Source organism: Actinacidiphila bryophytorum, from assembly GCF_016916835.1.
Lineage (GTDB): Bacteria > Actinomycetota > Actinomycetes > Streptomycetales > Streptomycetaceae > Actinacidiphila > Actinacidiphila bryophytorum.
Map to the genome: position 1 here is coordinate 1 of NZ_JAFFIX010000025.1, position 115343 is coordinate 115343.

General features: G+C 71.4%; 91 protein-coding genes and 1 pseudogene (1 of these 92 running past the window's edge). 43 read left to right on the forward strand and 49 right to left on the reverse strand.

Annotated features, from left to right (window positions below; all coding sequences use genetic code 11):
• The 3 genes and pseudogenes from JT723_RS35495 to JT723_RS28150 form a co-directional block, all read right to left on the reverse strand.
• A pseudogene (locus tag JT723_RS35495) lies at positions 1 to 171 on the reverse strand (ribulokinase); the annotation flags it as partial.
• Between the two features lie 91 nt (positions 172 to 262).
• On the reverse strand, positions 263 to 1333 hold the full coding sequence (locus tag JT723_RS28145; protein WP_205047635.1) for a LacI family DNA-binding transcriptional regulator: 1071 nt from the start codon (positions 1331 to 1333) through the stop codon (positions 263 to 265).
• Positions 1334 to 1935: 602 nt separating this feature from the next.
• On the reverse strand, positions 1936 to 3864 hold the full coding sequence (locus JT723_RS28150) for a glycoside hydrolase family 30 beta sandwich domain-containing protein (RefSeq protein ID WP_205047636.1): 1929 nt from the start codon (positions 3862 to 3864) through the stop codon (positions 1936 to 1938).
• Positions 3865 to 4284: 420 nt separating this feature from the next.
• Here JT723_RS28150 and JT723_RS28155 point away from each other — a divergent pair, with 420 nt between their 5' ends.
• From JT723_RS28155 to JT723_RS28175, 5 genes are read left to right on the forward strand one after another with little or no spacing between them, the layout of a single operon-like run.
• Positions 4285 to 5049, forward strand: coding sequence for an ABC transporter ATP-binding protein (locus JT723_RS28155; protein WP_205047637.1), 765 nt, complete (start codon positions 4285 to 4287; stop codon positions 5047 to 5049).
• Positions 5050 to 5059: 10 nt separating this feature from the next.
• Entirely contained in the window at positions 5060 to 5734 is a 675-nt protein-coding gene (locus JT723_RS28160) for an ABC transporter ATP-binding protein (protein ID WP_205047638.1), read from the forward strand.
• Positions 5735 to 5787: 53 nt separating this feature from the next.
• Positions 5788 to 7035 carry an ABC transporter substrate-binding protein gene (locus JT723_RS28165; protein WP_205047639.1) on the forward strand — a complete coding sequence of 416 codons (1248 nt, stop codon included), beginning with the start codon at positions 5788 to 5790 and terminating at the stop codon, positions 7033 to 7035.
• A 5-nt stretch (positions 7036 to 7040) separates the two neighbouring features.
• A complete protein-coding gene (locus JT723_RS28170) occupies positions 7041 to 7907 on the forward strand; it encodes a branched-chain amino acid ABC transporter permease (RefSeq protein ID WP_205047640.1) in 867 nt (288 codons plus the stop codon).
• A complete protein-coding gene (locus JT723_RS28175; protein ID WP_205047641.1) occupies positions 7904 to 8956 on the forward strand; it encodes a branched-chain amino acid ABC transporter permease in 1053 nt (350 codons plus the stop codon). The genes JT723_RS28170 and JT723_RS28175 overlap by 4 nt, the downstream gene beginning before the upstream one ends.
• Here JT723_RS28175 and JT723_RS28180 read toward each other — a convergent pair.
• On the reverse strand, positions 8908 to 9516 hold the full coding sequence (locus tag JT723_RS28180) for a DUF6879 family protein (RefSeq protein WP_205047642.1): 609 nt from the start codon (positions 9514 to 9516) through the stop codon (positions 8908 to 8910). The genes JT723_RS28175 and JT723_RS28180 overlap by 49 nt on opposite strands.
• Positions 9509 to 9976, reverse strand: a complete 468-nt coding sequence (locus tag JT723_RS28185) for an ATP-binding protein (RefSeq protein WP_205047643.1) — start codon at positions 9974 to 9976, stop codon at positions 9509 to 9511. Before JT723_RS28185 ends, JT723_RS28180 begins: the two co-directional genes overlap by 8 nt.
• A 157-nt stretch (positions 9977 to 10133) precedes the next feature.
• Between JT723_RS28185 and JT723_RS28190 the strand changes: the two genes are divergently transcribed.
• The 3 genes from JT723_RS28190 to JT723_RS28200 are packed head-to-tail and all read left to right on the forward strand — an operon-like array spanning position 10134 to position 11693.
• Positions 10134 to 10985 (forward strand): helix-turn-helix domain-containing protein, encoded by an 852-nt coding sequence (locus tag JT723_RS28190; protein ID WP_205047644.1) that lies wholly within the window; start codon positions 10134 to 10136, stop codon positions 10983 to 10985.
• Positions 10982 to 11227 (forward strand): DUF397 domain-containing protein, encoded by a 246-nt coding sequence (locus JT723_RS28195; RefSeq protein ID WP_205047645.1) that lies wholly within the window; start codon positions 10982 to 10984, stop codon positions 11225 to 11227. The genes JT723_RS28190 and JT723_RS28195 overlap by 4 nt, the downstream gene beginning before the upstream one ends.
• Positions 11228 to 11285: 58 nt before the next feature.
• On the forward strand, positions 11286 to 11693 hold the full coding sequence (locus JT723_RS28200) for a hypothetical protein (protein WP_205047646.1): 408 nt from the start codon (positions 11286 to 11288) through the stop codon (positions 11691 to 11693).
• Here the strand turns inward: JT723_RS28200 and JT723_RS28205 are convergent.
• Together JT723_RS28205 and JT723_RS28210 are read right to left on the reverse strand one after the other, a co-directional pair.
• Entirely contained in the window at positions 11682 to 12509 is an 828-nt protein-coding gene (locus JT723_RS28205) for an endonuclease/exonuclease/phosphatase family protein (RefSeq protein WP_205047647.1), read from the reverse strand. The two genes, JT723_RS28200 and JT723_RS28205, sit on opposite strands and share 12 nt — an antisense overlap.
• Positions 12509 to 13747 (reverse strand): M48 family metallopeptidase, encoded by a 1239-nt coding sequence (locus tag JT723_RS28210; protein WP_251512429.1) that lies wholly within the window; start codon positions 13745 to 13747, stop codon positions 12509 to 12511. The genes JT723_RS28205 and JT723_RS28210 overlap by 1 nt, the downstream gene beginning before the upstream one ends.
• Positions 13748 to 14119: 372 nt before the next feature.
• Here JT723_RS28210 and JT723_RS28215 point away from each other — a divergent pair, with 372 nt between their 5' ends.
• The gene (locus JT723_RS28215; protein ID WP_205047649.1) at positions 14120 to 14317 is read left to right on the forward strand and encodes a hypothetical protein; all 198 of its coding nucleotides are present in this window, start codon (positions 14120 to 14122) and stop codon (positions 14315 to 14317) included.
• 22 nt (positions 14318 to 14339) lie between these two features.
• Here the strand turns inward: JT723_RS28215 and JT723_RS36520 are convergent, their stop codons facing one another.
• Positions 14340 to 14450 carry an RICIN domain-containing protein gene (locus tag JT723_RS36520; protein WP_372441392.1) on the reverse strand — a complete coding sequence of 37 codons (111 nt, stop codon included), beginning with the start codon at positions 14448 to 14450 and terminating at the stop codon, positions 14340 to 14342.
• Positions 14447 to 14581, reverse strand: a complete 135-nt coding sequence (locus JT723_RS35950) for a hypothetical protein (RefSeq protein WP_265749824.1) — start codon at positions 14579 to 14581, stop codon at positions 14447 to 14449. The genes JT723_RS36520 and JT723_RS35950 overlap by 4 nt, the downstream gene beginning before the upstream one ends.
• A gap of 101 nt (positions 14582 to 14682) precedes the next feature.
• Between JT723_RS35950 and JT723_RS28220 the strand changes: the two genes are divergently transcribed.
• Positions 14683 to 14874, forward strand: coding sequence for a hypothetical protein (locus JT723_RS28220; protein ID WP_205047650.1), 192 nt, complete (start codon positions 14683 to 14685; stop codon positions 14872 to 14874).
• Positions 14875 to 15170: 296 nt separating this feature from the next.
• Here JT723_RS28220 and JT723_RS28225 read toward each other — a convergent pair whose 3' ends face one another.
• Both JT723_RS28225 and JT723_RS28230 read right to left on the reverse strand, forming a co-directional pair.
• Positions 15171 to 15575: an SCO4402 family protein gene (locus tag JT723_RS28225; protein ID WP_205047651.1), complete on the reverse strand. Its 405-nt coding sequence runs from the start codon at positions 15573 to 15575 to the stop codon at positions 15171 to 15173.
• The gene (locus JT723_RS28230) at positions 15548 to 21865 is read right to left on the reverse strand and encodes an RHS repeat domain-containing protein (protein WP_205047652.1); all 6318 of its coding nucleotides are present in this window, start codon (positions 21863 to 21865) and stop codon (positions 15548 to 15550) included. Before JT723_RS28230 ends, JT723_RS28225 begins: the two co-directional genes overlap by 28 nt.
• Positions 21866 to 22631: 766 nt before the next feature.
• Between JT723_RS28230 and JT723_RS36285 the strand changes: the two genes are divergently transcribed.
• A complete protein-coding gene (locus JT723_RS36285) occupies positions 22632 to 26657 on the forward strand; it encodes an FG-GAP-like repeat-containing protein (RefSeq protein WP_251512427.1) in 4026 nt (1341 codons plus the stop codon).
• 176 nt (positions 26658 to 26833) lie between these two features.
• The gene (locus tag JT723_RS28240; RefSeq protein ID WP_251512425.1) at positions 26834 to 28345 is read left to right on the forward strand and encodes a N,N-dimethylformamidase beta subunit family domain-containing protein; all 1512 of its coding nucleotides are present in this window, start codon (positions 26834 to 26836) and stop codon (positions 28343 to 28345) included.
• A gap of 148 nt (positions 28346 to 28493) precedes the next feature.
• Here JT723_RS28240 and JT723_RS28245 read toward each other — a convergent pair whose 3' ends face one another.
• Positions 28494 to 29117, reverse strand: coding sequence for a TetR family transcriptional regulator (locus JT723_RS28245; protein WP_205047653.1), 624 nt, complete (start codon positions 29115 to 29117; stop codon positions 28494 to 28496).
• 97 nt (positions 29118 to 29214) lie between these two features.
• On the opposite strand from JT723_RS28245, the gene JT723_RS28250 reads away from it, so the two are divergent.
• From JT723_RS28250 to JT723_RS28260, 3 genes are all read left to right on the forward strand, one after another.
• Positions 29215 to 29865 carry a hemerythrin domain-containing protein gene (locus tag JT723_RS28250; RefSeq protein ID WP_205047654.1) on the forward strand — a complete coding sequence of 217 codons (651 nt, stop codon included), beginning with the start codon at positions 29215 to 29217 and terminating at the stop codon, positions 29863 to 29865.
• 6 nt (positions 29866 to 29871) lie between these two features.
• Positions 29872 to 31332, forward strand: coding sequence for an MFS transporter (locus JT723_RS28255; RefSeq protein WP_205047655.1), 1461 nt, complete (start codon positions 29872 to 29874; stop codon positions 31330 to 31332).
• A gap of 321 nt (positions 31333 to 31653) precedes the next feature.
• Positions 31654 to 32289 (forward strand): dihydrofolate reductase family protein, encoded by a 636-nt coding sequence (locus tag JT723_RS28260; protein ID WP_205047656.1) that lies wholly within the window; start codon positions 31654 to 31656, stop codon positions 32287 to 32289.
• A 57-nt stretch (positions 32290 to 32346) separates the two neighbouring features.
• On the opposite strand, the gene JT723_RS28265 is transcribed toward JT723_RS28260, so the two are convergent.
• On the reverse strand, positions 32347 to 32940 hold the full coding sequence (locus JT723_RS28265) for a TetR/AcrR family transcriptional regulator (RefSeq protein WP_205047657.1): 594 nt from the start codon (positions 32938 to 32940) through the stop codon (positions 32347 to 32349).
• Between the two features lie 130 nt (positions 32941 to 33070).
• Between JT723_RS28265 and JT723_RS28270 the strand changes: the two genes are divergently transcribed.
• Both JT723_RS28270 and JT723_RS28275 read left to right on the forward strand, forming a co-directional pair.
• Positions 33071 to 34015: an SDR family oxidoreductase gene (locus JT723_RS28270; protein ID WP_205047658.1), complete on the forward strand. Its 945-nt coding sequence runs from the start codon at positions 33071 to 33073 to the stop codon at positions 34013 to 34015.
• Positions 34016 to 34374: 359 nt separating this feature from the next.
• Positions 34375 to 36411 carry a lamin tail domain-containing protein gene (locus tag JT723_RS28275; RefSeq protein WP_251512423.1) on the forward strand — a complete coding sequence of 679 codons (2037 nt, stop codon included), beginning with the start codon at positions 34375 to 34377 and terminating at the stop codon, positions 36409 to 36411.
• Positions 36412 to 36486: 75 nt separating this feature from the next.
• Here the strand turns inward: JT723_RS28275 and JT723_RS28280 are convergent, their stop codons facing one another.
• Entirely contained in the window at positions 36487 to 37053 is a 567-nt protein-coding gene (locus tag JT723_RS28280; protein ID WP_205047659.1) for a hypothetical protein, read from the reverse strand.
• Between the two features lie 73 nt (positions 37054 to 37126).
• Complete coding sequence (locus tag JT723_RS35955; protein ID WP_265934404.1) at positions 37127 to 43306, reverse strand: RHS repeat-associated core domain-containing protein; 6180 nt, start codon at positions 43304 to 43306, stop codon at positions 37127 to 37129.
• A gap of 468 nt (positions 43307 to 43774) precedes the next feature.
• Between JT723_RS35955 and JT723_RS28290 the strand changes: the two genes are divergently transcribed.
• Entirely contained in the window at positions 43775 to 46858 is a 3084-nt protein-coding gene (locus JT723_RS28290; protein WP_251512421.1) for a DNRLRE domain-containing protein, read from the forward strand.
• Positions 46859 to 46918: 60 nt separating this feature from the next.
• Here JT723_RS28290 and JT723_RS28295 read toward each other — a convergent pair whose 3' ends face one another.
• Positions 46919 to 47422 carry a DinB family protein gene (locus tag JT723_RS28295; protein ID WP_205047660.1) on the reverse strand — a complete coding sequence of 168 codons (504 nt, stop codon included), beginning with the start codon at positions 47420 to 47422 and terminating at the stop codon, positions 46919 to 46921.
• An 87-nt stretch (positions 47423 to 47509) separates the two neighbouring features.
• Here JT723_RS28295 and JT723_RS28300 point away from each other — a divergent pair, with 87 nt between their 5' ends.
• Entirely contained in the window at positions 47510 to 48193 is a 684-nt protein-coding gene (locus JT723_RS28300) for a winged helix-turn-helix transcriptional regulator (protein ID WP_205047661.1), read from the forward strand.
• A 92-nt stretch (positions 48194 to 48285) separates the two neighbouring features.
• Entirely contained in the window at positions 48286 to 49542 is a 1257-nt protein-coding gene (locus JT723_RS28305; RefSeq protein ID WP_205047662.1) for a DUF4032 domain-containing protein, read from the forward strand.
• A 53-nt stretch (positions 49543 to 49595) separates the two neighbouring features.
• Here the strand turns inward: JT723_RS28305 and JT723_RS28310 are convergent, their stop codons facing one another.
• Positions 49596 to 50837, reverse strand: coding sequence for a Gfo/Idh/MocA family protein (locus JT723_RS28310; RefSeq protein WP_205047663.1), 1242 nt, complete (start codon positions 50835 to 50837; stop codon positions 49596 to 49598).
• A gap of 183 nt (positions 50838 to 51020) precedes the next feature.
• On the opposite strand from JT723_RS28310, the gene JT723_RS36290 reads away from it, so the two are divergent.
• Positions 51021 to 52028 carry a helix-turn-helix transcriptional regulator gene (locus tag JT723_RS36290; RefSeq protein WP_205047664.1) on the forward strand — a complete coding sequence of 336 codons (1008 nt, stop codon included), beginning with the start codon at positions 51021 to 51023 and terminating at the stop codon, positions 52026 to 52028.
• 156 nt (positions 52029 to 52184) lie between these two features.
• Entirely contained in the window at positions 52185 to 52607 is a 423-nt protein-coding gene (locus JT723_RS28320) for a hypothetical protein (RefSeq protein WP_205047665.1), read from the forward strand.
• 116 nt (positions 52608 to 52723) lie between these two features.
• On the opposite strand, the gene JT723_RS28325 is transcribed toward JT723_RS28320, so the two are convergent.
• The 3 genes from JT723_RS28325 to JT723_RS28335 form a co-directional block, all read right to left on the reverse strand.
• Entirely contained in the window at positions 52724 to 53191 is a 468-nt protein-coding gene (locus JT723_RS28325; protein ID WP_205047666.1) for a hypothetical protein, read from the reverse strand.
• Between the two features lie 154 nt (positions 53192 to 53345).
• Positions 53346 to 53837 carry a glutathione peroxidase gene (locus JT723_RS28330; RefSeq protein ID WP_205047667.1) on the reverse strand — a complete coding sequence of 164 codons (492 nt, stop codon included), beginning with the start codon at positions 53835 to 53837 and terminating at the stop codon, positions 53346 to 53348.
• Positions 53834 to 54547: a pentapeptide repeat-containing protein gene (locus tag JT723_RS28335; RefSeq protein WP_205047668.1), complete on the reverse strand. Its 714-nt coding sequence runs from the start codon at positions 54545 to 54547 to the stop codon at positions 53834 to 53836. The genes JT723_RS28330 and JT723_RS28335 overlap by 4 nt, the downstream gene beginning before the upstream one ends.
• Before the next feature lie 108 nt (positions 54548 to 54655).
• Between JT723_RS28335 and JT723_RS28340 the strand changes: the two genes are divergently transcribed.
• Positions 54656 to 56053 (forward strand): FtsW/RodA/SpoVE family cell cycle protein, encoded by a 1398-nt coding sequence (locus tag JT723_RS28340; protein ID WP_205047669.1) that lies wholly within the window; start codon positions 54656 to 54658, stop codon positions 56051 to 56053.
• Positions 56050 to 57537 (forward strand): peptidoglycan D,D-transpeptidase FtsI family protein, encoded by a 1488-nt coding sequence (locus JT723_RS28345; protein WP_205047670.1) that lies wholly within the window; start codon positions 56050 to 56052, stop codon positions 57535 to 57537. Before JT723_RS28340 ends, JT723_RS28345 begins: the two co-directional genes overlap by 4 nt.
• On the opposite strand, the gene JT723_RS28350 is transcribed toward JT723_RS28345, so the two are convergent.
• From JT723_RS28350 to JT723_RS28360, 3 genes are all read right to left on the reverse strand, one after another.
• Positions 57530 to 58399, reverse strand: a complete 870-nt coding sequence (locus JT723_RS28350; RefSeq protein WP_205047671.1) for a polysaccharide deacetylase family protein — start codon at positions 58397 to 58399, stop codon at positions 57530 to 57532. The two genes, JT723_RS28345 and JT723_RS28350, sit on opposite strands and share 8 nt — an antisense overlap.
• Positions 58400 to 58546: 147 nt before the next feature.
• Positions 58547 to 59719, reverse strand: a complete 1173-nt coding sequence (locus tag JT723_RS28355; protein ID WP_205047672.1) for a CapA family protein — start codon at positions 59717 to 59719, stop codon at positions 58547 to 58549.
• Between the two features lie 17 nt (positions 59720 to 59736).
• Positions 59737 to 60849 (reverse strand): ferritin-like domain-containing protein, encoded by a 1113-nt coding sequence (locus tag JT723_RS28360; protein WP_205047673.1) that lies wholly within the window; start codon positions 60847 to 60849, stop codon positions 59737 to 59739.
• A 104-nt stretch (positions 60850 to 60953) separates the two neighbouring features.
• Here JT723_RS28360 and JT723_RS28365 point away from each other — a divergent pair, with 104 nt between their 5' ends.
• Complete coding sequence (locus JT723_RS28365) at positions 60954 to 61847, forward strand: AurF N-oxygenase family protein (RefSeq protein ID WP_205047674.1); 894 nt, start codon at positions 60954 to 60956, stop codon at positions 61845 to 61847.
• Positions 61848 to 61923: 76 nt separating this feature from the next.
• Here JT723_RS28365 and JT723_RS28370 read toward each other — a convergent pair whose 3' ends face one another.
• Positions 61924 to 62673 (reverse strand): TetR/AcrR family transcriptional regulator, encoded by a 750-nt coding sequence (locus tag JT723_RS28370; RefSeq protein ID WP_205047675.1) that lies wholly within the window; start codon positions 62671 to 62673, stop codon positions 61924 to 61926.
• Between the two features lie 456 nt (positions 62674 to 63129).
• On the opposite strand from JT723_RS28370, the gene JT723_RS36625 reads away from it, so the two are divergent.
• The 3 genes from JT723_RS36625 to JT723_RS28380 all read left to right on the forward strand — a co-directional run bounded on the left by JT723_RS36625 (position 63130) and on the right by JT723_RS28380 (position 66656).
• Positions 63130 to 63369, forward strand: coding sequence for a DUF8847 domain-containing protein (locus tag JT723_RS36625; RefSeq protein WP_240166315.1), 240 nt, complete (start codon positions 63130 to 63132; stop codon positions 63367 to 63369).
• A gap of 102 nt (positions 63370 to 63471) precedes the next feature.
• On the forward strand, positions 63472 to 65094 hold the full coding sequence (locus JT723_RS28375; RefSeq protein ID WP_205047676.1) for a chitinase: 1623 nt from the start codon (positions 63472 to 63474) through the stop codon (positions 65092 to 65094).
• A gap of 314 nt (positions 65095 to 65408) precedes the next feature.
• Positions 65409 to 66656, forward strand: coding sequence for a C40 family peptidase (locus JT723_RS28380; protein ID WP_205047677.1), 1248 nt, complete (start codon positions 65409 to 65411; stop codon positions 66654 to 66656).
• A 3-nt stretch (positions 66657 to 66659) separates the two neighbouring features.
• Here JT723_RS28380 and JT723_RS28385 read toward each other — a convergent pair whose 3' ends face one another.
• The 5 genes from JT723_RS28385 to JT723_RS28405 form a co-directional block, all read right to left on the reverse strand.
• On the reverse strand, positions 66660 to 67901 hold the full coding sequence (locus JT723_RS28385; RefSeq protein ID WP_205047678.1) for a styrene monooxygenase/indole monooxygenase family protein: 1242 nt from the start codon (positions 67899 to 67901) through the stop codon (positions 66660 to 66662).
• A 76-nt stretch (positions 67902 to 67977) separates the two neighbouring features.
• Positions 67978 to 68586 carry a GTP-binding protein gene (locus tag JT723_RS28390; protein WP_205047679.1) on the reverse strand — a complete coding sequence of 203 codons (609 nt, stop codon included), beginning with the start codon at positions 68584 to 68586 and terminating at the stop codon, positions 67978 to 67980.
• Complete coding sequence (locus JT723_RS28395; protein WP_205047680.1) at positions 68567 to 68983, reverse strand: DUF742 domain-containing protein; 417 nt, start codon at positions 68981 to 68983, stop codon at positions 68567 to 68569. The genes JT723_RS28390 and JT723_RS28395 overlap by 20 nt, the downstream gene beginning before the upstream one ends.
• Positions 68983 to 69492: a roadblock/LC7 domain-containing protein gene (locus tag JT723_RS28400; RefSeq protein WP_205047681.1), complete on the reverse strand. Its 510-nt coding sequence runs from the start codon at positions 69490 to 69492 to the stop codon at positions 68983 to 68985. The genes JT723_RS28395 and JT723_RS28400 overlap by 1 nt, the downstream gene beginning before the upstream one ends.
• Positions 69489 to 71879: a sensor histidine kinase gene (locus JT723_RS28405; RefSeq protein WP_205047682.1), complete on the reverse strand. Its 2391-nt coding sequence runs from the start codon at positions 71877 to 71879 to the stop codon at positions 69489 to 69491. Before JT723_RS28405 ends, JT723_RS28400 begins: the two co-directional genes overlap by 4 nt.
• Before the next feature lie 337 nt (positions 71880 to 72216).
• On the opposite strand from JT723_RS28405, the gene JT723_RS28410 reads away from it, so the two are divergent.
• Entirely contained in the window at positions 72217 to 72987 is a 771-nt protein-coding gene (locus JT723_RS28410; protein WP_205047683.1) for a hypothetical protein, read from the forward strand.
• Positions 72988 to 73276: 289 nt separating this feature from the next.
• On the opposite strand, the gene JT723_RS28415 is transcribed toward JT723_RS28410, so the two are convergent.
• A complete protein-coding gene (locus JT723_RS28415; RefSeq protein ID WP_205047684.1) occupies positions 73277 to 73750 on the reverse strand; it encodes a MarR family winged helix-turn-helix transcriptional regulator in 474 nt (157 codons plus the stop codon).
• A 188-nt stretch (positions 73751 to 73938) separates the two neighbouring features.
• Between JT723_RS28415 and JT723_RS28420 the strand changes: the two genes are divergently transcribed.
• On the forward strand, positions 73939 to 74802 hold the full coding sequence (locus JT723_RS28420) for a lysozyme (RefSeq protein ID WP_240166316.1): 864 nt from the start codon (positions 73939 to 73941) through the stop codon (positions 74800 to 74802).
• A gap of 76 nt (positions 74803 to 74878) precedes the next feature.
• Here JT723_RS28420 and lon read toward each other — a convergent pair whose 3' ends face one another.
• Positions 74879 to 77302, reverse strand: a complete 2424-nt coding sequence (gene lon, locus JT723_RS28425) for an endopeptidase La (RefSeq protein ID WP_205047686.1) — start codon at positions 77300 to 77302, stop codon at positions 74879 to 74881.
• Between the two features lie 200 nt (positions 77303 to 77502).
• Here lon and JT723_RS28430 point away from each other — a divergent pair, with 200 nt between their 5' ends.
• The 6 genes from JT723_RS28430 (at position 77503) to JT723_RS28455 (ending at position 85921) form a co-directional block, all read left to right on the forward strand.
• Entirely contained in the window at positions 77503 to 78288 is a 786-nt protein-coding gene (locus tag JT723_RS28430) for a GNAT family N-acetyltransferase (RefSeq protein ID WP_205047725.1), read from the forward strand.
• Positions 78285 to 79100 carry a nucleotidyltransferase domain-containing protein gene (locus JT723_RS28435; RefSeq protein ID WP_205047687.1) on the forward strand — a complete coding sequence of 272 codons (816 nt, stop codon included), beginning with the start codon at positions 78285 to 78287 and terminating at the stop codon, positions 79098 to 79100. The genes JT723_RS28430 and JT723_RS28435 overlap by 4 nt, the downstream gene beginning before the upstream one ends.
• Positions 79101 to 79314: 214 nt before the next feature.
• Positions 79315 to 79998, forward strand: a complete 684-nt coding sequence (locus JT723_RS28440) for a spermidine synthase family protein (RefSeq protein WP_205047688.1) — start codon at positions 79315 to 79317, stop codon at positions 79996 to 79998.
• Between the two features lie 71 nt (positions 79999 to 80069).
• Positions 80070 to 80783, forward strand: a complete 714-nt coding sequence (locus JT723_RS28445; protein WP_033171818.1) for a response regulator transcription factor — start codon at positions 80070 to 80072, stop codon at positions 80781 to 80783.
• A 16-nt stretch (positions 80784 to 80799) separates the two neighbouring features.
• Positions 80800 to 81888: an ATP-binding protein gene (locus tag JT723_RS28450; protein WP_205047689.1), complete on the forward strand. Its 1089-nt coding sequence runs from the start codon at positions 80800 to 80802 to the stop codon at positions 81886 to 81888.
• A 217-nt stretch (positions 81889 to 82105) separates the two neighbouring features.
• Positions 82106 to 85921 (forward strand): multifunctional oxoglutarate decarboxylase/oxoglutarate dehydrogenase thiamine pyrophosphate-binding subunit/dihydrolipoyllysine-residue succinyltransferase subunit, encoded by a 3816-nt coding sequence (locus JT723_RS28455; protein WP_205047690.1) that lies wholly within the window; start codon positions 82106 to 82108, stop codon positions 85919 to 85921.
• Positions 85922 to 86002: 81 nt separating this feature from the next.
• On the opposite strand, the gene fxsT is transcribed toward JT723_RS28455, so the two are convergent.
• From fxsT to JT723_RS28490, 7 genes are all read right to left on the reverse strand, one after another.
• On the reverse strand, positions 86003 to 89008 hold the full coding sequence (gene fxsT / locus JT723_RS28460) for an FxSxx-COOH system tetratricopeptide repeat protein (RefSeq protein ID WP_205047691.1): 3006 nt from the start codon (positions 89006 to 89008) through the stop codon (positions 86003 to 86005).
• Positions 89009 to 89154: 146 nt separating this feature from the next.
• Positions 89155 to 90441 (reverse strand): aKG-HExxH-type peptide beta-hydroxylase, encoded by a 1287-nt coding sequence (locus tag JT723_RS28465; protein WP_251512495.1) that lies wholly within the window; start codon positions 90439 to 90441, stop codon positions 89155 to 89157.
• Positions 90442 to 91063: 622 nt separating this feature from the next.
• Positions 91064 to 92233 (reverse strand): FxsB family cyclophane-forming radical SAM/SPASM peptide maturase, encoded by a 1170-nt coding sequence (locus JT723_RS28470; RefSeq protein WP_205047727.1) that lies wholly within the window; start codon positions 92231 to 92233, stop codon positions 91064 to 91066.
• Between the two features lie 196 nt (positions 92234 to 92429).
• Positions 92430 to 92600 carry an FxSxx-COOH cyclophane-containing RiPP peptide gene (gene fxsA / locus JT723_RS28475; protein WP_205047693.1) on the reverse strand — a complete coding sequence of 57 codons (171 nt, stop codon included), beginning with the start codon at positions 92598 to 92600 and terminating at the stop codon, positions 92430 to 92432.
• Positions 92600 to 95962 (reverse strand): SAV_2336 N-terminal domain-related protein, encoded by a 3363-nt coding sequence (locus tag JT723_RS28480; RefSeq protein WP_205047694.1) that lies wholly within the window; start codon positions 95960 to 95962, stop codon positions 92600 to 92602. The genes fxsA and JT723_RS28480 overlap by 1 nt, the downstream gene beginning before the upstream one ends.
• 7 nt (positions 95963 to 95969) lie before the next feature.
• Positions 95970 to 96983: an AAA family ATPase gene (locus tag JT723_RS28485; RefSeq protein WP_205047695.1), complete on the reverse strand. Its 1014-nt coding sequence runs from the start codon at positions 96981 to 96983 to the stop codon at positions 95970 to 95972.
• Positions 96984 to 97013: 30 nt separating this feature from the next.
• Entirely contained in the window at positions 97014 to 99038 is a 2025-nt protein-coding gene (locus JT723_RS28490) for a VMAP-C domain-containing protein (RefSeq protein WP_205047696.1), read from the reverse strand.
• 217 nt (positions 99039 to 99255) lie between these two features.
• Between JT723_RS28490 and JT723_RS28495 the strand changes: the two genes are divergently transcribed.
• The 3 genes from JT723_RS28495 (at position 99256) to JT723_RS28505 (ending at position 101340) form a co-directional block, all read left to right on the forward strand.
• Positions 99256 to 99438: a DUF6104 family protein gene (locus tag JT723_RS28495; RefSeq protein ID WP_205047697.1), complete on the forward strand. Its 183-nt coding sequence runs from the start codon at positions 99256 to 99258 to the stop codon at positions 99436 to 99438.
• Between the two features lie 122 nt (positions 99439 to 99560).
• Complete coding sequence (locus JT723_RS28500; RefSeq protein WP_205047698.1) at positions 99561 to 100394, forward strand: DUF4097 family beta strand repeat-containing protein; 834 nt, start codon at positions 99561 to 99563, stop codon at positions 100392 to 100394.
• A gap of 1 nt (position 100395) precedes the next feature.
• A complete protein-coding gene (locus tag JT723_RS28505; protein WP_205047699.1) occupies positions 100396 to 101340 on the forward strand; it encodes a PadR family transcriptional regulator in 945 nt (314 codons plus the stop codon).
• Positions 101341 to 101374: 34 nt separating this feature from the next.
• Here the strand turns inward: JT723_RS28505 and JT723_RS28510 are convergent, their stop codons facing one another.
• The gene (locus tag JT723_RS28510) at positions 101375 to 102337 is read right to left on the reverse strand and encodes a zinc-binding dehydrogenase (RefSeq protein WP_205047700.1); all 963 of its coding nucleotides are present in this window, start codon (positions 102335 to 102337) and stop codon (positions 101375 to 101377) included.
• Between the two features lie 82 nt (positions 102338 to 102419).
• On the reverse strand, positions 102420 to 102815 hold the full coding sequence (gene sodN / locus JT723_RS28515) for a superoxide dismutase, Ni (RefSeq protein ID WP_033171806.1): 396 nt from the start codon (positions 102813 to 102815) through the stop codon (positions 102420 to 102422).
• A gap of 138 nt (positions 102816 to 102953) precedes the next feature.
• Between sodN and sodX the strand changes: the two genes are divergently transcribed.
• Entirely contained in the window at positions 102954 to 103379 is a 426-nt protein-coding gene (gene sodX, locus JT723_RS28520; RefSeq protein WP_205047701.1) for a nickel-type superoxide dismutase maturation protease, read from the forward strand.
• Here the strand turns inward: sodX and JT723_RS28525 are convergent.
• The 4 genes from JT723_RS28525 to JT723_RS28540 form a co-directional block, all read right to left on the reverse strand.
• Entirely contained in the window at positions 103283 to 103912 is a 630-nt protein-coding gene (locus tag JT723_RS28525; protein ID WP_205047702.1) for a CGNR zinc finger domain-containing protein, read from the reverse strand. The two genes, sodX and JT723_RS28525, sit on opposite strands and share 97 nt — an antisense overlap.
• A 131-nt stretch (positions 103913 to 104043) precedes the next feature.
• Positions 104044 to 104796 carry an amino acid ABC transporter ATP-binding protein gene (locus JT723_RS28530; RefSeq protein WP_205047728.1) on the reverse strand — a complete coding sequence of 251 codons (753 nt, stop codon included), beginning with the start codon at positions 104794 to 104796 and terminating at the stop codon, positions 104044 to 104046.
• 65 nt (positions 104797 to 104861) lie between these two features.
• Positions 104862 to 105812, reverse strand: a complete 951-nt coding sequence (locus tag JT723_RS28535; RefSeq protein ID WP_205047703.1) for an amino acid ABC transporter permease — start codon at positions 105810 to 105812, stop codon at positions 104862 to 104864.
• A 1-nt stretch (position 105813) separates the two neighbouring features.
• Positions 105814 to 106791, reverse strand: a complete 978-nt coding sequence (locus tag JT723_RS28540; protein WP_205047704.1) for an ABC transporter substrate-binding protein — start codon at positions 106789 to 106791, stop codon at positions 105814 to 105816.
• Positions 106792 to 107206: 415 nt separating this feature from the next.
• Between JT723_RS28540 and JT723_RS28545 the strand changes: the two genes are divergently transcribed.
• A complete protein-coding gene (locus JT723_RS28545; protein WP_251512419.1) occupies positions 107207 to 108445 on the forward strand; it encodes an NAD(P)-dependent malic enzyme in 1239 nt (412 codons plus the stop codon).
• A gap of 221 nt (positions 108446 to 108666) precedes the next feature.
• Here JT723_RS28545 and trxA read toward each other — a convergent pair whose 3' ends face one another.
• Positions 108667 to 109011: a thioredoxin gene (gene trxA, locus JT723_RS28550; protein WP_240166317.1), complete on the reverse strand. Its 345-nt coding sequence runs from the start codon at positions 109009 to 109011 to the stop codon at positions 108667 to 108669.
• Entirely contained in the window at positions 109008 to 109472 is a 465-nt protein-coding gene (locus JT723_RS28555; protein ID WP_205047705.1) for a MerR family transcriptional regulator, read from the reverse strand. Before JT723_RS28555 ends, trxA begins: the two co-directional genes overlap by 4 nt.
• 210 nt (positions 109473 to 109682) lie before the next feature.
• On the opposite strand from JT723_RS28555, the gene JT723_RS35965 reads away from it, so the two are divergent.
• Positions 109683 to 111704: an N-acetylmuramoyl-L-alanine amidase gene (locus JT723_RS35965; RefSeq protein WP_205047706.1), complete on the forward strand. Its 2022-nt coding sequence runs from the start codon at positions 109683 to 109685 to the stop codon at positions 111702 to 111704.
• Between the two features lie 107 nt (positions 111705 to 111811).
• Here JT723_RS35965 and JT723_RS28565 read toward each other — a convergent pair whose 3' ends face one another.
• The 3 genes from JT723_RS28565 to JT723_RS28575 form a co-directional block, all read right to left on the reverse strand.
• On the reverse strand, positions 111812 to 113059 hold the full coding sequence (locus JT723_RS28565) for an FxsB family cyclophane-forming radical SAM/SPASM peptide maturase (protein WP_205047707.1): 1248 nt from the start codon (positions 113057 to 113059) through the stop codon (positions 111812 to 111814).
• A gap of 99 nt (positions 113060 to 113158) precedes the next feature.
• Positions 113159 to 113401 (reverse strand): hypothetical protein, encoded by a 243-nt coding sequence (locus JT723_RS28570; protein ID WP_205047708.1) that lies wholly within the window; start codon positions 113399 to 113401, stop codon positions 113159 to 113161.
• A 458-nt stretch (positions 113402 to 113859) separates the two neighbouring features.
• Entirely contained in the window at positions 113860 to 114693 is an 834-nt protein-coding gene (locus JT723_RS28575; protein ID WP_240166318.1) for a MurR/RpiR family transcriptional regulator, read from the reverse strand.
• A gap of 212 nt (positions 114694 to 114905) precedes the next feature.
• On the opposite strand from JT723_RS28575, the gene JT723_RS28580 reads away from it, so the two are divergent.
• On the forward strand, positions 114906 to 115343 hold the beginning of the coding sequence (locus tag JT723_RS28580; protein WP_205047710.1) for a 1-aminocyclopropane-1-carboxylate deaminase/D-cysteine desulfhydrase. Its footprint extends 465 nt past the window's final position; only the first 438 of its 903 coding nucleotides appear in the window; the start codon lies at positions 114906 to 114908; its stop codon lies beyond the right edge, outside the window.

Here is a 115343-nt window from a genome sequence, read left to right on the forward strand (position 1 = left end):
GGGGGGCAGGCGCGACCCGCTCCCGGGCAGTGCGGACTCGACGACGCCGTGCGTGTACTCGTGCACGGCCGTGCCCAGTTCCCGTCCGTCCTCGACGGCGACGACCAACGCACGCCCCGACAGGGTCCCGAAGTCGACGCCGACGGTGACGGCGGGTGGATCGGTTGTCATGATGGTCTCCAGATATGCGGGAGGTCCCGGCGGCGCCCGCGGCGCAACCGGAACCCTCCCTGCGGGCCGCCGCGCGGACGGCCCTGCGGCCTCAGGACGACGTGCTGCTGCGCCGGACGATCAACCGGGGTTCGATCACCACGCGCTCACCGTCGCTGCCGGTCTGGCCGGACTCCAGCCGGGACACCAGCAGGCGGATGCTGGCCTGCCCGACCGCGGCGAAGTCCTGCCGGACGGTCGTCAGCGGCGGCGCGAAGAACTCGGCCTCGGGGATGTCGTCGAACCCGGCGATCGCGACCTGCCCCGGCACCGACAAGCCCGCCTCACGGAAGGCCCGCATCAGACCCAGCGCCATCTGGTCGTTCGCCACGAAGACCGCGGTGACCTGCTCCGACGACCTGCGGGCCGCGCCCGCCGCCACCCGGCCCGCCAGCTCCTGCCCCGCCCGGTACCCCGAGAGCGGCGTCCAGTCACCCACCAGCGGCGGCGGCACCTCGACGCCGGCCTCCTCCAGGGTGCTGCGCCAGCCGTTCACCCGCGCCTCGGCCTCCAGCCAGTCCGGCGGCCCCGCCACATGCCACACCGTGCGGTGCCCGGCCCCCAGCAGATGCCCTGTCGCCAGGCGGGCGCCCAGCTCCTGGTCCACCGACACACCCGCTATCGGCAGCGAGTGCCCGCCCTCCACGGTCACCACCGGGAAGGGCAGCCGCAGCTCGGCTAGCGCGGCGACCGCCTCGCGGTGCGGCACGATCACCACGATGCCCTCGACACCCCAGTCGCTGAGGTGGTCGATGGCCTCCTCCAGCGCCTTCGCCGTATACCGGCGCAACGTCACCGCCGAGACCATGTAGCCCTCGTCGCGCGCCGCCTCCTCCAGCCCGAACAGCGTGCTGGCGGGGCCGAACAGCGTCGGGTTGCACGCCACCACCCCGAGGGTGAGGGTCCGCCGGGTGACCAGGGCTCTCGCCGAGGAGTTGCGCCGGTAGCCGAGCTGCTCGATGGCCCGCTGCACCTCGGCGCGGGTCGTGTCCCGCACATTGGGGTGGTGGCTGAGGACGCGCGAGACGGTCTGGTGCGAGACGCCTGCCAGCTGGGCGACGTCCGCCATCGTCGGTGCCCGGCCCCGGCGGGGGTGCCCGTCGCTCTGCGCGGTATGCGACATGGTTCTCCGATCCGTGATGCCGCCCATTGTTAGCGCTCACAGCCCCCACCGTCAAGGCCACCGCACCCCCACGATATCCCCCACGAGCCGCGCCCCCCGCGCCCCCGCCCAGGGGGGCACCCTTACGCCGGGCGGCGAGCGTTTTCCAGGGGCGCGGGGAACGGCGCGACCAGCCCACCACCCACCGTCACGTGGCAACGCACCGCCACCACCCCAGGGGCGCGAGGAACTGCGCGACCAGCTTCCACCGGCCGTCGTATGCCAACGCACCGCCACCACCCCAGGGGCGCGGGGAACTGCGCGACCAGCCCCCACCGGGGCGCGGGTCGTCACCGGCCCGGAGGGGCTGTTCCTGTCGAAGACGGACCACCGGCCGGTGGTGGGCTGAGCGCGCAGTTCCCCGCGCCCCTTATGGCTTGCCCTCTACGTCAGCCCCCGGGGCAGGGGACCCTCGCGGAAGGCGGGCACCCCACAGGGGCGCGGGGAACGGCGCGACCAGCCCACCACCGGGGCGCGGGTCGACACCGGCCCGGAGGGGCTGCTCGGGCCGGAGAGGGACCACCCGAACGGTGGGGGGTGGCGGTCACACCCCCTACTCCGCGTCAGCGGTAGACGTGGAGGTCCGCCACACTCCACCAACTGCCGGAGGCACCCGTCTGGGTCACCCGGATGTACCGTGCCGAAGCGGACCGCAGGTCGACCGTCGTGAGCTGGCCCGTACCGGTGCCCGAGGCGGCGGCACGCCAGTGCGTACCGTCGTCGCTGAGCGTCACAGCCCAGCCGCGCGCGTAGTCGCCCAGGTTGTCACCGCTGTCCACGGCGATCCGCCGGAAGTGCGTGCGGCGGCCGAGGTCGAGTTGGACGTACTGGCCGGGGGTCTGGGCGGCGCCCGACGTCCACCGGGTGGACCCGTCGCCGTCGGCGGCGAGTTCCGCCGAGGCGGAAGGCGAGGCGGTCACGACGGCACCGTCGAGGGGGAGTTCGCGCAGGGCGCTGGAGAGCCGGGCGTCGCGCGCCCATGTGAAGGTGGCGAGCGCGCCCCCGGGCAGCGTGTAGTCGAAGCTCTCGCCGCCGACGGCGACCGTGAAGGACCGCGGGTCGTCGTTCTCGTTGTGCACGACCAGGGCGGTGGACCCGTCGGGATTGCGGAAGGCGACGTCGGTGAGCTGCCCGTTCCACCCGGTGGTGCCGTAGTTGGTGGAGCCGATGCGCACCGCGCCGGGCTTCACGAACTTCGACAGGTGCCCGATCGTCGAGTATTCGGCGTTGGTGGTGACGGTCCCGTCGGCCGCGACGGTGAGCAGCGCCGTGCAGGTGTCGCAACCGCCGTTGTGCGGCCCGCCGTTCGGGTCGAGGGCGAGGTTCCAGTCGGCGACGGACTTGGCCCAGTTGCGCGTTGTCCCCACGGTGATGGTGCGGGCGTGCCAGGTGAGCGTCCCGCGGAAGATCTGCGCGGGCGTGTCGGTGGCGCCGTGCGAGCCGGAGCACTCGGTGAACCAGATTCCCTTGTCGGGGTGCGCGTCGTGCAGCGCGCTCTGTGCGCTGGGGTCGCCTGAGTAGCAGTGGTAGGCGGTGCCGGCGATCCAGCGGGCGGCGGAGCTGTCGAGTACCTCGTACGGGTAGTCGGTCTGCGGGTCCTCGCCCATCTTCTCGGCGGTGGCGATGTCGCCGGGGTGGGTGGTCCAGTTGTGGTCGTACGCCAGGATCTTCGTCCGCGGGCTGGCCTTGTGCAGCAGCGGCCCGAGCGCCTCGATGACCGCGGTCTCCTGCTGTACGGGCAGGTCGGTGCCGGGGTACGCGTTCGGTGCGCGGTTCTGCGGCTCGTTCTGGACGGTGAGGTAGTCCACGGGGACGCCGGCGGCCGCGTAGGCCTGTACGAACTTCACCAGGTAGCGGGCGTAGGCCTGGTAGACGGCCGGGTCGTCCTTGAGGTGGCCGCCGACGAGCGAGTCGGAGTCCTTCATCCAGGCGGGCGGGCTCCACGGCGTTGCCATGACGGTGAGTTGCGGGTTGAGCTTCCTGGCCTGCCGCAGCAGCGGCAGGATCTGCGCCTGGTCGTGGGCGATGCTGAAGTGCGTGAGGCCGAAGTCGGTCCGACCCGCGGGCATGTCGTCGTAGGTGTAGTGCGCGGCGGCGGCGGTGAAGTCGGAGGAGCCGACGGGCTGGCGCAGGAAGCTGACGCCGATGCCCTGCCGGGGGTCGAAGAGCTTGCGCATGGCGGCGTCGCGGGCGGCGGGCGGCAGGGTGCTGAGCACGGCCGCGGAGGAGTCGGTCATCGCGCCGCCGAAGCCGTCCATCGTCTGGAAGGTCCGGTTCGGGTCGACGGTGATGGTGGTGAGGTCGGAGCCGCCGGGGTGGAAGTCGACGGGTGCCTGCGGTTGCAGTTGGGCGGAGTCGTCGGCCGTGGTCAGCCAGACCTGCGCCTGCGGCTGCGCCGGGCGGTGCGCGGGGGCCGCTGTGGCCGCGGCGGGCAGGCTTGTCAGACACAGCGCGGCGGCGGTGAAGGCCGCGGCGCCCAGGGTGCGTCTCATCGGGGTTCTCCTCGGCGGGGGTGCGATGCGGTGCGGTGTAACGCATGTAACAGGTTCGACACTTGCGGGCCGCGCCCACAGAAAACCGCCCATGTCCGGCCCTGTCAAGGCTCCGACCACACTTCCGCAGCCGTCGGCTCCACCCACGGATGTAACGTCACGATGTAACAAACCCCGCCCCACCGGAGGCCGGCGCCCCGCAGGGGCGCGGGGAACGGCGCGACCGGCCCCCACCGGACGCGCGGGTCGTCACCGCCCCCAAGCGGCTCTTCGGTCCGGAGCCGGACCACCCGCCGGTGGGCGCGCGGCGCCACGTCGCAAGCACCCCCCTGGATAGGGAGTTGGCGCACATAGCGGGGTCCGGGTTGTGTGCCCGGCCACCATCGCCGGGGCCGGCCGGCGTAAATACCGTCACGCGGCATGGAAGACGCCCGCACCATCCTCGCGACGCACAACCTGTGCAGAGATTTCCACGGCTTCCGCGCCGTGAACGCGGTGGACCTGGCGGTCGAGGAGGGCACCGTGCACGCCCTCGTCGGCCCCAACGGGGCAGGGAAGACGACCCTGTTCAACCTGCTCACCGGTTTCCTCCCGCCCACCGCCGGCGGCATCCGCTTCGCCGGGACCGACATCACCCGCCTGCCCCCCGAGCGCATCGCGCGCCTGGGCGTCGCGAGGTCCTTCCAAGTGACCAGCCTCTTCGCGCAGATGGCGGTGCGCGAGCACGTGGAGCTGGCGTTGCAGGCGCGTTCGCGGGAGAAGGAGGGCCGCCGCTTCTGGCGCAGTGAGCGCCTGATGCGCAGGTTCGAGGCCCCGGCGATGGACGTCCTGGCCGAGGTGGGCCTGGCCGGCCTCGCGACGCGGCCTGCGGGCAGCCTGCCGTACGGGCAGAAGCGCGCGCTGGAACTGGCCCTCGCGCTGGCCTTGGAGCCCCGGTTGCTGCTGCTGGACGAGCCGACGGCCGGCATGGGCCTGGAGGACGTCGACCGGACGGTCGCCCTGATCGCGCGCATCCGCAGCGGCCGGACGGTCGTCATGGTCGAGCACAACATGACGGTCGTGGGCACCCTCGCCGACACGGTGACCGTGCTGCAGCGCGGCGAGGTGCTGGTGACCGGCCCGTACCGGCAGGTCAGACAGGACCCGCGGGTCGTGGAGGCGTACTTGGGAGCCGACGTTGCTTGATATCGAGGGCATGAGCGCGCGGTACGGCGAGGCCACCGCCCTGGACGGGGCGTCGCTCACGGTCGGCGCGGGCGAGGTGGTGACGCTGGTCGGCAGGAACGGCGCGGGCAAGACGACGCTGCTGCGCTGCGTGATGGGCCTGCACCGGCCGGCCGCGGGCCGAGTCGCCCTGGAGGGGCGGGACATCACCGCGGCGCCCGCCCACCGCCGGGCGCGGCTGGGCCTCGGCTACGTACCGGACGACCGCGGCATCTACGCCGGTCTGTCGGTCGAGGAGAACCTGACGCTGCCCCCGGTGGCGGCGGGTTCCGCGTGGCCGCTGGCCAGGGTGTACGAGACCTTCCCCGTCCTGGCGGCGCGACGGCGGTTCCCCGGTGGGCGGTTGTCGGGCGGGGAGCAGCAGATGCTGGCGCTGGCGCGCGTACTGCGGGCGGGGGCGCGGGTGTTGCTGTGCGACGAGCCGACCGAGGGCCTGGCCCCGGTCACCGTGCGGCAGATCGGCGACATCCTGCGGGGCGCGAAGGAGCACGGGGTCGCGGTGCTGCTGGTGGAGCAGAACCTGCGGTTCGCCACGACCGTCGCCGACCGGCACTACCTGCTGGCGCAGGGCCGTGTCGTGGAGGCGCTGGACAACCGGGACGTCAAACAGCGCGAGGACGAACTCCTCGCCCACCTCGGGCTGTAGCCCGCAACTTCGCAACCTCGGGCCGCGGCCCGAAACGATCAGGAGGCAGTGCAATGAAGCGCAGGCTGACGATGGGCGTGGCAGCGGCCGCGGTGGGGACGCTGCTTGCCGCGTGCGGCGCGGGCGGACCCGGTTCGGGCGGCGGGAAGATCAGCGGCGGCAAGCTCACCCTCGGTGTGCTCACCGACCTGTCGGGGGTCTACGCCGACCTCGCGGGCAACGGCGCCGTCGCGGCGGTGCAGATGGCCGCCGACGACTACCGCAAGAAGTACGGCGACAAGGCCGTCACGCAGAAGATCGACGTGATCAAGGCGGACCACCAGAACAAGCCGGAGGTCGCCAACACGCAGGCCAGGGAGATGTACGAGCGCAAGGGCGCCGACGCGATCTTCGACGTGCCGACGTCGTCCGCGGCGCTCGCCGTCGAGACGGTCGCCGCCCAGCAGAAGAAGCTGTACTTCAACACCGGTGCCGCGACGACGGAGTTGGCGGGCAAGTCCTGCAACGCGTACACGTACGAGTGGGCGTACGACAGCTACATGCTCGCGCACGGCACGGGCACGCAGGTGACGCAGCAGGGCGGGAAGAACTGGTATCTGATCTACCCGGACTACGCCTTCGGCCAGGACATGCAGGCGAAGTTCACGCCCGCGATCGAGGGCGCGGGAGGGCGCGTCGTCGCGAAGGACCCGACGCCCTTCCCGAGCGACAACTACTCGACCTTCCTGCTCAAGGCGCCCACCCTCAATCCCAAGCCGGACGTCCTCGGCGCGCTCCAGGCGGGGGGCGACCTCGCCAACGTCGTGAAGCAGTACGACCAGTTCAAGGTGAAGGACAAGGGCGTCAAGCTCGCGATCGGGCTGCTCTTCGACAGCGACATCAAGGCGATCGGCGCGGACAAGCTGGCCGGGACGATGTTCACCACGGCCTGGTTCTGGAACCTGGACGACCGCTCCCGTGCGTGGGCCCAGCGCTTCCAGAAGATCACAGGCAAGCTGCCGACCTTCGACCAGGCGGCCGACTACTCGGCGGCGACGGCGTACCTGGAGGCGGTGCAGAAGGCGGGTACGGACAAGGCCGCGTCGGTCTCGAAGGTCCTGGACGGCATGCCGCTGGACGACTTCTTCGCGCGCAACGCGACCGTACGGGCCGCCGACCACCGCGTCGTCCACGACGCCTACCTGGCGAAGGTCAAGGCGCCCTCGGAGGCCACGCAGGACGGCGACTACACCGAGCTGGTGCGCACCATCCCGGCGGCGCAGGCCTTCGACAAGCCGTCCCCCGACTGCCACCTGGGCTGACCGACATGACCTCGTTCCTGCAACAGCTCTTCAACGGCCTGGTCAGCGGCAGTTTCTACGCACTGCTGGCGCTCGGCCTGGCCGTCATCTTCGGCATGCTGCGTGTGGTCAACTTCGCGCACGGCGCCCTGTACATGCTCGGCGCCTTCGGGGCGGTCGTGCTCGGCGACGACGCGGGCCTCGGCTTCTGGTGGGCGCTGCTGCTGGTCCCGGCAGCGCTCGCCGTCGCCGGGATGGCGATGGAACGCCTGCTCGTGCAGCGGCTCACCGCCCTCGACCCGCTCTACAACTTCCTGCTGACCTTCGGCATCGCCCTGGTCTGCCAGGACCTGCTGCGGATGAAGTACGGCTCGCACTCCCGGCCGTACGACCGGGCGCCCTTCGGCGGCACCGTCGACCTCGGGCTGTTCGACTACCCGCGCTACCAGGTGTTCGTGCTGGCCGTGTCGGTCGTGGTGTGCGTGGCGGTGTGGCTGCTGCTGACCCGTACCCGGATCGGCACGGTGGTGCGCGCGTCCACCGAACGGCCCGAGCTGACAAGGGCGTTCGGCATCGACACCCGGCGCTGGGTGACGCCCGTCTTCGGATTCGGCGTGGCCCTGGCGGGACTTGCCGGGGTGCTGGCCGCGCCCATGCGGGCGGTCAACTCAGACATGGGAGCCGACCTGATCATCACCGTCTTCGCGGTCGTCGTCATCGGCGGCCTCGGCTCGGTCTTCGGCTCCGTCGTCGCCGGGTTCGCGATCGGCATGATCCAGGCGCTGGGCAACCTCTACGTCCCCGTCCTGTCCCAGACCTCGGTCTACCTGCTGATGGCCGTCGTCCTGCTGGTGCGGCCCGCGGGCCTGTTCGGCAAGGAGGAACACGCATGATCCTCGCCCTGGTGCACCGCCTCGCCGGCCGCCCGGCCTGGATACGGTGGGGCCTGCTCGCCGCCGGCCTCTTCCTGGCCGCCGTCCTGCCCTGGGTGCTGTATCCGCCGGTGGCCACCGACATCCTGTGCTGGGGCCTGTTCGCGGTGGCCTTCGACCTGCTGCTCGGCCACGCGGGCCTGCTGTCCTTCGGCCACGCCGCTTTCTGGGGCGGCTCCGCGTACGTCACCGGACTCATCGCGCTGCACAGCGGACTGCCCTTCTACGCGGCCGTGTTGGGCGGCGCGGTCGCCGCGGCCCTGCTCGCGCTCCCCATCGGCTACCTCGCAGTACGCCGCAGCGGCATCTACTTCGCCATGATCACCCTGGCGTTCGCGCAGATGGTCTACTTCGTCGCCAACCAGTGGAGCGCGGTCACCGGCGGCGAGAACGGCCTCCAGGGCATCCCGCGCACCCTCCCCGGCGCCGACCTCTCCGACGCCTTCACCTTCTACTACGCCGCCCTGCCCGTCGTCCTCCTCGGCCTGGCGGCCGCCCACCGCATCGTCCGCTCCCCCTTCGGCCGCGTCACCGCCGCGATCCGCGACAACCCCGACCGTGTCCGCGCCCTCGGCTACTCGGCCGACCGCTACAAACTCACCGTCTTCACCGCCTCCGCCTTCCTCTCCGGCCTCGCCGGCGGCCTCTTCGCCGTCAACCACGGCTTCGCCTCCCTCCAGGAGGTCGACTGGACGACCTCCGGCAAGGTCGTCGTGATGACCGTCCTCGGCGGCATCGGCACCCTGTGGGGCTCCCTGGTGGGGGCCGCGGCGATCGTCCGCCTGGAGGACTGGCTGTCGACGGCGGGCTTCGAACAGACCGACCTGGTGACAGGCGGCGTCTTCATCGTCGTCGTCCTCCTCTTCCGCCAGGGCCTGTGGGGCACCGCCACCCACCTCCTCCGGCTCCGCGCCCCGAGTGCTCCGCCGGAGGAGCCCGAGGCCGACGCGGAGTCTCCGGCTCACGCCGGCGGTGGGGGCGGGAGGGGTTTCACGGCGCGGGCGAAGTAGGTCTGGACGTCCTCCGCGGACGCGTACGCCTGGCGGAGGTACGCCGTCCAGGGGGCGACGGTGGCGGGGTCGGTGTAGCGGATCGCGCCCAGGGTCGCGCCGGGGGTGTCGTAGAGCACGCGATAGAGGGTGCGGTCGTCCAGCAGCGTCAACTCCGGGAGGAGGCCGCCCGCTTCTGACTGCTCGACCGAGGTGGCCGACAGGACCCGTACGCGGTGGCCGCATTCGGCCCGGAGCGCGAGCCAGTGCAGCTCCCACTGCATGTACGGCGTCAGCGGCTCCTCCACCACCCGCAGCCGGTGGAACGCCGAGCCGCGCCGGTCCTCCTCGACGGCAGCCGCCCGGACCGCCGGCCGCTCGGCCTCGAACAGCCGCAGCGCCTCGGCCCAGTTCCCTCGGCGTAACGCGTCCCGGCTCGGGCTGCCCGCCTCCTCGAAATGCTGGCGGCGTTCCAGCTTCCAGGAGTTCCCGTTACGGATCGCGCCACGGCGTTCGCGGAAGTCCCGCCGGTAGGCGTTCGGGGCGAGCCAACGCCCCCTTCCCGCCCCGAAGTCACGCACCGCGCGCGGGAAGGTCGAGTTCGGCGCGGACGGTTTTGCCTACCGGGTGGCGGTCGATCACCGCCCAGCGGTCGGCGACCGCTTCGACCATCAGGAGGCCGCGGCCGGACTCGGCCAGGGGGCGTGGGGGGAGGAGGTCGCCGGGGCCGGGTGGGCGGCGTTCGGTGCGGGTGTCGGAGACCTCGATACGGAGCGTGGCCCGGCTGAGCACGATGCGCAGCTCGAAGTCCCGCCCGGTGACGCAGCCGTGGGTCACGGCGTTCGCCGCCAGCTCGGCGACGATCGTCTCGGCCGCCTCGAACGCGGCGGTACCGCACCGGATCCCCCAGACGTTCAGCTCGTGCAGCGCCAGGTGCCGCGCGAGCCGCGCACCCCGGCGGGTGGAGCTGAACTGCTGACTGAACTGCTCGATGAACTCACCCTCGGAGACGGTGAGTTGACGGGTGGTGGGAGTTCTCATGATGCCCAATGTGACCTGCGGGAACACCGCTGTGCCAGCACCGCGCCTTGTACGCTGCGCGAGCGTACACGCACCAAGGGTGGACAGTACACGTCACCGAGGGTGACCCTGTACTACGGCGGTAGTAACACCAGGGCGAGTGCGCGGGAGGTGGCCGATGACGGCCAACGGCACGGGCGGCGGCGGCACGGTTTCGGGCGGCGAGCCCGAACCCTCCGACAGCTTGCGGACGTTCGGCGCGTTCGTCCAGGCCTTACGCGAGCACGCCGGCATGAGCCGGGAGGAGTTCGGCACGCTCATGGGCCTGTCCAAACACACGGTGACCTCGATCGAGGTCGGGCGCCGCATGCCGGACCCGGACTTCGTCGAGCGCGCCGAGCCGTTGCTTGGCAACACGGGTGCGTTGCGCAATGCGGTACGGCACCTCAGCCGCAGGCCGGGCCTGGCCAGTTGGTTCCGCCAGTGGGCACGCAAGGAGGAGACGGCGATCAGCCTGTGCACGTACGAGTGCCGCGTAATCCCGGGCCTGCTCCAGACGGAGGCATACGCGCGAGCGTTGTTCGAAGAGCGCCTGCCGCCGCTGAGCGACGAGGAGATCCAGGCCCAATGGACGGCGAGGGCCGAGCGCCAACGCCTACTGCGGGGTCGCCCGAACACGGCATTCAGCTTCGTACTGGACGAGCACCTCTTCCTGCGCCGGACGGGTGGATCAGAGGCCGCACGAAATCTGCTCGACCACGTCCTTGAGGTCAGCAGGCGGAGGAACATCGAGATCCAGGTGCTGCCAACAACGACCGGGGTCCACCCAGGCTTGGACGGACCGATCCGGCTCCTGGAGACAGCCGAAAACCACTGGTTCGGATACAGCGAGGGCCAGGAGACAGGCCAGCTCATCTCCGAGGCCAAGGTCGTCAGCGTGCTCCAACAGCGGTATGCAAAACTGCGCTCGCAGGCCCTCACCCCAGAGGAGTCCGGGAGCCTGCTGTTGCGACTGCGAGGAGAGCTATGAGCACCAACGAACTGAACTGGTTCAAGAGCAGCTACAGCGGCAGCTCCGGTGACGACTGCATCGAGGTCGCCCTCGCCTGGCACAAGTCCAGTTACAGCAGCGGCAGTTCAGGCGACTGCGTCGAGGTCGCGACCTGCCCCGAGGTCGTCCACGTACGGGACTCCAAGGACAAGGAAGGCCCCCAACTCGCCTTCACCCCCACGGAGTGGTCGGCCTTCGTCGCGTACGCACGCGCGCTCTGACAGCACCGCAGGGGCGGGGGGCGTGCCCCCGCCCCTACCCGCCAGGAAAGGCGCGACGATGGAACAGCCGGGGATACGCCTGGGCAGCGACAACGCATGGGTGGAGCTGGCCCGCTCCGAAGAGAACAACTGGCGGGTCACCGCCGACTGGTGCACGTGCCTGACGGCAGACTTCGACGTGTACCTCACCCACGACGAAGTCGTGGACTTTGCCACGCGGATGCTCGCCCACCTGCGGGAGCCGTCAGGCGGCGGCTTTTCCGAGGCGGTGACCTCCAGCCGCGTCAATCCGCTGAGCCTGACGATGGAGCCCGTCGGGAACGGGTTCGCCTCCTTCGCGTGGCTCACCCCGAACGGTGACGACAACGTCTGCCACATGCAGATGGAGATGAACCCGGTCGACGTCTCCGAACTCGTGGAGCTGTTCGAGACCTTCCACGCGGCGCTGGCGGCGTCACAGGTCTGAGGACGTCCGCAGGTCGGCGAGGACGGCGGTGTGGTCGGAGGGCCACACGCCGTCCACGGGTTCGTCGCCCGCGCGGCGGACCGCACTGACCGAGCCGAGGCCGCGCGGGCCTGGCAGGCCGGTGTGGATGTAGTCGACGCGGACGCTGGGTTCGAACCCGGCGGCGACGTACGGGTTGGCCGCGTCCCAGGTGACCGACGGCTGCGCGGGGTCCGCGTACTCCCATGCGTCGAGGAGGACTTGGCCGGGGACGGCGGGTGCGGTCTTGTAGCCGCCGAAGAGCCGTACTTCGTCGGAGTCGGGGAAGGCGTTGAAGTCCCCCGTGACAACGGGCGGGAAGTCGCTCCCCCGGCCGCGTGCGGCCACGAACTCGGCCAGGGCCGTGACCTGTTGGCAGCGTAGGGCGGAGGCGTCGACCGCCGAGGTGAGGTGGGTGGTGAAGAACGGCACCTGGTGCGCAGGGGCGTCGATGCGGGCGTAGAGGGCCAGGCGGCCGTCGTCGTCGCCCTCGCGGAAGGGCAGTTCGGCCCGCTCGTGCTCCACGATGGGCCACCGGCTCAGGACGGCGTTGCCGATGTCCACCGACAGGTCCCCGATCCGTCGCTGCCAGCCCTCCGGCGCGCGCGACGCCGCCCACGTCCAGTGCATGCCGAGGCTCGACGCGAGCCGTTCTGCCAGGTTCTCCCCGCCGCACGCCCACACTTCCTGGAGCCCGACCACGTCCGGCCGCAGGTCCCTCAGTACGGCGAGTATCGCCCTCTCCCGCTGCTCCCACGGCCCGAACCGCCACCACACGTTCCAGGTCAGCACCCGCATCACAGCGGCATGTCGCGCAGCGTCCGGTGCGCCACCTGGCGGCCGGGGGCGTCGATCTCGGCGTCGATCGCCGCCGTGTCCGCCGGGTCGAGCGTGACCGAGGCGGGGAGCGCGCCGGCGGTTTCGAGCAGCAGCGTGCGGCGCAGATGCGTCGGCGGGTGGGTGGAGTCGGTGCTGTGGCCGCGGAGTTCCGCGACCCGGCGCAGTCGTTCCCGCTCGTGTGCGGGGATGTCCCGTGCGTGGTCGGCGAGTTGCGCCCACAGACCCGCCTCGACGGCCTTCGGGTCGGTGCCGCGGTTCCTGGTGCGGGCCAGTACCGCCTGGCGGTGCACCTCCCGGGCCACGGTCTGGGCCAGCAGCAGCTCGTCGAGGAACTCCGCCGCGGCGGCGCCCGATCCGATCCGGGCGCCGTTCAGGTCGGCCTGGTATTCGGCGCGTTGGGAGGCCCGCAGGGTGAAGTGGTCGAGCAGGTAGAGCAGTCCGAGTACGAACAGCCACGGCGGGATCATGATCAGGTCGGTGATGACCTGGACGACGGTGCGGTGGCGCTGTCCGCTCGGGCGCAGTACGTGGTGCCAGGTGCCGAGGGTGCGCAGGGCGGTGCCGACGACCAGACCGCGGCGCTGGTCGCCGTTGGCGTAGTGCCCGAACTCGTGCCCGAGAACGGCGATGCGCTGCTGGGGGCTGAGCATGTGCCACAGCGGCAGGCCGAGCACCAGCAGCCGGCGCCGCCGCAGGCCGTACTCGGTCACGGACGCGTTCACGGCGGCGTCCAGCGCCACGACGTCCACCGGCCGGGTGCCGGTCGCCGCGGCGACCCGGTCCAGCAGCGCGTACAGGGCGGGCGCCGCGGCGCGGTCGAGGGTCACGGCGTCCTTCGGCAGCCGCCCGAACCGCGGTCGCAGCGTCACGACCACGAGCAGCAGGACGGCGCCCAGCAGCACTTGGAGGGCGAGAACGCTGCCCGTCGCGATCAGCAGGACCCCGGTGACAGCGACGGCGACGGTGCTCAAGTGCACCGCCCACGCCAGGACATGCGCGGCGACCCCCGAGGCGTCCAACCGCGGTGCGCCCGCCCCGTCGCGGGCCAGTTCGCCGTACAACTGCTCGCCGTAGCGCGCGGCCATCCGGCGCCGATGCCCCTGGAGCCGGCCGCGCGGCGGGTCGGGTGGCAGCGGATCGGCGTTCCAGCCGCAGCCCGCACACCACACCACGAACCGCGGATCAGCGACCGTCACCCGCCCACACTCGGGACACGTACTCTCCCGCAGCCCCCGCCCGCCCGTTGCTCCCGCCGACACCCCGGCACCGCTATGACCCATGTCCCCCCCCAGGACGTTTCCCCCCGCCGACGTGACGGGCCGCCGCAGCCTACCGCCCGCGGAATATCCTCGTGGCGATCATTCGTACAGTTGCGCACACCCGAGGCGTGGAAAGGCGGTCGACCGTGGTCAACACCGTGCCGGTACAACGTGACGTGCTGCATGAGGCCGTGCCCGCGGTGGCGGCCTTCGCGCGGCCCGCGGTGCGGCTCCATGCGCGGATCGGCGGATTACGCGAGCTACCCAGGCCGGTATTCCCGCTGTCCATGCGGTGCGCAGACCCGGCTGGTGGCCGACCTGATGTCGGCCGAGGGGCTTGACAGTTGGTGGCATCCGCGCGCGGCTCCGGACTTCCCGTGGAAGGGCGCGCCGTACGACTGGAGCTTTCACGAGCCGACCCAGCTCCGGCTCGGCCGCGACGGCTTCCAGGCGCTGTTCGGCTGCACAGCCGATCCCGGTCACCCACTCATCACGTACATCGAGTAGCGGCCGGGAACCACCCGGCGGCTCAGCCGTGCCACACCTGCGTGGCACCGGCGTAGCAGTCGTACTGCACCAGCGTGGTCCCGTTCTCGTGACTCCACACGTCATCAAGGCACTTCCCGCTGTCGCCGTTCACGAAGTACCCATAGCTGAGCGCCCCGCTTCCGCCGCGACGTGCCCCGGCTCGGCGGCCTCCGCCACGGAGGGCAGCGCCGTCCCGGCGGCAAGTGCACCCGCGGCCAACACGGTGACGATGACCTTTCGCATGACGTCCGTCCCCCTCTCACCGCAGCCATCCTGACCACGGTGAGCCGAAGCGTAATCACCCGATCACACCCCGTACCAGACGACTTACAGCCGCCCCACCTATGGCCGGAACAGCCGCTGTACGGTCAGCCATCACCCTGGCCATCCTCGCCCGGTCCGGCAACCTGCTCGCCCCAGGCGTCGTCGCCGGACTGCTCCTGCTCGTCTTCACCGCAGCCCTCACCTGGACCTACGCCGACGGCGACCACGGCCGCCACGCTCTCCAGCACGCCTGCGGAATCATCTTCGCCTGAGGCAACGGCATCTGACGCACCCACGCCGAGCCAGGATGGCCTGCAACCAACGGATGCGGTGCGTTTACTCGGGCACAGCGCGACGATGTCGGGCCATCCTCAGGAAGCCCACGCACGGATACCACGCTTGGCAGAAGTTGATCCATTCAACGAACGACGCGAGAGCCACCCCTGCGCAATGGCGCGCTCGTATTCCGCAGTCCTACGGGATGTGCCGTTTCCCGTCCGCTCACACAGAGGGCGGCCGCAGCCGAGCGCGGCCAGGAGAGAGGCGAAAAGGCTATACCCTCACTCGGTCAACTGTTGTCCGAAGTCAACTCCCTGTATGCAGTCTCGGCGGCAGTGACCACAGCATCCCAGTGAGGAGATTCCATGTACTCCAAATCACTGCGCTCCTGCCCCTCAATGTCGAGCAGTCGCTCAAGAGCGTCGGCGAGTACTTCCATGACGCCAACTTCGGCACGGCTCGCCAGGATCGCTCCGAGGTACTTTTCGGGATCCTCAAGCACGACCGTGTCATCGAAGAGAATATGCACATTCATGGAGAAGTCGTCATAGTACTGCTCATTTGGATATCGACCCTCAACCCAGACGCGGCGCTGATAATCCCTGTCAGCCAATGACTTGACAGCACCGATGACACTCTTACGCATCTCCGGAAACTTAACCTCGATCATTTCGGCGTATACCAGTTCTTCCATTTGACCCACTCGGAAAGCGGGATGTGCGCCTCGTAGGCATTATCCTGGATACTGCCTACAATTGGCTCACCATTTCGGCCGATTATCCTTCCGCCGCGATTGATGACGACGTGATCAACCTGCTGATACTCCTGAGAGTTGTTCGGGTTTCCCTGGTCGATTCGAATTCCATTCCCCTTTCCATCGTTCCACCGCCAGCCCACGCCCTTTTTCGTCGGCTTTGGCGTTCCCATTTCACCGGGAACCTTGGACGTCGCAGAGTCTGGGAGGGTCCAGTCGGACGGCGAACTGCTGTCGGATCCCGATCCGCCGTCTCCTGAGGATTCGGAGAGGGCCGTCTTCTCCGAGTTGATGAGGTCGTTGGCGCCCTTACCCAGCAGCGTAATACCGATGCCGGCGAGAGTGCTCGCGGCCCAGACGGCCGGCGCGCCGGCGAGACATCCCACTCCGGTCACGCACAGTGCTCCACCTGCAACATCTGCGCTGGCGCCGATTCCGGTGGCAATGAGACCGATCGCCATTTCTCCGGCACTGAGGATGGCCGCAGGATTGAAGATCTTGGCAGTCGTCTGGGCGGCTGACTTGATGAAGTTCCAGGTCTGGCGGGCAACGGATGGCGGAGGCTTGGGTTTCGCGTGGAAGTGAGCGACGGTGATGGTGGTCTGGCCGTGGGTGGGGACACTGACGACGGCGACGTAGGTGTCGCGGTCGTCTTGTTGGGTGTGGGTCTCGTTGTAGGTCCAGCCGCCGCTGGAGGTGTTGGTCCAGAAGGCGTTGTGGTCCTTGTTGTACTCGTCTTCGCTGTAGCCGCCGTTCCCGGCGATGGGACGCAGGCCGTCCGAGTCGGAGAACGCGAGCGGGTTGTTGTCGCCGTAGGCGTAGCCGTTCATCTGCTGGGGGTCATTGAGGTCCAGCAGGGGGTCGACGCTGATGAAGCGGGCTGTGGTGGGGTCGTATTCGCGGGCGCCCAGATGGGTGAGACCGGTGGCGGCGTCGGCAGTACCGCCGACGAATCCCTTGGTGCCCTGCCAGGTCGTGGGTGCGGTGCCGCGGTCGCTCCCGAAGATAGTGGTCTTGCGCCTGGCCACGGCCTGTGTGGTGGCGTCGATCTGGGTAGTGGCGGTGCCGTGCGGGTCGGTGATCAGGTAGTTGATCGCCCCTGCAGTGCGTAGCGCGACAGTCTTCCCGTTGTAGCTGTAATAGCGGGTACCCACGAGGCTGTTGTCCGGCTTGAGGAGCAGTTCGTTGCCACCCGGGAGGTAAAGGGTGGTGCCGGAGGGATTTGTCGACGTCAGTCGGTTGCCATCGGTGTCGTAGGTGTAGGCGGCGACGATGTCGGCGCCCTGGGACACCGAGGCGAGGTGGCCCTGCGCGTCCCAGTTCAGAGTCTGTTGGGGGTTGGAACCGAGGGTGCGGGTGGCGGTGTTGCCGTCTGCGTCGTAGGTGTAGTCGTCGGTGCCGGGGGCGCTGCCCGTCTGTGTGACCTTCGGCAGGTTGTGAGTGCCCGTGGCAGGCGGAGCATAGGTGCGGACCGTGTCGGTCGCTGGGCCGGCAGCGGTGGTGTGCTGGGTTTCGGTGGTGCGGTTGCCGACGGCGTCGTAGCCGTAGGACGTCCAGTACGCGTCAGGCCCGCCGACCGTGTCGGCAGAGGCGCCCTGGGCGCACGCGCTGTCGGTGTTGGTCGTCCAGGCCTGTGTGATCCGGCGCAGGGCGTCGATGGTGAAGCACTGGTTGTCGGTGACCGCGGCGGCGTCCTGACCGGTGGTGTCGGTGATGGAGGTGACGTTGCCGGCTTGGTCGTATGCGTAGTGGGTGGTGTCGATGCGCTGGGGTGCAGTGTCACGGTCGACGGTCTGGTCGGTCAGTGCGCCCGTGTGCTCGTCGTACTGCTGGGAGCTGTAGACCTTGTGGTTGAAGGCGCCGTACTCCTCGCGCACATCACGCCCGTAGTGGTCGTAAACGGTGTTGGAGACGATCGGGTCGGAACCGGCTGCGAGGGTCACGGGCAGGGCGGAGTTCGCCGTGTACAGGGGGGTGATGTCCTCCTGGGGCAGTCCGCCCATCGCCGGCTGCCGGGTCCATTTGACCTGGCCTGTGGGGTAGTACGCGGTCGTCCACTTGTACGTGCCCGCCAACCCGCCCGTGCCAGGAACCGTCACCTGGGAGATCGCCGGCATCGACAGGCTGCTGTAGGACGTGACTTCGGAGGTGTACGGCTGGCCGCCGACGTACTGGGTGGCCTTGGCAGGCAGGCCCTTGCCTCCGGTGGCTGTGTCGTAGGTCCACTCCGACAGCGTCGTGGTCACACCTTGATAGGTGGAGGTGAGCTTGGTCTTGCGGGCGAGGTCGTCGTAGGCGGTGTGCAGCTTGTAGCCGCGCGCGTCGGTGACATCGGTGACACGGTCGCCGGCGTCGTAGGCGGTCGTCGACGCACCCTTGTCGGGGTCGTCCGCGGTGATCTGCCGGCCCCGGGTGTCGTATGTGTAAGTCCACTTCGCGCCCGAGGGGTCCTGAACCTGAAAGAGCCTGCCGTGCGCGTCGTAGGTGGAAAGCGTGGACTGCGCCTGCGTACGGGCCGCGTCCGTGTACTGCTTCAGCTCGGTCGTCCGGCCAAGCGCGTCGACGACCGTGGTGGTGGCCGTGCCTCCGAGCGGGGGAACCACGGTGGTCGTGTCCCCCGTGTAGGTGGTGGTTGTGCTCTCGGCAGGGTCGCCGAACTTCCGGTTGAGCAACTGGGTGGCACGGCCGGCTCCGTCGTAGACGGTGTCGGTGGACGCCGGGTAGTTCAGTTCCTGACCAGTGACCGGGACCGGTTCCGCGGCACCGTCGGCATAGTAGGTGCCGGAGTTGCGCCACGCGAGACCGCGCGTGTCGTAGAACGTTTCGGTCACCAAGCGCCCGGAGTCGTCCGGTGATGGCGACTGAGTCTCGTACGGCCGCAGCAGTCCGTCATAGAACGCATACGACGTCTGGTACAGGTCGTTGTAGTTCAGTGCGCTGGTGGTGACAACGGTAGGTCCGTCGTTGCGCACGGTGTAGCCGAACTTGTAGCTGGGCGCCGTCGGATATGTGGCCTGGGCGCGGGACGGGGTCCATACCTGGGTGGTGCGGCCGAGAGAGTCGTACGTCAGGGTGGTGACCCGGTTGTTTGCGTCGGTGACGGTCAGCGGCTGTCCGCGGCGCGGGTCGTAGGTGGTGGTGATGTCCTGGCTCAGTGGGTTGGTCACGACCGTCTGGGTGGGGACCTCGCCGGTAGCGGGGGTGTAGGCGGTGGTGGTGGTCTTCCCGTACGCGTCAGCCACTGACAGTGCCCGGCCATAGATGTCGAAGGAGGCCACCGGGGTCGCGGTCACCTGGTCGTAGGCCGATCCGGTCCCGTTGATCTGCTCGACCTTGGTGACATTGCCCTTCGTAGGTGCTGCGGTGAGTGAGGTGGCGCCGTCGTAGTAGGTGCGCGTGTCAGCGTTGAGGTCGGCCGGGAGCGTCGGCGTCACATCGCAGGACCGGTCCACGGACTTCAGCTCGGCTACCCTGTCGAGCAGCCACAGTGTGGTATTCCGGGCGTAGGTGGTGCTGGTGCACGACTCGTCGCCCGACTTGTCCGTATCCCCGGTGGAGGAGGAAGTGGCGACCATGCCGTACGAGTCGAAGGTGCTGTGCACCGCGGTCGTGCGCGTGCCGCCGGTCACGGTGGTGCGGGTCTGCTCGTCGGAAGTACCGGTGTGGTAGGCGACGAGATCCGGCAGGCCGGTGCGGGCACGGGTCGCGGTCGCTGCAGACCGCCACGGGGTGTACGACGTGGCCGACACCAGCTTGGCGGTGTCATCGCCGTCGTAGGTCGCCGACTCCCGCACCATACCGGCGAACTGCTCGCGGTCGGTGACCGAGGTCCCTGCCGAGTCCGCCACCGACGCACCGTCGATCCCGCGGAAGTACCGGGTCTCGCTCAGCGACTTCGTGTCGAAGCCGGCACCCGATCGCGTCTGTACGAGGCCGTAGCCGCGTTGTACCGAGTACGTGCGGTCCGCGGGCTTGGTGAACTCGTCGGTCGACTTCGCCCAGGCGGCGCCGCCGAGGTAGGTGTAGCTGGTCACCTTGTCCGGGGTCGCTGCGAGGTTGTCGCCCTCAACCACCTGCTTCACCGGGTAGGTGTTGAACCAGTCCAGGGTGGCGGTGTCCCCCTCAGACGCCCATTTCACCGGGTAGCAGGTGGTCTGGTTGGTGCCGTCGGCTGGGGGCAGTGACGTCGCCGTGCAGCCCGGGTCGTTGTAATAGACGCCGACAGTTCCGCCGGACTCCGTGGTGATCTGTGATACCCGCAGCCGGACGAAGGGGGCGATCCCGTCGCCGGTCTTATCGACCCTGTTGGCCATCTGCTCAGGGGAGAACGTCGTGGGCGGCAGTAGTGCGGTGAAGTTCCCCGACGTGTCCGTGGTCCCCCGGGTGATGGAATTGAGCCACATAGGGGTGGAGATGCCGTCACCCGACGGCGGGAAGTCCTGGTTCAGCTGCCAGGTGTCGACGTTCTTGTAGGCGCCGCCGGTCAGAACCTGCGTGGTCACCGAAGTCAGCCGCTTGCGGGACCAGAAGCTTGGGGAGGTCTGCAACGGGGTGCACGTACCTCCGTCCTTGCAGTACTGGTCGAAGGGCACGTCGGGCCAGTTGGTGGCATGTGTGGTATCGAAGGTTCCGCAGTCCTCAAGGCATCGCTCTTTGGTGGTGAAGGCCACCTTGCCCATGGCCCTGCCGGAGTAGACGGCGTCGGAACGGAGCCCGTAGTCGATGTGATCGAGATAGCCGCCACGGGTGTACGGGGTAGGGGTCGACAGGCCCGTGGTCTCGTTGTAGTTGCGACCGTAGTCGTTGGTCTCTTTGTCCCAGTAGTACGCCATTGCATTGCCGTGCACGTCCACGACATAGTCGAGCTGCCAGCGCCAGGCCTGCTGGCACCAGGCAGCAGCGAAGGAAGCGTTGTAGCAGGGCTCCCCCGACTGGTTGCCGAACACCGGCACCGTCCAGGTCGAGTTGGTCTCCGGCGTGGTCGAACCCGTCCAGCCCGGGAGGCGGTTGAGGCCGAAGAAGTACTGCGTTCCGTCAGTGGCTGTGACCTTCCAGTGCTCACCATCGTTGTCACCGTTGCCGGTGACTTCGTCAGCGTTGGTCAGCTTCTCGATCTTCTGGCCCGAATCGTCCGCAGCGTGCCAACCGTGCGTGCTGTCGTAGACCAGCTCAGTGGACCTGCCACCGAGCGAAAGCGTCGCGTTGTCGGTGTACCAGCACTGATCCCCGACCTTGGCCGTGTTGGTTCCGCCGGTTTGGTCGTCGTTGCACGACTTGTAGCTGCGCTCGATGAAGCCCGGCTCGTACGACCATCCGTCGCCGATGGACGAGGGCTGATTGTTCGACGCCGACGTCCTGCCGTCCACTGCCAGCGAGCTGTAGCCCAGCGACACACTCGGCTCGAGGCCTCCCGGAACCTCAGGAGCACTCATGGGGTAGGTCCAGTTGAACGCCCCTGTCGAATCACCCGCGCTCCACGACCCCGACGCCTGGAGCGAAGTTGCCTTGTACGTACCCGACGGCCCGCTCGCATCCGCCTCTGCGGCGAGCACGGTCGCTCCCGAGGACTGCGGTGCAACCATGATCTGCGCGGACAAGGTGGAGGCTGCCGTGTCGTTGGTGGTCCGTACCGGGGACGCCGTTCGACAGGCGGCCTTATCCGGTGTGGTCAGGGCGCAGGCGGGGAGCTGGACGAGGTGAAGCCGAGAGGCCCAGTCGCCGCCGTATGCGCCCTTGAACGAGCCATAGTCGATTTCGACCTTCGCCGGGCCCGGCCGATTCACGCCGTCGGCCCGGCCGACCGACAGGAGAAGTCCGTCAACTCCGGTCTTTTGGGTGGCAGTTCGATCGGCAACACTCACGTGGAGCTTGGCCGGACCAGACGCCCCCGACACGGCGCCCGCCCGTACTGGCAGCGAACCCGCCCTGTGCAGGGAAGGCACGGAGGGGGCGGTCGCCGAATCTGCGGCGGGTTCAGCCCCGGGCAGGGCGATGTCCGTGCCGCCAGCGGCAGGCCAATTTACCTTCGGCGCCTTCCAGGACCTCGCCACCTGGCCGATGCGCTTGCCACCACCGGTCTTCGCCAGCTTCACCGGTACGGCCTTCGGCTGCTGCACTCCTGGCAACGACAGGGCCGAACCCGTACCGGCCGCGGCCACCGCAGGCAACAGGCCCACCGAGACGGCCACCACCGCCGAGACCGCCACTGTGCGCACACCGAACCAGCCCACGCCGAAACCCCACCCCTTGTGCCATGGAAAAGTACGGGCGGACTCTAGCAGCGACCCTGTTATGAAATCCAGACCCAAGATCTTTGGTGTTCTTTGACGAATCCAGAGGAAGAGAACTATACCTCGTGCGCCATAGGCGATCCTCGGTGATTTCGTCAAGTACCCAAAGCAGACGAAGGAAGCCCAGGATCGCTGCAGCCCCAGCCATGGTGCGTCTTGCGGCCAGCTTGTACTGGGCCGTTGCGCCCGGAGACTGGCCGTCGTAGATACTCGCGCATTCGTGCCTGCCGCGCCATCCACGTATAGAGTCCGCCCGGCGTATCTGACGACAAAGAGGAGTACGATGTTCCAGAGAATACGAGGCGGACCACCTTTGCCTCGGCGCCTGCGCGGTCTGTCGGCCGCTGTTGCTGTGACGATATCGATCGTCGGTTTCCTCCCCGCCTACGCGGCGTCGGCCGCACCCGCACCGTCGTCAGCCGTCGGCTTGTCCGATGGTGCACCCGGTGCCGACCCGGTCGGTGACGGGTCACTTTCGGATGAGGACTTGGCGCTGGAGCAGGCGCAGTCGACGGGGCAGCCGTCCGAAGTGGTCTCGGCGCGGACTGAGTTGTCGGATGAGTGGGCGAATCCGGATGGGTCGTTCTCGGTGAAGCGGTACGGCTCGCCGGTGCGCGTCTTCCGGGCGGGTGCGTGGGTCCCTACTGATCCGACTCTGGTCTTTGCCGCGGACGGCAGCGTGGTGCCCAAGGCGTCCACTGTTGCGGTGACGTTTTCCGGTGGCGGGACGGGGCCGCTGCTCTCAGGCGTGAAGGACGGCCGGACCCTGACCCTGAGTTGGCCCACCGCGCTGCCGGTGCCGACGCTGGACGGGAACGTCGCCACCTACTCCGAGATACTTCCCGGTGTGGACCTTCAGCTCAGGGCGGAGGTCGAGGGTTTCTCCCAGTTGATCGTTGTCAAGAGCGCGCAGGCGGCGCAGAATCCGGCACTGGCCACCCTGCGCTACACGATGAGCACGGTCGGCCTGTCGGTGGCAACCGACGCCGGCACGGGCAGCGTGACGGCCAGCGACCCGGCGGGGCAGAGCGTCTTCACCAGTCCCACCCCGCTGATGTGGGACTCCACCACCATCAGCAGTGACGGCGGCACGACCGCGACAGCAAGTGCCCGAGTGGCGGCCGAGGGGGATGGAACCGACCCAGCGGACGCCTTCGAGCCGCCGCCCGGTGCGCAGGACGCGCAGATGCCCGCCACGGTCAGCGGCGACACCCTGTCGATCATTCCGGACCGGGACCTGCTGACCGGAGCCGACACGCAGTACCCGGTGTTCATCGACCCGTCGTGGGCCTGGGGGGTCCGGCAGAACTGGACCCGGGTGTACCAGAAGTATCCGAACAACTCCTACTGGAACGCCAACGAGGTCGCCCGCGTCGGCTACGAAAACGAGACGGGCGGCCTGTCGCGGTCGTTCTTCCAGTGGGACATCTCCAACATCGAGCACGCCGGGGTCATCTCCTCGGTGTTCCGGATCAAGAACGTGTGGTCATGGTCCTGCGAGGATCGTGAAGTCCAGCTCTGGCAGACCGGGCCCATCTCGTCGAAGACCACCTGGAACCACCAGCCGTCCAAGATCGGCTCCAGTCCGCTGGCGATTGCCACCGAATCCAAGGGCTGGAGCAGCAGTTCCTGCCCGGCAGGAAACCTGGAGTTCGACCTCACTCCCAAGATCAAGGACGCCGCCGCACACGCCAACTCCAGCGTCACCCTGGGCCTTTACGCCGCCAACGAGAACGACACCTACAGCTGGAAGAAGTTCGACCCCAAGTCGGCAGTCCTTGAAACGAAGTTCAACAACGCTCCCAGCGCCCCCACCAAGCTCGGCACCAGCCCCAAGACCAACTGCGCCAGCGGCGGTCTGATCGGCAACACCACCGTCAGCCTCTACGCCACCGTGGACGACAAGGACGCCGGCAACCTCACCGCCCGCTTCCAGGTCTTCCCCACCGGCTCGACCACAGCCGTGGTCGACAAGACCGTGCCTGCGATGGACCACCGGGTTGTCACACTCTCGGTGCCGGACGCGAACCTGCCGACCGGAAGCTACACATGGCGGATCAACGCCACCGACCCGATGAACGCAACCTCGGACTGGTCGGCCACCTGCAAGTTCAGCGTGGACCGGACCAGACCAGGCAAGCCACCGCTGATCGACTCGACGGTGTTCCCCTCCGGTGAGGCCGGCTGGCCGGCGAACACCGGCAAGGCCCGTACCACCGCCGCATTCACTCTCATGCCCAACGGCGCCACTGACGTCGTCCGGTACGGCTGGTACACCGATTACGACCCCCAGGTGAACTACGACGAGGTGGCGGCAGGCCAGAACGGCTCGGCGTCAGTCACGCCGCCCGGCTACGGTCCGCACTTCGTCTACGCCTTCAGCATTGACGCAGCCGGCAATCGTTCCGATACCGCCACATACATCTACTACGCAGCCAGCCTGGGCCTCCGCGATGCGCCAGGTGATCTCAACGGCGATGGCAACAACGACATCTGGAATGTCGACTCCAACGGTACCCTGCTCACCTACGCCGGCCAGGGCAACGGGCAGTTCTCCGCCGCCACCAACGGCGGCCAGGCCTTCGACGACGCCCAGGTCACCTCACGCGGCGACTGGGGACAGGACGGCTACAACGACCTCGTTGCCCTCGAACCGGCCGCCGTCGGGACCGCGAAAGATCTGTGGACATACCCCAACAACGGCTCCGGAATCGCAACCGGGACCGGCACCGACGGCGGCGCACAACCACTGACTGTCGCCTGCCCGGCGATCACCGAGCCGACCGACGACAACCCTGACGGCTGTGCCACCGCCGACGACCACTGGCACGACGCCGACCAGATCATCGCCCCCGGCGACCTCAACGGCGACGAGAGGCCCGACCTCCTGGTCAAGGAGAACAACTTCCTATGGGCCTACTACGGCGACGGCAGCAGCAAGCGCCTCGACCTGTACGGCGCACCCGTCCTCGTCGGCGGTAGCGACTGGAACAAATACACAGTGATCGCCCCCGGCGACCTCAACAACGACAAAGTGCCCGACCTGCTGTTGCGCGACAACGCCAGCGGGGACGTCTACCGCACCTACGGCAAACAGGGGGAGAAGGAGGGAGTCGTCAATCCCGCCACATGGGGTGACGCCGCCTCGCGGGTGAAGATCGGCAGCGGCCTGACCGCCGCCGCCTACCCGGTCGTCGGGTCCGCCGGCGACGTAACGGGTGACGGCATCCCGGACGTCTGGGGTCGCAAGACCAACAACACCATGACTGGCTGGCCGGGCGTGAAGACCGGCACCGATCTCACCGGCCTGGGCACTGCCTTCAGCATCGACGGTATAACGGGCGGCGCCCGTATACCGGCTGGCACCGTTCTCTCCTCGGGCTCGAGTTTCTCCTCCCGCTCCAACACCCTGACCATGCAGTCCGACGGCAACCTCGTCGTCACCTCCAAGACCGGGCAGACCCTCTGGTCCACCGGCACGGGGGGAAACCCGGGTGCCACCGGCCTCATGCAGCCTGACGGCAACCTCGTGGTCTACAAGGCCGACGGCAGTACCCAGCTGTGGTCGTCGAACACGCAGGGCGCGAACGGCTACGCACTCCTCCAGGACCGCGGCAACCTCGTCGTCTACAACGCAAAAGGCCAGTCCCTATGGGCCGCGGGTACCGAGGTCCGCAACGACTACAACGGCGACGGCAGAAGCGACATGGCGGCCTGGTACAGCTACGCCGACACCACCTCCGGAATGGTCACCTTCACCGGAAACTCCGACGGCACCATCGCAGGCCCCGCCAAGTCCTACACCTCGCAACCGGGGAGCTGGAACAGCTCCAAAATGCAGTTCGCCACCGGCGACTTCAACGGCGACGGCAGAAGCGACATGGCAACCGCCTACGACTACGGAGGCGGCGTCGTAAGACTCTTCACCGCTCTCGGCAACGCCACCGGCGGCTTCGGCTCCCCCACTGCCTCCTGGACCTCCAAACCCGGTGGTTTGTACCTGCCGAGCATGACCCTGCACAGTGGCGACTTCAACGGTGACGGCCGCGACGATCTCGCCGTCTGGTATTCGTACCCCACCGGCGAAGACACCTTGTTCACCTTCACCGCCAACGTCCAGGGCGGCTTCAACGCCCCCTTCTCCTCATGGACCAGCGCCAACGGCTGGAACGTCAGCGAGTCGAAGCTCACCACCGGCGACTTCAACGGCGACGGCCGCGACGACATCGGCGCCCTGTACGGCTACACCGACGGCCACGTCACCATGTTCAGCTTCCTCACGGTCCCCACCGGAGCCTTCCACTCCCCCCTGACCTCATGGAGCAGCACCAGCTGGGGCGACTGGAACCGTACCTACCTCCAGTCCGGCGACTTCAACGCCGACGGCAAGGACGACATCGCCGCCTGGTACGACTACGCCGACGGGCACGACTCCCTCCACACCTTCCTCAGCTACGCGAACGGCACCGGCGGATTCAACAACCCGACCCAGTCCTGGAACTCGGCAGCAGGAAACTTCGACTACTCCCACATGAAAATGACCGCCGGCGACTACAACGGCGACGGGCACGACGATCTCGCCGCCCTGTACGGCTACACCGACGGCACAAACACCAACCGTGCCTTCACCTGGCTCGGTACCACCACCGGAGGCTTCTCAGGCTCCTATGCCGGCTGGTCATCCACCGCCTGGACCTGGAGCAATTTCCACTTCCTCAATCGGTACAACTAACCTGTAGGTCGCATAAGGGGTGCCGTCGGATATTCCAGGCGGCACCCCACCTGCAACATGCCCGGCTGTTCTCTGCGAACCCTGCCAGTCGAGGCGGTACCCCCGAGCTGAACGGGAGGTAGCCGCGTCGTATCATCGGATGTTCTGCTTCGTCCGGTGAGGATCTTGGGGGTTCGGTGTCGAAGGTGTCGCGCCGGGTGGCGTTGTCGGCGCTCGGTCTTGGTGTGGTCGCCGTCGCGGGGTGCGAGGGGCAGAGCGACGACAGCCCTTCCGTACCGCAGTCGCGGCGCACCGGAGACAACCCCGTCGCCCGTGAGAACCGGCTGGCCGGGTCCGCGGACTGGAAGATGTCCAGGAACGGCACCCGCCCGGTCACCGACGATGCCGGGCAGATCCAGGGTTACGCGTCTGCCACGTCGGTGAACATCGGCGAGTCCGTGGACTTCCACGTCTCCGTACGGCCCGCGGGCCACTTCACGGTGGCCGTCTACCGGCTGGGCCACTACGGGGGTGTCGGCGCCCGCCACCTGGTGACCAGCCCCCGCCTCTCCGGTGCCGCGCGGCCGGTGCCCGCCTCGGACCCGGCGACCGGGACGATCACCTGCGGCTGGCCGGTGTCATGGACGCTGGCGGTACCCAAGGAGTGGGTGTCCGGGTCCTATCTGGCGGTCTTCACCAGCGAGGCCGGTTTCCGGAGCTACACCCCGTTCGTGGTACGCGATGACGCCCGCCGGGCGGACTTCCTGGCCGTGGTGCCGTTCACGACGTACGCGGCCTACAACCTGTGGCCGATGGACGGCCGTACCGGCAAGAGCCTGTACAAGGGGTACGACGCCCAGGGGAAGGTCGGCGGCCTGGACTACCGGGCCTTCGAGGTGGCCTTCGACCGCCCCTACTTCGGCAGCGGCCTGCCCTCGCGCTCCCAGATCGACCGCGACCTGGTCACCTGGATCGAACGCTCCGGCTACGACGTCACCTACGCCAGCAGCCTGGACCTGCACGAGGGCCGTATCGACCCCTCCCACTACCGCGGCCTGGTCTTCACCGGCCACGACGAGTACTGGTCCAAGCCCATGCGCGACGTCGCGCAGTCCGCCGTGGAGGCCGGCACGCATCTGGTGTACCTGGCGGCGAACAACGTCTACTGGCACGTCCGGCTCCGGCAGGGCACCGACGGCCGCGACAACCGGGTCATGACCTGCTACAAGGACACCCAGGACCCCACCGCCGACACCAGCGGCCCCACCACCCGGTGGCGCCAGCTGGACGCCGACGGCGCCCGCGCCGAGCAGGGGCTGCTGGGCGTGCAGTACAACGGCGTGGTCAAGACCGAGGTCCCGCTGGTGGTCAAGGACGCCGGGCACTGGTTCTGGAAGGGAACCGGGGTCAGCGACGGCGACACCATAGACAACCTGATAGGCGGCGAGGCCGACGGGCGGAACGCCCGCATGCCCCAGCCTGCTGCGGCCCACCACGCACTGCTGTCCGCGTCGCCCTACACCGACAAGCAGGACGGCGTGCACCGCATCCAGAACACCAGCCTGTACGAGACCAAGCACGGCACCGTCGTCTTCGTCGCCGGCACCTTCAACTGGACCCGCGCCCTCGCCGACCCCAAACACACCGACCACCGCGTCCAGGCCGCGACCACCAACCTCTTCACCCGCATGCTCCAGCCCCGGGCCTAAAAGCCGACAATGTCCGCCCGCGGATGAAGGCGCCCGTTCGCGAAGGAGATGCCGACGCGCTCGGCGTATGTGAGGACGAGCGAGTGCCACCCGATCCCGTCCGGGGAGGAAGACCGCTCATCCGCTCCCGAAGAGTCGGCCCGGTGGGCTAGGCCGTCAGGTCGAGGCTGGCCGGGACGGCATGGATCGTGCCGGTCAGGGCGGTTTGGAGGGCGGGGCGGGCGCCGGCGCCGTGGGCGCGGACCCATGCGCGGCCCGCGATGCTGAAGGCGGTCAGGGTCAGTTCCGCCAGGACGTGGAGACGCAGGTCGTCCGCGTCGAGGGCGAGTTTGCCGGCCAGCAGTGTCGCCAACTGCTCCTTGACCTGGGCGCGGTGGTGTTCGACGTAGCGGAGCAGGGCGGGTTCTGCTGCCGCCAGGCGGCGGGTGGCGAGGAAGCGGGCGTCCCACGTGTCGTCCAGGCCGTCGAGGGCCGCGGCGAGCGCGCGGTGGAGCGCGTCGAGGACCGGGCCGGTCAGGGTGTCGGCCTCGACGGTGGCCAGGAAGGCCGTCCACAGCTCGGCCTCGGCCTCGATCCCGGCCGCCTCCTTGGCCGGGAAGGTGCGCGAGAACGTGCTCTTGGAGACCTCCGCCTCCTCGGCCAGCTCCTCCAGCGTGGTCGCGTCGAAGCCCTGCTCGGTGAACAGCCGCAGTGCCGCGTCGGCCAGCGCCCGGCGGGTGCGCAGCTTCTTGCGCTCGCGCAACGGCAGGGAACGGACGTCGTCGCTCGTCATGCCCCTCAGCCTACCCGCTCGCGGGCTCCCGCCTCAAGTGAGACGCAGATTCATTTGGTGCTTGACATGAAATGAGGCGGAGAGTCATTCTTGTCTCATGACTCACTACCGGCTGGACATGACGATGATGTTCGCGATGCACGACGCGATGCGCCGCGACCTCGCCCAGGTCACGCGCATCGCAAGCGGCGTCACGAGAAGCAGCAGCGACGACCCCGCCCACCTGCTGCGCACCGCACTGGGCTGGGAGCTGTTCAAGAAGTTCCTGCTGGTGCACCACCAGACGGAGGACGACGTCCTGTGGCCGGCGCTGCGCAAAGCGGTGGCCGGGAACGACGACCAGCTCGCCCTCGCGGACGCCCTGGAGGAGGAGCACGGCGTCATCGAACCGCTGCTCGCCGCCGTCGACGCGGCAGGCGCCGACCCCGACGGCGGGCACGGTCGGTTCGCCGACATAGTCGACGAACTCGCCGGTCAGCTCGGCGCGCACCTCACACACGAGGAGGCCAACGGCCTCACCCTCATCGACGCCTCGCTCCCCGCCGAGCAGTGGCAGCACTTCGCCGCCGTCCACGGGCAGCGCCTCACGCCCGACGCGGACACGTACATGCCGTGGCTGCTCAGCCACCACGGCCCGGACGAACTCGCCCGCGCGCTGGAGAAGTTCCCGCCGCGCTTCGCGAACGCCTTCCGCGAGCAGTGGGCGCCCGCCTTCGCCGCCCGCGGCGACCTGTGGAACGGACGGTGACCTGCGATGTCCCTCGACAGCACCTCCGTGCCGCGCACCGCGGCCTCCGCACCCCCGCGCAGGCTCGGGCTCGCGCTGCTCGTCATCGCCACCGCCCAGCTGATGCTGGTCCTGGACGACACGATCGTGAACGTCGCCGTCCCCAGCATCCAGCGCTCACTGGACGTGCCCACGTCCAGCCTCAACTGGGTCATCAGCTTCTACGCCCTCAGCTTCGGCGGCCTGCTGCTGGTCGGCGGCCGGGCGGGCGACCTCTTCGGGCGGCTGCGGGTCTTCCGCGCGGGCATAGCGCTGTTCACGCTGGCGTCCGTCAGCGGCGGATTCGCCCCGAACGAGACCGCGTTGATCGTCTCGCGGGTCGTGCAGGGCTGCGGAGCCGCCGTCGCCGCGCCCTGCGCGCTGTCCCTGCTCGCCGTCACCTTCCCGGCCGGCCCCGCACGCACCAAGGCGCTCGGCGTGTACGGGGCCATGGGCGGGCTCGGGTCGGTGCTGGGGCTGCTGGTGGGCGGGGCGCTGACGGAGTACGCAAGTTGGCGGTGGGTGCTCTTCATCAACGCGCCCATAGCTCTGCTGGTGCTGGCCGGCACCGGGCTCGGCGTGCTCAACTCCGGTGAGCGGGAGCCGGACCGGCTCGACATACCCGGCGCCGTGACCGCGACGCTCGGTATCGGCTCGCTCATCTACGCGCTCAGTCGCGGCACCGCCGACGGCTGGACGGACGCGGGCACCGTCGCGGCCTTCGCCGCCGGGGCCGTCCTCGTCGCCGCCTTCGTCGTCGTCGAGCGCCGCAGCCGCGCCCCCATGCTGCCTGGGCGGCTCGTCGCCGACCGCAACCGGGGCGGAGCCAACGCCGTCATGCTGCTGCTCGGCCTCGGCCTGCTGGCGATGTTCTACCTGCTCACCCTCTATATGCAGGTCGTCCGCGGCTACTCGGCGCTGCACACCGGGCTCGCCTACCTGCCGGTCGTCGTCGGCACGGGCGTCGCCGCCGCCGGGCTGGGGCCGGCCCTGCTGGCCCGCCTCCAGGCCGGAACGGTCATCGGCGTCGGCATGGCGATGGCCGCGGGGGGCCTGGCCTGGACGGCCGCACTGCTCGACCCGGCCTCCTCCTACTGGACGGTCCTCGTCCCCACCATGCTCGCCGTCGGGGTCGGCACGGGCCTGACCTTCGTCGGCTGCACGGTGACCGGCATGCGCGGGGTGGCCCCCCGCGAGTCCGGCGTCGCGGCGGGCCTGCTCAACACCAGCACCCAGTGCGGCGGCGCCCTGGGCCTGGCGGCCCTGGCCGCGCTGGCCTCCGCAACCACCCGTAGCCGCCTGTCCGCGGGCCACGCCCTGCCCGCCGCCCTGACCAGCGGCTACGCGGCGGGGCTGCTGGCAGCAGCGGTCATCTACGCGATAGCCGCGGGGGTCGCTGCGCTGGCGATCGACGCAAGGCTCACCCCCGAGGAGGCCTCGGGGCACTGAGCCGGCGGGGCGACCAGCGGGCGGGGCGCTGGCAGGACGCTGTGCCTGCGGCCCGGGCGAGCCGGCGGGCGCTGTGCCTGCGGCCCGGGCGAGCCGGCGGGCGCTGGGCGGGCGGGCCGATGCGTCGGCGCGGCGCTGAGCCAGCGGGGGGCACTGAGCGGGCGGGGCAACCAGCGGGCGGAGCCGACCAGCCGGGGGGGCGGCCAGCGGGGCGGGCGCTGAGCCTGCCAGGCCGATGATCCCGCGAGGTGAGCGATGAGTTCGGCCCGCCCGGCCGGTCTACCCCCCGAGCGAGCCAATCCGGAACACAAGGAGCACACCATGGGCCTCATCGAAATCGAGCTGTTCGCCACGCTGGACCTTGTCGGGCAGGCGCCCGGGGGGCCGGAGGAGGATCCGGCGGGCGGGTTTCCGTTCGGCGGGTGGCAGGCGCCGCTGATCGACGAGGTCGCGGGGGCGCAGATCGGCGCCGCGTACGAGGGCACCGACGCGCTGCTGCTCGGGCGGCGGACATACGACCTGTTCGCCTCCTACTGGCCGCACCAGAAGGGTGGCGAGGACGGCGACATCGCCACGCTCTTCAACAGCGTGCCGAAGTACGTCGCCTCTCGCGGCACACCGGACCTGTCGTGGGCCGGGTCCACGCACCTCGGGCCGGACCTGGGCGCCGCCCTGCGGGAGGTGCGCGAACGGCACGAGCACATCAAGGTCGTGGGCAGCCTGGACCTGGTGCAGACCCTGCTGCACGAAGGGCTCTTCGACCGGCTCGACCTGTGGATCCACCCGGTCGTGCTCGGCGTAGGCAAGAAGGTCTTCGACGGCGGCGAGGTGCCGGCGAACCTCACCCTGCTCGCCCCGCCCGCGGCCAGCCCGAAGGGCACCGTCTACCTGCGCTACGCCCTCGCCGAGGGCACCCCGCGCACCGGTGACATGAGCGCCCCCGACCGCGGCGTCTGAGGCCCAGGCCCGGGCCGCAGCCCCCGCGTCCCAGCTCAGGCCAAAGCCCTCGCCGCCCTAGTCCGGGCGGCAGGCCCGGACGACGGAGGCGATCACGTCGTCCAGCCCCTCCTCGGCCACTTCCGGCGCCACCACGCCGCTCGCGGCCAGGCCGATGTAACCCTGCAGCGGCGCGAAGACCGTCAGTGCGACCCTTTCCAGGTCCCCGGCGCGCACCTCACCGCGCCGCTGCCCCTCGGCGACCATGTCGAGGCCCTGCTGCACCCACCGGAGGGCGGCGCCGCCGAGCTCCTCGGACGCCTCCGGGCTGTGCTTGGCCGAGAACATCAGGTCAAGCAGTGCGCCGTTGGCGGCGGCGAAGCCGACGAAGGCGCGGGCTGTGGCGTCGAGTTGCTCGGGGAAGGTCCGGCCCGCGCCGTCCTGCGCGGTGGCGATGGCCGCGGTGAGCCGTTCGAAACCCGTGAGCGCCAGTGCGTCCAGCAGGGCCTGCTTGGTGGTGAAGTGCCGCCGGGGTGCGGCCGGGCTCACCCCGAGGTCGCGGGCCAGCTCCCGCAGCGACAGTGCGTCGGAACCCTTCTCACGCAGCATCTCCTCGGCCCGGGCCAGCAGGGCCGCCGCGAGGTCTCCGTGGTGGTAAGGGCGCTTGTGCATGCCCTCACTCTAGACCAGTGTGACCAGCGACAACATTGTGCCCGTTGCCTACATTGTTTGCATCGCCTACATTGAGAGGAGGGCAGGCCGCCACGGCCCCCCGTACCCACCCTTTCCGCTGGAGGACCGCATGCCCCGCACACCCGTCGACCTCGCCCTCCCCGACCTCGCGGGCCGGCGTGCCGTCGTCACCGGGGGCAGCGACGGCATCGGGCTGGGCATCGCCACCGGGCTCGCCGCGGCGGGGGCACAGGTGCTGCTACCGGTGCGCAACCGGCGCAAGGGCGAGGCCGCCGTCACCACCGTCCAGGAAGCGGCTCCCGGCGCCGACGTCTCGCTCCTCGACCTCGACCTGTCCTCGCTGGACTCCGTCGCGGCCCTCGGGGAAGCCCTGCGCGAGGACGGGCGCCCGATCCACCTCCTGGTCAACAACGCCGGGGTGATGACCCCGCCGGAGCGGCAGACGACCGCCGACGGCTTCGAGCTGCAGTTCGGCACCAACCACCTGGGCCACGTCGCACTGGTGGCCCAGCTGCTGCCCCTGCTGCGCGCCGGGCAGGCCCGCATCACCTCGCAGCTGAGCATCGCGGCGAACCGCGGCGCCATCAACTGGCAGGACCTCAACTGGCAGCGCTCCTACGACGGCATGAAGGCGTACAGCCAGTCGAAGATCGCCCTCGGCCTCTTCGGCCTCGAACTGGACCGGCGCAGCAAGGCCGACGGCTGGGGCGTCACGAGCAACCTCGCCCACCCCGGCGTCGCCCCCACCAGCCTGCTCGCCGCCCGCCCCGAAGTCGGCCGCGCCCGCGACACCATGGGCGTACGCGTCGTCCGCGCCCTGTCCGCCCGCGGCATCCTGGTCGGCACCGCCGCGAGCGCCGCCCTGCCCGCGGTGTACGCCGCCGCGTCCCCCGAAGCGGAAGGCGCCCGCCTCTACGGCCCGAGCGGCCCCGGCCACCTCGGCGGCCCGCCCGCAGAACAGAAGCTCTACTCCCGCCTGCACAGCCCGCAGGACGCCGCGCGCGTCTGGGAGATCTCGCAGGAGCTGGCGAAGGTCTCCTTCCGCACGGCCTGACCCGCCACCCGACCCGCCACCCGACGCGCCGCCTGACCCGGTCTGACAACTCCGCCTGCCCGGCGCGTCCTGAAAGCTGCGGCCAGCCCCAGGACCGGTACAGGACAGGGAACGGAGACCGAACATGACGGTCACCGTGGCCGTCATGACCAGCGCCACCGACACCGCACCGCCAGGACCGCTGGTCCTCACCGGATCGCTGTGAGACCGCTGTGACGGCGGGGCGGCGGCAACCGGTGGGCGGGGACGGGTGAACCGCGGCTGACCGGCGGCGCGGTGCCTGGCGTTCCGGTTGCCAGCAGGCTGCATTCGCCTGGCGTACACATGGTTTCAAGGTTCCGTCAGCAGAGTTCGGCCCCGTGCCTACAACTCACTCGCGTGCCCGCGTCGCCACTTTGTGCGCCGCCGCCCTGACCTTCTCGGGGCTTGCCGTCACCGGGATCCTCGCCGCGCAGCCCGCGGCCGCGGCCGACCCGGCCGGCTACCAGAACGTTCGGATCAACGAGGTCACCTCATCGGACAACGACACCGTCGAGCTGTACAACACCGGCTCGACCGCAGTGAGCATCAGCGGCTGGAAGATGTCGGACGACAGCTTCTCGGCGCAGTCCTTCAGCCCGTCCTCCAGCACGATCCAGGCCGGCGGCTTCGTCACCTTCAACTCCCCCAAGGGCCTTGGTGACTCGGACAAGCTGGTGATCTACACCTCCGGCGGCACGGTGGTGGACCGCGTCGAGTGGGCCACCGACAAGGCCAAGCCGGCGATGGCACGGTGCGGCGGCGACGGTACGGGGGCGTGGGTGACCGCGACCTCGGCGGCGACCTTCGGCTCCGCGAACGCCGCGGGCTGCCCGTCGTCGCTGCCGGCCGCGAGCAGGGTACGGATCAACGAGGTCACCTCGAACGGCTCCGACACCGTCGAGCTGTACAACGGCGGTACGAGCTCGGTCAGCGTCAGCTCGTGGAAGTACGTCGACGGCGACACCGGCCACTCGGCGGCCAAGATCTCCTCCTCCTCACCGAGTGCGACGAGCATCCCGGCCGGCGGCTACGTCACCTTCGACTCCACGATCGGGCTCGGCGACAACGACTCGGCCTTCCTCATCGACGGCAGCGGCAACACCGTCGACTCGGTCACCTGGGCGACCGACGCCGCCAAGCCGTCCGACGAGCGCTGCGCGGACGGCAGCGGCTGGTTCCAGACGGCCACGACCGCGACGCTCGGCAGCGCCAACTCCTGTGCGGGCGGCGGCGGTACGACCGGTGGTACGACCACCGGCGGGACGACGACAGGCGGGACCACTACCGGCGGCACCGGCGGCACCGGCGACCAGCCCGGCCAGCTCCTCGGCGGCGGCGGCTCCCTCACCAGCGGCTGCACCCCCGAGGCGCCCTCGGGCTCGCATTCCACCCCCTCCGGCACCCTCGCCTGGCCCGGCGGCGCCGACGTCACCATCGCCGACAACGTCTGCGCCTTCACCACCTCCACAGGCCCCGAGGGCCGCGACGTCAGCGGCCTGGTCTTCGACCCGTCCAACCCGTCCGTGCTGTGGGCGGTGAAGAACAAGAACTGGCTGTTCAAGCTGGTCAAGAGCAACGGCAACTGGATCCCCGACAGCTCCTGGGCCGCCAAGGGCAAGCAGATCCGCTTCTCCGGCGGTTCCGGCGAGCCGGACTCCGAAGGCGTGACGATCGGCGCCGACGGCCACCTCTACGTGACCTCCGAGCGCGACAACACGAACAACACCGCGCCCAAGGACACGATCCTGGAGTTCGACCCGGCCGCGACCGGCAGCACCCTGTCGCCGCTGCACCAGTGGGACATGACCTCGCAGTTCCCGCAGCTCGACACCGGCGACAAGGACGACGCCAACCTCGGCTTCGAGGGCGTCGGTTACGTGCCCGACAGCTGGCTGACCGCGGGCGGCTGGGTCGACCCGCTCACCGGTGCCGCGTACGACCCGGCGAACTACCCGCTGCACGGGTCCGGCCTCTTCTTCGCCGGCCTGGAGTGGGACGGCACGCTGCACGTCTACGGGCTGAACTCCAACGGCACGTTCACGACCTTCGGCGCGATCTCGACGGGCAAGACGTCGGTGATGGACGTGACCTTCGACGCGGTCACCCAGCGGATCGTCGCGACCTGCGACAACACGTGCGGTGAGACGCACACGTTCATGAAGGTCGACGCGTCGGGGGCGATCGTGCCCGACGTGACCTACACGAACCCGGCCGTCATGCCGGCCGACAACCTGGAGGGCTTCGCCCTCGCCCCCGCCTCCACCTGCGTGAACGGCTCCCGCGAGGCCGTCTGGTCCGACGACGGCATCTACGGCTTCGGCTCGAAGACGTCCTCCGACGGCCACGCCCTCTACAGCGGCACGTTCCCCTGCTGAGACCCGCAGCCACCTGACACCGAAGCTCCTGGCAGGCCCCGCCTGCCAGGAGCTTCGCCGTCCCCGCCCGACCTCTCAGATCGGCGAGAGGTCCCCGAGCGGGGTGTCGAGGAAGAACTCCAGCTCGGCCAGCACGAAGAGAACCAGAACCAGGCTGTCGGCCTCGTCCAGGCCCGTGCTGTTCCACCGCCCCTTGCGCTTCTGGGTCAGGACGACCGGAACTCCGCCGCCGGACGACGACATGACCCTGCGGAACCCGTGCGCACGAAAGCTGACCACCCTGTCGCCCAATGTGAAGTCCACGTGCCGGAACCGCGACATCACATTGCGCATGGCCGCCTGCGCGCGGAACTCGACGCCGAGGATCTCGCCGTGGATTCCGGTCCGCATTCTCTTCTGCAGGGAGATCCCCGGCGCGGCGGCGTCGCGTACGGTCACCTTGATCTCGCCGCCGATCACCAGCTCCCAGTTCTCCAGGGAGTTGGCGCGGGCGTCGAAGTCCTGGGCGGTGCTGCGCCGACGGTACAGCTCGGCCTCGCCCATGCTCGTCTGCGCCACCGCGTGCAGCTTCCGATCACCGGCCGGGTCCCCCCACTCACGCTGGGACACGAGCCGCTTCGGCTCGACAAATCCATCTGACATGACGTCCGTCCGTTCGCGCCGCCGCCCGGTGCGGACGAGGAGAACCCCGTCCGCACCGGGCCTGCATGCCGAGTTACCAGAACTTGAGTTTCTTCACCGACTTGATCGCCTTGGTGGCGGGCCCCACTCCGAAGTGCTTGCGGAAGGCCCCCTGGAAACCGCCCCTCCATGCGGAGCCGATGAAGTAGTTCACCGCGTCGCCTGCTGTCGTCACATGACCCATGATGCGGTCGGCGATGAGGTGGGACGGCATGCCGATCAGCAACCCTATGCCGACACCGGCATAGACGGCGCATGCGACGCCGGCCGTCCCGGCGCAGACTCCGGCTGCGATCAGCCCTGCGGCGAACCCGGCTCCCACGTTGATGCCGAAGTGCACCATCTCCTGCGGATGGTCCTTGACCCACTTCGCACCGGACTTGGCGGCGCCGCTGACGAAGTCGCCGACGGGGTCTTCCTTGTGCATCATCGCCAGCGCCTGGTCGATGGCCTCCTGTTCCCTCCGCTTCTTGGCCTGCGCCTTGATCGCTGCAACTTCCTTCGCGATCTGCTTGGCGCGGGCCTTCGCGTACTTGTCGTCGATCATGTAGTGGGTCGGGTTCGCCCGGTAGTGGGCGTACTTCTTGCGCGACGCCTTGTCCTTCTTCGGGGTCTGGCCCCAGACCCAGCGGCCGTTCTTGTAGTGCCAGCCGGCGGACATGCCGCGGTCGTTGGCCCAGGCGTTGTCAGTGGTGGTGCCGCCGTCGGTGGGGCCGAGGGGGCGGGTGCCGTCGGGGTCGGATTTGGTGACGGGGTTGTTGTGGGCGTAGGAGTAGGCGTTCATCTGGGCCGGGTCGGTGATGTCGTTGACCGGGTCGACGGACAGGAAACGGCCGAGGACCGGGTCGTACTCGCGGGCGCCGAGGTGGATCAGGCCGGTCGGGTCGGTGGTGCCGCCGACGAAGCCCTGGTCGCCGGGGAAGGCACCCGAAGTGCCGCGGGTCTGGCCGAAGGGGAGTTGCTTGCGGCGGGAGACGGCCAGGGTCAGGGCCGCGACCGCGGCGGTGGCGGTGCCCTGCTGGTCGCCGAAGAGGTAGGACAGGGCGTTGCCGTCGTTGACGGCGACGGTCTCGCCGGCGTGGTCGTAGTAGCGGACGCCGGTCTTGGTGGTGTGGTCGGCGGCCAGGTGGACTTCGCTGTCGTCGGGCAGCGTGAGGATGCTGCTGCCGTCGGGGTTGGTGGTGATGAGGCGGTTGCCGTCGGCGTCGTAGAGGTAGCTGGTGGTGCCGGACGCGGCGGCGAGCGTGGCCAGGTGGCCTTCGGCGTCCCAGGTGAGGCTCTGGGTGCCGCCGTTGATCGTGCGGGTCTTGGTGTTGCCGTCGGCGTCGTAGGCGAAGCTGCTGCTTCCCGGGGCGGTACCGCCGGTGGTGGTGGTCTGCTGGACGGCGTGCGGCAGGCCGGTGTTCGGGGTGGGCTGGGTGTAGGTGGTGACCGCGTCGGTCGAGCCGGTGGCGGTCGCGTGGTCGGTCTGCTGCGTGCGGTTGCCGGCCAGGTCGTAACTGAACGACTGCCAGTACGCGTCCGGGCCGCCGACCGTGGAAGTGGTGGGCGCGGAAGCGCAGTTGGTGGTCGTGGTCCAGGCCTGGGTGAGCTGGCCGAGCGCGTCGTTGCTGAAGCACTGGGCGTCGGTGGTGAGGCCGGCGTCCTGGCCGCTGGCGGTGGTGACGCCGGTGATATTACCTGCGTCGTCGTAGGCGTAGTGGGTGTCGTCGATACGCTGCGGTGCCAGGTCGCGGTCGGTGGTCTGCTCGGTCAGACGCCCGGAGAACTCGTCGTACGTCCGCTCCTCGTAGACCTTCTTGCCGACCGTCCCGCCGAACTCCAGCCGGACGGGCCGCGACCAGGCGTCGTAGGTGGTGTTGGACACCAGCGCCACCCCGGCCCTGGTGGTGCGGAAGGGCAGGTCGTCGCTGTTGTAGTCGGTGGTGATCAGCTCGGCCGGGACGTCGCCGACGGCCGGCGTCCTGGACCAGTCCTGCAGTCCGGTGGCCGGGTCGTAGGAGGTGGTCCAGGTGTAGGTGCCGGCCAGGCCGCCGGCCGCTGACGGGATGGTGACGCTGCTGGACGTCGGCTGGTAGCGGTCGTCGAAGCCGCCGGTGGCCTCGGTGTAGGCGGCGCCGCCGACGTAGCGGGTGGAGGCGGTCAACTGGCCCTTGGCGACGGTGTCGTAGGTCCAGTCGGCCAGGACGGTGGAGCCCTGCTTGAGGGCGGTCCTGCGGCCGAGCTTGTCGTAGTCGGTGGTCAGCGTGATACCCCGGGCGTCGGTCGTGGTCACGGCACGCCCGGCGTTGTCGTACGTCGTCGTGACGAGGCCCTTGTCGGGGTCGTCGGAGCTGGTCTGCTGCCCCCGGTTGTCGAAGCCGTACGTCCACGCGTTGCCTGCCGGGTCGGTGACCTTCACCGCCTGGTCGAACTTCCCGTACGCATACGTCGTCTTCTGGTACGCGGTACGGGCCGCGTCGGTGTACTGCCGCAACTCCGTGGTGCGGCCCAGCGCGTCGGTGACCGTCGTCGTCGCGGTGCCGCCCTTGGGCGGGATCACCGTCGTACGGTCACCGTCGTAGACCGTCGTCGTACGCCACTGCTCGTCGCCGTACTTGAGCGAGATCGCGGCGGTGACGCGGCCGCTGCCGTCGTAGACGTTCTGGGTGAGGTTCGCGACCTTGGTGTCGTCGCCCTGCACCAGGGTGGTGGAGGGGGTGCCGGCGACGTAGTACGCGGCATAGGTCTTCGCCGCGTAACCGCGGGTGTCGTACCGCGTCTCGGTGACCAGCCGGTCCTGGGTGCCCTCGGCGACCGCCTGGGTTTCCCGGGAACGCAGCAGCCCGTCGTAGAAGTCGTACGTGGTCGCGTAGCCGCCGTTGTGCTTGAGGGTCCTGGTGGTGACCACGTTGGCCTGCGTCTTCGACTGCGAGATCAGGTAACTGTGGGTGGCCGACGGGGTGTTCGGGTGGTCAGCCTTGGCCCAGCCCGGCTCCCACAGCTGGAGGAGGCGGCCGAGGCCGTCGTAGACGGCGTCGGTGCGCTTGCCGTTGGGGTCGACCGTGGCGGTGGTCAGGCCGCGGGTCGGGTCGTAGGTGGTCGTGGTGGTCTGGTCGAGGGCGTTGGTGCTGGTCGAGGACGTCGGGGCGGCCACGGTCGCCGGGGTGTAGGCGGTGGTCGTGGTGTTGCCGAGCGCGTCGGTGTCGGTCAGCTCGCGGCCGTGGATGTCGTAGGTGTGCCTGGCGGTGGTCAGGTGTCCGGTGCCGGCCGCGTCCTGCTCGTCGAGCCGGGTCACATCGCCCTTGGTGGGGGCGGCGGTCAGGCTGGTGGCGTCGTCGTAGTAGTGCTGCTCGTCCGAGACGAGATCGGCCGGGAGTGATGCAGTCGTGCCGCAGGGCTTGGCGACGGTCTTCACCTCGGCGATGGAGGTGAGGAAGTTCGTCGCGGTGTTGGGGGCGTACGTCGTCGTCTCGCAGGTCTCGTCGCCGCTGACCGCGGTGTCGCCGAGCTTCGACTCGGTCAGGGTCTTGCCGTCGCTGTCGAAGGTGCTGTCGGTGCGGGTCGTGCGCCACCCGGAGCCGACGGCGGTCCTGGTGATCTCCGAGCCGCTGCCCGTCGCGTACGCGGACAGCGCGGACAGGCCGCCGCGGGTCATGGTGGCGGTGGCCGTGCTGCGCCACGGCACGTAGGAGGTGGCGGTCAGCAGCGGGCCGCCGTCACCGTTGTAGGTGTCCTCCTCGCGGGTCATGCCCGCGAAGGCGTCGTGGTCGGTGACCTTCACACCGTCGCTGTTCGCGACGTCCGCGCCCTCGATGCCCCGGAAGTAGCGGTACTCCTTGAGCGTCCTGGCGTCGTTGCCCGCTCCTGTGCGCACCTGGACCCGGCCGTAGCCCTTCCGGTCCCCGTACGTCAGGTACTTGGCGGGGCTGAACTCGTCCTCGGCCTTCCCCCAGGCCATGCCGTCCAGGTACGAGTAGTCGGTCTCCTTCGCCGGTGCGCCGCCCGACAGGTCCTGCTCCAGGACCTGGGTGACGACGTAGCTGTGGAACCAGTCCGTGTACGGCGTGTAGTCGGCGGCGGGGGCGTCCGGCGGCGACCAGATCACCGGGTAGCAGCGCCGGTTGTTGGAGGCCGGGGTGGGAACGTCCCCCGCCTTGCAGTCCTGCACCGAGTAGGTGATGCCGAGCGTCGAACCGGTCTCGGAGTTGATGCCGTAGACGCGGTAGCGCCACATCGGCGGCACCGGGTCGGGGTCGCCGCCGGTGGTGGCGCCCTCCACCCGGTTGGGCAGCGTCTGCCCCATGAAGGTCACCGTCGGCAGCGTGACGTCCCCGGTTCCGGTGTGCCCGGTGCGGGAGACCGACGCCAGCCACAGGGCCGGGTCCGTGCCGTCACCGGTGGCGGGGAACTGGTGGGTCAGCTTCCAGGTGTCGACCGGCTTGAAGGTGCTGCCGACCAGGACGGAGGTGTCGATCTGGGTGAGCCGCTTACGGGTCCAGAACGACGGGGAGAAGTTGTAGCCGCAGGTCGCGCCGGTGGCGCAGTACTGGTCGAAAGGGGTGTCCGGCCAGTTCTTGGCGTGGTCCTTGTCGAAGGTCCCGCAGTCGGTCAGGCACCGCTCGGCCACCGTGAAGGCCACCTTCGCCGCCGGGGTGGCGTAGAAGTCGCCCGAGCGCAGCCCGTACTCGATCCGCGTCAGGTACCCGCCGCGCGTGTACGAGGTCGACGTCCCGGTCCCCGTGTCCGGGTTGACGTTGCGGGCGTAGGAGTTGGCCTCCTTCGCCCAGTAGTACGCCATCGCGTCCCCGTGCGGATCCACAACCGCGTCCAGGTTCCAGCGCCAGGCCTGCTGGCACCAGGAGTCCGCGAAAGCCGTGGCATGGCAGGGCTCGCCGGCCTGGTTGCCGTAGACCGGCACCGTCCAGGTCGAGTTGGTCTCCGCCTTGCCCGACGCCCAACCGGTCGGGTGGTTCAGCCCGAAGTAGTACGCGGTGCCGTCCGGTGTGGTCACCTTCCAGTACTCGCCGTCGTTGTCACCGTTGTTGTTCGTCGAGCTGGTGAGCTTCTCCGCCTTCGTGCCGTCGTCGGCCTCCAGGTGCCACTGGCCGGTGGTGTCGTCGTGGACGAGCACATTGCTGTGCCCGTTCAGGTTGATCACCGCGTTGTCCTTCTTCCAGCACTCGTCCCCCACCTTCGCGGTGGTGTTGCTGCCGGAGGTGTCGTCCGTGCAGGACACGTACTGCCGCTCGATGTAACCGGGGTCCATCGACCAGCCGTCACCCACCCAGTTCGCCTGGTTGTTCGTCGCTGCCGTCCGGCCGTCCACCGCCTGCGACGAATACCCCAGCGACAGGTCCGGCTGCACACCACCCGGCACATCAGGCGTGTCGATGCCGTACGTCCACGAGAACTCGCCCTGGCTGCCGCCGGCGGACCACGACGCCGAAGGCGACAGCGACGTCGCCTTGAACGAACCCTGCGAACCGGCCGCATCGGCGGTCGCCGCCAGCAGCACCGTGCCGCCGGTCACCGAAAGCCCGGTGGCCGAACGGGCCGACGCGGGCGCCGCGTCCACCGGCGCCGACGGCACCGGAGACTCGGCCGCAGCCAGCGCGACCGGGGCGTTCAGCGTCCCGGCCGACACATCGTTGGCGGTGTCCAGGTCGCGGCCCACCGCACACGCGGCACCTTGCGCCGACGTCAGCGCACAGGCCGGGAGCTGCCGGAAGGACAGCCGGGAGGCCCAGTCACCGCCGTAGGCGTTGCGGAAACCCGAGTAGTCCAGCTGCACGTCCACAGAACCCGCGGCGCCCGCCGCCGGTTTGACGGCCAGCACCACACCGTCCACACCCAGCGACTTCGCCACGTCCTGCCCGAGCACCTGCACCTGAGCCGACACAGGACCCGCAGCGGCAGCGTCGACCGCGGACCCCGCGGACTTCTTCGCTGCCGCGTGCCCGAGCCGCACCGGCAGTCCGCCCGCCTTCGCCGGCGCCTTCCCCGCCGCGGGCACCGCCACCTGCGCGGTGCCCGCCGCAGGCCAGACCACCTTCGGCGAACCCTTCCACGCATGCGCCGCCGCCTGGTCGGGATGCGCCGCCGCGGTGCCGCGCACCGCCTTGACCGGCACCGGATCAGGCGACGGCAGCTTCCCCAGGCCCAGCCCTGCGGCCTCGGCCACGGGCCCTGCCAGCATCCCGGCCAGCAGGTAGCCGACGAGGGAGACGCTCACGCCGAGCACCGCCCGCTTTCGTCTGCGTCTGGCTCTTTCCGGTCCGCCGCCCGGCAGATACCGCAATACGGACACTTTGCCCCCCCAAGGGTAAATTCCGTGTGATGAACGAGCGCCATTAAAGCGGCGACCCCCCGGCGGCACCAGCAGAAACAGCATGCCCACTTTGCCAGATGATTACGGTGTTGGATCCCTTTGCGCGATTTTCACAGCGTACGGCACGGTGGCGATCCGCAGCCCTCCCGTGCTAAGGGGCATCGCCGTACCGAAGAAAGTCCCAGGTCACAACATTGCCGTGACGGACGGCGGCCGGACGTGCATACTCCTGGCGGGGGTTAACCGTAGAAACCAGGCCGCCGTTCACGGACGGGTGCGTTCCGAATGACGCATTCCACATTCCGGTGAACTGCGCAGCCATGCCCTGGAGAGGATCGACACGTGAGAGATCGACAGAGGGGGGAGGCGCGGGTGAGAGGGCGAAGAGTCGCGCTGGCGCTCGTCGCCGTCACCGCGCTGACCACGGCTTTCGTACCGGCGGGCACTGCGTTCGCCGCCGGTGGGCACCGGGCGCACAAGCCCGCGGCCGATGCCGGGGGCAGGGGTTCCGCCAGTGCGCAGCCGGGCGTCGACCAGGCGGCAGCAAGGGCCGTGGCGAAGGCGAAGGACACCGGCAAGCCGGTCGAGATCCTTTCCCGGCGAACGGAAACAGGGCGTCTTTACGCCAACCCTGATGGCACCTACACGCAGGAGGAGTCGGCGACGGCACAGCGCGTACGCAAAGGCAACGCGCTCGTCGATATCGACCCGACACTGCAAGCGGGTTCCGACGGGCTTTACCACACAAAGGCGACCGAGGTGGGCCTGGAATTCTCGGGCGGCGGAAATACGCCACTCGCCACCATCACCCGCGACGGGCGCAGCCTTTCACTGAGCTGGCCGAGCCCGCTGCCGAAGCCGGTGGTCGAAGGGAACAGCGCGACCTATCCCGAGGTGCTGCCCGGGGTGGATCTCGCGGTGCAGGCCGGCTCCGGCGGTTTCAGCGAGCTGCTGGTCGTCAAGAACGCACAGGCCGCCGCCAACCCTGCGCTGGCCTCGATCTCCTTCGCCGTCGCCGCGAACGGGGTGACCGTCGGCTCCGACCCGGCGGGCAACCTCAGCGCGCTCAACCCGGCGGGTCAGCAGGTCTTCACCGCGCCGACCCCGCGCATGTGGGACAGCTCCACGCCGCCGACGGCGACGGCGAAAGCCCAGGCGCAGGCCCAGGCCGACGGGACATCCCAACCCCCTGCCCCTACCGACGCCTTCGCGCCCGCCGACGGCGCCCGGCAGAGCGAGGTGCCGATCGACGTCACGCAGAAGAAGGTCACCCTCACCCCCGACCAGAAGCTGCTCAAGGGCGACGGCGTCACCTACCCGGTCTACATCGACCCGGCCGTCAGCGGCGCCCGTGAGGCGTGGACGATCGTGGACAAGGCCTTCCCGACCGCGACCTTCTACAACGGCTCGGGCTGGGGAAGTTCCGGCACGACACTGGCCAGGGTCGGACACGAGGACGACACCGACGGCACCTCGCGGTCCTTCTTCCGGATGGACTCCGACAACCTCTGGAACACCGCCAAGCAGGTCGTCTCGTCGACCTTCCGCATCAAGAACAGCTGGTCCTGGTCGTGTTCCGCGCGCTCGGTCGAGACCTGGCTGACCGACGGCTTCGGTTCGGCGACGTCGTGGAACAACCAGCCGGCCTGGGCGACCAAGCTGGACACCGTCAACGACGCGAAGGGCTACAGCTCCAGCTGCCCCGGCGGCAACCTCGCGTTCGACGTGACGGCCGCCGCCAAGAAGGCGGTCACCAACCACTTCCCGAACATCACGCTGGGCCTGCGCGCCACCAGCGAGACCGACACGTACGCGTGGAAGAAGTTCGACGCCGGCTCGGCGGTGCTGTCCACCACGTACAACACCTACCCGGGCAAGCCCTCTGGCCTGTACACCAGCCCGAGCAGCGGCGCCAACTGCGGCACCAGCACCCCGTACACCACGATCGGCAACACCGACGTGACGCTCGGCGGCACCTTCACCGACCCCGACGGCGGCACCGTCAAGGCGCACTTCGTGCTGTGGGCCGCCGGGCACGACACCGGCACGCACGTGGACACGACCGTCAGCGTGACCTCCGGCACGGCCGCCAAGCTGGTGGTGGCCAAGGCGACGCTCGGCAAGATCCTCACCGACAACGGGCTCACCGGTGTCGGCACCTTCGCCTGGTACGCCAGGACCGAGGACGGCTCGCTGAACAGCGCATGGACCTCGGTGTGCCACTTCAACCTCGACCAGACCCGGCCCAGCACCCCGCCGGGCGTGGTCTCGACGCAGTTCCCCGACGGCTCCGACGGCTGGCCGGCCGAGACCGGGCAGGCCAGGACCGCGGGCACCTTCACGCTGTCCAGCGGCGGCGTCGCCGACGTGGCCTCGTACGAGTACTGGTCGGACTGGGACCCGACCACCCGCACCGTCACACCGTCCGCGGCCGGCGGCTCGTACGCCCTGACCCTGACCCCGCCGGCCGCCGGAGCCCACCTGCTCACGGTCCGCAGCCTGGACAAGGCGGGCAACCGCTCCGACCTGACCGGCTACCACTTCTACGCCGACGGCTCCGCGACCCCGGACAAGCCCGGTGACCTCAACGGCGACGGCATCAGCGACATGTACGCGGTCTACAACGGCGGCACCCTGCTGCTTTACGCGGGGCAGGGCAACGGCTACCTGGCGCCCTTCGCCTCGGGCGGCAACACCGACTTCAGCGGCGCCTCCCTCACCCACCGCGGCGACTGGACCGCCGACGGCTACGAGGACCTGGTCGCGCTGATGCCCAGCGGCGACGGCATGACGCTGGACGTCTTCCCCAACAACGGCTCCGGCTTCGCCTGCACCGCACGCGACGAGCAGGGCGCCGGGGCCTCCCGTGCCTGCGCCTTCGACGAACAGCAACTCGATGTGCTCGACCCGGCGGACAACCACTTCTCCGACGCCCAGCAGGTCGTGGCCATCGGTGACGTGGACGGCCCGCTGGACACCGACAACGACGGCACGGTCGACGTGCCGGGCCACGCCGACCTGATCGTCAGGGAGGGCGGCCTGCTCTGGCTTTACTTCGGCGCGGACGGCAACTACCTGGACCAGAGCCGCCCGCCGGTGCTGATCGGCACCTCCAGCTGGGACCACTACGACATCCTGGCCGGCGGTGACCGCAACGGCGACGGCCACGTCGACCTGGTCGCCCGCGACCGGAGCAACGGCGACCTGTGGCTCTACCCGGGCAGCGGCATCAACGGCGAGGGCCTGGGCAACAGCACCGGCCGCAGCAAGATCGGCACCAACTGGACGCCGGCGTTCCGCCCGCTCGTCGCGGCCATGCCCGACACCACCGGCGACGGGAAGTCGGACCTGCTGGCCACCGGGGGCGACGGCAACCTCTACCTGTACTCGAACATGGCAGGCGGCGGTGTCGAGGTCGGCTTCGGCGGCTGGACACCCTTCGAGTCACTGGCCTGAGCGCATGCGCGCCCGGCCGGCGGGGCCGTCGCCCCGCCGGGCCGGGCGCGCCGAAAGAGTTCAGTCGCCGGTCGTCCCGTCGGCCATTTCGCGCAGGATGTCCAGGTGGCCGTTGTGCCGGGCGGTCTCCTCGATGAGGTGGAGGAGGATCCAGCGCAGGTTCATCCGGCGGCCGTCGCGGATCGGGCGCTCGGCCAGGTCGTCCAGCGAGTGGGCGGCGACCGTCTCGCGGTGCCGGGCGGCGTCGGCCGCGTAGTCGGCGAGCAGCTCGGCGAGCGGGGTCCGGGCGCCGAGCCGCATCTCCCGGTCGGGGTCCTCGTCGGTCCACGGGCCGCGGTCCTCGCCGCCGAGGAAGATCACGTCGAACCACCAGTGCTCCACCCAGCGCAGGTGGCTGATCAGACCGCCCAGCGTCATCAGCGGCGAGCCGGGCAGCGGGGCGGCTGCCGCGTCCTCCGCCGAGAGGCCGTCGCACTTCATGACGGCGGTGTCGCGTACGTAGTCGAGGAAGGTGACCAGCGACGCGCGCTCGTCACCGGTGGGCGGTACATCGGTTCGTGTCATGACCAGGCATGCTCTTCGATCGGCTGCGCCCTGTCGAACACAATATGCTGAAGTCACAGCTCTCCTCGCCCGCAGGAGGTGGCCGCCATGGCGTCGAAGCGCAGCTACGGCGACGGATGCGGGATCGCGCGCGCCATGGACCTGGTCGGGGAGCGGTGGGCGCTGCTGGTGGTGCGGGAACTGGTGCTCGGCCCGAAACGCTTCACCGCGCTGCACGCGGGCCTGCCGGGGGTGAGCCCGAACGTGCTGGCCCAGCGGCTGCGCGAGCTGGAGGCCGCGGGGGTGCTGCGGCGCCGCGCCCTGGGGCCGCCGGCCGGGGCGCGGGTCTACGAACTCACCGAGTGGGGCCAGGAGCTGGAACCGCTGCTGGTGGGGCTGGGCCGCTGGGGCGGGCGCACCCCCGAGCCGACCGCCGACCCCTACCGCAGCGCGGACTCGCTGCTGCTGTGGCTGCGCTCCCGCTACGACCCGGCCGCCGACGTCACCCGGCTCGCTGTCGTCCTCGCGGTGCGCGTCGGCGACGACCGCTTCGCGGTGGCGGTCCGCGACGGGCGGCTCACCGTGGAGCGCGGGGTCCCGGCGGCGCCCGACGCCACTCTCACGGGTGACCTGCCAGTGTTGACCGACATCCTGCAGGGCCGCCGCTCGATCGCGGAGGCCGCGCAGAACGGCGAACTGGCGGCCGGCGGGGACGTGGCGGCGGTGGACCGGCTGGTGGACGTGCTGATCACGTCCCGGCCCGCGACGGCACAGGCCCCGGTCCCGGCCTGACCCGCCTCTTCGCTCCGCCGCGCGTGCATGACAGCATCGGAGCCGCACGGGCGACCGACCGGTGCCGGGCACGACCAGAGACGAGACGCGCCATGCCGCTGCAGATCAGGGCCTTCGACGCCGACCATCCCTCCGACCTGCTCGACCTCGAATGGCACCTGCCGCTCGAACAGTGGTCGGACAAGTCCCTGGTCGCGCTGCCGCGCGGCATCTCGCGGCACGTCGTGCGCTTCGCGCGGGCCGGCGACGAGGTCGTCGCGATCAAGGAGGTCAGCGAGTGGGCGGCGGTCCGCGAGTACGGCCTGCTGCGGGACCTGGACCGGCTCGGCATACCCGGGGTCGACCCGATCGCGGTCGTCACCGGCCGCGTCGCCGCCGACGGCAGCGCGCTGGAGCCGGCCCTGGTCACCCGGCACCTGAACGGCTCGCTGCCCTACCGCTCGATGTTCGAGACGACGATGCGCCCCGGCACCGTCAACCGGCTGCTCGACGCGCTCGCCGTGCTGCTGGTGCGGCTGCACCTGGTGGGCTTCGCGTGGGGCGACTGCTCGCTGTCCAACACCCTCTTCCGGCGGGACGCCGGCGCCTACGCCGCCTACCTGGTGGACGCCGAGACCGGGCAGATCCAGCCGGAGCTGAGCGCGGGGCAGCGGGACTACGACATCGAGCTGGCCCGGGTGAACATCGCGGGAGAGCTGATGGACCTGGAGGCGGGCGGCTCGCTGCACCCCTCGGTCGACCCGGTGACCTTCGCCGAGGCGATCTGCTCGCGCTACAACGACCTGTGGCACGAGCTGACCCGCGAGTCGGTCTACCCGCTGGACAAGCGGCACTACATCGACCGCCGCATCCGGCGGCTCAACGACCTGGGCTTCGACGTCGCCGAGATGCAGATCCAGCGCTCGCCGGGCGGCGACACCGTGACCTTCCTGCCGAAGGTCGTGGACGCCGGGCACCACCAGCGCCAGCTGCTGCGGCTGACGGGCATGGACACCGAGGAGAACCAGGCCCGCAGCCTGCTCAACGACCTCGACTCCTGGATGACCACGCAGGACGACTACGCGCCCGGCGACCCCATGGGCCTGGGCGCCCGCCCCGAGGTGCTGGCGCACCGCTGGGTGCGGCAGGTCTTCCGGCCCGCGGTCCGGATGATCCCGGCCGACCTGCGGCGCAGCATGGAACCGGCGCAGGTCTACCACGAGCTGCTGGAGCACCGCTGGTACCTGTCGGAGGCCGCGGGGTACGACGTCGGCCTCGACGAGACGGTCGCCGACTACCTCTCCGACGTCCTGCCGCACATCAGGGACCCGAACGAGCTGGTCGCGGAGCCGGCCCCGGAAGCGGACTAGCCGCCCGCCGCCGGATCGCGCGCTGTCACGTCGGCGCTGTCACGTCGGCGCTTTCACGTCAGCCGCAGCGCCGCCTCGCGTACGGCCAGCGCGTCCGCGCGCACCTCGCGCAGCCCCGGCAGCGGCCAGATGCCCGGGCGCGGGGCCGGGCGGGGGCCGGGGTTCGGGATCCAGGACACGCTGCGGGTCCAGGCCCGCAGCTGCTCGCGGAAGCCGATCCTGGCAGGTCCGGCCTGGTGGGTGCGCCGGGTGGCCATGCCGGTACGCGCGTCCCAGGTGTCGATGTGCAGCGTCGCGCCCTCGTCCCGTGCGTACGGCGAGGGCAGGGTGAGGGTGGCGACCGAGTCGGTGCCGGTGAACTCGAGCGTCTCGCGGTAGCGCCGGTGCGCGGGCAGCCGCAGGTGGCTGACCTCCACCACGAGGTCGTCGTCGGGCCGCCAGCGGCAGCTGACGGCGCTGCCGCCCGCCCACTGCATGCTGTGCTCCAGGCTGCCGTACAGCTCGCGGCCGGTGCCGTCGAGTGCCGCGTGCACGATGTTGACCTGGTGGATCAGGGACCCGCCGAGCCCCCGGGCGTACACCTCGGCCTGGAGCTCGGATGCGCCGGGGCCGAGCGCTCTGGCCAGTGCCTCCCGCGCGGGCGGCGGCTGCGGGCCGAAAGGCGGCGGCGGGTAGTGCACCAGGTGGTCGACCAGGTGCGGGGCGTTCGGGTCGTGGATGTCGACGGCGATCCTGCGGGCGGTGTGCGCGTGCTCCCTGCAGTGCTCGACGAACAGCTGCACCACCGGGTCGTGCCGTTTCATGTACCCGGCGGTGACCGGGACACCGGTGCGCACCTCGGCCGCGATCAGCTCGTCGATCTCGGCCGGGTCCAGGCTCACCGGCTTCTCGCACAGCACCGGCAGGCCGGCGTCGAGGCAGCCGAGGACGGCGTCGCGGTGGGTCCACCACGGGGACAGCACCAGCGCGGCCGTGGCGCCCGCCCACACCGACTCCTGGGGCGTGCTGCACACCGCGACCCGGGGAAATCCAGCCATCAGTGCGGCCCGCTGCCCCGGATCGGGGTCGATCACCGCGACGGGCCGGATCAGCTGCGGAAGGTCCCGGATCTCCCGCAGATGTGCGGCGTGGGCGACCTTCCCCGCCCCGATGACCACGACTCTCACCGGCGCGGGTGTGGACTGCGGCTCGTCCTGGGGGCCGCCTTCCGCTTCCGGTTCCGGGTCCCGCACCGTGCTGCCGGGGTCCGGCACCCCCGGCCGCCCCTGCTGCCCCGCGTGACGCATCGTGCTCATCCTTTCGGCGTTCGGCACTCGTTCCTACCAGGAAACGTGGCGCGACCGCGACGCCGGGGTGTCCGAACCGTGATCTCCCCCATGGCATGAGGGCCATCCATTGCTAGAGTCGGTATAGGGTGCGGTTGCCACCTTGCAGGCACCTGCACGTTTCGGCGCACCCGGCGACGAAAGAGGGAATCCGTGGCCAATTCGGTGAGGGGTGGTGGGCCGAATGCGGCCGACATCGGGCTCGCCCTTTATCAGACACTGCGCACCAATGGCTCCTCCGTCCCGGCCAAGGCCGCGGCCGCGATCGGGCTGACCGAGGCCGAGGCCGAGGCCGGCTGGCGGGAGCTTGAGGAGCTCGGGCTGATCCGCCCCGGCGACAGCGGGGACGTGATCGACCCGGTCGAGCCGGACACCGCGCTGATCGAGCTGCTGGCCCGCCAGCGGGCCTCGCTGCGCCGCCAGCGCGACGAGCTGACCTCGATCGTCACGGCTGCCGAGTCCCTGATGGAGCGGTACCGCCCCGCGGTGATGCGGGAGAACGCCGAGATCGAGGTCGAGCTGGTCACCAAGGACCACCGGCGCCGGCAGTTCCTGCGCGACTTCGACGCGACGATCACCGAGTCGGCCAGCTGGATGCACCCGGGGCCGCTGCCCTCCAGCGAGGTCCTGGCGGGCTCGCTCACGGCCGACAACGCGCTCATAGCCCGCGGTATAAAGGTGCGTGCCATTTATGGCCAGAGCATTAACTCCGCGCCCAGGCAACGGAAATACCTCTCCGATCTGACGGCCGCCGGAGTGGATGTGCGATTGGCGCCGCAGGTGCCTTTCGACCTCCTGATGGCAGATACACACAGTGCACTGGTGCTTGCCAATCCGGAAGATCCGTCGGGTCCCGCGGTAGTCGTCAGAGGACCGGCTCTCGTGCGCTCGTACGTGGCAATGTACGAGGATTGCTGGCTGCGTTCGGTCCCTTACACAGCGAACGCGGCGAACGGCCTGGACCCGGACAGCGAGCTGACCGAACAGCACCGCACGACGATGCGGCTGCTGGCCAACGGCTTGACTGACGAGCGGATCGCCCGAAAACTCGGTGTATCACTGAGGACGGTGAGTCGCCTGGTTTCCGAGATCATGAGGTATCTTGAGGCGGACAGCCGATTCCAGGCAGGGGTTCTTGCGGCAGCGCACGGCCTGATCTGAGGACGATCACACCGGCGCATTCACGCCATGGCAGACATACGCACAAGCGGAACCTGGCCTCCGCCTGTGCGTATTTGCCATCATTGGCAAAGTTACGTGTCGCTACACCACCATAGTGAGCACCCCTCTTTCCCCTGCCCACCTAAGGATTATGTGATGTCGCGGATCCGACGTTCGACCCATGTCTCCGCTGTTGCAGCGCTGGTGCTCGTTCTGTCGTCGGCTGCCGGCACAGCCGTTGCCGCCGATGCTTCCTCTTCGCCCGCTCCCGACCCGGCCCCCGCCTCCTCGACCGGCACCGTCACCCCTGACGGCTGGTTCCCGGACGCTCCTGCCGAGGTCGCCCCGGCCGGTTGGTTCCCGGACGCTCCTGCCGAGGTCGCCCCCGCCGGCTGGTTCCCCGACGCGGCCCCCGCCGGCTGGTTCCCGGACGCCCCCGCCCCGGTTGCCCCGGCCGGATGGTTCCCCGACGCGGCTCCCGCGGTTGCCCCCGCCGGATGGTTCCCGGACGCGGCCCCCGCCGTCTCCCCCGCGGGCTGGTTCCCGGACGCCACCACCTCGACGGCCGTCGCGGTGTAGCGCACCGACACCACACGCAAAAGCACCGTGCGGTCCGTGATGGTTCGCGGACCGCACGGTGCTTCCTGCATTTTGTGGGGGGATCCTCGGGGCGGGCGGCCCGGTCGGGGCTCGGGTCAGGACCCGACCGAGACCGCCATCGCCATCAGGGCGTGGTGCGGCCTGGCGACGGCCAGTGCGTGCTGCAGGACGTTGTCGATGTCCGTGGCTGCGTCGTCGGCCGCCGGATGCACGGCCAGCCATCCGAGGTGACGACGCAGGAAAGCCGCGAGGGCCGGCACCGTCCGCAGGGGGAGGCGGACGGTGCGGCCCTCGACTATCAGATCGGCCCAGGAGGCCAAGGTGTCCCGAATAGCTGCGCGCGCCTCGACTGCCGGTCCGTTCAGGGGGATGCCGGGCCGGTCAGTGCCGGACAGTCTGTCGCCGGGGTCCTGCGCTGCTACGAGTACAACCTCCAACTCGCCGTATACCCGGGGAAGCAAGGCGAGCTGCCGATCCAACCGCTCCTGGCAGGGCAGGCAGAGCGCAGGATCCGTCTCGACACACAGGTGGCCGGTCCGGAATTCGTAGTCCTGCACTTCCACTGTCCCTTCTCGTCGCCGGGGCGGTGGTTCAAGCCTTCCAGCACGCCTGCTTCCGGACAACGTCCGCAGACCGGCCGGATTCTGCCATGGCGCATACGCGCATCTAGGCATCTCCGTCCCAGGTCAGACCGGGAGTGCCACCCCGGCGAGTGGGTCAGCTCGACAGCAGCGCCTCGATGGCCCCAGTGACCTCGGACGCCTCCGGAGCGACAGCGGGACGGAACCGCGCGACGGCCTGGCCCGAGCCGTCGACCAGGAACTTCTCGAAATTCCAGGTGATATCGCCCGCTTCGCCCGCCGCGTCCGCCAGCTGCGTCAGCTCGACGTAGAGCGGATGGCGGTTCGCGCCGTTGACGTCGGCCTTGGCCAGCAGCGGGAAGCTGACGCCGTAGGTGGTCGAGCAGAAGGTCTGGATCTCCTCGGCGGTGCCGGGCTCCTGGCCGCCGAACTGGTTGCACGGCACGCCGAGCACCGTGAAGCCGCGGTCGGCGTACTTCTGCTGCAGCCGCTCCAGGCCCTCGTACTGCGGGGTCAGCCCGCACTTGGAGGCCACGTTGACCACGAGGACGGCCTTGCCGCGGTGCTCGCCGAGGGTGGTGGCGGCGCCGTCGAGGGTCCGCAGCGGGATGTCGTGGAGGGTGCTCATCGCTTGGTGCTCCTGTCGGGGTCGGACGTGAGGGTGGGCTCGGCCACGGTCAGGCCGAGGGTCTGGGCGAGCGCGGGGGCCAGGTCCAGCAGCTGGGCCGGGGAGATCACGGCGCCGCGCAGCGACTCGTAGCCGTCGGCGAGGTCGATGGTCAGGGCGCCGCGCAGGTCGGCCTTCTTGAGTGTGGCCCGGCCGAATCTGGCCTGTTCGATCCGGCTGCCGGGAAAGGACACCCCGTCGAGGCGGGCTTCGCCGAGGTCGACGTCGCGCAGCACGCAGTCCTCGAAGACCACGTCGTGCAGCGCGGCGGAGCGCAGGTTGACCGAGTCGAGCTTGCAGCGCACGAAGGTGACCCGGCGCAGCACCGCGTCGTAGGCCTCGACGCCGGCCAGCGAGCAGCCGACCAGCGCGGTGTCCAGCCACTGGCTGCCGGCCAGGGTGCAACCGGTGAAGCGGGTGCCGGACGCCCACGCGTCGTTGAAGCGGGCGGCGCGCAGGTCGGTGCCCGCCAGGACGCAGTCGGTGATCGCCGACTCCAGGAAGCGCGAGCCGGCCGCCCGGGTGCCCTCGGGCACGTCGAGCCGGTCGAGGTGGACGGTGTCGTAGTCGCCCTCGACGTCCAGCGGGCCGGTGTGCGGGCGCAGCAGACCGGCATACGGCAGGTCCGCGAGGTCCTCAGGAACGGCGGCGCGTGCGCTGTGTGCGGTCACACCGGAAACCCTACGCGCGGCCGCCGACAGGCCCCCGGGGGGACCGGCGCCGCCGCCTCGCGGGTGACATGACGGACATGTCGGTGCGGCCTTGCTAGGTTGCAGCCCATGAGCGCAACGTCGGCCGACGCTCCGCCGCCCAAGGCGCCCCCGGCCGCGGCCCGCCCCGCGGCGCCGCCCGGGTCGCGCCGCCGCGGGGTGGAGCTGTCGCTGACGGTCGCCGCGGTGCTGGTGTCGGTGTACGGCTACGCGGAAGTGGGCCTGGCCACCCGCGGGGCGGTGCCGCGCGACGCGGCGGGCTACGGCGCGGGGCTCGCGCTGCTCGCGGTGCTGGCGCATCTGGCGGTACGCGCCAGGGCGCCGTACGCGGACCCGCTGCTGCTGCCGATCGCGGTGCTGCTCAACGGTTTCGGCCTGGTGCTGATCTACCGGCTCGACCTGGAGCCGTCGCTGGGACCGCGGGCGGCGCCGACGCAGCTGGTGTGGTCGACGCTGGGCATCACGCTCTTCGTGCTGGTGGTGCTGGCGCTCGACGACCACCGGGTGCTGGCCCGCTACTCCTACCTCGGGGTGACGGCGGCGCTGGCGCTGATGGCGGCACCGATCTTCTTCCCCGCGGTCAACGGGGCGAAGATCTGGATCAGGGTCGCCGGATTCTCCATCCAGCCGGGCGAGTTCGCCAAGGTGCTGCTCGCGGTCTTCTTCGCGGCCTACCTGTCGGCGAACCGGGCGGCGCTGGCCTACACCGGGCGGCAGGTCTTCGGGCTGCGCAGACTCCAGCTGCCGACCGGGCGCGTGCTGGGTCCCGTGCTGGCGATCTGGCTGCTGAGCGTGGGGCTGCTGGTGCTGGAGCGCGATCTCGGCACATCGTTGCTGTTCTTCGGGCTGTTCGTGGTGCTGCTGTACGTGGCGACCGGGCGGACCGGCTGGGTCGCGGTGGGCCTGCTGCTGTCCGCGGCGGGCGCGGTCGCGGTGGGCTCCCTGGAACCGCACGTGCACAGCAGGGTCGAGGACTGGCTGCACCCCTTCGCGTCGGTGCACGCCGGGCTCGGCCCGGGCCAGCTGGCCCAGTCGCTGTACGCCTTCGGCAACGGTGCGGTGCTCGGTACGGGCCTGGGCCAGGGGCACTCGGAGCTGATCGGCTTCGCCACCAAGTCCGACTTCATCCTGGCCACCGCGGGCGAGGAGCTGGGCCTGGTGGGGCTGTGCGCGCTGCTGGCGCTCTACGCGCTGCTGGTGGCCCGCGGGATGCGCGCGGGCCTGGCGCTGCGCGACCCCTTCGGGCGGCTGCTCGCGGTGGGGCTCGCCTCGATCCTGGCGCTCCAGGTGTTCGTGATCGCCGGCGGGGTGACCGATCTGATCCCGCTGACCGGGATGGCGATGCCCTTCCTCGCGCAGGGCGGCTCCTCGGTGGTCACCAACTGGATCATCGTGGCGCTGCTGATCCGGGTCAGCGACAGCGCCCGCCGCCCGCCGCCCGCCCTGCCGGAGGAGGACGCCCCGTGACCCGCTGCATCCGCCGCTGCGCCGCCCTGTGCCTGGTCCTGCTGCTGGCGCTCGCGGTCAACGCGGTGCGGGTGACGGTCGTCGAGGCGGGCTCGTACGCCCGCGACCCGGCCAACCGGCGGATCGCCATCGCACGCTACGAACACCCCCGCGGCGGCATCCTGGTCGGCGGCGCCTCGGTGACCGGGTCGCAGCAGACCGGCGGGCAGCTGGCGTACGCGCGCACCTACCGCGACGGGCCGCTGTACGCGCCCGTCACGGGTTTCGCCTCGCAGACGTACGGCACCTCGCTGCTGGAGGGCACCGAGGACGGGCTGCTGTCCGGCACCAGCTCCCAACTGGCGTCGGTGCCGCTGTGGAACGAGATCACCCGGGACCGGCAGCGCCCCGGCGACGTGCACACCACGATCGACGCGGCGGCCCAGAAGGCGGCCTACGACGGGCTCGCCGGCCGGCGCGGCGCGGTCGCCGCCGTGGACCCGGCGACCGGGCGCATCCTGGCCCTGGTGTCGTCGCCCTCCTACGACCCGGGGCTGCTCGCGGGCACCGGCCCCGCGGTCACCGACCAGTGGCAGCGGCTCAACGACGACCCGGCGCAGCCGATGCTGGACCGGGCGATCCGGCAGACCTACCCGCCGGGTTCGACCTTCAAGGTGGTCACCGCGGCGGCGGCGCTGGAGAGCGGCGCGGTCGCCGACCTGGACGCGCCGACCGACTCCCCCGACCCCTACCGGCTGCCCGGCACCACCTGGTCGCTGACGAACGAGGGCCGCGGGTGCGAGGACGCGAGCGTCTACGACGCCTTCCGGGTCTCGTGCAACACCGTCTTCGCGAAGCTGGGCGCCGACGTGGGCCTGACCGCGATGGCCCGGCAGGCGGAGGCCTTCGGCTTCAACGACGACGGGCTGCGGGTGCCGCCGGCGGTGGCGCGCAGCAACTTCGACACCAGAATGAGCCGCGACCAGGTGGCGCTGTCCTCGATCGGGCAGTTCGACACGACCGCGACACCGCTGCAGATGGCGATGGTGGCCGCGGCGGTCGGCAACGGCGGTGAGCTGATGCGGCCCTACCTGGTGGACCGGGTCACCAACCACGGCGGTGCGGTGGTGGCGCACACCCGTCCCGAGCGACTGCACCGGGCGGTCAGCGAAGCCACCGCCGGGCAGCTGCAGGAACTGATGGAGGCGGTGGTCTCCGACGGCACCGGCACCAACGCGGCGATCCCCGGTGCGGTGGTCGGCGGCAAGACCGGCACCGCGCAGCACGGGGTGGGCAACAAGGGCACGCCGTACGCGTGGTTCATCAGCTACGCCAAACCGCCCGGCGCGAACCGGGCGGCGGTGGCGGTCGCCGTGGTGGTGGAGGACGCGGAGGCGGCGCGGGCCGACATCTCGGGCGGCGGCAGCGCGGCACCGATCGCACGGGCGGTCATGCAGTCGGTGCTGGCCGCGCCGCCGCGGCCCTACGACCAGCCGGTCAGCTGACCTTGGGGAAGCTGAACGCGTAGCCCTGCTGGGCCAGCCACGTCAGCGTCTGGTCGAGGGCGGCCACGGTCTGGCTGCGGTCGCCGCCGCCGTCGTGGAAGAGGATGGTCGGGCCGTTGTGGATCTCGCTCTTGACGGTGGCCACGATGGTGCCGACGCCGGGCCGGGAGAAGTCCTTGGTGTCGATGTTCCAGCCCAGCGGGCGCATCCCGTGCTGGGCGGCGAGGTGGCGGCTGGCGGGGGTGAAGGCGCCGCCGGGCGCCCGGTAGTACTGCACGGGGGCGCCGCCGGACGCCTCCTCGATCATGGCGAGGGCGTCCATGATCTCCTTCTGCTGGTACGCGAAGGGCTTGTGGTCCATCGACTCGTCGTGCGTGACGGTGTGGTCGCACAGCCGGTGGCCCTCGGCGACGACCCGGCGCACCATCGCGGCGTTGGCCTTGGCCTGCGGGCCGATCATGCAGAAGGTCGCGTGCACGTGGTGCCGCTTGAGGACTTCGAGGACCTGCGGGGTCCAGCGCGGGTCGGGGCCGTCGTCGATGGTGATGTTGACGGCCTTGCCGGGCGCCTCGGCCTGGTGCTGTATGGACTCCGGCACCGCGGCGACCGTGGCCGGCGGGGTGGTGGCCGGGGTGTGGGTGGTGCTCGACGGCGGCACCGGGGCCTGCTGGGTGCCGCCCTTCTGGTCGCCGGTCGGCGAGGCCGCCGCCGCGTCGCTGCCCCCGCCGCCGGGTGCCAGCAGCGCCGAGAGCAGGGCCGCGAGCAGCACCACCGCGACCGCCACTCCTACCACCGCCCCCTGCGGTGCGCTGCGCAGCCGCTCGGGTGCCAGCCGCCCCAGGGATATCCGCCGTCCCGTCATGATGTGTAACCGCCCGCCCACTTGGTCGCCCGTCCCGTATTCGCAGATCCGTGTCCTGCGCGGCCTGCGCACGGATAGATGCGGGCGCCCAGGGTACGGTTCCGCCGCCCTGCCCGCGCCAGGGGGTCGTTACACGATCAGGACGTATCAGTGCGGAGCGGTCGCCAGGCCCGTGCAGCCGCGCAGTTGTGCGTACCGATCGGTGATGCCGCGGCCCGCCGCGCCGGTCTGCGGCTGCGGCACCCCGTCGCCGTCGACCAGGGCGGGGGTGAAGACCGCCCTGGTGACCTTGCCGCGGGTCACGGTGAGGGTGGTCACGCCGGTCTGGTCGGAGTGCGGGTAGGGCGAGGAGCCGTACCAGAGGAAGTTGCCGAAGCCGTAGGCGACGTAGGTCGGCCCGAGCATGCCCGAGCCGAGCATCACATGGGCGTGGGTGCCGACGACCGCGGTGGCGCCTGCCGCCGACAGGTCCGCGGCGATGGACTTCTGCTCGGGGCCCGGGCAGCTCTGCCCCTCGGTGCCCCAGTGCAGGTACACCACGACCACGTCGGCCTGCTTCTTCGCGTCCCGCACCGCCTTGAGCAGCCGCGGCCGGTCCAGTGCGGAGGCGATGCCGGGGCTGTCGGGTCCGGCCCGGAACCTCTGGTTGGTGTAGTCCTGCACCTGGCTGGCGGCGACCACCGCGAGCCGCACACCGTTGACCGTGGTGACGTACGGCTTGTACGCGGCGGTCTCGTCGGCGCCGATGCCGACCACCGGGATCGGCGAGGAGGCCTGGGCCGCGAGGCTGTCGGCCAGGCCCTGCGACCCGTAGTCCACGGCGTGGTTGTTGGCCATGGTCACCGCGTCGATGCCGGAGCGTTGGAGGGCGCCGAGGGCTGCCGGGTTGGTGCGGAAGTGGTACTTCTTCGGCTGCGGGGTGCCGCGGGTGGTGATCGCGGTCTCCAGGTTGACCATCGCGAAGTCGGCGGCGGACAGGGTCGCCGCCATCGGGCCGAGCGCAGGGTCGACGCCGAGCCGGCCGGCGGTGCGCTCGGTGAAGTGGACGTCGCCGGCGAAGGCGAGGGTCACCGTGCCCCGCGGTTCCGCCGGGGCCTTTGCGGCCGGCTTCGACGCCGGGCCCGACGTCGTCGCCGGGGCGTTCGCCGCGGCCTGGTGGGCGGCGGCGTCGGCGGGGCTGCCGCCGCGGCCGTAGACGGCCCAGCCGGTGGCCACCGCGGCGATCAGCACGACGGACACGCCGACGCCGGCGTTTCTGCGGCGGCGGCGCGCCCTGGCCCGGCGTTGCGCGCGCCGCGATATCGGTCCCGTGTCCGTCATCGGACAAGCGTACGATCCTACGCGGGTTTGTCCGCCCCCTGGGTGATGGTCTGCGCCACCTCCGCCACCCGCGCCTGCTCCTCCGCGGCGAAGCGCTCGGCGTCCAACTGCTCGGCGATCTCCTCGTCCTGGGTCATCAGCAGGTCCAGGTTGGAGTCGCCGAGGTCGAAGACGCCCAGGTCGACGTACGCCTTCTGCAGCCGCGGCCCCCACAGCCCGATGTCCTTCACGCACGGCACGATGCGCGAGAACAGCAGCTTCCTGAACAGATGCAGGAACTCCGACTTCTCGGTCAGCTCGGCGGCCTCCGCGGTGGGGATGCCGAAGTTCTCCAGCACTTCGAGGCCGCGCAGCCGGTCGCGCATCAGGTAGCAGCCCTCGATCACGAACTCCTCGCGCTCGCGCAGTTCCGCGTCCGTCAGCTGCTTGTAGTAGTCGCGCAGCGCCATCCGCCCGAAGGCCACGTGGCGGGCCTCGTCCTGCATGACGTAGGCGAGGATCTGCCGGGGCAGCGGCTTGGTGGTGGTGTCGCGGATCATGCCGAAGGCGGCCAGCGCCAGGCCCTCGATGAGCACCTGCATCCCGAGATAGGGCATGTCCCAGCGGGAGTCGCGCAGGGTGTCGCCGAGCAGCGCCTGCAGGTTGTCGTTGACCGGGTAGAGCATGCCGATCTTCTCGTGCAGGAAGCGGCCGTAGATCTCGGCGTGCCGCGCCTCGTCCATGGTCTGGGTCGCCGAGTAGAACTTCGCGTCCAGGTCGGGCACCGACTCCACGATCCGGGCCGCGCACACCATCGCACCCTGCTCGCCGTGCAGGAACTGGCTGAACTGCCACGAGGTGTAGTGCTGCCGCAGCAGGCCGCGGTCCGTGTCCGACATCGCGTCCCAGTAGCGGGTGCCGTACAGCGACATGGCCTCGTCGGGGGTGCCCAGCGGGTCGTGCGGGTCGACCTCCAGGTCCCAGTCGATCCGCCGGACCGCGTCCCACTGCTTGTCCTTGCCCTTCTGGTACAGCGCGAGCAGCCGGTCACGCCCGTCGTCGTACTCCCAGCTGAAGCGGGCGGCGCCCTGGGCCGGCACCTGCCAGATCCACTCGGCGGGGGGTGTCGTGTAGCGGCCTTCCGTCGACATCGGCGGCTCCATTCGCGGTGCGCGGGGGCTTGACGGCCTTGTTGACACAGAGTCTCATAAGACCGTACCGCAGGTAACCCTCGTGCACCGGAGGCCCGTTCGGCATGGACGCCACACTGACCGACCGCGAGAAGACCGCGGAACGCCTGCTCGCGGCGTCCGCGAAGCACTCCTTCGACCCCGACACCGAACTCGACTGGGACGCGCCCTTCGAGGACGGCAGCTGGTTCTGGCCGCCGGAACTGGTCTCGCTGTACGACACCCCGCTGTGGAAGCAGCTCTCCGAGGAGCAGCGGATCACCCTCAGCCGGCACGAAGCCGCCTCGCTGTGCTCGATCGGGGTGTGGTTCGAGACGATCCTCATGCAGCTGCTGCTGCGGCACACCTACGACCTCGACCCGACCAGCGGACACGTCCGCTACGCGCTCACCGAGATCGCCGACGAGTGCCGGCACTCCAAGATGTTCGCCCGCGCGGTCACCACGATGGGCACGCCCGCCTACCGGCCCAGCCGGCTCGACGTCCAGCTCGGCCGGGTGCTCAAGACGGTGTCCACGACCCCGGGCTCCTTCACCGGCACACTGCTCGCCGAGGAGATCCTCGACTGGATGCAGCGGCTGACCTTCCCCGACGAGCGGATACAGCCGCTGGTACGCGGCATCACCCGCATCCACGTCGTGGAGGAGGCCCGGCACATCCGCTACGCCCGCGAGGAGTTGCGGCGGCAGATGGCCACCGCGCCGCGCTGGGAGATCGAGTTCACCCGGCTGTCCTCGGCCCAGGCCGCACGCGTCATCGCCCGCTCCCTGATCAGCCCGCAGGTCTACGCATCGGTCGGCCTCGACCCGAAGCAGGCCGCGCGGGTCGCGCTGGAGAGCCCACACCGGCGGGACGTGATGAAGCAGTCCGCGAAGCGGCTGATGGACTTCTTCGAGGAGATCGGCCTGATCAGGGGGCCGAGCCGGAAACTCTGGCGGGCCTCGGGCCTGGTGGGCTGACCCGCCCCGGCGGGCGCGCACCCCCTCGTCGTGCCGGGCCGACGCCGTGGCCCGGGCACGGGCACGAGCACGGGCATCAGCCTGCGCCGTGGCCCGGGCTCTCGCTCTCCCCCAGCAGGTGCGCCGCCGCGGGCGCCAGCGGGGCCAGCCGGGCCAGCAGCCCGCCCGCCGGGCTGTCGCGGGTCTCCTGCGGCAGCGCGCGGGCCGCGGCCTCCGCCGTCTCAGGGTCGGTGGTCGCGGTCACCAGCAGCAGGCCGATGAAGTGGTCGACCAGCCAGTCCCGCAGCTCCGCCACCGGCTGGCTGCGGCCCTCGTCGATCCAGATCAGCGACACCGCCTCGACCGAGGCGATCCACGACCGCACCATCATCGCCAGGCGCGGGCCGGGCTCGGTCACACCCAGGTGGTGCAGCACCTGCTCGCCCGCGCGGCGGCGCACCCCGTCCACGATCGCGCCCGTACGGCTGGTCTCGGCGACGCCGCCCCCGCCCAGCAGGGCGCCGTACGCCGGCGCGTGCTCGTCCACGTAGGCCAGGTAGCGGTCGAGCGCCGCCGCCAGCCGCCCGGTCGGCGGACCCTCCGACGGTACGGCGAACCGCCCGGTCAGCTCCTCCGCGGCGCCCTGCACCGCGGCCTCGTACAACTGCTGCTTCCCCCCGGGGAAGTAGCGGTAGACCAGGGGCCGCGAGACGCCTGCCGCTGCGGCCACGTCGTCGATCGACACGTCTTCCGGGCGGCGGTGCCCGAAGAGGTCCACCGCGGACCTCAGCAACTGCGCTCGGCGCTCAGCCACACTCATCCGGCGGTACGCCGGCGCCGTACTCATGCCATCAGAGTACGGCGACCTATCCCCGCCCCACCCCGTCCGGCGGCCCCCTCGGCAAGGGGGCGCGCGCCCACCGGCCCCGGTGGCTCGGGGGTGCCCTTGCGCAGGGCGGTGCTTTTCAGGGGCGCGGGGAACTGCGCGACCAGCCCCCACCGGGCGCGCGGGTCGTCACCGACCCGAAGGGGCAATTCCTGTCGGAGCCGGACCACCGGCCGGCGAGCGAAGCGAGTGGGGGCACCCCCAGGCGAAGCGCTGGAGGCTGGGCGCGCAGTTCCCCGCGCCCTGAGTGGGCGCCGCCCGCCGCAGAGGCACCCTGCGGACAGCGCGCCCGCGCGGCGCCAGCCGCAGATCAGACGCAGCCCCGCGCCCCTGGAAACGCTCGCCGCCAGGCGCATGGGGAACCGCCCGAACCGCCGCGGTCGGCGGAAGGGCGACCCCGGCGTGGGAAGGTGAGGTATGAGGCATGAGGAGTGCGAGTTCGTCGGGGGGCCACTCGATGGGCGCACCATCGAGGTCATCGTGGGGATGACGGGGCAGCCGCCCCGGTCGTACACGGTCCCGGCGGGTGAGCGGCGGTATGTGTACCACCGCGAGCACGGGGAGCGCGGAAAGCACCGCACGCCGTGGGTGTTCACGTATGACCCCGAGGGCCGGCCCCCGGCCGGCCCGAAGTGGCCCTGGTCGAAGCGCGGCTGACGCACCGGCGGGGACTTTGGTCCGGACCATTGACACGATTGGTCTAAACCTGTTTGCTGCGCGGTGAGCGCTGAGCGCCCCCCACCGAAGGAGCATCCCCCCATGCCCACCCGGAGAAGATCGTTCGCCGCCGCGTCCGCCGCCCTCGCGGGCGCCGTCGCCGTCGGCGGCCTGGTCGCCCTGGCCCCCACCGCGAGCGCCGGCGAGTTCCTGGCCAACGGCGGCTTCGAGGCCGGGAACTTGAGCGGCTGGACCTGCGACGCGGGCGCCACCGCGGTCAGCGGCCAGGCGCACAGCGGGACGTACGCGGTGCAGGGCGTGCCGTCCGCCTCCGCCACCGGCCAGTGCAAGCAGACCGTGAGCGTCGCGCCGAACACCGCGTACACGCTGACCGCCCAGGTCAAGGGGAGCTACGTCTACCTCGGCGTGGACGGCGGCACGAGCACCTGGACGCCGGGCACGGGCAGCGGCTACGCCCCGCTGACCGTGTCCTTCACCACCGGCGCGAGCCAGACCAGCGCGTCGGTGTACGTGCACGGCTGGTACGGGCAGCCGGCCTACCTGGCCGACGACATCTCGCTGCAGGGTCCCGGCGGCGGGCCGACCACCCCGCCGACCACACCCCCCACGACCCCGCCGACCACCCCGCCGACGACGCCTCCCACCACACCGCCCACCACTCCCCCGACCTCGCCGCCGCCGTCCGGCGGGCTGCCGACGCACGCCCTGGTGGGCTATCTGCACGAGACCTTCGCCAACGGCTCGGGCTACACCCGCCTCGCGGACGTACCCGACAGCTGGGACGTCATCGACCTGGCCTTCGGCGAGACCAGTTCGCCGACCTCGGGCAGCATCCACTTCAACCGCTGCTCGGCCGCCGAGTGCCCCTCGGTCGAGTCGGACGCGGACTTCAAGGCCGCGATCAAGGCCAAGCAGTCCAAGGGCAAGAAGGTGCTGCTGTCGATCGGCGGCGCCAACGGCGAGGTGCAGCTGACCACGGCGGCCGCACGTGACGCCTTCGTCTCCTCGGTGAGCGGCATCGTCGACCAGTGGGGCCTGGACGGCATCGACATCGACTTCGAGGGCCACTCGCTGTCGCTGAACGCGGGCGACACCGACTTCAAGAACCCGACGACGCCGGTGATCGTCAACCTGATCTCCGCGCTGAAGACCCTCAAGGCCCGCTACGGCAGCGGCTTCGTGCTGACGATGGCGCCGGAGACCTTCTTCGTGCAGATGGGCTACCAGTTCTACGGCTCCGGGCCGTTCAACGGCCAGGACCCGCGCTGCGGGGCCTACCTGCCGGTGATCTACGCCCTGCGCAACGACCTGACGCTGCTGCACGTCCAGGACTACAACTCCGGGCCGATCATGGGTCTGGACAACCAGTACCACACCATGGGCGGCGCGGACTTCCACATCGCGATGACCGACATGCTGCTCACCGGCTTCCCGGTGGCGGGCAACACCGCCAACATGTTCCCGGCGCTGGCCCCCTCTCAGGTCGGCATCGGCCTGCCCGCCTCGGTCAACGCGGGCAACGGCTACACCGCCCCGGCCGCGGTCGACCAGGCGCTGGACTGCCTGACCAGGAAGACCAATTGCGGCGGATACGCCACCCACGGCACCTGGCCGGCGCTGCGCGGCCTGATGACATGGTCGGTCAACTGGGACCACTTCTCGAACTGGGAGTTCTCGAACAATTTCCACAGCTACTTCGGCTGACGCCGGACAGCGCCCCCGTACGCGTACGGCCCGGTCCCGAGGGCGGTGACCGGGCCGTACGCTTTTTCGACGTTGGCGTCATGAAGATGAACAGACTCACCCTCAAGGGGGTCGCCGTAACGGCGGGAGAACCGGGCGACGGCCGTGCTCCAGGGCTACGTCGCCTGGACCCCCTGGTATCCGTACGTACCCTGAGGGTGAGCCGCCGTCACCCGCCGGAGTGAACCACTTGGGCGGAATTGCCCATTCCCGCTGTCGAAGATATGACAACCTATGACACGATCCTGAGGGTTCGTCACCGGGAGGACGTGGGGATGCAGGCGGCTCGCAGTACCAGGACCTGGCTTCGTGCGGCAGCGGTGTGCGGGGCGCTGCTCGCTTCCGCGGCGCTGTCGCTGCCCGCGGCGCAGCGCGCGGCGGCACGACCGTACGAACCGCAGGTCCCGGTCCCGTCCGCGACCGGCACGCCGGCTCCCGACCCCGCGGCCACCTCCCCGGGCCAGGAGCCCGCGGTCCCGCTCCCGTCGGCGACCGCGGACCCCGCCTCGCTGCCCGCCCTGCTGGCCCAGCTCCAGTCGCTCTACCAGCAGACCGAGGCGGCGACCGAGGCGTACAACACGGCCAAGGAGACCGCCGACCAGCAGCGCACCAAGGCCGAGGCGCTGGACACCCGGCTGGCGGCGCAGCGCACCCAGGTGGCCTCGGGACGGGACCAGGTCGGGCAGCTGGCCCGGCAGCTCTACCGCACCGGCGGCCTGTCGCCGTACCTGTCGATGCTGGGCGGCAGGAGCCCGCAGGAGTTCTTCGGGACGCTGCACATCGCCCAGCGGGCCGTCGGGCACCAGCAGGACGTCGTGGACGGCCTGACCGCGGACGAGAAGCGGCTCGCCGCGCTCAACACGCAGGCGCAGCGCGCGCTGGACGCGGCCCAGGTCGCGCAGAACCGGCAGGCCGCGCAGAAGACGCAGATCGAGGCGCACCTGCGGCAGGTCGAGGCGCTGCTCGCCGGGCTCAGCGGGGTCCAGACAAGCGAGCTGCAGGCGCTGGAGAAGCAGGGCGCGGACAAGGCGCAGCAGGAGTTCATGGACTCCAAGCCGCTCGGCCCCGACGCGGCCCTGCGCGCGCCCTCCACGGCGGGCGACAAGGCGATCGGCTACGCCTTCGCGCAGCTGGGCAAGCCCTACGTGTGGGGCGCCGAGGGGCCGGGGTCCTTCGACTGCTCGGGGCTGACCTCGCAGGCCTGGTCGCACGCGGGCGTCACGATCCCGCGCACCGCGGAGCAGCAGTGGGCCGAGCTGCCGCACGTGCCGCTGTCGCTGCTGCGCCCCGGCGACCTGGTCGTCTACTTCCACGGCGCCACCCACGTGGCGCTCTACATCGGCAACGGCCTGGTCGTGCAGGCCCCGCACACCGGCGCGGTGGTGACGGTCTCGCCGATCGCCGCCAACCCGATCCTCGGTGCGGTCCGCCCGGACCTGGGCGCCCTGCCGGTCGGCGACTACCGGCCGCGGCAGATCCCGGCGCCCTACGACCAGGCCGCCGCGCCCGAGCCGCTGGGCTGAGCCCTACGCGGTGGCCGCCAGGTAGTCGGCCGCGGCCCCCGCGTCGTAGAACCACTCGGCGAAGTCGGCGGGCCGGTCGAAGCCGTTGGCGATGCGGTCGGCGATCCGCGGCTGCGTCTGCGCCGCGGCCAGCAGGCGGCGGACGTGGTCCTGCGGTCCGCCGAGCATCGCGTTGGTCCAGCGGGTGGAGGGTCCCGCCTGAGTCCAGAAGCGGTCGAAGGCCGAGTGCATCCAGGCCCGGTCGAAGGGCAGTTCACCGCGTTCGGTGATGCTGTCGAGGTAAGCGGCCGCGCATTTGGCCGCGTTGTTGGACCCCTGCCCGGTGAGCGGGTCGTTGGCGACGACGACGTCGGCCACCCCCAGCACCAGCCCGCCGCCGGGCAGCTCCGCGACGGGTTCGCGTACGGTCGGGGTGAAGCCGCCGGTGAGCGTGGCGTTCGCGTCGGTCAACTCGACGGCGGACGCCCGCTCGTACTCCCACGGGGTGAAGCGGCGCATCAGGTCCAGGGTCAGCGCCAGGTGCTCCGCGGGGCCTGCGACGGCCTCGAAGGCGTCGGCCGGGCCGCCGGGCACGCCCTCCCAGAAGAGGATGTCGCAGGGTCCCGAGGTGGTCAGCGCCGGGATGACGATGAGTTCGCCGACGCCGGGCACCAGGTTGCAGCGCACCGCGGCGACGTCGGGGTGCTCGGGGCGCGGGGCCAGGCCGTGGACGTAGGCGACGGCGAGCGCGCGCTGCGGGTCGCGGTAGGGCGAACGGGCCGCGTCGGGGCGGAACATCGAGACGGTCTCGCCCTTGCCCGCCGCGACCAGGACCAGGTCGTAGGCCAGCGAGAAGTAGTCGAGGTCGGCGGCGGTCGCGGCGTGCACGACGACCTTGCCGCCGCGCTCCGCGAAGGTCTCCAGCCAGCCGGCCATCTTCACCCGCTGGTCGACGGACTGCGCGGGGGCGTCGAGGCGGCCGAGCCAGTCGACCGCGCGGGGAGCGCCGGGGGTGCCGGAGTCACCGGCGACGGATATGCCGAGCCCCGGTATTCGCGGCGCCTGGTCGGCCCAGAAGTCCAGCCCCGCGTCCCGCTCGTGGGCCAGGGCGGCACCGAACATGCACTGCGTGGAGGTGACCCGGCCGGTGCGGATCTCGTCGGCCGTGCGGTTGGACATCACCGTGACGTCGTAGTCACGGGCCTGCAGGCCGAGGGCCAGTTGGAGGCCCGCCTGCCCGGCTCCGACGATCAGTAACTTGCGCAACTGCACCCCGCTTCGGGTCGGGTCTGGCTCGGGATCAGGTGGGGAGGCGCTGCCGACGACGTCGGAACCGCCCGGGTCAGAAGGGCTGTTCGGCCAGGGCGTGGGTGACCAGCGCGAGCAGCGCGTCGACCACGGAGGACCGTTTCCGCGCGTCGATGATCTGCACCGGGATGTGCGACGGCACCGCGAGCGCCTCGCGTACGTCCTCGCCCGTGTACGCGACGGTGCCCTCGAACTGGTTGACCGCGACCGTGTACGGAAGGCCCGTGCCCTCGAAGTAGTCCAGCGCGGGGAAGCAGTCCGCGAGCCTGCGGGTGTCGGCCAGCACGACCGCCCCTATCGCGCCCCGCACCAGGTCGTCCCACATGAACCAGAAGCGCTGCTGCCCCGGGGTGCCGAAGACGTACAGGACCAGGTCCTTCTCCAGCGTGATCCGGCCGAAGTCCATGGCCACCGTGGTGGTGACCTTGTCCGGGGTGGCGGCCAGGTCGTCCAGCGCCTCGCTGGCCTGCGTCATGACCGCCTCGGTGGTCAGCGGGGTGATCTCGGAGACCGCGCCGACGAAAGTGGTCTTGCCCACCCCGAAGCCGCCGGCCACCACGATCTTCGTGGACACCGGCGCCCGGTCGCGTTCGCCTTGCCAGTCCTGCAGGCCGTCCGGCCGGTCAGAGCCTGCGAAGTCCACTGAGCACCCTTTCGAGCAGCGCGCGGTCGGGGCTGCCGGACCCGTGCCCGGTGCCGTACACGCGGATTCTTCCCTGGTCGGCGAGATCGCTGAGCAGCACCCTGACGACGCCGAGCGGCATCTTCAGCAGAGCGGAGATCTCGGCCACCGACCGCATTCTCCTGCACAGTTCGACGATCGCCCGCCTTTCGGGCAGGACCCGCTCGCTCCAGCCGCCCCGGCCGGACGCGTACGCCTCCTCAGGACCCTCCACCGTCGCCACGAACGTCTCGACCAGCAGCACATGGCCGACCCGGGTCCGACCGCCCGTCAGCGAATACGGACGGACCCGGTCCGTCCTGCGGTCGGCACCTCGCTGCGGTGCCCCGCGTCTGGGCAGTGCGGACATGGACGACATCAGTCGGCGCTCCCGGTGGCCTGGCGCAACTCGCTGCGGAGTGCGGGGGTCAGTACGTGTCCTGCACGGCCCACGAACAGGGCCATGTGATAGGCGATCACGCTCATGTCGCAGTCGGCCGCCGCGTGCACACCGAGCAGCGAGCCGTCGCTGATCGACATCACCACGAGCACTCCGTCCGTCATCGCGACGGTGGTCTGCCGAACCCGACCGCCGTCCATCAGCCGCGCCGCGCCCACGGTGAGCGAGGCAAGTCCCGACACGACCGCGGCGAGGTCCATCCGGCTCTGGCCGGCCTGGCCCGGATGCGCGGGCGCCTCCGGCATATTCTGCCCGTCCGCGGCGCCGGATACATCGTCAGGTTCAGAACCGAGCAGTAGCAGGCCGTCGGAGGAGACCACCGCGACCGAGTGGATGCCGTGCACCTCCGCCACGAAATTGTGCAGCAGCCACTGGAAACTGCGGGCCTCGCTGCTGAGAGCCCCGGTCTGCGTGCCGACCGCGTTCAACGGGTCGCCTCCTCAACGGTTCCTGCGGGATCTGCGGGCCCGCGCGACCCCGCGGGCGATTCGTCACGTTCACGTACGGCCTCGGCGCGGCCCGCCTGCAGGCCGCGCTGCAGACCGTCGAGGCGGCGCCGCAGCGCCTCGGCGTCCACCGGCGGCACCGGGGCGGGCGGCGCGGCCCGCCGGGTGCCGGTCGCACCGCGCACCCGTTGCGGCAGGCTCTGGCCGGCGGGAGCGGGCGGCGCGGCGGGTGCGGGGGCGGGCTCGGGGGCGGATATGGGCTCCGCTGCGGGCAGGGCGTAGCCGTGGATCTCGTCGGGGCTCGGCGCCTGGGCCGGCAGGTGGATGACGTGAGCGGGCGGCGCCACGGGTACGGGCGTCACAGGTGCGGGCTCCGGTACGGGTACGGGCTCCGGTACGGCTGCGGGTGCGGGTGCGGTGTGGCGGCGCGGGTCGCCGCCGGAGAAGGCGGCCGGGTCGAGCGGGGTGACGGGCGGCTCGTCGGGCGCGACCGGGGGCACCAGCAGCCCCGGCAGCACCACCACGGCCTGGATGCCGCCGGAGGCCAGCGAGTGCAGCCGCACCCGCACCCCGTGCCTGCGGGCCAGCCGGGAGGCCACGTACAGGCCCATGCCCGCGACCGCGCCCGGGGGCATCGGATCGGGGTCGGCCAGCAGCGCGTTCAGCTCCTCCAGCCGCTCGGCGGGCAGCCCGATGCCCGAGTCGACCACGGCGACCGCGACCTCACCGGTCTCCATCAGCTCGCCGGACAGCAGGACCTCGGTGGTCGGCGCCGAGAAACCGGTGGCGTTGTCCAGGAGTTCGGCTATCAGGTGAGCCACGTCGTCGGAGGCCCGGCCTGCCACCCGGACGCCCGGCAGCACCTCGATGCGGATCCGCTCGTAGCGCTCGACCTCGGAGATCGCCCCGCGCACCACGTCGATCAGCGGGACCGGGCGGGCGGTGGCGCCGTGGCTGTGCTCGGTGCCGCCCAGCACCAGCAGGTTCTCGCTGTTCCTGCGCATCCGGGTGGCCAGGTGGTCCAGCTGGAAGAGCGTCGCGAGCCGGTCCGGGTCCTGCTCCTGCTCCTCCATGCCCTCGATCAGGGCGAGTTGCCGCTCCACCAGGCCCAGCGTCCGCAGGGAGAGGCTGACATGGGTCATATGGGCGGCGTTGCGGGCCGCGGCCGAACTCAACTCCCGGTCCAGCTCGGCCACATGGGCGACCAGCTCGTCATGGGCTCGGCGCAGGGCGTCCTTCTCCGCGACCGCCCCGGCCAGCGCGCCCCTGGTGCCCTGCGTGGCGCCGCGCTGCGCGGTCAGGTCGCCGGCCAGCTCGGCGGCGCGGGAGCGCAACGCCTGCGCCTCGTGGGTCAGCGCGTTGGCACGGCGGGCGACGGCCGCGTACTCGTCCTGGCCGATCACCTCGACGCCCTGGCCGCTCTCGGCGTCCGAGCGCGACCAGCGGTACAGCGCCGCCAGCGGGCGGGTCATGCTGCGGAAGAGCGCGACGAGCGAGCCCACGAGCAGCAGCAGGCACAAGGCGCCCAGTGCGCAGCGCAGTTCGAGGACCGTGACGGTGTGGTTGCGGTGGGCGGTGGCCGCCTTCGCGCGGTCGGTGGCCGCGGACGCCTCGACGCTGCGGATCAGGTCGATCCTGGCGGTCAGCGCGGACTTGACCGGGGCAGCGCCCAACGCCCGGTCGGTGCGGGTCAGTTCCGTCGCGTCCAGCAGCTCCGCGGTGTCCTTCTCCGCCGTCGTGACGTCCGTGCCGGTCACCGTCTTGTCGAAGCGGTCCAGCAGGTCCGCGGGCGCCGAGGCGCGGAAGTCGGCGAGCGCGGCGGCCTCCTGGACCCTGGCCGCCTGAGCCGCGGACACCAGGGCGGGCTGGGTGCCGCCCTGGGTGAGGGCGCCCACCAGCAGCCCGCGCTGCACGGCGGAGGCACCGGCCACCCGGGTGAGCGGGTCGGCGCCCGGCCCCTCCCCCGCCCGCGCCAGCGCGTCGGTCAGCGGCTGGTAGGCCGCCACCACGGCCTGCACACCCTGCCGCTGCGCACTCGCCGCGAGCGCCGCCCTGCGGACACCGGGCAGCGCGCCGAGCGCCTTGCGCAGGTCGGCCGCCGGTCCCGCGTCGAGCACGTCCTGCACCTGCCGGTCCGTACGCGTCCCGTCCGCGGCCGGCAGCTGCGGCGGCCCCGCGCCCGCCGCGACCAGGGCGGCCACGTCGTCCCGCTCGTCGGCGAGGTCGTGGGCCAGGACGATCGTGCGGGTGGCCAGGTCGGCGGCCGCCGCCCGGTCCTGGGCGGCCGTCAGATCGCCGACGCCCAGTGCGACGCCGGGCACGGCCGCGGCCACCACCGCGGCGGCGCACACCAGCAGGGCGGCCAGCATGCGCTGCCTGACCCGACGCTCACGCGGTTGACGTCGTTCACGCACTTCTGGCTCGCAATCACGTATCGCAGGCGGGAGTTCCCCGGGAATATGCAGGGGCTGACACCGACCCTTGCAGTCCCGCCAGGAGGGGGGCCATGCCTCCCTCCCCCGGACACTCGAACGAGTGAATCGCACTGGCGACACACCGGACAAGCCGAGTAGAGCGGACAGGGCCACGCCACGCCGCACGCATACTGGCGCCGCCGGGCGGCTTTTGACAGGATGCCCGCCCACACCCCGGCCGACCGACCGACCGGTCGAAGGGTTCGAACGCGGGCTGTTGCAGACTGAGCCCATGCGCATCGAGACGGCGACGGCTCCCGGGACGCCCGGGGCACCCAACGAGGACTTCGTGGCGGTGGCGCTGCCCGCCGGAGGACACGGCGGGGCGCTGGTCCTGCTCGACGGGGTGACCCCGCCGCCGGACAACGGCAACTGCGTGCACTCGGTGCCGTGGTTCACCGCGCGGCTCGGCGGGGCGCTGCTCGAACTGTCCCTTTCGCGGCCGGACATCACACTTGCCGACTGTCTGTCGGCATCCATCGCCGGTACGGCGGATGCCCACCGTGACACATGTGACCTTTCTCACCCGCTCACTCCGCAGGCCACGGTCGTCGCCGTGCGGTGGGGGGCGGAGGAGGTGGAGCACCTCGTGCTCTCCGACTCCGTGCTGCTGCTGGAGGACGCCGACGGTTCCGTGACCGCGGTCCTGGACGACCGCATCGACCGGCTCCGGGCGGAGGGGCGGCGGGTCGGCCCGCTGCGCAACCTTCCCGGGGGGTTCTTCACGGCCGCCGCCGATCCGGCGGTGGCCTCGAAGGCGGTCACCGGCTCCACGCCGGTCGCGGCCGTCCGGGGGCTGGCCGCGCTCACCGACGGGGCGGCCCGCTGCGTGGAGGTCTTCCACGCCGACGACTGGGCGTCGACCTTCGCCCTCCTCCGCAAGGCGGGCCCCGAGGCCCTCCTCACCCGGGTGCGCGACCGCGAGTCCGCCGACCCGCACGGTGCCGCCGTGCCGCGGGGCAAGCCATTCGACGACGCCACCGCCATCTTCATCGACCTGTAGCCCTCCGACCTGCCCCTTTCCCTCGCCCCCGGGACCTTCCCCCGGTGGGGGCTTGTCGCGCAGTTCCCCGCGCCCCTGATGGGTGCCCTCTCGGGCAAAGGGTGAGCGTTTTTAAGGGGCGCGGGGAACTGCGCGCCCCGCCCGGACGGGCGGAAAGAAGGCAACGCCACAGTAAGTGGCAATCACCTGGGGGCGCGGGGAACTGCGCGACAAGCCCCCACCGGGCGGAAGGCGATCGCCCACCGCAAGGGGCAGTCACCGGGGGTGTCACCCGGGTGGGGGGAAGGGGTCAGAGGACTTCCGGGGGGGATTCGTTGAGGGCGTGGAGGAGGCGGGCGAGGTCCGCGATGTCGGACCGGTCCCAGGAGGCGAGCTGGCGCAGATAGGCCGCCCGCCGGGCTCCGCGGACGCGGTCGAACCGCTCCCGCCCGCCGGCGGTGAGCCGCATGAGGAAGGCCCGCCCGTCGGCGGGATCAGGCTCTCGGGCGACCAGCCCGAGAGCCTCAAGTGCCCGCAGCTGACGGCTCATCGTGGCCTTCCCGACCCCGAAGTAGGACGCCAGGTCGGTGGCCCGCTCGGGCTCGACCTCCTGGAGCCGGACCAGGAGCCCGTAGGCGGCCGGCTCCAGCTCCGGGTGCACGGCCCGGGCCAGCTCGCCCGAGGCCGCCCGCGCGCGGCGGAAAAGCACCGTCAGTTCCCGCTCCAGCGCGTCCGCCGAGGGGTCGGACGCCGTCGCATCTGCCGCATTGCGCGCGTCGGTCACAGCATTCCCGCTTTCAACGCCTGAAAGTTGTCTTCACACACGGTGGTTTCCGCAGCACGTCAAGTATTTCGCAGGAGTAGACCAACGGCGGTAACTGGACCCCCTTACCACGCGCGTAGCGTCCCACGTACCGTCACACTGTCATGACCATCCCAAGGTCATGCCGAGTCCCCCACCTGGAGGCACGCATGTCCCACGGAGCTTTCTCCGTCGTGCACGGCAACGGCTCGGTCCGGACCCGGCTCGCGCTGCTGGCCGGTTCGCTCGTCACGATGCTCGCGATGGCGCTGGCCGCACCCGGCACCGCGAACGCAGCGAATTCCGGTCACATGACTCACCCCGACCTCGACTGGCTGGGCTCCCAGATCCGGATCCACGAGGGCGCCGAGGCCCCCGGGGACTCCAAGGTGGTCTCCCCGATGGTCACCCAGACCCCCGGCATGGACGTCTCCAGCTACCAGGGGAACGTGAACTGGTCGGGCGCCTGGTCCAACGGTGCGAAGTTCGCCTACATCAAGGCGACCGAGGGCACCTCGTACACCAACCCCTACTTCACCCAGCAGTACAACGGCTCCTACAACGTCGGCATGATCCGCGGCTCCTACCACTTCGCCCTGCCCGACGTCTCCAGCGGCGCCGCGCAGGCCGACTACTTCGTGGCCCACGGCGGCGGCTGGTCGGCCGACGGCAAGACGCTGCCGGGCGCCCTGGACATGGAGTACAACCCCTACGGCGCAACGTGTTACGGCAAGTCCGCGAGCGGCATGGTCAGCTGGATCTCGTCGTTCTCGAACGAATACCACGCCAAGACCGGCCGCTACCCGACCATCTACACCTCCACGAGCTGGTGGAGCACCTGCACGGGCAACAGCAGCGCCTTCAGCACCAACAACGCGCTCTGGGTCGCCCGCTACTCCACCTCCGCCGGCACCCTGCCGGCCGGATGGGGCTACTACACCTTCTGGCAGTGGGCCGACTCGGGCACCTTCCCCGGTGACCAGGACCGCTTCAACGGCGCCCTGGACCGCGTCCAGGCCTACGCCAAGGGCTGAGCCCGGAGCCGTGCCCGGTCCTGACAGGCGGCGGCCCCTTCCCCCTGGTGCGGGGGAAGGGGCCGCTGCCGTGGCGTCAGGCCGCCACCGGAACCTTCGTCAGGTCGGCGCCGGTGTCCGCCTCGGCCAGGGCCAGGGCGAGCACCTGCCGGACGTCGCTGACCGGGTGGACGTCGAGGGCGTCCAGGATCTCGGCGGGGACGTCGTCCAGGTCCGGCTCGTTCCGCTTGGGGATCACGATCGTGGTGATCCCCGCCCGGTGCGCGGCCAGCAGCTTCTGCTTGACCCCGCCGATCGGCAGCACCCGGCCGGTCAGCGAGACCTCACCGGTCATCGCCACGTCGGTGCGCACCCGCCGCCCGGACAGCAGCGACGCCAGCGCGGTCGTCATCGTGACACCGGCGCTCGGCCCGTCCTTGGGCACCGCACCGGCCGGCACGTGGATGTGCACGCCCCGCTCCTTGAGGTCGCCGACCGGCAGCTCCAGCTCGGCGCCGTGCGAGCGCAGGAAGGACAGCGCGATCTGCGCGGACTCCTTCATCACGTCGCCCAGCTGCCCGGTGAGCTGCAGCCCGGATCCGCCGGTCTCCGGGTCGGCCAGCGACGCCTCGATGTAGAGCACGTCACCGCCCGCCCCGGTCACGGCCAGGCCGGTCGCCACGCCGGGCACCGCGGTGCGCCGCTCCTCCGGGTCCTGTGCGGACTCCGGTACGTGGTGCGGCCGGCCGATCAGCGCCCGCAGGTCGTCGGGGCCGACGGCGAAGGGCAGCTGCTGGTCGCCCAGCTCGTGCCGCGCGGCGATCTTGCGCAGGATGCGCGCGACCGTGCGCTCCAGTGCCCGCACCCCGGCCTCCCGGGTGTACTCCCCGGCCAGCCGGCGCAGCGCGCCCTCCTCCAACGTCACCTCGTCGGCGTCCAGTCCCGCCCGCTCCAGCTGGCGCGGCAGCAGGTGGTCCCGGGCGATGACGACCTTCTCGTCCTCGGTGTAGCCGTCGAGCCTGACCAGCTCCATACGGTCCAGCAGCGGCTCGGGGATGGCCTCCAGCACGTTCGCCGTGGCCAGGAAGACCACGTCGGACAGGTCCAGCTCGACTTCCAGGTAGTGGTCGCGGAAGGTGTGGTTCTGCGCCGGGTCCAGGACCTCGAGCAGGGCCGCGGCCGGGTCGCCGCGGTAGTCGGAGCCGACCTTGTCGATCTCGTCGAGCAGCACCACCGGGTTCATCGACCCGGCCTCCTTGATGGCCCGCACGACACGGCCGGGCAGCGCGCCGACGTACGTCCTGCGGTGGCCGCGGATCTCGGCCTCGTCCCGTACGCCGCCGAGCGCGACCCGGACGAACTTGCGGCCCATCGCGCGGGCCACCGACTCGCCCAGCGAGGTCTTGCCGACACCGGGCGGGCCGACCAGGGCAAGCACCGCGCCCCCGCGGCGGCCCCCGACGAGCCCAAGACCGCGGTCGGCCCGGCGCTTGCGCACCGCCAGGTACTCGGTGATGCGCTCCTTGACGTCGTCGAGACCGGCGTGGTCGGCGTCCAGCACGGCACGCGCGCCGGCGACGTCGTAGGTGTCCTCGGTCGTGGTGCTCCACGGCAGTTCCAGGACCGTGTCGAGCCAGGTGCGGATCCAGCTGCCCTCGGGTGAGGCGTCGGAGGACCGCTCCAGCTTCTCGACCTCCTTCATCGCCGCCTCGCGCACCTTCTCGGGCAGGTCTGCGGCCTCCACCCGGGCGCGGTAGTCGTCGGCCTCGTCCTCGGGGTCACCGTTCAGCTCGGCCAGTTCCTTGCGGACCGCTTCGAGCTGCTGGCGCAGCAGGAACTCGCGCTGCTGCTTCTCCATGCCCTCCTGGACGTCCTTGCGGATCGTCTCGGCCACGTCCTGCTCGGCCAGGTGATCGCGCAGCCACTGGACGGCCAGCCGCAGCCGGGCCACCGGGTCCACGGTCTCCAGCAGCTCCACGCGCTGCTCCGCGGTCAGGAACGGGCTGTAACCGGAGTTGTCGGCGAGCTGGCCGGCGTCGTCGATCTGCTGCACCCGGTCCACGACCTGCCAGGCACCGCGCTTGCGCAGCCAGCTGGTGGCCAGCGCCTTGTACTCCTTCATCAGCTCGGCCACCGTGCCGGGCGACTCCGCGGGTGCGGGCTCCTCGATGACGGTGCCCTCCACCCACAGTGCGGCGCCGGGTCCCGTGGTGCCCGCGCCGATCCGCACCCGCTTGCGGCCCTTGATCACCGCACCCGGATCGCCGTCGGACAGCCGTCCGACCTGCTCGACCGTGCCGAGGGTGCCGACGGCGGCGTAATTGCCGTCGATCCGCGGCACCAGCAGCACCCGCGGCTTCCCGCCGCCGGCGGGATTCGCGGCCTGCGCTGCCTCCACCGCGGCACGCACCTCGGTGTCCGAGAGGTCGAGCGGCACGACCATGCCGGGCAGCACGACCTCCCCGTCCAGCGGAAGGACCGGCAGGGTCAGCGGGTTGGAAGGGATGGACTCAATCGGCATGATCGCTCCTCCTGCAAGCAAGTTGAGTACACCCCACTCAATGCACGGAGGCCCCCGGGTGTTCCCGGGCAGGTGTTCGCTCTGAGCGATCGGCCGCGCGGCGGGCGTCACCACCGCGGGATGCCCGCCCGGAGGCCGGGCCTACCCCCGGAAAACCACTTGCCGTGGCACGTAACGTCGGGAGGGTGACCGAGGATGACATGCAGCTGCTCGCCGCGTACGACGCCCAGATGCGCGGGGTGCCGCCGGTGCGGCCCACCGGCACCCGCTACGAGCACGACGGGCCGCTGGTGCGGACCGTCGGGCAGTTCCGCGGGTTCGTGACCGCGCCGCAGGACCCCGGGCTGCGGGGCGCGGAACTCGACGCGCTGATCGCCCGGCAGCGCGACTACTTCGCCGCCCGCGGCGAGGCCGTCGAGTGGAAGGTCCGCGGCCACGACGCGCCCGCCGACCTGCCCGAGCGGCTGGCCGCCGCCGGCTTCGTACCCGAGGACCGGGAGACCGTGCTCGTCGCCCGGGCCGCGGAACTTGCCGCAGGCCCCGCGCCGCGCCCGCTCGCCGACGGCGTCACCGTCCGGCAGACCGCGGACCCCGGCGACCTGCGCCGGATCGGCGCCATGCTCAGCACCGTCTGGGGCATGGACATGCAGTGGCTCGGCGCGGACCTGGCCGCCAGGATCGAGGCCGCACCCGACCAGATCGCCGTCCTCGTCGCCGAGGCGGCGGGCCAGGTCGTCTCCGCGGCATGGCTCGTGCACCGCCCCGGCACGCAGTTCGCCGGGCTGTGGGGCGGCTCCACCCTCGCGGAGTTCCGCGGCCGCGGGATCTACCACGCCCTGGTCGCCGCCCGCGCCGGGCTCGCCGCCGAGCGGGGCGTCACCTACCTCCAGGTCGACGCGTCCGACGACAGCGCGCCCATCCTGCGCAGGCTCGGCTTCCGCGCCATCACCACGACGACGCCCTACGTCTGGACGCCGCCCTCATGAGGCCGGGGCTCGCCCCCGACGGCACCATCGCCCGCGAGGGCGCGCTGTCGAAAGTCCCGGCCGCGTACGCGCGGCTGCTGGACGAGACCCGGGACCGCATCCGGGCCGCCTTCCCCGGCGGGCGGCTGCACAGCGCGTACGTCTACGGCAGCATCCCGCGCGGTACGGCTCGCGCCGGGCGGTCCGACCTCGACCTGCTGGTCGCCGTCACCTCGCCGCCCACCGCGGCGGACCGCGCGACCGCCGACCGCGTCGAAGCGGGCCTCGACGCGGACTTCGACGTGATCGACGGCGTCGGGCTGCTGCTCTACGACACGGACACCCTGCTCAGTGAGCTGGAGCGGTACGACCTGGGCTTCTTCGTGGCGTGCCTGTGCACGCCGCTGCTCGGTCCCGACCTGGCGGGCGCGCTGCCGCGGTACCGGCCCGACGGGCTGCTCGCCCGGGAGACCAACGGCGACATCGGGCTCGCGCTGCCCGGGTGGCTCGCGCGGGCCGCCGCCGCCCGTACCGACGGTGAGCGGGCCGCTCTGTGCCGGGGGGTGGCCCGGCGGGTCGTACGGACCGGGTTCACGCTCGTCATGCCCCGGTGGGGCGGCTGGACGAGCTCCCTCGACCTCCAGGCCCAGGTCTTCTCGACCTACCACCCCTCCCGGGGTGCGGCCATGTCCCAGGCGGCGCGCTGGGCCCGTACGCCTGTGGCCTCCCCGGAGGCCCTCCACCTCCTCCTCACCGACCTCACCCCCTGGCTGGCGTCCACCTACCTCACCACGTGGGGTCCCAAGACCCCTCGGCCGGGGGCTCAGGCGTGACTGCCCCTTGCGGTGCGTTGCTTGCCTGCGGCTGCATCGTGGCTGGCCGCGCAGTTCCCCGCGCCCCTGATGGTTGCCCCCTTCCCGCCGAGCCGGCGCCGTCAGGCGGCACCCCCGCCTGGGAGGGGGAGCGTTTTCAGGGGCGCGGGGAACTGCGCGACCAGCCCACCACCGGGGAAGGTCCCGGGACGGGGGACGGCTTACCCTCTGGGGCATGGGGAACGAGGAAAGCGTCGTCGTGGAGCGGCGGGAAGGCGCGGCCGGCGAGGTCGTACTGCGGCAACGGGGCCGCGAGTACGAGATCATCGCGAACGGCTGCTTCCTGATGGACACCTCCGACGGCAGGTCGGAACGCCTCCTGGTCGACGCGGCACTCCAGGCACTGGAAGAGAGAGGGGACGCCCCCGGCGTCCTCCCCGGCGTCCTGATCGGCGGGCTCGGCGTCGGCTTCTCGCTGGCCCGGGCGGCAGCCACAGGATGGGGCCGGATCGACGTGGTCGAGCGGGAGCCCGCCGTCGTGGAGTGGCACCGCACGGGGCCGCTGGCGGCGTACTCCGGGGGCGCCCTGGAGGACCCCAGGGTGACCCTCGTGCAGGACGACCTGCTGGCCCATCTGCACGCGCCGGGCGAGCCGTACGACGCGCTCTGCCTGGACATCGACAACGGCCCGGACTGGACAGTCACCGAGAACAACGGCAGTCTCTACAGTCCCAGCGGCCTCGACGCCTGCCGGAACCGGCTCACGCCGGGCGGCGTCCTCGCAGTGTGGTCGGCACAGCCGTCGGCCACGTTCGAGGCGGCACTGCGGTCCGCGGGGTTCGAACGGGTGCACACCCTTGAGATCCCGGTGATCCGCGGGGTGCCGGATGTCGTGCACCTGGCACACCGGGCGTCGTAAGGCGTGATGGTCACGGCAGCGGCCCGCCCCGTACGCTGCCGGGTATTCCAGGACGAATTTGTGGGGCGGAATTGGACGGCACGCAGACGACGGGCGCTCAGCGCCGGGTGCTGGTGGTCGAGGACGACCAGACGATAACGCAGGCGATCGCGGCGCGGCTGCAGGCCGAGGGCTTCCAGGTGCGGACGGCGGGCGACGGCCCGGCCGCGGTGGAGGCCGCGCACTCGTGGCAGCCCGACCTGCTGGTGCTCGACGTGATGCTGCCGGGCTACGACGGCCTGGAGGTGTGCCGCAGGGTGCAGGCCGACCGGCCGGTGCCGGTGCTGATGCTGACCGCGCGGGACGACGAGACCGACATGCTGGTCGGGCTCGGGGTGGGCGCGGACGACTACATGACCAAGCCCTTCTCGATGCGCGAGCTGGCCGCCCGGGTGCATGTGCTGCTGCGCAGGGTGGAGCGGGCGGCGACGGCCGCGCACAGCCCGCGGGGCGCCGCGATCCAGCTGGGCGACCTGGAGATCGACCACGCTCAGCGCCGGGTGCGGGTGGGCGGCGCCGACGTGCACCTGACGCCGACGGAGTTCGAGCTGCTGGTGTGCCTGGCGCAGCAGCCCAGGGCGGTGCTCTCGCGGGAGCAGCTGCTGGCGGAGGTGTGGGACTGGGCGGACGCGTCGGGCACCAGGACCGTGGACAGCCATGTGAAGGCGCTGCGCCGCAAGATCGGCGCGGACCGTATCCGTACCGTGCACGGCGTCGGGTACGCGCTGGAGATGCCCACCAAGTGAGCGGGAGGGTGCGCCGGTGAACCGCTGGTGGCGGCGCGTGGGGGCGCGGGTGTGGGCGGCGCTGCGGCCGTGGGACCCCTACCGGTCGGTGAAGGCCGCGCTGGCGGCGCTGGTGCTGATGTCGGTGCTGATCACCACGGGCCTGGTGATCCTGGCGATCCACTCGGCGACCGAGCTGCGGGTGATCACCATCTTCTCGGCGATCGCCTCGCTGCTGATCACCCAGATCGTGGCGAACAACCTGACGGCGCCGCTGCGCGAGATGACGGCGGTGGCCCGGGCCATGGCGGGCGGCGACTACAGCCGCCGGGTGGCGCAGGTGCGCAGGGACGAGTTCGGGGAGCTGGCCGAGACCTTCAACCGGATGGCGGCCGACCTGGCCGCCGCCGACCGGCACCGCAAGGAGCTGGTGGCGAACGTCTCGCACGAGCTGCGCACCCCGATCGCGGCGCTGCGTGCGGTGCTGGAGAACGTGGTGGACGGGGTGTCGGCCGCCGACCCCGAGACGATGCGGCTGGCCCTGCAGCAGACCGAGCGGCTGGGCAAGCTGGTCAGCCAGCTGCTCGACCTGTCGCGGCTGGACAGCGGGGCGACCCGGCTCGACGCCAAGCGCTTCGAGGTGTGGCCGTACCTGTCGGCGGTGCTGAAGACGGCGAGCCTGGGCATGGGCACCGGCGGCACCGGGTCGCGGTCCCGGGCGCGGGCCGACGTACCGCTGCACCTGGACGTGTCGCCGCTGGAGCTGACGGCGTACGCCGACGGGGAGCGGCTGCACCAGGTGGTGGCGAACCTGGTGGACAACGCGGTCAAGCACAGCCCGCCGGGCGGCCGGGTCACCGTACGGGCGCGCAGCGGGGTGGCGCCGGGCAGCCTGGAGCTGGACGTGGTGGACGAGGGCCCGGGCATTCCCGAGGCGGACCGGATACGGGTCTTCGAGCGCTTCCACCGCGGCTCGCACCCGGGCGGCGACGGCGGTACGGGGCTGGGGCTCGCGATCGCCCGCTGGGCGGTGGATCTGCACGGCGGGCGGATAGAAGTGGCCGAATCCCCTCGGGGCTGCCGTATCCACGTCACCCTTCCGGGTGCTGTTCCCGCCGTGCCTTGACGCCGGGCGCGGGCAGGGCACGCAGCGTGAGGCGCCGACTTCTGGCCGGACAACCCTCAAGAGGGACCGTTTTCCCGCCAGGAACCGCCCTGAAACCCTGCTTCAGGTGTGACTTGCGCGACGACTGCACCCCTAGCCTGCGGTGGAGGCTCCGGTAGGCGTAGCCTTTATTTCCGCTGTCCACCATCTTGTGAAGCGGAAGAGGGCGGTTACCGCCGTGTCGCCACAGTCCCCCAATAGCTCTAGTGTCACGACCGACCACCAAGCGCAGGGCGAAGGCCCTGCCGCGGGTTTCGGCCCGAACGAGTGGCTGGTCGATGAGATCTACCAGCAGTACCTCCAGGATCCGAACTCGGTAGACCGAGCCTGGTGGGACTTCTTCGCCGACTACAAGCCGGACGGCTCGGCCGCCACGGCGGCCCCCGCGGGCCAGGGCGGGGCGTCGGGGGCCGCGGCACGCGCGACCTCCGCACCGGTGCCTTCCGGCCAGCCGGTGCCCCCCGCGCCCGCGGCCCCCGCCGCGACCATCCCGGCGCCGCCCGCCCCCGCGGCACCGGCTCCCGCGCCTGCCGCCCCCGCGGCGCCCGCCCCCGCCGCCGCGCAGCCCGCCGCCGCGCAGCCCGCCGCCAAGCCGGCGCAGGCGCCCGCGGCCCCGGCCGCCGAGAGCGAGACCGAGTTCGTGACCCTGCGCGGCCCCGCCGCCGCCGTGGCCAAGAACATGAACGCGTCGCTCGAACTGCCGACCGCCACCTCGGTGCGGGCCATCCCGGTGAAGCTGCTGTTCGACAACCGCATCGTCATCAACAACCACCTCAAGCGCGCCCGCGGCGGCAAGGTCTCCTTCACGCACCTGATCGGCTACGCCATGGTGCAGGCGCTCAAGGCGATGCCGTCGATGAACCACTCCTTCGCGCTCAAGGACGGCAAGCCGACACTGGTCAAGCCCGAGCACGTCAACCTGGGCCTGGCCATCGACCTGGTGAAGGCCAACGGCGACCGGCAGCTGGTCGTGGCGGCCATCAAGAAGGCCGAGACGCTGAACTTCTTCGAGTTCTGGCAGGCCTACGAGGACATCGTCCGCAGGGCCAGGTCCGGCAAGCTCACCATGGACGACTTCCAGGGCGTCACGGCGTCGCTGACCAACCCCGGTGGCCTGGGCACCGTCCACTCGGTGCCGCGGCTGATGCCCGGGCAGAGCATGATCCTCGGCGTCGGCTCGATGGACTACCCGGCCGAGTTCCAGGGCACCTCGCAGGACACCCTGAACAAGCTGGGCATCTCCAAGGTCATGACGCTGACCAGCACCTACGACCACCGGGTGATCCAGGGCGCCGCCTCGGGCGAGTTCCTGCGGATCATGAACCAGCTGCTGCTCGGCGAGAACGACTTCTTCGACGACATCTTCGCCGCGCTGCGCATCCCCTACGAGCCGGTCCGCTGGCGCACCGACATCGACACCGCGCACGACGACGACGTCACCAAGGCCGCGCGGGTCTTCGAGCTGATCCACTCCTACCGGGTGCGCGGCCACGTCATGGCCGACACCGACCCGCTGGAGTACCGCCAGCGCAAGCACCCCGACCTGGACGTGCTGGAGCACGGGCTCACCCTGTGGGACCTGGAGCGGGAGTTCGCGGTCGGCGGCTTCGCCGGCAAGTCCCTGATGAAGCTGCGCGACATCCTCGGCGTGCTGCGCGACTCGTACTGCCGGACCGTCGGCGTGGAGTTCATGCACATCCAGGACCCCAAGCAGCGCAAGTGGATCCAGGACCGCATCGAGCGCCCGCACGCCAAGCCCGAGCGCGAGGAGCAGCTGCGCATCCTGCGCCGGCTGAACGCGGCCGAGGCCTTCGAGACCTTCCTGCAGACGAAGTACGTCGGCCAGAAGCGCTTCTCGCTGGAGGGCGGCGAGTCCGTCATCCCGCTGCTCGACGCGGTCATCGACGCGGCGGCCGAGTCGCGGCTGGACGAGGCCGTGATCGGCATGGCCCACCGCGGCCGGCTCAACGTGCTGGCGAACATCGTCGGCAAGTCGTACGCCCAGATCTTCCGCGAGTTCGAGGGCAACCTCGACCCGAAGTCGATGCACGGCTCCGGCGACGTCAAGTACCACCTGGGCGCGCAGGGCACCTTCACCGGCCTGGACGGCGAGCAGATCACCGTCTCACTGGCCGCGAACCCCTCGCACCTGGAGGCCGTCGACCCGGTGCTGGAAGGCATCGCGCGGGCCAAGCAGGACATCATCAACAAGGCCGGCACGGACTTCACCGTCCTGCCGATCGCGCTGCACGGCGACGCGGCCTTCGCCGGCCAGGGCGTCGTGGCCGAGACGCTCAACATGTCGCAGCTGCGCGGCTACCGCACCGGCGGCACCGTGCACGTGGTCATCAACAACCAGGTCGGCTTCACCGCCGCCCCGGAGTCCGCGCGCTCGTCGATGTACGCCACCGACGTGGCCCGCATGATCGAGGCGCCGATCTTCCACGTGAACGGCGACGACCCGGAGGCCGTGGTCCGGGTGGCCCGGCTGGCCTTCGAGTACCGCCAGGCGTTCAACAAGGACGTCGTGATCGACCTGATCTGCTACCGCCGCCGCGGGCACAACGAGTCGGACAACCCGGCCTTCACCCAGCCGCTGATGTACGACCTGATCGACAAGAAGCGCTCGGTGCGCAAGCTCTACACCGAGTCGCTGATCGGCCGCGGCGACATCACCCTGGAAGAGGCCGAGCAGGCCCTGCAGGACTACCAGGGCCAGCTGGAGAAGGTCTTCACCGAGGTCCGCGAGGCCACCGCGGCCCCGTCGGAGAACGAGGCGTCGGGCTCCCAGTCGGAGTTCCCCGTCGCCGTGCCGACCGCGGTCTCCTCCGAGGTCGTCAAGCGGATCGCCGCCTCCCAGGTCAACATCCCCGAGCACGTCACCGTCCACCCGCGCCTGCTGCCGCAGCTGCAGCGCAGGGCGGCGATGGTCGAGGACGGCACGATCGACTGGGGCATGGGCGAGACGCTGGCCATCGGTTCGCTGCTCCTGGAGGGCACCCCGGTCCGGCTGGCAGGACAGGACTCCCGGCGCGGCACCTTCGGGCAGCGGCACGCGGTGCTCATCGACCGGGAGACCGGCGAGGACTACACCCCGCTGCTCTACCTGTCGGAGGACCAGGCCCGCTACAACGTCTACGACTCGCTGCTCAGCGAGTACGCGGCCATGGGCTTCGAGTACGGCTACTCGCTGGCCCGCCCGGACGCGCTGGTGATGTGGGAGGCGCAGTTCGGCGACTTCGTCAACGGCGCGGCCACCATCGTGGACGAGTTCATCTCCTCCGCCGAGCAGAAGTGGGGCCAGACCTCCGGCGTCACGCTGCTGCTGCCGCACGGCTACGAGGGCCAGGGTCCCGACCACTCCTCGGCGCGCATCGAGCGCTTCCTGCAGCTGTGCGCGCAGAACAACATGACGGTGGCGGTCCCGACCACCCCGGCGAACTACTTCCACCTGCTGCGCTGGCAGGTCCACAACCCGCACCACAAGCCGCTGATCGTCTTCACCCCGAAGTCGATGCTCCGGCTCAAGGCGGCGGCGTCCAAGGCCGAGGACTTCACCTCGGGCGGCTTCCAGCCGGTCATCGCCGACGACTCGGTGCAGGCCGACGCGGTCCGCAAGGTCGTCTTCTGCTCGGGCAAGGTCTACTACGACCTGGTCGCCGAGCGGGAGCGGCGCGGCGCCGACGACGTGGCCTTCATCCGTATCGAGCGGCTCTACCCGCTGCCCGGTGTGGAGATCCAGGCGGCGATCGCGCCCTACAACAAGGCGCAGAAGTTCGTGTGGGCGCAGGACGAGCCGGCCAACCAGGGTGCGTGGCCCTTCATCGCGCTGAACCTGATCGACCACCTCGACCTGCTGCTCGGTGCGGCGCCCGACAACGCCGACCGGCTGCGCCGGGTCTCCCGCCCGGCTTCCTCCTCCCCCGCTGTCGGCTCGGCCAAGCGCCACCAGGCCCAGCAGGAGGAGCTGATCAACGAGGTCTTCGAGATCTGACCCCGGCCTGCGGCACGACGGCGGGTGGCCCGTACCTTCGCGGTACGGGCCACCCGCCGTTTCGCGGTGCGCGCGGGCGCCTCAGGTGGTGAAGGGCTCGAAGTCCCAGTAGGGGCGGGTCCTCGACCGGGCCGCGACGGTGTGCGGGTGCTGCGGGCCGAGGGTGCTCGACAGGGCCGCCAGCGCCTCCTCCTCGATCTTGTCGGCCTCCGCGCGCTTGCGCAGGTTGCGCAGGTCGGTGGCCAGCGCGATCCGGCAGGACAGGGTCAGCGGGTGGTTCTTGCCGAGGGTGGCGGTGGCCCGGTCCGCGGTGGCGCGGCTCAGCTCGGCCGCGCTCTCCGGGTCGCCGGCGAAGTTGCGGGCACCGGTGGCGTTCAGGGCGCAGCCCAGCGTCCAGGGGTGCTCGTCGCCGACCGCCCGGGTCATGGCGACCAGGGCGCTCTCCAGCTCGATCTGCGACTGCTGCCGCTCGCCCGCGGCCCGCAGGATCAGGCCGTGGTTGCCGAGGACGCCCGCGGTGTACGGGTGGTCCTCGCCGAGCTGCCTGCGGTACTCGCGCAGCACGAACTCGCCGAGGTCGCGCGCCCGGTCCAGGTCGCCGTGCTGCCGCTCGAAGGTGGAGAAGGTCACCGCGACCCGCACGGTCAGCGGGTCGAGGTCGCCGAGCACCCGCTCGCAGCGCTCCAGCAGCCGGGCCATCAGGTTCGCCGCCCGCGGCCGGTCGCCGCCGCGGTAGTAGCACAGCGACAGGTTGTGCTCGGCGCGCAGCGTCTGCGGGTTGTCGGCGCCCAGCACGGTCCTGTGGACCTCGCAGTTGCGCTCCTGGACCGAGGTGGCCTGCTCGTACCGGCCGATCAGGCGCAGGTCGTGGGCGAAGTGGTTCTCCGACGACAGCGTCCAGTTGTGCCGGTCGTGCAGCAGCTCGCGGCGGGCCTCCATGGTGTCCTGGTCGAGTTTCAGCGCGTCCTGGTAGCGGCCCAGCAGCCGGTAGGCGATGGCCACGTTGTTCTGTGCGCTCAGCGTCCTGGAGTCCTGGGCGCCGACCAGTTCTGCGTATCCGTCGGCGACCCGCTGGGACAGGTTCAGCGCCTCGTCGTAGCGGCCCAGGTTGCGCAGGTCGGCGGCGAGGCTGCCGGCCGCGCGCAGCGACAGCAGGTCCAGGTCGCCGCGCTCGGCGAACAGTTCGTCGTAGGCCCGGCGGTCGAGTTCCTCGGTGGCCAGGTAGTCGCCGGTGGCGCGCATCAGGTTGGCGCGGTGGTGGATCAGCTCCCACAGGTGCGGGTGGCCCGCGTCCAGCAGCTGCGGCCACTGCTCCGAGGCCAGTTCCGCGACCCGCAGCCCCGCGCGGTACTCGCCCGAGAGATACAGGTAGCGCAGGCAGTTGAGCACCATGAGCTGGATCTCGGGGTTGGTGGACTCCAGCGCGCCCGACGAGGCCAGGTGCGGCACGATCTCGGCGTAGCGCGGCCACAGCCGGGTGTCGCTGGGGCGGCCGGGGTCGGCGGCGGCGAGGATCTTGCGGACCACCCGGGAGTAGGTGTTCAGCTCCTCCTCGGGCATGTCGGCGCGCACCGCCTGGTAGACCAGCCGGTGCATCTGGACGACCTCGGTGGAGCCGGCCGACTCCTCCGAGGTGGTCTCCTGCGGGTCGGACTGGATGACGGACCACTGGACGAGCTTGCTGATCGCCGAGTTCCACAGCAGCGGGTCGCTCATCAGCCCGCCCAGCTGCTCGGGCACCTCGCGGATCGGCAGGTCGCGCAGCAGCCTGACCGGGATCGGACCGGGCGCGAAGAAGACGCACAGCCGCAGCAGGTCGACCGCCTCCGGCTTGTCCTCGCGGAGCCGGTTGAGCAGTATCGAGAAGGCGGTGTAGTACGTCATCTGGAAGTCGGCCGCGACCTTGAGGCCGGGTTCGATGTCGGCGCCGTGCCGCAGCAGTTCGATGTACTCGTCGACCGGGGTGTTGGAGTCGTTGAGCGCGCCGGCGTTCTGGTCCAGGGCCAGCGCCAGGTCGCCGAGCGCCTCGGCCAGCTTGTCCGCGTCGGCCTCGTCCAGCCGGGGCGCGCGGCGGCGCACGAAGGCGACGGACTCGACCCGGTCATAGACCGGCACCTCGATCAGGGTGCTGTTGTGCTCGCCCCACTCGCGGTTCTGCGAGGTGATCAGGACGTGCCCCGGGCCGTTGGGCACCAGGTCGTGGATGTCGTCGGGCTGGTCGGCGCCGTCGAGGATCACCAGCCAGCGCCCGTACGGCTCACCGCGCCGCAGGGCGTCGCGCACGGCGCGCAGCCGCTCGCCGTACTCGCGCCCGGTGACCAGGCCCAGCGCGGGCGCCAGGCCCGCGAGCTTCTCGCGCAGGGTGCCGCGCTCCGCCGCCCGCACCCACCAGACCACGTCGTACTCGGGGCCGAAGCGGTACACGTACTCGGTCGCGATGTGCGTCTTGCCGACGCCCGACAGGCCGAAGAGCGTGACGACACCGGCGCCCGGCTCGGCCTGCTGGAACTGCTGGTGCATCTCGCCCAGCAGTTCCTCGCGGCCGGTGAAGCGGGTGTTGCGGCGCGGCATGCCGCCCCACACGTCGGGCTGCTCCAGCGGGAAGCGGGGGCCGCTCAGGCCGCCGAGGGTGTCGCTCGCGGAACCGCGGGAGGGGCTGATGCCCAGCCGGATGAGCATCCGGCGCTCCGCCTCCGCCGCGCCCAGGCCCCACAGGTCGGCGGCGCCGAGGGAGGCGACGGCGCTGGGCAGGGCGGCGGGGGTGACCGAGACGGCCGCGAAGCGCTCGCTGTTGGGCGGGACGACCCGGCGCAGCGCGGCGTTCCACTCCTCGTGGGTGCGCGGGCCGAGCCGGAAGTACCACTCGGACAGGACGATCAGCACCCGGCCCTCGGACAGCAGCAGGTCCTCGAGGGCGTCCTCGATGCTGCTGTCCGGAGTGACGTCGAGGCGCTGCAGCACGACCTGGACGCCGTGTCTCTCCAGCCGGCTGGCGATCCACGAGGCCCAGGCCCGGTTGTAGCCAGCGAAGCTGATGGTCACCGGGCCGCGTGCGATTGCCGCTGCGGTGCTGCGCCCTCCGGCCATTTGACCGTCTCCCTCGTGTACGTGCGGTGTCCTGACGGACCAACAGGTCGCCTGTGCCAGAACTCTACTGATTGATCCCCCGTTGACGTGCGGTCACGCGCGGTTCTGACCACTTCCCGGCGGATCGCGGGCGCCTTGCCGGCGGATCAGGCACGGCCGCGCCGCCATATGACGCGGGCGGTTTCGACATAGGCCGTCGCCCGGGCCAGATGGCCCTCGGGCGGCCGCTTCTCCTTGAGCCGCCGGTGGTGCTCGGCCATCGCCGTGACCAGGATCCGGCCCTGCCGGGTCAGCCGGCTGCAGCCCAGCAGCTGCGGCATCGCCGCCTCCACCTGCTGGCGGCACCGGCAGTGGTCGGCCCATGCGGCGTCCCGCACCGAGGGCGAGGCGGCGCTGAGCGCCACGCGCAGGTGGAAGTCGGACAGTCCCAGGTGCGCGTAGGCGCCCTGGAAGAGGCCGTCGAAGGGCCGCGGGTCGGGGCGCCACGGCGCCCAGTAGCGGGGGGTGTCGTCGGCGTTGTGCAGCACCGTCAGCGCGGACAGGGCCAGCAGCCTGGTGTGCTGGAGCTCGTGGACCAAGGTGGTGGCCAGCTCCAGGCCGCTGCTCGGGGTGCTGCTGAGCAGCGCCCCGAAGGCGTCGCCGCGGGTCGCGCTGCTGTGCGCGGTCGCCGAGCGGGTCAGCGGCACGAAGCAGTCGAGCAGGGCGCCCACGCCCTGCGCCCGCTCGCCGCCGAGATCCAGCCAGGGCCGCGCGTCGTCCCAGGCGGTGCGCCAGCGGGCGTGCTGGCCCGCGCCCAGCGCGTCGGCGACGGTCAGCCCGTACGGGTCGGCTCTGCGCTCCTCGTCGCGGTGCGGGTCGGCGTCGTCGATCAGGACCGGCCGGGCGCCCGCGGCGGACAGCGCCCTGATCGGCCGCCAGCCCGCGGCGGCCGACCGCCACACCCCGTCAGGTCCGCGCCGCACCTCGACCCGCCGCGGTCGGCCCCCGGGGGGCGGCAGGTGCAGCCACAGCCGGCTGCCGTCGCCGGTGACGCCCACCGAGGTGCAGCCGGCCGGCACCGTGCAGGCGCCCAGCGTGGGGAGGGTCAGCAGCCCGTCCCGCACCGGGACCTCCGCGGTGAAGCGCAGCCCCGCGCGGGCCGCCGCGGCGGCGGCCGTCGCCCCGAGGTAGGCCACGGTGGCGGTACGCGGCCTGCCGCCCGGCGTGGTGAGGTCGCGCAGGGCGCGTTCGGCCCAGGCGCCGGTCATCGGGTAGTGCACGACGCGGTGCGCCGCCTCGGGGTCGGCCCGTTCCGCCGCGGCCAGCAGCCGCCAGTCCGCCAGCACCCGCCCCGCGGCTGCCGGCGGCAACACGGCAGCCGGCGCCTCGGCGACCGCATCCAGCACGGCCCGCAACATCAGCAGCCGCTGCCTCCGCTGCTGCGCGACCAACACCTCCAACGCCCGCGCATCCCCCCCGGTACTCCCGAGCCCCCGCAACATGTCATCGGTCACATCCACGCCCCTACCTCCCTTCCCTGCCCCCCGCCGTGCCCGCACCAGCCGGAGGTCGCCGCGAGAGCGCGACGGCTGCCGGAGGTTGGCGTCGCCCGACCGCGTCCCGCAGGCGCGAGGCGGCTGCCTGCGGCGGCCAGCAGGCGGGGGCCGAGGAACGGCACCCGGCGACCGCCCCCGGCAGGTCCGCGCCAGCCGGACGCCGCCGCCGGCGCGCGACGGCTGCCGGCAGCAGGCAGCACAGGGGGGCCGGCGGTTGGCGTCGCCCGACCGCGTCCCGCAGGCGCCGGGCGGCCGTCGGCGGCGGGCCGCAGATGGGGGCCGAGGAGCGGCGCCCCGCGACCGCCCCCGACGGGTCCGCGCCAGCCGGACGCCGCCGCGAGAGCGAGGCGGGTGCCCGCGGCGGCCAGCAGGCGGGGGCCGAGGAGCGGCGCCCCGCGACCGTCCCCGGCAGGTCCGCGCCAGCCGGACACCTCCGCCGGCGCGGGGCGGCTGCCGGAGGTTGGCGTCGCCCGACCGCCTCCCGCAGGCGCGGGGCGGGGGGCGGCGGCGGGGGGCGGGGTCATTGGGTGGCCTGGCGTGGGAGGGGGGTGGCCGCCGTGGACAGGTGGGCGGATATGTGGCGGATCAGGTGGGTCAGGTCGGCGCAGTAGACGGAGCGGTTGCGGAAGCCGGTGGCCGCCAGGTAGCGGTGGGCGTAGTGGCCGCCGCCGCACACCTCGACCAGGGTGCAGGCCCGGCATTCGGCGCCGAGGGCTGCGAGGCCCGCCTGGCGGGCGGCGACGCCGGGGTGGGCGAGCACCTGGTCGAAGCTGTGGTGGAAGACGTCCATGCCGGTGGCGGCGGCGCCCTCGTACGCCGACTTCAGCGAGTCGACCTGCTCGATGCTGCCGTCGGTCTCGACGACCACGGCGGTGAAGGGCTGCAGGCCGAGCCGTTCGGTGGCGGCGGGCACCCCGAGGAGCAGCGCGATGCACTCCTCGAAGAGCCGCACCCGGGTCTCCCTGCGGTCCGCGGCCCACCACCGGTCGAAGACGGCGGTCAGCCAGCGGCCGTACGGTGCCGGGTCGGTGGGCGGTGCGGGCAGCCCGGGCGGCGGGGTCGTCCAGTTGCCGTGCGGCAGCAGCAGGTCGATCGCGGGCGGCGCGAAGTCCAGCAGGGACTCGTAGACCGCGACGGGGTCGTGCCGCAGGTCGGCCACGCACAGCACACCCGCGTACGCCTCCGGTGCGGTCCGTGCGAGCAGCCGCAGCCCGGCCGCGGCGGCGGGCCATGCGGGGCGCCCCGCGTGGTCGACCCGGGCGGTGTTGTGCGCGGGCCGGCCGCCGTCGAGGCTGACGCCGATGCGTATCCGCGCGTCGCGCAGCCGGGCGATGCGGTCCGCGGTCAGCAGCGTGGCGTTGGTCTGCACCGCCGCGTGCACGGTGCTCGGCACGGTCCGCCGCAGCCGTTCGACGTCGGCGGCCAGCCGGTCGGCGCCGGCGAGCAGGGGTTCGCCGCCGTGCAGGACGACGGCGACCTCGCGAAGCCCGTGCGCGGCGGCGTGTTCCGCGATGCGGTGGGCGGTGGCCCGCGCGACTTCGGGGGCCGCGGTCCTGGGGCGGTCGCGCCAGCCGGCGTCCTGGCCCGCGTAGAGGTAGCAATATGTGCAGGCGAGGTTGCACCGGCTGTGCGTCTTGAGTATGAACTGCCGTATCGGCTCCCGCCGTTCCGGCTGCTGCTGCACCGCCACGTGTGGTGTCGGCTCTGCGCTCGGCGCGGTCGGCTGCCGCTGCTGGGCCACCTCGCCTCCCCGTGTCCGGGGGCCGCCCCGTCGGCCCCCGCGGTTGTTCCCGCCGCGCGGCCCACCGCAAACGCGCAGGCGGGCTTTTGGCCGTAACCGCCCCCTGCGGTGTGCGGTCCGGCCGTGCCGGGTGGGGGGTTGTGCGCTACATCGAGTTGTCGAAGCCCCAGAGCGCTTCGCCGCCCGGTGCCGCGACCCGCTCGCGCAGGTCGCTGACGAGCGCGGCGAGCACCGGGTGCTCGACGGTTCGCAGGGTTTCCAGGTCGAGTCCCAGTACGTCGGGCGCACTCGCGCCACCGTGCGGCTCTGCTTCCATCACGGACCTCCGTGTCCAGGTGAGTTGAGCGCGGCCATGCGCTCAGCGGTGCGGCGGCCGGCTTCGCCGCCCTCGTCCGGGAGTTGGCGCCAGCCCGCCAGCGCCGAGCGATACGCGTCGGCCGCTGCCCGTGGTCGGCGGGCCGATTCGTAGACCACGCCACGCCAATGATGCGCCTGTGCGGCGAGACGCACCATGGGGCGCGGGTCGAACGCGCGGGCCGCGGCGTTCTCGGCCGCGTCGGCGGCCCGCCGGTAGGCGTCGGCGGCCTGGTCGAGGCGTTCTGAGCGCCGGGTGTGGTCGTACCCGCGCCGGTGCACCTCGCCCAGCTCGTAGCAGATCCGGGCGATCTGCGCGGGCTCGACGGCGGGTTGGACGGCCCGCAGCAGTACGTGTTCTGCTTCGCGCAGGTCGACCAGGTCGCCTTCCGCGACGTAGCGCAGCACGAGTGCGCGGCCGAGCATCAGCAGCCTGCCGGGCAGCCGCGGGTCGTCGGAGGGGGTCTCCATACGGCAGTCCCGCAGCACCAGCACGGCCCGGTTGACGAAGAGTTCGCCGCCCGGGAGCGCGGCCCGGTCGAGCAGGGCGCCGCCCCATTCGGCGACGAGGTCGCTGTATTCGGGGCGGTCGCGCGGGGTGAGCCGGCAGGCTTCCGCGAACCGCCCTGCGGCGGCTTCGAGTTCACCGGGCTGGCCCGCTTCGGAGTGCCGGGCGGCCCTGATCCGCCCGGCCCTCGCCAGGATCGCGGCCCGCAGCAGCCGGTCGCGGGTCTCACCGAGCGCACGGTCCACCAGCCGCTGGGCGTCGGGCAGCCGGCCGCCGGCCAGGAGCAGCGCGTCGACCAGGGCGAGGGTCGCGGGCACGAGGGCTTCGGGTCCCGCGTCCTCGCGCTGGAGTGCGTCGAGCCCGGCGGCGAAGGAGGTGGCGGCCTGCTCGGCGCAGACCTGCTCGCGCTCCCGGTTGTCGGCGGCACCGGCCAGCCGCAGCAGGGCGCGGCCGTGGGCGAGGGCGAGTTGGCTGGGGCGGTCGGCGGCGGGCGGCCAGGCGTCGGCGAAGGCTTCGAGCGAGCCGACGGTCTCCTCCAGGAGCACCGCGTCACCGCTGATGAGCCACTGGTCCTCCAGCACCTGGACGCGTTCCATGGTGGCGGCCAGCAGTTCCGCCCGTTCCAGGCCAGGGGAGGCGCAGACGGCGGTGAGTTCGCGGTCGGCGCGGCGCAGCAGCTCCAGTGCGCCGCGGGTGTCGCCGACGGCGGCCCGGTCGTCGGCCGAGGCGCGCAGCACCCCGGCACGTACCGCCCGGGCCTTGACCGAGCCGGGGTGTGCGGCGGCGGTCTCGGCGGCGTCCTGGGCCTCGCGCAGCAGCCCGGGGCCGCCGCGCAGCCGCCACAGCCTGATGAGCTGCTCGGCCAGTTCGCTCCACAGCTCGGGGTCGGTGCCGTGCCGGAACTCCTCGGCCGCGGCTTTGCGCAGCAGTTGGACGGCCTCCATCAGGTTCTGCACCATGCCCTCGTCGCGGAACCTGGCGACGAGTTCCCTGGCCCGCAGCACGACCGACGAGGTGCCGCCCGTACCGCCGGCGCGCCCGGCGCCGCCGCCTGAGCCGCGCGGGGCGCCGCTGCCTGCGAGCGGCACGAAGCGCTCCAGGACGCGGGCGGCGACCTCCGCGAAGGGCTGCTGGGAGTCGGCGCCCACGGCGGCGCTCTCGGCGCGGGCGGTGTCGCGTGCGGCGGAGGCGACGGCCGCGTCGGACACGGCGTCGCTGGGCGGCCCGCCGTCGGTGAGCTGGGTGATGGCAAGGGCCGGGAAGTTGGGGCCGCTGCGCCCGAAGCGCTGCTCGACGTACTCGGAGCAGTGCTTGAGCACCAGCCGCGCCTCGTCCAGGCCGAGCGGCTCCAGCAGCACGTCCCGCACGCCGGGCGCGAACTCGTACCACCGGTGGTCGTCGCCCTCGGCTCTCACCACCAGTCCGCTGAGCAGCACTTCGGCCAGTTCCGCGGGTCCTGAGTCGGGCAGCATGGTGCGCTGCACGAGCTGCATGACGGGCAGGAAGAGCGGTGCGGCCGACAGGTAGACGGCGAGCTGGGCGGCGGCGGGCGAGGCGGCGGAGCGGAAGCGGCCGACCAGTGCGGTGGGCGGTACGGTCGTGCGCCGCGGGCGGCCGGGGCTCGGCGGCTGGTCGGAGCGGACCCAGCCGACGGCGGCCGGCACCTGCCCGGCGCCGATCCCGGCCAGCAGCCGTGCCCAGGCGCCGAGCGCCTGCGCGGTGGGCGGCAGTACGGGCACGGGCAGCGCGTCGCCCGCGGGCGGTGTGGTGAAGCCGCCGGCGCCGGCGGAGAAACGCAGGGGCGCGGCCGGCAGCGGGCCTTCCGCCCGGTGCAGCACCCCGTAGGAGACCGGCAGCCGGGTGCGCGACCACAGCCGGGCGGGCAGCGGCTGGAGCACCGCCACCGGGCCGTACCCGGCCAGCCGGTGCAGCAGCCGGTGCGCCTGGCCCGAGCGCCACAGCGGCCCGGCGCAGTCGCTGACCAGCAGGGTGACGCGGCGGCCCGTGGGGTCGATCAGCTGGTCGGCGGAGCGCAGCCCGGACGGTTCCGGGTCGAAGCGGCCGCTGACCGCGGGGGTGCCCTCGGGGGTGGCGTGCAGATGGCGGACCTGCACCTCGTGGAAGGCGCCGAGGCGTTCGAAGACGCCGCCCAGTTCGCGCAGCATCCGCTCCCACACGTACATCGAGGAGGAGGCGTCCATCAGCAGCTGCATGGCGGCGTTGCCGCGCCCGACGGGCCGGAACACCGGCAGCAGCAGCCCGCCGGCCAGGGCGGACCGCTCGGCGGTCGCGGCTTCGTCGAGGGTCTCCCGCAGCGGCCTGGCGGGACTGCGGTAGCGCTGCAGCGGCCGCAGCGCCGACTGGAGTTCGAGCAGCCGGGGCAGTGTGGTGGCCTCGGGCACCGCGACGGTCAGGCCCGCGGCGCCCGGGTGGGCGCGGCCGGGCTCGGCCACGCCCGGGTAGAGGTCGACCATGCCGCCGCCGTCCGGCTCGGGCGGCACCAGGCGCCGGCCGCGCCCGTCGGTGCCGTCGGCCGGGACCTGGGGCAGGTCGCCCGGGGCGCCGCCCTGGCCGCCGCCGCTGTCGGTCTCCGGGTCGCGCGGGCGGCCCGCCGGGGCGGGCTCCGGCGCGGTGGGCACCGACCAGCGGGCCAGCCACAGCGCGTCGGCCAGTTCGCCGGTGCCGGGTTCGAGCCCGGCACCGCTCAGCCGGCCGACGAGTTCGGCCAGCGGGTCGGGCGCGGGCCGCCCGCCGCCGGCGTCCTCCGCTGGCACGTCCGCCGGCTGCTGCGGGCTGCGGTTCGGCTCGGCGTCCACGGCCGCCTCACCTGGGCCGGTCGAGCCGCTGGATGAGCATGTCCGCGAGCCGGGAACGGGTGGGGGGCGCGGCATGGTGGGTGAGGTAGATCGCGTTCAGCAGCTGGTCGGTGGCGAGCAGTTCGCTGCGCGAGCGGTCGAGGAAGCGGGCGACCAGGTCCTCGCCGACGGTGGCCGCCTCGTCGCCGAGGTGGGCGCGCACCACGGTGGACAGCCGCTGGTGGTCGGGGCGGTCGAGCTCCAGGTGGATGCAGCGGCGCAGCAGCGGTGCGGGGAAGTCCCGCTCGCCGTTGCTGGTGAGGATCACGAAGGGGAAGGCCCGGCAGCGGACCCTGCCCTCCCCCACGGTGACCTTGGCGCCGTCGTCGGTGAGGACGTCGACCTGTGGTTCGCGCTCGGCGAGGCGTTCGAGCTCGGGTATGCCGTACTCGCCCTCCTCCATGACGTTGAGCAGGTCGTTGGGCAGGTCGATGTCGCTCTTGTCCAGCTCGTCGATGAGCAGCACCCGGGGCTTGGCGGTGGGCAGCAGCGCGGTGCCGAGCGGGCCGAGCCGGATGTAGCTGCCGATGCCGCCGGGCGGGGCGGTGCCGGAGTGCGCGGCGATCTGGTTGTCCTGCAGCCGGGCGATGGCGTCGTAGCGGTAGAGCCCGTCCTGCAGGGTGCTGCGGCTGACGATCGGCCAGTGCAGGACCCGGCCCAGGCCCAGTTCGTACGCCACCGCGTGCGCGAGGGTGGACTTGCCGGTGCCGGGGCTGCCGGTGACCAGCAGCGGGCGGCGCAGGTACAGCGCCGCGTTGACCATCTCCAGCTCCTCGGGGCTGGGGCGGTGCATCTCGGCCATGTGCCGGTAGGCGCCGAGCCTGCGGGCCGAGGAGCTGTCGGGCCCCGGTCCCGGCGCGACCAGCGGGCCGCCGTCGAAGTCCCGCCAGGGCGGGGGCTCGGGCAGTCCGTCGATGCGGGTGTGGGGTTCCCCGGTGCCGCGGTAGATGAGCCAGTCGCCGGACGGTTCCGGTTCGGTCATGTCACTCACCTCGATACCTCGCATCCCTGGTCAAGGGGTCTCCAACGGCTCGTCGGTCCCGGGCAGCGGCCGGGTCGGATCGTGATAGAAGAGCATGAGACCGGCGGACCAGAACTTCTCCGGCACCCCGTCGTCCACTTCGGCGCGCAGGTCGGCGAGCAGCCGCGGCAGCCGGCCCGCGGACCTCGCGGCCCGCACCGCCCGGCCCATGCCGCGGTGGAAGTCCGCGCACACCGACTCCTGCGGCACCGGCCGGCGGCGCCACAGGGCGACGCTGTAGCCGCTGCGGACGATGCGGTCCAGCGCCTCGGGTGCGGCGGCGGCGCTGCGGCACAGCGCGGGCAGCGTGTCGCGTGGGCGGGCGCGCAGGTCCGCCTCGTCCGGCAGCGGGCTCGCGGTGCCCTCGTCGCAGTCCAGGATGTGGGTGCGGGGCGGCTGTTCGTGCAGGGTGCGCCAGCGGGCGGCGCGCTCGTCGGCGGCGGCGCCGTCCTCGTCGGGCATGTCGGTCCTGCGGACCACGACCGGCCGGTCGGCGTCGACGCCGAGCTGGCGGACATCGGAGAATCGGCCCACGAGGGCTCCGGGAAGCGCGAGTTGGATGACTGCCAGCGTGCCCGAGCCGTCGCAGCGGCGGAAGGCCTCACGCAGCGGCTGGCGTAATCTGGCCGCCAGCGCGTCGAATTCGGTGCCCGCGTCGAACTCCTCCTCCACACAGTCCACTTCGCCGCTCTCCGGCACCGCGCTGACCCGCCAGTCGTAGCGGCCGGGCTCCCAGCCGCGCGGGAAGATCTCCAACAGGGCCTCGGGGCCGTGCCGTTCGGCCGGCGCGGTCCGGACGGCGCCGGGTGCGGCCCTGGCCCGCAGCCGGCTCCTGCGCTCGTCGACCAGGGTGCGGCGGAAGAGCCGGCTGAGCGGGACCGCGGCGCCCGCGGTCTGCTGCGCCCAGCCCCACAGCGCGCGCTCGGCCGCCTCGTCGGCCGCCGCGGCCCGGTCGGCGGTCGCGGCGTGGACGGCGAACCGCAGCACCGCTTCCAGTTCCGTGGTGCCGCGCCGCAGGTCGTAGAGCAGGCCGAGGCCGTCGCGCCAGGCGCGCGGGGCGACCGGCAGGCCCAGGGCGCGGCCGCCGCGCACCGCCCCGATGACGTCCTCCAGGCTCCCGGTGTCGACCGGCGGCGGCAGCTGGGCGAGCAGCCCGAGCAGTTCCGTGCGCTGTCCCGGGGTCAGGGCGCGGCCGTCGCAGGCGCCGATCTCGCTGTGCGCGTCGGTCCAGGTGCCGCCGTCGTCGCGGACGAAGGCGTGCCGGTCGGCGTGGTGCAGGTCGTGCGCGGCCATCACCCGGTGGTAGAGGTCGAGCGCGGGGTCGCCGGCGTCGCCCGCGGGCAGCCGGCGCAGCTGCTGGATGCCGACGGCCTGGCCGCCGTCCTGGCCCCGCCTGCGGGCCTTGAGCACCCCGATGACCTCGCCGCGCACCAGGTCCACCACGGGGCCGCCGGACACGCCGTGCGGCATCTCGTCCTCGTTGCCGAGCTTGAGCACCCCGCTGGTGCCGACCTGGCCGCTGATGGTGCACCTGCCGTTGTACGGCTCGGGCTCCGGGTCGCCGGGGGTGTAGCCGAAGAAGGCGACCTGGTTGGTGGTGTACGCCTTGGCGGTGCGCTCGGTCAGCCACACGCAGGGGTGGTCGACCGGGTCGAGCAGCCGGATCAGGGCGAGGTCGGGGGCGGGCCAGCTGCCGCTGCCGTGCTCGGCGGGCTCGGCCCATTCGACGACGCCGTCGAGCATGCGGTCGCCCCAGCCGACCGTGACCTGGCGTGCCGCCGGCTGCCCCACGCCCGCCGCCTCCTCCGTGTCCTCAGCGTCCTCGGCGCCCTCAGATGATCCCCGGCACGCCACATGGGCGCAGGTGAGCACCCAGTTCGGCGCGACGAAGAAGCCGCTGCCGTACAGCGGACGGCCGGGCTTCGCGCCGTGGATGCGGACGGTCGCCTCGCGGACCAGCGGGACCAGGACCTCGGCCGGGTCGATGGGCTCGGGCTCATCGATCCGCGGCGTCACCCCGCTCCCCCCATGCCCTCGATCGCATCAGTCGCACCTGTCACAGCGGTCAGCGCGCCCATACCACCCCCCACTGGCCGGTCATCCGGGAAAGGCTAGTGCCTGCCGGTGCCCGCGCGAGGCCCTTCGGGCAACTCCTATCCTTGTCCAGTCTGTCCCGTCCTTCGCTGTTCTTCCCCGTCCGGCGACCCTCCCACCCCTGTTTCAGGAGCAGATCTTGTACTTCACCGACCGCGGCATCGAGGAACTCGCCGACCGGCGCGGCGAGGAGGAGGTCACCCTCGAGTGGCTGGCCGACCGGCTGCGCGAGTTCGTGGACCTCAACCCGGAGTTCGAGGTCCCCGTCGAGCGCCTGGCGACGTGGCTGGCCCGGCTGGACGACGAGGACGAGGACGACTGAGCCGGCCGCTCCCGGCGTCGGCCCGCCCCGAGCACCACCGCCCTTGACTTCCGCGGCACGCGATATATCGTGTTCCCAGAGGACGCGATATACCGCGTTGGCCGGCGGCAAGGAGGGGCACGATGGAGCGGACCGTCACGGAACCCGGGAAGTTCGAGTTCGAGGACGCCCTCGACACCCTGCGGGTGCGGATCGTCGCCGGCGCGGTCAACGTGGTCGGGATCGACGAGGGCCCGGCCCGCATGGAGGTCACCGAGCTGGAAGGCCCGCCACTGACCGTGCAGCGCGAGGGCTCGACGCTGACCGTCGCCTATGACGACCTGACCTGGAAGAACCTGCTCAAGTGGCATGACCGGCACAGCTGGCGGCGGCGCGCGGTGATCTCGCTCGCGGTGCCGCAGCACACCTCGGTCGAGGTCGGGGTGGTCGGCGCGGGCGCGGTGATCTCCGGGATCAGCGGCCGTACGGTCGTACAGGGCGTGAACGGCGACACCACGCTGGTGGGGCTGAGCGGCCCGGTCGAGGCCAAGACGGTCGCCGGCAACGTCGAGGCCCAGTCGCTGTCCGGCGAGCTGCGGGTCAACACCGTCTCCGGCGACCTGACCGTCGTGGAGGGCAGCGGCCCGACGGTGCGGGCCGACTCGGTCAGCGGCAGCATGGTGCTCGACCTGGACCCGTCCGCGGGCGCCGACGTCCGGCTGACCACGGTCTCCGGCGAGATCGCCATCCGCATCCCGGAGCCCGGCGACGCCGAGGTCGACGCCAACACCACCAGCGGCAAGGTGTCCTGCGCCTTCGACGAACTGCAGGTCACCGGCGGCTGGGGCACCAAGCGGATCACCGGGCGGGTCGGCTCGGGGGGTGCCAGGCTGCGGGCCACCACCGTCTCCGGCGCGATCGCCCTGCTGCGCAGACCCCCGATGGAGGACGCGCCCTCGCTCAGGAAGGACATCTGACATGGCGCCCGTCTTCGCACACGGCCGGCTGCGGCTGTACCTGCTCAAGCTGCTGGACGAGTCGCCGCGGCACGGCTACGAGGTGATCCGGCTGCTCGGCGAGCGCTTCCAGGGGCTGTACGCGCCCTCCGCCGGCACGGTCTACCCGCGGCTGGCCAAGCTGGAGAAGGAGGGCCTGGTCAGCCACTCCACCGAGGGCGGCAGGAAGGTCTACGCCCTCACCGACGAGGGCCGCGCGGAACTGGCCGCGCGGGCCGACGAGATCGCAGGACTCGAGGCGGAGATCCGCGAGTCGGTCTCCACGCTGGCCGCCGAGATCCGCGAGGACGTCCGCGGCGCCGCGGGCGACCTGCGCCGCGAGGTGCGGGCGGCGGCGCAGCAGACCCGTACCGTCCCCGAGGACGTGCGCAACCTGCGGGACGCCAAGCAGGAGTGGCGCGAGCGCGCCCAGCGGGCCAAGGAGGAGAGCCGCAGGGCCAAGGAGGACGCGCGGGCCGCACGCCGGCAGGCGAAGGCCGCACGGGACGCGGTCGACAGCGCGCGCGACGAGGTGCAGCAGATCGTCCGGCAGGTGCAGGAGCAGGTCCAGTCCTACTCGCGGGGCGGCGACTGGCAGGCGGGCGTCCGCGAGGGCCTGGCGGAACTGACCCGGCAGCTGGGCCAGTTCGGCGGCGCCGGCCGCAGCGGCGGGCCGCAGCAGCCGCGTACGGCCAAGGACGTGCCCTACGAGGCGGGTCCGCCCGCGGCGGGCACGGAGTCCGACGACAGCCCGCCGTCCGCGGACCCGATGCGCGACCTGGAGCGACTGCTGGACCGCTTCCGCGACGACATCCGCGACGCGGCCCGCGACCTGGGCGTGGACGACGGCCAGTTGCGGGAGGTGCGGCGCCATCTGTCGGCGGCGGCCGCGCACATCACGGCCGCACTGCACACCGGCAGGGGCTGAACACCCGGGACGCGGCGGTCAGGCGGTCAGGCGGTCAGGCGGTCAGCACGATCTTGCCGAACACCTCGCCGCGCTCCAGCTGTTCGAAGCCCTCACGCGCCCGGTCCATCGGCAGCACCGTGTCGATGACCGGGCGAACCCCGGCGGTGGCGCAGAAGTCGAGCAGCCCCTGCAGCTCCTCCTTGGTGCCCATCGTGGAGCCGACGACCCGCAGTTCGAGGAAGAAGATCCGGTTCAGCTCGGCGGCCGGCGGGTTGGGGCCGCTGGTGGCACCGGAGATGACCAGGGTGCCGCCGGGGCGCAGCGACTTGACCGAGTGCGACCAGGTCGCCGCCCCCACCGTCTCGATGACCGCGTCCACCCGCTCGGGCAGCCGAGCACCCGGCTCCACGGCGGCGAGCGCCCCCAGCTCCACCGCACGCTCCCGCTTGCCCGCGTCCCGGCTGGTGGCGTAGACCCGAAGCCCGGCGGCCCTGGCCAGCACGATCGCCGCGGTGACGACCCCGCCGCCTGCGCCCTGCACCAGGACGGAGTCCCCGGGGCGCACACCGGCGTTGGTGAAGAGCATGCGGTACGCCGTCAGCCACGCGGTCGGCAGGCAGGCCGCCTCCTCGAAGCTCAGCTCGGCGGGCTTGGGCAGCACGTTCCAGGCCGGGACGCTGACCTTCTCGGCCAGGGTGCCCTGGTACTTCTCGGTGAGCAGCGAGCGCCGCTCCTTCGGCCCGACGCCGTGCCCGGTCTGCCCGATGACCGAGTGGACCACGACCTCGTTGCCGTCCTCGTCGAGGCCTGCCGCGTCGCAGCCGAGGGTCATCGGCAGGCTCTCCTGCCCGAGCCCGACCCCGCGCAGCGACCACAGGTCGTGGTGGTTGAGCGAGGCGGCCCTGACGGTGACGTCGACCCACCCCTCCCGCTTCCCGGGCTCGGGGCGCTCCCCCAGGGCGAGCCCGTCCAGCGGCTGCTTCGCGTCGATGCTGCGTGCGTATACGGCGAACATGACCCGACGGTAACGCACCCGCGCCCGGCACCCCCTTGCGGGAGGTGCCGGGCGCGGGTCCGACCCCGGAGGGTGGAAGGCGTCAGGCCTTCTTCGTCTCCCAGAAGATCTTGTCGATCTCCGCGATCAGGTCGAGGGCCTTCTGGCCGGTGGCCGGGTCGTTCGAGGCCTTGGCGGCGCTGAGGGCCTTGAGCGTGTCGTTCACCAGCTGGTGGAGCTGGGGGTACTTCTCGAAGTGCGGGGGCTTGAAGTAGTCGCTCCACAGCACCGAGACGTGGTGCTTGGCCAGCTCGGCGCGCTGCTCCTTGATGAGCACGGCACGCGTGCGGAAGTCCGCGTCCTCGTTGGCCTGGTACTTCTCCTGGACCGCCTTGACGGACTCGGCCTCGATGCGGGCCTGGGCCGGGTCGTACACGCCGCAGGGCAGGTCGCAGTGTGCGCTTACCTTCACCTTGGGCGCGAACAGGCGAGTGAACATGGCTGTCCTTCCTCGTGATCGTCTTTCAGGTGGGACATTACTCCCTGGAGGAGTCGTTTTCTCGGGTGCCCCAGGTGGCTTGGGCCAAAAGTCTGGTGTCACTCTGGGTCCGATGGAGGAACGAACCAGGAGGCGTTCATGCGGGAGCAGGGGGCCAGGCTGTCGTGGCAGCTGGTCGAAGTCACTGGTCCGTCGATGGCACCCACGCTGCTGCACGGGGACTGGCTGCTGATCCAGAAGATCAGCAGCGGTGCCGAGCTGGTGCGCGAGGGGGACGTCGTGGTCCTGAAACATCCGTTGCAGCAGGACCTGCTGATCGTGAAGCGGGCCGTCGAGCGCCGCGACCGCGGCTGGTGGGTGCTGGGCGACAACACCTTCGTGGAGAACGACAGCAGGGAGTTCGGCACCGTGCCGGACGACCTGGTGCTGGCCCGCGCCAGGGGCCGCTTCCGGCCGCCGCGCGAACTTCAGCGGTCGGTGGCGGGCGTGGCGTCCTGGGCGGCGTCCTGTGTGCGGCCGCTGCGGCCGGACCGGTCGCTCTCCAGGCGCTTGCGCGCCCGGTAGGCGGCCACGTTGGCGCGGGTGGCACAGCGGTCGGAGCAGTAGCGGCGGGACCTGTTGGTGGAGGTGTCGACGTAGGCGTTGCGGCAGGGTGCGGCCTCGCAGATGCCGAGCCGGTCCACGCCGAGCGTGGTGAGCTGGAAGGCCAGGCCCATACAGGCGGTGGCCGAGTAGCCGGCGGTGGCGTTGACCGCCTGCTCGGCCAGGTGCATGTGCCAGTCGGGGCGCCCGGTCGCGTCGAGGTGGTCGTGCCCGGAGATCTGCGGGCTGACCGGGAACTCCAGCAGCAGCGCGTTGAGCAGGTCGACGGCCCGGACCTCGTCGCCCTCGTCGGCGGCCTCGAAGACCCCGCGCAACCGGGTGCGTACGGCGCGCAGCCGCGGCACGTCGGCCTCGACGGCGCGCGACCCGGCGTGCGAGGCGGGGCCGAACAGCTCGCGCACCGCGTCGACCGAGGTGAGGGCGTCGGTGCCGCGCAGCGGTTCCTCGCTGTTGACGAGGCGCACGGCATAGTCCGAGTAGTAGGCCAGGTCCACGGTGTCCTCAAGATCCTTTACGGGGTACGGCCCGGCCCCGGTAACAGCCGGATCGGAATCCAGGCTATTACCGGAGCGGCCGCGGCGGCACGGTCACGGCGCCTTGGCCAGGTCGCGGCACCTCGTGCCGCTCACAGCACCTTGGACAGGAAGGTCCTGGTGCGCTCGTGCTGCGGGTCGCCCAGCACCTGCCGGGGGTGGCCGGACTCGACGACCACGCCGTCGTCCATGAAGACCAGCGAGTCGCCGACCTCGCGGGCGAAGCCCATCTCGTGGGTGACCACGATCATGGTCATGCCGTCCTCGGCGAGCCCGCGCATCACGTCGAGCACGTCGCCGACCAGCTCGGGGTCGAGCGCCGAGGTCGGCTCGTCGAAGAGCATCAGCTTGGGCTCCATGGCCAGCGCCCGGGCGATGGCCACCCGCTGCTGCTGGCCGCCGGACAGCTGGGAGGGGTAGCTGCCCGCCTTGTCGGCGAGCCCCACCCGCTCCAGCAGCGCCGCGGCCCGCTCCCGGGCCGCGGCCTTGGCCTCCCGCTTGACCTGGACCGGTCCCTCCATGACGTTCTCGATCGCGGTCATGTGCGGGAAGAGGTTGAAGCGCTGGAAGACCATGCCGATGTCGCGGCGCTTGGCGGCGACCTCGCGGTCGCGCAGCTCGTGGAGCCGGTCGCCGCGCTGCCGGTAGCCGACCAGGTCGCCGTCCACCCACAGCCGCCCGGCGTTGATCTGCTCCAGGTGGTTGATGCAGCGCAGGAAGGTGGACTTGCCGGAGCCGGACGGGCCGATCAGGCAGCACACCTCGCGGGGGGCGACCTCCAGGTCGATGCCCTTGAGGATGTGCGCGGCGCCGAAGGACTTGTGGACGTTCTCCGCCCTGACCATCGGCTCGACACCGCCGGCGACGGGCTCGGCCGTGTCGGGCTTGGCCATGTCGTGGGTGCTCATGATCAGGCCACCTTCGGTCGGCGCAGGGTGGTCAGGTTCGCCCTGACCTTCTGCCACGGGGTCAGCGGCAGCGACCGCAGCGAACCGCGGGCGTAGCGGCGCTCCAGGTAGTACTGGCCGACGCTGAAGACGCTGGTCAGCACCAGGTACCAGAGGGACGCTACGAAGTACATCTCCATGATCGCGTTGGAGCTGATGCCGATGTCCGAGGTCGCGCGCAGGAGTTCCGAGTACTGCACGACCGAGACCAGGGACGAGGTCTTGAGCATGTTGATGAACTCGTTGCCGGTCGGCGGGATGATCACCCGCATCGCCTGCGGGAGCACGATCCTGCGCATGGTCTGCGCACCGGTCATGCCCAGCGCGTGCGACGCCTCGGTCTGGCCCTCGTCCACCGACTGGATGCCGGCGCGCACGATCTCGGCCATGTAGGCGCCCTCGTTGAGGCCCAGGCCCAGCAGGGCGGCCACGAACGGGGTCATCACGGCGACGGTGTCGTTCTTGTAGATCGGCCCCAGGTTGATCGTGTGGAAGATCAGCGAGAGGTTGAACCACATGAGCAGCTGGACGTAGACCGGGGTGCCGCGGAAGAACCAGATGTACAGCCAGGAGACCGCGCCGGTGACCGGGTTCTTCGACAGCCGCATGACCGCGAACAGCACGCCGAGCACCAGGCCCATGGCCATCGCGCACACCGAGATCAGCACGGTGTGCCACACGCCGGTCATCACGGTGTGGTCGAAGAGCTTGTCGCCGACCGTGCCCCAGATGATCTTGCCCTGGGAGAAGCCGTACGCCAGCAGGGCCAGCGCGGCGACGACCACGACGGCGGCGATCCACCGGCCGTAGTGGCGTACCGGTATGGCCCGGATCGCCTCGTAGGGGCTGCCGGGGGGCGGCTCTGCGGGGCCGGCCGTACCCTCCGGGGTACGGCCGGCGGTGGTGTCGCTCACGTCACGAGCCGCCGTTGATCGCGCTGGCGGTGATCGCACCCGTGGTGGCGTTCCACTTCTGCAGGATCTTGGTGTAGGTGCCGTCCGCGATGATCGCGTCCAGCGCGGCCTTGAGCGCGTCCCGCAGCTGCGTGGCGTCCTTGCTCACCGCGATGCCGAACGGGCCTGCGTCCGAGGGGGCGCCCGCCACCTCGAAGTCGGCGCCCTTGCCCGAGGTCTGGGCGATGTAGGCGGCGACCGGGGTGTCGTTGAGGTCGGCGACCGCGCCGCCGGCCTTGACGCGGGTCTGCGCCTCGGCGTCGGTGTCGAAGGCCTGGATGGTCAGGCCCTTGCTGCCGCAGGCGGTCTTCTGCTTCTTGAAGGCGTCCTCGTAGATCGTGCCGCGCTGCACGGCGACGGTCTGGCCGCACAGGTCGTCGAGCGTCTTGACGCCCTTGGGGTTGCCCTTGGCGACCAGCAGCGAGGAGCCGGAGTTGTAGTAGTCCACGAAGTCGACGCCGGTGCCGATCTTCTTGCCCTTGTCGTCCAGTCCGCCCTGGCGGGCCTTGGTGTCGCTCATAGCGGACATGACGATGTCGGAGCGGCCGGTCTGCAGCGAGGTGATGAGCCCGTCGAACTTGCCGTTGGTGAACTTGAAGGTCACCCCCAGCTTCTCGCCGAGCGCGGCACCCAGGTCCGGGTCGATGCCGACGATCTTGCCGTCCTCGGTCTGCTCCATCGGCGCGTACGACGCGTCGGTGCCGACCTGGATCACCTTGGAGTCCTGGTACTTCTGCGGCAGCTTGGAGAACAGGCTGTCGGCTGCGCCGCTGGTCGCGGAGCTGCCCGCGCCCGCGGCGCTGCTGCTCGGCGGCGCCGTGTCGTCCTTCTTGGTCTGGTCGCCGCACCCGGTGAGCACCAGGGTGCCGGCGACCGCAACGGCGGCGACCGCGCTGAGCCGGGAAAGGGCGGTGGTACGCCTGGTCGTGCGTGCGGTCATCGCTGTGTCCTCCTGAAGAGGTGAGGTTGCTGCGGGTGGCCCTGGCACACGCCTTCGAGTGCCGCCACCGTGTGTGATCTGTGCATCTTGCCATCCGGACAGCGCCGTCCGGGGTGCCTGTTGTGTCAAAATCGGATAACGGGCGATCCCCGGGCTCCCATCGGGCCGGCACACCAAGGCAGGACCACGATGGGGCCGTGCCGACCAGGGCAGGTCGAGTCGTTTTCGCGCCCTGGAACAGACTTCCGGTAGAACAGTTTCCTTCACCCCTCATCCGGGGCCGGTGCGCGTGCGGCGCACCAGGCGTCCCTGTCCGCCTCTTCGCTCACTCGTCTCGGGCGACGCGGACGCCGAGCCCATCTCTCCCCGCTTCCGGGGGGAGTAATCTCCCTCATCCATGACAAAGGGGTCACAAGTGGCAACGGAGATCGTCAATCCGCGGATCGACGGCACCACCGGCACCAGTGGTACCGGCAGTACCGGCGGCGGTACGGAGGACATCCCGCTCGATCCGGTGTTCGCGCTGCACCGCGGCGGCAAGATGGAGATGGCCGCCACCGTTCCGGTGCTCGGCACCGACGACCTGTCGCTGGCCTACACGCCCGGCGTGGCCGAGGTCTGCACGGCCATCGCGGAACGGCCGGAACTGGTCCACGACTACACGTGGAAGTCGCAGGTGGTCGCGGTCGTCACCGACGGCACCGCGGTGCTGGGGCTCGGCGACATCGGCCCGGAGGCGTCACTGCCGGTGATGGAGGGCAAGGCGATCCTCTTCAAGCAGTTCGGCGGGGTCGACGCGGTGCCGATCGCGCTGGCGTGCACCGACGTGGACGAGATCGTGGAGACCGTGGTCAGGCTCGCGCCGTCCTTCGGAGGAGTGAATCTGGAGGACATCTCGGCGCCGCGCTGCTTCGAGATCGAACGGCGGCTGGTGGAGCGGCTGGACATCCCGGTCTTCCACGACGACCAGCACGGCACCGCGGTCGTCACGCTCGCGGCGCTCCGCAACGCGGCCACCCTGACGGGCCGTGAGCTGGGCTCGCTGCGTGCGGTCATCTCCGGCGCGGGGGCGGCCGGCGTCGCCATCGCCAAGATCCTGGTCGAGGCGGGCATCGGCGACGTCGCGGTCACCGACCGCAAGGGCGTGGTCCACGAGGGCCGCGAGGACCTGAACCCGGTCAAGCGGGAGCTGGCGTCGTTCACCAACCGGTCGGGGCTGACCGGTTCGCTGGAGTCGGCGATGGCCGGCGCCGACGTCTTCATCGGGGTGTCCGGCGGTACGGTCGCCGAGGCGGCGGTCGCCTCGATGGCGAAGGGCTCCTTCGTCTTCGCGATGGCCAACCCCACCCCCGAGGTCCACCCGGACGTCGCGCACCGGCACGCGGCGGTCGTGGCCACCGGGCGCAGCGACTACCCCAACCAGATCAACAACGTGCTGGCCTTCCCCGGCATCTTCGCGGGCGCACTCCAGGTGCGCGCCTCGGCCATCACCGAGGGCATGAAGCTCGCCGCGGCGGCGGCACTGGCCGACGTGGTGGCCGACGAGCTGAGCGCCGACCACGTCATCCCGTCGCCCTTCGACGCCCGGGTCGCCCCCGCGGTGACCGCGGCCGTGGCGGCCGCCGCCAGGGCCGAAGGCGTCGCACGGCGCTGACCTGCATAAACGGCCGGTGCCCCGCGGGGCGCCGGCCGTCACGGCGGCGATGTGACGAGCGTCACATCAGATGCCGTCACATCTTCGACGCGCCAGCGCTCATATGTATGCCCGGCTCGATACCGGGCTGCGAAGCACCTCCGTTCGCCCGGCCCCCCGTACCGGCGAGCGGAGGTGCTTCCCCTTTTACGCCCCCTCCGTGCGCCGGCGCACGCCCCGGCTCACACCACCTCGGACAGCTCCTGCAGCAGCCGGCGCTTGGGGCGGGCGCCCACCATCACCTTGACCGGCTCGCCGCCCCGGAAGAGCAGCAGCGTCGGCATCGACATCACGCCGTAGGCGGCCTGGGTGGCGGGGTTGGAGTCCACGTCGAGCTGGACGATACGCAGCCGGTGCGCCTCCTCCACCGCGATCTCCTCCAGGACCGGGGCGATCATGCGGCAGGGCGGGCACCAGGCGGCGGTGAAGTCGACCAGCACGGGCAGGTCGCTCGCCAGCACCTCGGCGGCGAAGGTGGCATCGGTCACGGTGGGCACGGCACTGGTGGTGCCTGCGGTCGTCGTCATTGCGGTGGAGTCCCTTCTTCGTGCCGCCCGGACCCGTCCAGGGCGGCGGTCAGTTCGCACAGCGGTTCCGCGCCGGGGCGCACTCCCGCGTCCGCTTCCGCGCCGGCCTCACGCTCGGCGCGCAGCAGCTGGGCCGCGACCTCGGCGCGTACCGCGGTCAGCCGCTCCACCCAGGCGTCGATCTCCGCGAGCTTGCTGCGGTAGACCGCGAGCGAGGCGGCACAGGTGTCCCCCGCCGGGTGGCCGGCCCGCAGGCACTCCACGAACGGCCGGGTCTCCTCCAGGCCGAAGCCGTACTCCTGGAGGGTGCGGATCTGCTCCAGCATCCGCAGGTGCTCCTCGCCGTAGCTGCGGTAGCCGTTGCCCGCCCGGTCGGCCGGCGGGAGCAGGCCGAGGGATTCGTAGTAGCGGAGCGTTCGCGGCGTGGTGCCGGCGCGTTCCGCGAGTTCGCCGATGCGCATACCGACGACGGTAGACCTTGACGTACGCGTCAGGGCCAGCCCGCCGGCGCACCCCGGGGGCGGCCCGCTCGCCCGCCGCCGGGGCCGGGACCAGGGGATGGCAAAAACTTTCAGGATTTCCGCGCGAGGAGTTGCTAACTTCCAGTCCTCCTCGACAGGCTGCGCCCAGCACTTCTCTCCATGCACGCACCCGCAACGCGAGGAGCCTGAATGCACCGCCCGAACCCAGCCACCCGCCGCCGGCGCACCCTGTCGCTGGCCGCCGCCCTGTCGCTGCTGGCCGGCCTGACCGTCACCGCCGCCACGGCAGGCACCGCGCGGGCCACCGACCCGCAGGCCGTACGGCAGGCGGAATTCACCGCGGCGGCACGGGAGTTCGGCGTTCCGCTGCCCGTACTCGAGGCGGTGTCCTTCTACGAGACCCGCTGGGAGGCGCACGCCGGGCAGCCCAACGCCGAAGCGGGCTACGGCCCGATGAACCTCACCGACCTCACCGCGGCCACCCTGGACGCCGACGGGCTCAGCACCCAGTCGCCGCGCTACGCCCCGCTGCTGACCGCCCCCGCCGAGCACACCGCGGCCGCCGCGGCCCACCTGCTCGGCGCGGCCACCGCGGACGTCACGGGCGACGAAGCGCAGAACATCCGCGGCGGCGCGGCCCTGCTCGCCTCGTACGCCAAGGGCTACGGCCACGGCCGGCTGCCGCACACCACCGACGGCTGGTACGCCGCCGCGGCCCGCTACAGCCAGAGCACCGAGGACAAGGTCGCGCAGGCCTTCGCCGACGGCGTGTGGTCGACCATGTCCACCGGCGCCACCCGCACCACCGCCGACGGCCAGCTGGTCACCCTCGCCCCGGTCCGCCACCTCCACCCCGACCGCGCGGACGTCCGCAAGCTCGGCCTGAAGGAGGTGACGCCGCCCGTGAGCAGCACCCCCGCCGAGTGCCCGGCCTCGCTGCACTGCGACGTCGTCCCCGGCGCCTACACCCTGCTCGACCCCTCGGACCTCGCCGACTACGGCAGCCACGACCTGGCCGACCGCCCGGGCGGCCACCTGGACGTCCGCTACATCACCCTGCACAGCACCGACGAGACCTACGACGGCACCCTCGACCTCTTCAACGACCCGACCTACGCGGCCGGCGCGCACTACGTCGTCCGCTCCCAGGACGGCCACGTCACGCAGATGATCCCGACCAAGGACATCGCCTGGGACAGCGCCAACCGGTCCTTCTACCAGCACTCGATCGGCATCGAGCAGGAAGGCTGGGCGACCCACGGGGCCGCCTGGTTCAGCGAGAACCTCTACCGCTCGACCGCGTCACTGGTGCGCTACCTGGCCGCGAAGTACGACATCCCGCTGGACCGCGCGCACATCCTGGGCCACGACAACATCCCCGGCGGCACCGAGTCCGGGGTCGCCACCCAGCACTGGGACCCCGGACCCGGCTGGGACTGGGAGCACTTCTTCGACCTGCTCGGGGCGCCGATCAAGGCGACCGCGCCGGCCGGCAGCGACGTGGTGGCGATCAAGCCGGGATACGCCCGCAACCCGCAGTCGACCACCTACTGCGACGACGTCCAGGGCTACAAGCAGTTCCCCGGCCCCTACCGCAGCTTCGACTGCCCCGTCGCCTCGCAGGACGCCCCCGCGTCCTTCGTCCCGCTGCACACCGCGCCCAGCACCTCGGCGCCGCTGGTCGCCGACCCGTACCTGCACCCGGACGGCTCCGCCGGGACCAGCGCCATGAACGACTGGGGCGACAAGGCGCCCGCCGGTGAGCAGTACGTCGTCGCCGGCCGCGTGCCCGGCTGGACGGCGATCTGGTGGGGCGGCACCGAGGCCTGGCTCCAGGACTCCGCCGCCCACCCCGCGACCGTCCCGGTCAAGGCGGCCCGCATCGTCCCCAAGGCGGGTGCGACCTCCATCCCGGTCTACACCACGGCCTACCCCGAAGCCTCGGTCTACCCGCCGGACTTCGTCGCCTTCGAGGGCGGCAAGGCCCCGCGCGCCCAACTCGCCCGCGCCAAGTACTCCATCCCGGCCGGCCAGTCCTACGTCGCCGCCGGCCCCGCCGTCCCGACCGACTCCTACTTCGCCATCTACTACGACGGCTCGGCCCCCTACGACCAGCACGACTTCGTGGGCACGACAAAGGTCTACGAGATCGTCTACAACCACCGCGTGGCCTTCGTGAACGCCGCCGACGTAACCCTGATCTCCCCGTGACCCCCTGGGGGGTGCCCTCTGCACAGAGGGCACCCCCCAGGGGCGAGGGGGAACTGCGCGCCCAGCCCCGACGACGGGAAAGGCGCACGGCCCACCGCAGGTGACAGTCACAGAGCGGCTTTGAGCCGCGCCACGTCATCGAGAACCCGACCGCGGATGTGGTTGATGAGAGCTGCCTGGTCCAGGCAGAACACCGTGGGGTTCAAGAACCCCGTACCCGCCGCATAGCGGTTGGTGTACTGCCCGCCCCCGCAGATGTCCCGCAGGGCACACGCGCGGCAGGTCTCGCAGAGACCTTCGGCACCGCGCTGGCGCGCGACAACCCCGGGATGCAGCTGCGCCTCGTCGAAGGCGTTGCGGAAGACGTCGAGCCCGGTCAGCGGCGCGTCCTGGAAGGTGGACTTCAACGCGTCGATCAGCTCGATCGACCCGTCCGTGTCGATGGTCAGCGACTGGAAGTCCTCCAGGCCGACCGCCTCCGTGGTGCTCTGCCCGCCGAGCACGAGCCCTACGATGCTGTCGAAGAAGCGGACGCTGGTCGGCATCGGCACGGTCCCGTACCACCGCTCGAAGATCGGGATGAGCCAGTCCGCGTACGCGGTGCCGCCCGTGTCGCCGGTCCAGCCGGGGGGCTTGCGCTCCCAGTCGTCCAGCGGCAGCAGGAAGTCCACCTGGGGGGCGCCGACCGCGGCGAGCGCCTCGTAGGTCTCCAGCGGGTCGTTCTCCAGGTCGACCACGCACAGGACGTTGCGCAGCCGGTCGGGCACGGTGGCGGCGGCGCGCAGCGCGGCGACGCCGCGCATGACCGCGTCGAAACTGCCCTTGCCGTTGGCGTACTTGCGGTGCCGGTCGTGCGCGTCGCGCGCGCCGTCCAGGCTGAGGGTGACCTTGATGTCGTGCTTCTCCAGCACGGCGATCATGGCCGGGTCGTCCAGCAGGATCCCGTTGGTGGTCACCGACAGGATCGCCTCGATGCCGTCGGGCATGGCCGCGCGGAAGGCGGTGGCGGCGTAGTCCAGCTCCTCGGCACCGACCAGCAGGGCCTCGCCGCCGAGGAAGGTGACGATGACGTGGGTCAGCTCGTCGCGGTGGGCGGTGAGGTGCTCGGTGATGCGGTACGCCGTCCGGTCGACCGTCGCGCGCGACATGGCCATGGGCTTGGCGCGCCAGCTCTGGTCGGCCATCTCGTAGATGTAGCAGTAATCGCAGGAGAGATTGCAGCGGCCGTGCATTTTGACGACGAACTGCGTGAAAGGCAGCGGCCGCCAGGACGGATCGGCCAAGGCCTCGTCCACGAACGCCTGGTTCGGCCATTCGGCTGCCGCCGCCTCCGCGGTGATCAGCGGTATTTCCATCAAGGAGTGTCCCCTCGCCTTGCGGCCGGGCCGCGACCGGTGGCTTCCCGTCCGGTCGCGGCCCTTCGTGCAGGTGGTGTCACGCGGTGGCGACCGGGGTCACCAGCGCTGGTACTTGCCCAGCGGAGAGACCGCCGAGTCCTCCGTGGAGACCCGGTTCAGCGCCGCGCCGAGCGCGCTGTGGGCCGGGGCCGAGGCGGCGACGGCCTGGACGTCCGCGCTGCTGGGGGTGGACGCGGACGCGGTGCCGGCCGCTCCGGTCGCGAGGGCGACGGTGGCCGCCGCTCCCGCCGCGACCATGGCGGCCTTCCTTACGGTGCTGCGAGTGCTGGATTCGGGCACTTGGTACTCCATTTCACGTACAGATGGGGCCACTTGTGCAACAAGGCCTTGCGCGCCGCTCAACGGTACCGAGCGCCCGACATCCGGACAACACTTTCCCGCAAGGTAATTCAGCATTTACCTGGGAGCCTCGTAAGCGGAAGCAGGTAATTTGAGACTCATAGCATCCATCTCCTCCCGTGACCGGACGGAGGCACACAAAAAGGAGCGCGTGCCGGTCTGGTGAGGACCGGGACGCGCTCCCAGGAGCGGGGCGGGCCGGGGGGCCGGGCGGGCCGGCCCTAGGCCGTGTTTTGGAAGTCCCGCCTGCCCCGCGGCGTCTGGCACGCACGCTCGCTGCGTTGTCGGAGTCGTCCGCGTAGGCCCACTACGAGGACGACCCTCCGCCTTGCGATCGCACGCACCAGACGCCGCGGGGCCCGCCCTGTGGGCGGACGGCGCTACTTCCAAAACACGGCCTAGGCCGGGCGGTCGCTCTCCAGCGCCTCGTGGGTGAGCCGCAGGGCGCGGCTGGAGGTGTCGTACGTGCGCTGCGCCACGCAGACGAAGAGGCAGTCGACCACCACGAGCTGGCTGATCCTGGAGGCCATCGCCCCCGGTCTGAACGTCGTCTCGCGGCCGGCCGAGACCAGCACGTGGTCGGCGATGCGCGCGGCGGTGGACAGCGGGTGGTTGGTGATGACCACCGTGGTGGCCCCCTCCTCCGCGGCCCGCCGCAGCGGTTCGAGCACGTCGCGGCTCTCCCCCGAGTGCGACACCGCGAGGAAGACGTCGCCGGGGCCGAGCAGCACCGCGCTGGTCAGCGCGGACTGCGAGTCGCCGTGCGCATGGCAGGGCCGCCCGATCCGGGCCAGCTTCTGCTGGAGGTCCTGGGCGACCAGGCCGGAGGCGCCGACGCCGGCGATGTGCAGCTGGCCGCCGCCGCACACGGCTCTGACGGCCGCGTCCAGCTCCGCGGGGTCGAGCTGGCTCGCCGTCTCCTGCACCGCCTGCGACTCGGTGTGGACGAGCTTGCCGATGACCTCGGCCGCCGAGTCCTGCTGGGTGATGCCCGCGCTGAGCGTGGAGCGCGGCGCCTGCCGGGCGGCGGACGCGGCGAGCGCGAGCCGCAGCTCCGGGTAGCCGGCGAAGCCGAGCGCGCGGGCGGTCCGCACGATCGACGACTCGCTCGTCCCGGCGAGCGCGCTGAGTTCGGAGATGGTGCTGCGGGCGACCTGCGCCGGGTCCTCCACGATGAGGGAGGCGATACGGGCGGCGGCCGGGGTGAGCGAGGGCAGCAGCCCCCGCACCATGGCGGTGAGTGCGTCGGCCGAGTCACTGGGCGCAGTGGCTTCCCATGACCGGTCGGTGGGTGACTCCTGGACTATTTGGTACACGTCACAAAGCATGCACCGCGAAACGCCCTTCTGGGACCCGCGGGTGAAGAATCCCGCTCCCTGGACGCCACCCCGCGAACAGCTCGCCCCAGCGGGCTGTTGTCACACGTCCGGGTGACAATGGGAGCGTGCATGCCGCCCCGTCACTCCTGGAACCGCAGCCGCCGTCGCCGCTCACCGAGGTCGCCGACGAGCGTCTGGACGCGCACGGGGTGCGGCTGCTGCTCAAGCGCGACGACCTGGTCCACCCGGACCTGCCGGGCAACAAGTTCCGCAAGCTGCGGCTGAACCTGACCGCCGCGGTGCAGGCCCGCCACGACACGCTGCTCACCTTCGGCGGCGCCTACTCCAACCACCTGCGGGCGGTCGCAGCGGCAGGCAGGCTGCTGGGCCTGCGCACGGTCGGGGTGGTGCGGGGCGAGGAGTTGGCGGACCGCCCGCTCAACCCGTCGCTGTCGGTGGCCGCGGCCGACGGGATGCGGCTGGACTTCGTCGACCGGGCGACGTACCGGCGCAAAGCCGAACCCGAGGTGCTGGCCGCGCTGCTCGCCCGGCACGGCCGCGCC

What these genes read in the sequence shown, in the direction of transcription:
- JT723_RS28250 (WP_205047654.1), top strand. Translation starts at nt 29,215, where the DNA reads ATGACTCACTACCGGCTGGACATGACGATGATGTTCGCGATGCACGAC.
- JT723_RS28205 (WP_205047647.1), bottom strand. Translation starts at nt 12,509, where the DNA reads ATGCGGGTGCTGACCTGGAACGTGTGGTGGCGGTTCGGGCCGTGGGAG.
- JT723_RS28575 (WP_240166318.1), bottom strand. Translation starts at nt 114,693, where the DNA reads ATGGTGCGGGGGCTGCTGCCCTCGCTCACCCCGGCCGCCGCCCGTATC.
- JT723_RS28380 (WP_205047677.1), top strand. Translation starts at nt 65,409, where the DNA reads ATGCAGGCGGCTCGCAGTACCAGGACCTGGCTTCGTGCGGCAGCGGTG.
- JT723_RS28440 (WP_205047688.1), top strand. Translation starts at nt 79,315, where the DNA reads ATGGGGAACGAGGAAAGCGTCGTCGTGGAGCGGCGGGAAGGCGCGGCC.
- JT723_RS28165 (WP_205047639.1), top strand. Translation starts at nt 5,788, where the DNA reads ATGAAGCGCAGGCTGACGATGGGCGTGGCAGCGGCCGCGGTGGGGACG.
- JT723_RS28195 (WP_205047645.1), top strand. Translation starts at nt 10,982, where the DNA reads ATGAGCACCAACGAACTGAACTGGTTCAAGAGCAGCTACAGCGGCAGC.
- JT723_RS28200 (WP_205047646.1), top strand. Translation starts at nt 11,286, where the DNA reads ATGGAACAGCCGGGGATACGCCTGGGCAGCGACAACGCATGGGTGGAG.
- JT723_RS28555 (WP_205047705.1), bottom strand. Translation starts at nt 109,472, where the DNA reads ATGCGCATCGGCGAACTCGCGGAACGCGCCGGCACCACGCCGCGAACG.
- JT723_RS28255 (WP_205047655.1), top strand. Translation starts at nt 29,872, where the DNA reads ATGTCCCTCGACAGCACCTCCGTGCCGCGCACCGCGGCCTCCGCACCC.
- JT723_RS28485 (WP_205047695.1), bottom strand. Translation starts at nt 96,983, where the DNA reads ATGACCGAACCGGAACCGTCCGGCGACTGGCTCATCTACCGCGGCACC.
- JT723_RS28225 (WP_205047651.1), bottom strand. Translation starts at nt 15,575, where the DNA reads ATGGAAGAACTGGTATACGCCGAAATGATCGAGGTTAAGTTTCCGGAG.
- JT723_RS28295 (WP_205047660.1), bottom strand. Translation starts at nt 47,422, where the DNA reads ATGACACGAACCGATGTACCGCCCACCGGTGACGAGCGCGCGTCGCTG.
- JT723_RS28145 (WP_205047635.1), bottom strand. Translation starts at nt 1,333, where the DNA reads ATGTCGCATACCGCGCAGAGCGACGGGCACCCCCGCCGGGGCCGGGCA.
- JT723_RS28320 (WP_205047665.1), top strand. Translation starts at nt 52,185, where the DNA reads ATGTCGCGGATCCGACGTTCGACCCATGTCTCCGCTGTTGCAGCGCTG.
- JT723_RS28270 (WP_205047658.1), top strand. Translation starts at nt 33,071, where the DNA reads ATGCCCCGCACACCCGTCGACCTCGCCCTCCCCGACCTCGCGGGCCGG.
- JT723_RS28375 (WP_205047676.1), top strand. Translation starts at nt 63,472, where the DNA reads ATGCCCACCCGGAGAAGATCGTTCGCCGCCGCGTCCGCCGCCCTCGCG.
- fxsA (WP_205047693.1), bottom strand. Translation starts at nt 92,600, where the DNA reads ATGGAAGCAGAGCCGCACGGTGGCGCGAGTGCGCCCGACGTACTGGGA.
- JT723_RS28505 (WP_205047699.1), top strand. Translation starts at nt 100,396, where the DNA reads ATGGCGCCCGTCTTCGCACACGGCCGGCTGCGGCTGTACCTGCTCAAG.
- JT723_RS28565 (WP_205047707.1), bottom strand. Translation starts at nt 113,059, where the DNA reads ATGGAAATACCGCTGATCACCGCGGAGGCGGCGGCAGCCGAATGGCCG.
- JT723_RS28540 (WP_205047704.1), bottom strand. Translation starts at nt 106,791, where the DNA reads ATGACCGCACGCACGACCAGGCGTACCACCGCCCTTTCCCGGCTCAGC.
- JT723_RS28350 (WP_205047671.1), bottom strand. Translation starts at nt 58,399, where the DNA reads ATGACGGGACGGCGGATATCCCTGGGGCGGCTGGCACCCGAGCGGCTG.
- JT723_RS28395 (WP_205047680.1), bottom strand. Translation starts at nt 68,983, where the DNA reads ATGTCGTCCATGTCCGCACTGCCCAGACGCGGGGCACCGCAGCGAGGT.
- sodX (WP_205047701.1), top strand. Translation starts at nt 102,954, where the DNA reads ATGCGGGAGCAGGGGGCCAGGCTGTCGTGGCAGCTGGTCGAAGTCACT.
- JT723_RS28300 (WP_205047661.1), top strand. Translation starts at nt 47,510, where the DNA reads ATGGCGTCGAAGCGCAGCTACGGCGACGGATGCGGGATCGCGCGCGCC.
- JT723_RS28170 (WP_205047640.1), top strand. Translation starts at nt 7,041, where the DNA reads ATGACCTCGTTCCTGCAACAGCTCTTCAACGGCCTGGTCAGCGGCAGT.
- JT723_RS28510 (WP_205047700.1), bottom strand. Translation starts at nt 102,337, where the DNA reads ATGTTCGCCGTATACGCACGCAGCATCGACGCGAAGCAGCCGCTGGAC.
- JT723_RS28500 (WP_205047698.1), top strand. Translation starts at nt 99,561, where the DNA reads ATGGAGCGGACCGTCACGGAACCCGGGAAGTTCGAGTTCGAGGACGCC.
- JT723_RS28310 (WP_205047663.1), bottom strand. Translation starts at nt 50,837, where the DNA reads ATGAGCACGATGCGTCACGCGGGGCAGCAGGGGCGGCCGGGGGTGCCG.
- trxA (WP_240166317.1), bottom strand. Translation starts at nt 109,011, where the DNA reads ATGACGACGACCGCAGGCACCACCAGTGCCGTGCCCACCGTGACCGAT.
- JT723_RS28245 (WP_205047653.1), bottom strand. Translation starts at nt 29,117, where the DNA reads ATGACGAGCGACGACGTCCGTTCCCTGCCGTTGCGCGAGCGCAAGAAG.
- fxsT (WP_205047691.1), bottom strand. Translation starts at nt 89,008, where the DNA reads ATGGCCGGAGGGCGCAGCACCGCAGCGGCAATCGCACGCGGCCCGGTG.
- JT723_RS36625 (WP_240166315.1), top strand. Translation starts at nt 63,130, where the DNA reads ATGAGGCATGAGGAGTGCGAGTTCGTCGGGGGGCCACTCGATGGGCGC.
- JT723_RS28265 (WP_205047657.1), bottom strand. Translation starts at nt 32,940, where the DNA reads ATGCACAAGCGCCCTTACCACCACGGAGACCTCGCGGCGGCCCTGCTG.
- JT723_RS28305 (WP_205047662.1), top strand. Translation starts at nt 48,286, where the DNA reads ATGCCGCTGCAGATCAGGGCCTTCGACGCCGACCATCCCTCCGACCTG.
- JT723_RS28370 (WP_205047675.1), bottom strand. Translation starts at nt 62,673, where the DNA reads ATGAGTACGGCGCCGGCGTACCGCCGGATGAGTGTGGCTGAGCGCCGA.
- JT723_RS28365 (WP_205047674.1), top strand. Translation starts at nt 60,954, where the DNA reads ATGGACGCCACACTGACCGACCGCGAGAAGACCGCGGAACGCCTGCTC.
- sodN (WP_033171806.1), bottom strand. Translation starts at nt 102,815, where the DNA reads ATGTTCACTCGCCTGTTCGCGCCCAAGGTGAAGGTAAGCGCACACTGC.
- JT723_RS28280 (WP_205047659.1), bottom strand. Translation starts at nt 37,053, where the DNA reads ATGTCAGATGGATTTGTCGAGCCGAAGCGGCTCGTGTCCCAGCGTGAG.
- JT723_RS28405 (WP_205047682.1), bottom strand. Translation starts at nt 71,879, where the DNA reads ATGCTGGCCGCCCTGCTGGTGTGCGCCGCCGCGGTGGTGGCCGCGGCC.
- JT723_RS28160 (WP_205047638.1), top strand. Translation starts at nt 5,060, where the DNA reads ATGAGCGCGCGGTACGGCGAGGCCACCGCCCTGGACGGGGCGTCGCTC.
- JT723_RS28530 (WP_205047728.1), bottom strand. Translation starts at nt 104,796, where the DNA reads ATGGTCAGGGCGGAGAACGTCCACAAGTCCTTCGGCGCCGCGCACATC.
- JT723_RS28220 (WP_205047650.1), top strand. Translation starts at nt 14,683, where the DNA reads ATGGCCGGAACAGCCGCTGTACGGTCAGCCATCACCCTGGCCATCCTC.
- JT723_RS28185 (WP_205047643.1), bottom strand. Translation starts at nt 9,976, where the DNA reads ATGAGAACTCCCACCACCCGTCAACTCACCGTCTCCGAGGGTGAGTTC.
- JT723_RS28190 (WP_205047644.1), top strand. Translation starts at nt 10,134, where the DNA reads ATGACGGCCAACGGCACGGGCGGCGGCGGCACGGTTTCGGGCGGCGAG.
- JT723_RS35950 (WP_265749824.1), bottom strand. Translation starts at nt 14,581, where the DNA reads ATGCGAAAGGTCATCGTCACCGTGTTGGCCGCGGGTGCACTTGCCGCC.
- JT723_RS28355 (WP_205047672.1), bottom strand. Translation starts at nt 59,719, where the DNA reads ATGACGGACACGGGACCGATATCGCGGCGCGCGCAACGCCGGGCCAGG.
- JT723_RS28420 (WP_240166316.1), top strand. Translation starts at nt 73,939, where the DNA reads ATGTCCCACGGAGCTTTCTCCGTCGTGCACGGCAACGGCTCGGTCCGG.
- JT723_RS28435 (WP_205047687.1), top strand. Translation starts at nt 78,285, where the DNA reads ATGAGGCCGGGGCTCGCCCCCGACGGCACCATCGCCCGCGAGGGCGCG.
- JT723_RS28150 (WP_205047636.1), bottom strand. Translation starts at nt 3,864, where the DNA reads ATGAGACGCACCCTGGGCGCCGCGGCCTTCACCGCCGCCGCGCTGTGT.
- JT723_RS28260 (WP_205047656.1), top strand. Translation starts at nt 31,654, where the DNA reads ATGGGCCTCATCGAAATCGAGCTGTTCGCCACGCTGGACCTTGTCGGG.
- JT723_RS28360 (WP_205047673.1), bottom strand. Translation starts at nt 60,849, where the DNA reads ATGTCGACGGAAGGCCGCTACACGACACCCCCCGCCGAGTGGATCTGG.
- JT723_RS28330 (WP_205047667.1), bottom strand. Translation starts at nt 53,837, where the DNA reads ATGAGCACCCTCCACGACATCCCGCTGCGGACCCTCGACGGCGCCGCC.
- JT723_RS28430 (WP_205047725.1), top strand. Translation starts at nt 77,503, where the DNA reads ATGCAGCTGCTCGCCGCGTACGACGCCCAGATGCGCGGGGTGCCGCCG.
- JT723_RS28340 (WP_205047669.1), top strand. Translation starts at nt 54,656, where the DNA reads ATGAGCGCAACGTCGGCCGACGCTCCGCCGCCCAAGGCGCCCCCGGCC.
- JT723_RS28155 (WP_205047637.1), top strand. Translation starts at nt 4,285, where the DNA reads ATGGAAGACGCCCGCACCATCCTCGCGACGCACAACCTGTGCAGAGAT.
- JT723_RS28410 (WP_205047683.1), top strand. Translation starts at nt 72,217, where the DNA reads ATGCGCATCGAGACGGCGACGGCTCCCGGGACGCCCGGGGCACCCAAC.
- lon (WP_205047686.1), bottom strand. Translation starts at nt 77,302, where the DNA reads ATGCCGATTGAGTCCATCCCTTCCAACCCGCTGACCCTGCCGGTCCTT.
- JT723_RS35965 (WP_205047706.1), top strand. Translation starts at nt 109,683, where the DNA reads ATGCACCGCCCGAACCCAGCCACCCGCCGCCGGCGCACCCTGTCGCTG.
- JT723_RS28175 (WP_205047641.1), top strand. Translation starts at nt 7,904, where the DNA reads ATGATCCTCGCCCTGGTGCACCGCCTCGCCGGCCGCCCGGCCTGGATA.